This window comes from Sporolactobacillus kofuensis (assembly GCF_024125425.1).
In the GTDB taxonomy this organism is placed as follows: domain Bacteria; phylum Bacillota; class Bacilli; order Bacillales; family Sporolactobacillaceae; genus Sporolactobacillus; species Sporolactobacillus kofuensis.
Map to the genome: position 1 here is coordinate 1 of NZ_JAMXWN010000004.1, position 115,343 is coordinate 115,343.

Annotated in this window: 106 protein-coding genes, 1 pseudogene and 1 riboswitch (1 of these 108 running past the window's edge); of the genes and pseudogenes, 40 read left to right on the forward strand and 67 right to left on the reverse strand. The window is 42.0% G+C overall.

What is annotated here, in order from left to right:
* Positions 1 to 540: 540 nt before the first annotated feature.
* A complete protein-coding gene (gene perR, locus NIE32_RS04085; RefSeq protein WP_290443440.1) occupies positions 541 to 1,029 on the reverse strand; it encodes a peroxide-responsive transcriptional repressor PerR in 489 nt (162 codons plus the stop codon).
* A gap of 298 nt (positions 1,030 to 1,327) precedes the next feature.
* Entirely contained in the window at positions 1,328 to 1,795 is a 468-nt protein-coding gene (gene bcp / locus NIE32_RS04090; protein ID WP_253053304.1) for a thioredoxin-dependent thiol peroxidase, read from the reverse strand.
* A 359-nt stretch (positions 1,796 to 2,154) separates the two neighbouring features.
* On the opposite strand from bcp, the gene NIE32_RS04095 reads away from it, so the two are divergent.
* The 8 genes from NIE32_RS04095 (at position 2,155) to NIE32_RS04130 (ending at position 9,213) form a co-directional block, all read left to right on the forward strand.
* Positions 2,155 to 2,808, forward strand: a complete 654-nt coding sequence (locus NIE32_RS04095; RefSeq protein ID WP_253053306.1) for an NUDIX hydrolase — start codon at positions 2,155 to 2,157, stop codon at positions 2,806 to 2,808.
* 100 nt (positions 2,809 to 2,908) lie between these two features.
* Complete coding sequence (locus NIE32_RS04100; RefSeq protein ID WP_253053308.1) at positions 2,909 to 4,204, forward strand: glutamate-1-semialdehyde 2,1-aminomutase; 1,296 nt, start codon at positions 2,909 to 2,911, stop codon at positions 4,202 to 4,204.
* Positions 4,205 to 4,273: 69 nt separating this feature from the next.
* Positions 4,274 to 5,338: an FUSC family protein gene (locus NIE32_RS04105; RefSeq protein WP_253053310.1), complete on the forward strand. Its 1,065-nt coding sequence runs from the start codon at positions 4,274 to 4,276 to the stop codon at positions 5,336 to 5,338.
* Between the two features lie 183 nt (positions 5,339 to 5,521).
* On the forward strand, positions 5,522 to 5,860 hold the full coding sequence (locus NIE32_RS04110; RefSeq protein ID WP_253053312.1) for a lmo0954 family membrane protein: 339 nt from the start codon (positions 5,522 to 5,524) through the stop codon (positions 5,858 to 5,860).
* Positions 5,861 to 6,006: 146 nt separating this feature from the next.
* Positions 6,007 to 6,645: a PspA/IM30 family protein gene (locus tag NIE32_RS04115; protein ID WP_253053314.1), complete on the forward strand. Its 639-nt coding sequence runs from the start codon at positions 6,007 to 6,009 to the stop codon at positions 6,643 to 6,645.
* Between the two features lie 168 nt (positions 6,646 to 6,813).
* Positions 6,814 to 7,545: a cell wall-active antibiotics response protein LiaF gene (liaF, locus tag NIE32_RS04120; RefSeq protein ID WP_253053316.1), complete on the forward strand. Its 732-nt coding sequence runs from the start codon at positions 6,814 to 6,816 to the stop codon at positions 7,543 to 7,545.
* Positions 7,542 to 8,588, forward strand: coding sequence for a sensor histidine kinase (locus NIE32_RS04125; RefSeq protein WP_253053318.1), 1,047 nt, complete (start codon positions 7,542 to 7,544; stop codon positions 8,586 to 8,588). The genes liaF and NIE32_RS04125 overlap by 4 nt, the downstream gene beginning before the upstream one ends.
* Positions 8,581 to 9,213: a response regulator gene (locus NIE32_RS04130; RefSeq protein ID WP_253053320.1), complete on the forward strand. Its 633-nt coding sequence runs from the start codon at positions 8,581 to 8,583 to the stop codon at positions 9,211 to 9,213. The genes NIE32_RS04125 and NIE32_RS04130 overlap by 8 nt, the downstream gene beginning before the upstream one ends.
* A gap of 89 nt (positions 9,214 to 9,302) precedes the next feature.
* Here NIE32_RS04130 and NIE32_RS04135 read toward each other — a convergent pair whose 3' ends face one another.
* The 7 genes from NIE32_RS04135 to mutY all read right to left on the reverse strand — a co-directional run bounded on the left by NIE32_RS04135 (position 9,303) and on the right by mutY (position 16,447).
* Positions 9,303 to 10,904: an ABC transporter substrate-binding protein gene (locus NIE32_RS04135; protein ID WP_253053322.1), complete on the reverse strand. Its 1,602-nt coding sequence runs from the start codon at positions 10,902 to 10,904 to the stop codon at positions 9,303 to 9,305.
* Between the two features lie 108 nt (positions 10,905 to 11,012).
* Positions 11,013 to 11,855 (reverse strand): ABC transporter permease, encoded by an 843-nt coding sequence (locus tag NIE32_RS04140; protein ID WP_253053630.1) that lies wholly within the window; start codon positions 11,853 to 11,855, stop codon positions 11,013 to 11,015.
* Positions 11,856 to 11,939: 84 nt separating this feature from the next.
* On the reverse strand, positions 11,940 to 12,944 hold the full coding sequence (locus tag NIE32_RS04145; protein WP_253053324.1) for an ABC transporter permease: 1,005 nt from the start codon (positions 12,942 to 12,944) through the stop codon (positions 11,940 to 11,942).
* Between the two features lie 95 nt (positions 12,945 to 13,039).
* Positions 13,040 to 14,008, reverse strand: a complete 969-nt coding sequence (locus NIE32_RS04150; RefSeq protein ID WP_253053326.1) for an ABC transporter ATP-binding protein — start codon at positions 14,006 to 14,008, stop codon at positions 13,040 to 13,042.
* Positions 14,009 to 14,023: 15 nt separating this feature from the next.
* Entirely contained in the window at positions 14,024 to 14,995 is a 972-nt protein-coding gene (locus NIE32_RS04155) for an ABC transporter ATP-binding protein (protein WP_253053328.1), read from the reverse strand.
* 168 nt (positions 14,996 to 15,163) lie between these two features.
* Positions 15,164 to 15,325 (reverse strand): gamma-type small acid-soluble spore protein, encoded by a 162-nt coding sequence (locus tag NIE32_RS04160; protein WP_253053330.1) that lies wholly within the window; start codon positions 15,323 to 15,325, stop codon positions 15,164 to 15,166.
* A gap of 45 nt (positions 15,326 to 15,370) precedes the next feature.
* Positions 15,371 to 16,447, reverse strand: a complete 1,077-nt coding sequence (gene mutY, locus NIE32_RS04165; RefSeq protein WP_253053332.1) for an A/G-specific adenine glycosylase — start codon at positions 16,445 to 16,447, stop codon at positions 15,371 to 15,373.
* A 144-nt stretch (positions 16,448 to 16,591) separates the two neighbouring features.
* Between mutY and NIE32_RS04170 the strand changes: the two genes are divergently transcribed.
* On the forward strand, positions 16,592 to 17,581 hold the full coding sequence (locus tag NIE32_RS04170; RefSeq protein ID WP_253053334.1) for a metal-dependent hydrolase: 990 nt from the start codon (positions 16,592 to 16,594) through the stop codon (positions 17,579 to 17,581).
* Positions 17,582 to 17,820: 239 nt separating this feature from the next.
* Here the strand turns inward: NIE32_RS04170 and NIE32_RS04175 are convergent, their stop codons facing one another.
* The 5 genes from NIE32_RS04175 to NIE32_RS04195 all read right to left on the reverse strand — a co-directional run bounded on the left by NIE32_RS04175 (position 17,821) and on the right by NIE32_RS04195 (position 22,514).
* The gene (locus NIE32_RS04175) at positions 17,821 to 18,636 is read right to left on the reverse strand and encodes a RecX family transcriptional regulator (RefSeq protein WP_253053336.1); all 816 of its coding nucleotides are present in this window, start codon (positions 18,634 to 18,636) and stop codon (positions 17,821 to 17,823) included.
* A gap of 508 nt (positions 18,637 to 19,144) precedes the next feature.
* Complete coding sequence (gene pdaA / locus NIE32_RS04180) at positions 19,145 to 19,924, reverse strand: delta-lactam-biosynthetic de-N-acetylase (protein WP_253053338.1); 780 nt, start codon at positions 19,922 to 19,924, stop codon at positions 19,145 to 19,147.
* 50 nt (positions 19,925 to 19,974) lie between these two features.
* The gene (locus NIE32_RS04185; RefSeq protein ID WP_253053340.1) at positions 19,975 to 20,178 is read right to left on the reverse strand and encodes an SE1561 family protein; all 204 of its coding nucleotides are present in this window, start codon (positions 20,176 to 20,178) and stop codon (positions 19,975 to 19,977) included.
* A gap of 83 nt (positions 20,179 to 20,261) precedes the next feature.
* Positions 20,262 to 21,041, reverse strand: a complete 780-nt coding sequence (locus NIE32_RS04190) for a YfkD family protein (RefSeq protein WP_253053342.1) — start codon at positions 21,039 to 21,041, stop codon at positions 20,262 to 20,264.
* Between the two features lie 297 nt (positions 21,042 to 21,338).
* On the reverse strand, positions 21,339 to 22,514 hold the full coding sequence (locus NIE32_RS04195) for a pyridoxal phosphate-dependent aminotransferase (RefSeq protein WP_253053344.1): 1,176 nt from the start codon (positions 22,512 to 22,514) through the stop codon (positions 21,339 to 21,341).
* 286 nt (positions 22,515 to 22,800) lie between these two features.
* Between NIE32_RS04195 and NIE32_RS04200 the strand changes: the two genes are divergently transcribed.
* Positions 22,801 to 24,003, forward strand: a complete 1,203-nt coding sequence (locus NIE32_RS04200) for an MFS transporter (protein ID WP_253053346.1) — start codon at positions 22,801 to 22,803, stop codon at positions 24,001 to 24,003.
* Between the two features lie 126 nt (positions 24,004 to 24,129).
* Positions 24,130 to 24,567 carry a TlpA family protein disulfide reductase gene (locus NIE32_RS04205; RefSeq protein WP_253053348.1) on the forward strand — a complete coding sequence of 146 codons (438 nt, stop codon included), beginning with the start codon at positions 24,130 to 24,132 and terminating at the stop codon, positions 24,565 to 24,567.
* Here NIE32_RS04205 and NIE32_RS04210 read toward each other — a convergent pair.
* On the reverse strand, positions 24,564 to 25,004 hold the full coding sequence (locus tag NIE32_RS04210) for a VanZ family protein (RefSeq protein ID WP_253053350.1): 441 nt from the start codon (positions 25,002 to 25,004) through the stop codon (positions 24,564 to 24,566). The two genes, NIE32_RS04205 and NIE32_RS04210, sit on opposite strands and share 4 nt — an antisense overlap.
* Positions 25,005 to 25,341: 337 nt before the next feature.
* Between NIE32_RS04210 and NIE32_RS04215 the strand changes: the two genes are divergently transcribed.
* A complete protein-coding gene (locus NIE32_RS04215) occupies positions 25,342 to 27,264 on the forward strand; it encodes a heavy metal translocating P-type ATPase (RefSeq protein WP_381451916.1) in 1,923 nt (640 codons plus the stop codon).
* A gap of 96 nt (positions 27,265 to 27,360) precedes the next feature.
* Here NIE32_RS04215 and NIE32_RS04220 read toward each other — a convergent pair whose 3' ends face one another.
* The 3 genes from NIE32_RS04220 to NIE32_RS04230 form a co-directional block, all read right to left on the reverse strand.
* A complete protein-coding gene (locus tag NIE32_RS04220; protein ID WP_253053354.1) occupies positions 27,361 to 28,191 on the reverse strand; it encodes a YihY/virulence factor BrkB family protein in 831 nt (276 codons plus the stop codon).
* A 50-nt stretch (positions 28,192 to 28,241) separates the two neighbouring features.
* Positions 28,242 to 28,799 (reverse strand): hypothetical protein, encoded by a 558-nt coding sequence (locus tag NIE32_RS04225; protein WP_253053356.1) that lies wholly within the window; start codon positions 28,797 to 28,799, stop codon positions 28,242 to 28,244.
* Between the two features lie 123 nt (positions 28,800 to 28,922).
* Positions 28,923 to 29,384 carry a low molecular weight protein-tyrosine-phosphatase gene (locus NIE32_RS04230; RefSeq protein WP_253053358.1) on the reverse strand — a complete coding sequence of 154 codons (462 nt, stop codon included), beginning with the start codon at positions 29,382 to 29,384 and terminating at the stop codon, positions 28,923 to 28,925.
* 118 nt (positions 29,385 to 29,502) lie between these two features.
* Between NIE32_RS04230 and NIE32_RS04235 the strand changes: the two genes are divergently transcribed.
* The 5 genes from NIE32_RS04235 (at position 29,503) to NIE32_RS04255 (ending at position 36,312) form a co-directional block, all read left to right on the forward strand.
* Entirely contained in the window at positions 29,503 to 31,290 is a 1,788-nt protein-coding gene (locus NIE32_RS04235) for a M3 family oligoendopeptidase (protein WP_253053360.1), read from the forward strand.
* A gap of 208 nt (positions 31,291 to 31,498) precedes the next feature.
* Positions 31,499 to 32,176 carry a VIT1/CCC1 transporter family protein gene (locus tag NIE32_RS04240; RefSeq protein WP_253053362.1) on the forward strand — a complete coding sequence of 226 codons (678 nt, stop codon included), beginning with the start codon at positions 31,499 to 31,501 and terminating at the stop codon, positions 32,174 to 32,176.
* A gap of 110 nt (positions 32,177 to 32,286) precedes the next feature.
* On the forward strand, positions 32,287 to 34,023 hold the full coding sequence (gene ade, locus NIE32_RS04245) for an adenine deaminase (RefSeq protein ID WP_253053364.1): 1,737 nt from the start codon (positions 32,287 to 32,289) through the stop codon (positions 34,021 to 34,023).
* 31 nt (positions 34,024 to 34,054) lie between these two features.
* Positions 34,055 to 35,434: an RsmF rRNA methyltransferase first C-terminal domain-containing protein gene (locus tag NIE32_RS04250; RefSeq protein ID WP_253053366.1), complete on the forward strand. Its 1,380-nt coding sequence runs from the start codon at positions 34,055 to 34,057 to the stop codon at positions 35,432 to 35,434.
* Between the two features lie 23 nt (positions 35,435 to 35,457).
* Positions 35,458 to 36,312, forward strand: coding sequence for a S66 family peptidase (locus tag NIE32_RS04255; RefSeq protein WP_253053368.1), 855 nt, complete (start codon positions 35,458 to 35,460; stop codon positions 36,310 to 36,312).
* 327 nt (positions 36,313 to 36,639) lie between these two features.
* Here NIE32_RS04255 and NIE32_RS04260 read toward each other — a convergent pair whose 3' ends face one another.
* A complete protein-coding gene (locus NIE32_RS04260; RefSeq protein WP_253053370.1) occupies positions 36,640 to 37,533 on the reverse strand; it encodes an AraC family transcriptional regulator in 894 nt (297 codons plus the stop codon).
* 478 nt (positions 37,534 to 38,011) lie between these two features.
* On the opposite strand from NIE32_RS04260, the gene NIE32_RS04265 reads away from it, so the two are divergent.
* Positions 38,012 to 38,833: an arginase family protein gene (locus tag NIE32_RS04265; protein ID WP_253053372.1), complete on the forward strand. Its 822-nt coding sequence runs from the start codon at positions 38,012 to 38,014 to the stop codon at positions 38,831 to 38,833.
* Between the two features lie 80 nt (positions 38,834 to 38,913).
* Here NIE32_RS04265 and NIE32_RS04270 read toward each other — a convergent pair whose 3' ends face one another.
* The 3 genes from NIE32_RS04270 to NIE32_RS04280 form a co-directional block, all read right to left on the reverse strand.
* The gene (locus NIE32_RS04270) at positions 38,914 to 39,423 is read right to left on the reverse strand and encodes a type 1 glutamine amidotransferase domain-containing protein (protein WP_253053375.1); all 510 of its coding nucleotides are present in this window, start codon (positions 39,421 to 39,423) and stop codon (positions 38,914 to 38,916) included.
* 154 nt (positions 39,424 to 39,577) lie between these two features.
* Complete coding sequence (locus tag NIE32_RS04275) at positions 39,578 to 40,426, reverse strand: TIGR03943 family putative permease subunit (RefSeq protein WP_253053377.1); 849 nt, start codon at positions 40,424 to 40,426, stop codon at positions 39,578 to 39,580.
* 13 nt (positions 40,427 to 40,439) lie between these two features.
* The gene (locus NIE32_RS04280; protein WP_290443441.1) at positions 40,440 to 41,345 is read right to left on the reverse strand and encodes a permease; all 906 of its coding nucleotides are present in this window, start codon (positions 41,343 to 41,345) and stop codon (positions 40,440 to 40,442) included.
* A gap of 488 nt (positions 41,346 to 41,833) precedes the next feature.
* Between NIE32_RS04280 and NIE32_RS04285 the strand changes: the two genes are divergently transcribed.
* Positions 41,834 to 42,598, forward strand: coding sequence for a MerR family transcriptional regulator (locus NIE32_RS04285; protein ID WP_253053380.1), 765 nt, complete (start codon positions 41,834 to 41,836; stop codon positions 42,596 to 42,598).
* 172 nt (positions 42,599 to 42,770) lie between these two features.
* Positions 42,771 to 43,412 carry a cupin domain-containing protein gene (locus tag NIE32_RS04290; RefSeq protein ID WP_354327067.1) on the forward strand — a complete coding sequence of 214 codons (642 nt, stop codon included), beginning with the start codon at positions 42,771 to 42,773 and terminating at the stop codon, positions 43,410 to 43,412.
* 18 nt (positions 43,413 to 43,430) lie between these two features.
* Here the strand turns inward: NIE32_RS04290 and NIE32_RS04295 are convergent, their stop codons facing one another.
* The 3 genes from NIE32_RS04295 to NIE32_RS04305 all read right to left on the reverse strand — a co-directional run bounded on the left by NIE32_RS04295 (position 43,431) and on the right by NIE32_RS04305 (position 46,563).
* Positions 43,431 to 43,805 (reverse strand): DnaJ family domain-containing protein, encoded by a 375-nt coding sequence (locus NIE32_RS04295; RefSeq protein WP_253053382.1) that lies wholly within the window; start codon positions 43,803 to 43,805, stop codon positions 43,431 to 43,433.
* Positions 43,805 to 45,385 (reverse strand): FAD-dependent oxidoreductase, encoded by a 1,581-nt coding sequence (locus tag NIE32_RS04300; RefSeq protein WP_253053384.1) that lies wholly within the window; start codon positions 45,383 to 45,385, stop codon positions 43,805 to 43,807. The genes NIE32_RS04295 and NIE32_RS04300 overlap by 1 nt, the downstream gene beginning before the upstream one ends.
* A 191-nt stretch (positions 45,386 to 45,576) precedes the next feature.
* On the reverse strand, positions 45,577 to 46,563 hold the full coding sequence (locus tag NIE32_RS04305; RefSeq protein ID WP_253053386.1) for a Gfo/Idh/MocA family protein: 987 nt from the start codon (positions 46,561 to 46,563) through the stop codon (positions 45,577 to 45,579).
* Between the two features lie 184 nt (positions 46,564 to 46,747).
* On the opposite strand from NIE32_RS04305, the gene NIE32_RS04310 reads away from it, so the two are divergent.
* From NIE32_RS04310 to NIE32_RS04325, 4 genes are all read left to right on the forward strand, one after another.
* Complete coding sequence (locus NIE32_RS04310; RefSeq protein WP_253053388.1) at positions 46,748 to 48,040, forward strand: O-antigen ligase family protein; 1,293 nt, start codon at positions 46,748 to 46,750, stop codon at positions 48,038 to 48,040.
* Positions 48,041 to 48,198: 158 nt separating this feature from the next.
* Positions 48,199 to 49,023, forward strand: a complete 825-nt coding sequence (proC, locus tag NIE32_RS04315; RefSeq protein ID WP_253053389.1) for a pyrroline-5-carboxylate reductase — start codon at positions 48,199 to 48,201, stop codon at positions 49,021 to 49,023.
* Between the two features lie 394 nt (positions 49,024 to 49,417).
* Positions 49,418 to 53,074: a GH92 family glycosyl hydrolase gene (locus tag NIE32_RS04320; RefSeq protein ID WP_253053391.1), complete on the forward strand. Its 3,657-nt coding sequence runs from the start codon at positions 49,418 to 49,420 to the stop codon at positions 53,072 to 53,074.
* A gap of 39 nt (positions 53,075 to 53,113) precedes the next feature.
* Positions 53,114 to 53,623, forward strand: coding sequence for a GNAT family N-acetyltransferase (locus NIE32_RS04325; RefSeq protein ID WP_253053392.1), 510 nt, complete (start codon positions 53,114 to 53,116; stop codon positions 53,621 to 53,623).
* A gap of 160 nt (positions 53,624 to 53,783) precedes the next feature.
* Here the strand turns inward: NIE32_RS04325 and murB are convergent, their stop codons facing one another.
* The 4 genes from murB to NIE32_RS04345 all read right to left on the reverse strand — a co-directional run bounded on the left by murB (position 53,784) and on the right by NIE32_RS04345 (position 56,979).
* The gene (gene murB, locus NIE32_RS04330) at positions 53,784 to 54,710 is read right to left on the reverse strand and encodes a UDP-N-acetylmuramate dehydrogenase (RefSeq protein WP_253053394.1); all 927 of its coding nucleotides are present in this window, start codon (positions 54,708 to 54,710) and stop codon (positions 53,784 to 53,786) included.
* 342 nt (positions 54,711 to 55,052) lie between these two features.
* Positions 55,053 to 55,976, reverse strand: a complete 924-nt coding sequence (locus tag NIE32_RS04335) for a sensor domain-containing diguanylate cyclase (protein WP_253053396.1) — start codon at positions 55,974 to 55,976, stop codon at positions 55,053 to 55,055.
* A 6-nt stretch (positions 55,977 to 55,982) separates the two neighbouring features.
* Positions 55,983 to 56,612 carry a chemotaxis protein CheC gene (locus NIE32_RS04340; RefSeq protein ID WP_253053398.1) on the reverse strand — a complete coding sequence of 210 codons (630 nt, stop codon included), beginning with the start codon at positions 56,610 to 56,612 and terminating at the stop codon, positions 55,983 to 55,985.
* Positions 56,602 to 56,979, reverse strand: a complete 378-nt coding sequence (locus NIE32_RS04345) for a response regulator (RefSeq protein WP_253053400.1) — start codon at positions 56,977 to 56,979, stop codon at positions 56,602 to 56,604. Before NIE32_RS04345 ends, NIE32_RS04340 begins: the two co-directional genes overlap by 11 nt.
* A gap of 792 nt (positions 56,980 to 57,771) precedes the next feature.
* Between NIE32_RS04345 and NIE32_RS14335 the strand changes: the two genes are divergently transcribed.
* The gene (locus NIE32_RS14335; RefSeq protein WP_253053402.1) at positions 57,772 to 59,859 is read left to right on the forward strand and encodes a sensor histidine kinase; all 2,088 of its coding nucleotides are present in this window, start codon (positions 57,772 to 57,774) and stop codon (positions 59,857 to 59,859) included.
* Positions 59,849 to 60,451 (forward strand): response regulator transcription factor, encoded by a 603-nt coding sequence (locus NIE32_RS04355; protein WP_253053404.1) that lies wholly within the window; start codon positions 59,849 to 59,851, stop codon positions 60,449 to 60,451. Before NIE32_RS14335 ends, NIE32_RS04355 begins: the two co-directional genes overlap by 11 nt.
* Before the next feature lie 95 nt (positions 60,452 to 60,546).
* On the opposite strand, the gene aguB is transcribed toward NIE32_RS04355, so the two are convergent.
* From aguB to NIE32_RS04370, 3 genes are all read right to left on the reverse strand, one after another.
* Positions 60,547 to 61,422: an N-carbamoylputrescine amidase gene (aguB, locus tag NIE32_RS04360; RefSeq protein WP_253053633.1), complete on the reverse strand. Its 876-nt coding sequence runs from the start codon at positions 61,420 to 61,422 to the stop codon at positions 60,547 to 60,549.
* A complete protein-coding gene (locus NIE32_RS04365; protein ID WP_253053405.1) occupies positions 61,422 to 62,477 on the reverse strand; it encodes an agmatine deiminase family protein in 1,056 nt (351 codons plus the stop codon). Before NIE32_RS04365 ends, aguB begins: the two co-directional genes overlap by 1 nt.
* A 241-nt stretch (positions 62,478 to 62,718) precedes the next feature.
* On the reverse strand, positions 62,719 to 63,915 hold the full coding sequence (locus NIE32_RS04370) for a histidine kinase N-terminal 7TM domain-containing diguanylate cyclase (protein WP_253053407.1): 1,197 nt from the start codon (positions 63,913 to 63,915) through the stop codon (positions 62,719 to 62,721).
* A gap of 350 nt (positions 63,916 to 64,265) precedes the next feature.
* Here NIE32_RS04370 and NIE32_RS04375 point away from each other — a divergent pair, with 350 nt between their 5' ends.
* Together NIE32_RS04375 and NIE32_RS04380 are read left to right on the forward strand one after the other, a co-directional pair.
* The gene (locus NIE32_RS04375; RefSeq protein WP_253053409.1) at positions 64,266 to 65,201 is read left to right on the forward strand and encodes a VanW family protein; all 936 of its coding nucleotides are present in this window, start codon (positions 64,266 to 64,268) and stop codon (positions 65,199 to 65,201) included.
* 215 nt (positions 65,202 to 65,416) lie between these two features.
* Positions 65,417 to 65,815 carry a (deoxy)nucleoside triphosphate pyrophosphohydrolase gene (locus NIE32_RS04380; protein ID WP_253053411.1) on the forward strand — a complete coding sequence of 133 codons (399 nt, stop codon included), beginning with the start codon at positions 65,417 to 65,419 and terminating at the stop codon, positions 65,813 to 65,815.
* Between the two features lie 341 nt (positions 65,816 to 66,156).
* Here the strand turns inward: NIE32_RS04380 and NIE32_RS04385 are convergent, their stop codons facing one another.
* From NIE32_RS04385 to NIE32_RS04395, 3 genes are all read right to left on the reverse strand, one after another.
* Positions 66,157 to 69,000, reverse strand: a complete 2,844-nt coding sequence (locus tag NIE32_RS04385; RefSeq protein WP_253053413.1) for a DEAD/DEAH box helicase — start codon at positions 68,998 to 69,000, stop codon at positions 66,157 to 66,159.
* A 229-nt stretch (positions 69,001 to 69,229) separates the two neighbouring features.
* On the reverse strand, positions 69,230 to 70,666 hold the full coding sequence (locus tag NIE32_RS04390) for a purple acid phosphatase family protein (RefSeq protein ID WP_253053415.1): 1,437 nt from the start codon (positions 70,664 to 70,666) through the stop codon (positions 69,230 to 69,232).
* 579 nt (positions 70,667 to 71,245) lie between these two features.
* Complete coding sequence (locus tag NIE32_RS04395; protein ID WP_253053417.1) at positions 71,246 to 72,109, reverse strand: alpha/beta fold hydrolase; 864 nt, start codon at positions 72,107 to 72,109, stop codon at positions 71,246 to 71,248.
* Positions 72,110 to 72,389: 280 nt separating this feature from the next.
* Between NIE32_RS04395 and NIE32_RS04400 the strand changes: the two genes are divergently transcribed.
* Positions 72,390 to 73,325, forward strand: coding sequence for an aldo/keto reductase (locus NIE32_RS04400; RefSeq protein WP_253053418.1), 936 nt, complete (start codon positions 72,390 to 72,392; stop codon positions 73,323 to 73,325).
* Positions 73,326 to 73,575: 250 nt separating this feature from the next.
* Here NIE32_RS04400 and NIE32_RS04405 read toward each other — a convergent pair whose 3' ends face one another.
* From NIE32_RS04405 to NIE32_RS04415, 3 genes are all read right to left on the reverse strand, one after another.
* Positions 73,576 to 74,865 carry a VTT domain-containing protein gene (locus tag NIE32_RS04405; protein ID WP_253053420.1) on the reverse strand — a complete coding sequence of 430 codons (1,290 nt, stop codon included), beginning with the start codon at positions 74,863 to 74,865 and terminating at the stop codon, positions 73,576 to 73,578.
* A gap of 157 nt (positions 74,866 to 75,022) precedes the next feature.
* Entirely contained in the window at positions 75,023 to 75,463 is a 441-nt protein-coding gene (locus NIE32_RS04410) for an SRPBCC domain-containing protein (protein WP_253053421.1), read from the reverse strand.
* A 62-nt stretch (positions 75,464 to 75,525) separates the two neighbouring features.
* Positions 75,526 to 76,440, reverse strand: a complete 915-nt coding sequence (locus NIE32_RS04415; RefSeq protein ID WP_253053422.1) for a DMT family transporter — start codon at positions 76,438 to 76,440, stop codon at positions 75,526 to 75,528.
* Between the two features lie 318 nt (positions 76,441 to 76,758).
* Here NIE32_RS04415 and NIE32_RS04420 point away from each other — a divergent pair, with 318 nt between their 5' ends.
* Complete coding sequence (locus tag NIE32_RS04420; protein WP_253053424.1) at positions 76,759 to 77,280, forward strand: O-acetyl-ADP-ribose deacetylase; 522 nt, start codon at positions 76,759 to 76,761, stop codon at positions 77,278 to 77,280.
* A 51-nt stretch (positions 77,281 to 77,331) separates the two neighbouring features.
* On the opposite strand, the gene NIE32_RS04425 is transcribed toward NIE32_RS04420, so the two are convergent.
* The 3 genes from NIE32_RS04425 to NIE32_RS04430 form a co-directional block, all read right to left on the reverse strand.
* Positions 77,332 to 77,475: a hypothetical protein gene (locus NIE32_RS04425; protein ID WP_253053429.1), complete on the reverse strand. Its 144-nt coding sequence runs from the start codon at positions 77,473 to 77,475 to the stop codon at positions 77,332 to 77,334.
* A gap of 10 nt (positions 77,476 to 77,485) precedes the next feature.
* Complete coding sequence (locus NIE32_RS14340; protein ID WP_354327129.1) at positions 77,486 to 77,569, reverse strand: putative holin-like toxin; 84 nt, start codon at positions 77,567 to 77,569, stop codon at positions 77,486 to 77,488.
* A 168-nt stretch (positions 77,570 to 77,737) separates the two neighbouring features.
* Positions 77,738 to 78,934, reverse strand: coding sequence for an MFS transporter (locus NIE32_RS04430; protein ID WP_253053431.1), 1,197 nt, complete (start codon positions 78,932 to 78,934; stop codon positions 77,738 to 77,740).
* Between the two features lie 132 nt (positions 78,935 to 79,066).
* Between NIE32_RS04430 and NIE32_RS04435 the strand changes: the two genes are divergently transcribed.
* The gene (locus tag NIE32_RS04435; protein WP_253053433.1) at positions 79,067 to 79,942 is read left to right on the forward strand and encodes a helix-turn-helix transcriptional regulator; all 876 of its coding nucleotides are present in this window, start codon (positions 79,067 to 79,069) and stop codon (positions 79,940 to 79,942) included.
* Positions 79,943 to 80,031: 89 nt separating this feature from the next.
* On the opposite strand, the gene NIE32_RS04440 is transcribed toward NIE32_RS04435, so the two are convergent.
* The 13 genes from NIE32_RS04440 to NIE32_RS04500 all read right to left on the reverse strand — a co-directional run bounded on the left by NIE32_RS04440 (position 80,032) and on the right by NIE32_RS04500 (position 90,854).
* Positions 80,032 to 80,478 carry a GNAT family N-acetyltransferase gene (locus NIE32_RS04440; RefSeq protein ID WP_253053435.1) on the reverse strand — a complete coding sequence of 149 codons (447 nt, stop codon included), beginning with the start codon at positions 80,476 to 80,478 and terminating at the stop codon, positions 80,032 to 80,034.
* Between the two features lie 28 nt (positions 80,479 to 80,506).
* On the reverse strand, positions 80,507 to 81,415 hold the full coding sequence (locus tag NIE32_RS04445; RefSeq protein ID WP_253053439.1) for an aminoglycoside phosphotransferase family protein: 909 nt from the start codon (positions 81,413 to 81,415) through the stop codon (positions 80,507 to 80,509).
* Positions 81,416 to 81,461: 46 nt separating this feature from the next.
* A complete protein-coding gene (locus NIE32_RS04450; RefSeq protein WP_253053441.1) occupies positions 81,462 to 81,989 on the reverse strand; it encodes a GNAT family N-acetyltransferase in 528 nt (175 codons plus the stop codon).
* Positions 81,990 to 82,322: 333 nt separating this feature from the next.
* Positions 82,323 to 83,357 carry a threonine aldolase family protein gene (locus NIE32_RS04455; protein ID WP_253053443.1) on the reverse strand — a complete coding sequence of 345 codons (1,035 nt, stop codon included), beginning with the start codon at positions 83,355 to 83,357 and terminating at the stop codon, positions 82,323 to 82,325.
* Between the two features lie 86 nt (positions 83,358 to 83,443).
* On the reverse strand, positions 83,444 to 83,920 hold the full coding sequence (locus NIE32_RS04460) for a flavin reductase family protein (protein ID WP_253053445.1): 477 nt from the start codon (positions 83,918 to 83,920) through the stop codon (positions 83,444 to 83,446).
* Between the two features lie 387 nt (positions 83,921 to 84,307).
* Entirely contained in the window at positions 84,308 to 84,865 is a 558-nt protein-coding gene (locus tag NIE32_RS04465; RefSeq protein WP_253053447.1) for an aminotriazole resistance protein, read from the reverse strand.
* Positions 84,866 to 84,879: 14 nt separating this feature from the next.
* On the reverse strand, positions 84,880 to 85,659 hold the full coding sequence (locus NIE32_RS04470) for a creatininase family protein (protein ID WP_253053449.1): 780 nt from the start codon (positions 85,657 to 85,659) through the stop codon (positions 84,880 to 84,882).
* A gap of 69 nt (positions 85,660 to 85,728) precedes the next feature.
* A complete protein-coding gene (locus tag NIE32_RS04475) occupies positions 85,729 to 86,544 on the reverse strand; it encodes an energy-coupling factor transporter transmembrane component T family protein (RefSeq protein ID WP_253053450.1) in 816 nt (271 codons plus the stop codon).
* On the reverse strand, positions 86,537 to 88,240 hold the full coding sequence (locus NIE32_RS14345) for an ABC transporter ATP-binding protein (protein WP_253053452.1): 1,704 nt from the start codon (positions 88,238 to 88,240) through the stop codon (positions 86,537 to 86,539). The genes NIE32_RS04475 and NIE32_RS14345 overlap by 8 nt, the downstream gene beginning before the upstream one ends.
* A gap of 18 nt (positions 88,241 to 88,258) precedes the next feature.
* Positions 88,259 to 88,822: a phosphoribosyltransferase family protein gene (locus NIE32_RS04485; RefSeq protein ID WP_253053454.1), complete on the reverse strand. Its 564-nt coding sequence runs from the start codon at positions 88,820 to 88,822 to the stop codon at positions 88,259 to 88,261.
* Positions 88,823 to 88,968: 146 nt separating this feature from the next.
* Positions 88,969 to 89,070: riboswitch (purine riboswitch) on the reverse strand.
* A gap of 83 nt (positions 89,071 to 89,153) precedes the next feature.
* On the reverse strand, positions 89,154 to 89,561 hold the full coding sequence (locus NIE32_RS04490; protein WP_253053455.1) for a hypothetical protein: 408 nt from the start codon (positions 89,559 to 89,561) through the stop codon (positions 89,154 to 89,156).
* A 222-nt stretch (positions 89,562 to 89,783) separates the two neighbouring features.
* Positions 89,784 to 89,963, reverse strand: a complete 180-nt coding sequence (locus NIE32_RS04495) for a MarR family transcriptional regulator (RefSeq protein WP_253053457.1) — start codon at positions 89,961 to 89,963, stop codon at positions 89,784 to 89,786.
* 150 nt (positions 89,964 to 90,113) lie between these two features.
* A complete protein-coding gene (locus tag NIE32_RS04500) occupies positions 90,114 to 90,854 on the reverse strand; it encodes a replication initiation protein (RefSeq protein WP_253053459.1) in 741 nt (246 codons plus the stop codon).
* Between the two features lie 102 nt (positions 90,855 to 90,956).
* Between NIE32_RS04500 and NIE32_RS04505 the strand changes: the two genes are divergently transcribed.
* The 4 genes from NIE32_RS04505 (at position 90,957) to NIE32_RS04520 (ending at position 94,983) form a co-directional block, all read left to right on the forward strand.
* Positions 90,957 to 92,072, forward strand: a complete 1,116-nt coding sequence (locus NIE32_RS04505; protein WP_253053461.1) for an ABC transporter permease — start codon at positions 90,957 to 90,959, stop codon at positions 92,070 to 92,072.
* 7 nt (positions 92,073 to 92,079) lie between these two features.
* Positions 92,080 to 92,763: an ABC transporter ATP-binding protein gene (locus NIE32_RS04510; protein WP_253053463.1), complete on the forward strand. Its 684-nt coding sequence runs from the start codon at positions 92,080 to 92,082 to the stop codon at positions 92,761 to 92,763.
* Between the two features lie 790 nt (positions 92,764 to 93,553).
* Positions 93,554 to 94,210 carry an ABC transporter ATP-binding protein gene (locus NIE32_RS04515; RefSeq protein WP_253053464.1) on the forward strand — a complete coding sequence of 219 codons (657 nt, stop codon included), beginning with the start codon at positions 93,554 to 93,556 and terminating at the stop codon, positions 94,208 to 94,210.
* Entirely contained in the window at positions 94,207 to 94,983 is a 777-nt protein-coding gene (locus NIE32_RS04520; protein WP_253053466.1) for an ABC transporter permease, read from the forward strand. The genes NIE32_RS04515 and NIE32_RS04520 overlap by 4 nt, the downstream gene beginning before the upstream one ends.
* Positions 94,984 to 95,032: 49 nt before the next feature.
* On the opposite strand, the gene NIE32_RS04525 is transcribed toward NIE32_RS04520, so the two are convergent.
* The gene (locus NIE32_RS04525) at positions 95,033 to 95,413 is read right to left on the reverse strand and encodes an iron chaperone (RefSeq protein ID WP_253053468.1); all 381 of its coding nucleotides are present in this window, start codon (positions 95,411 to 95,413) and stop codon (positions 95,033 to 95,035) included.
* A 256-nt stretch (positions 95,414 to 95,669) separates the two neighbouring features.
* Between NIE32_RS04525 and NIE32_RS04530 the strand changes: the two genes are divergently transcribed.
* On the forward strand, positions 95,670 to 96,689 hold the full coding sequence (locus tag NIE32_RS04530; RefSeq protein ID WP_253053470.1) for an HD-GYP domain-containing protein: 1,020 nt from the start codon (positions 95,670 to 95,672) through the stop codon (positions 96,687 to 96,689).
* A 76-nt stretch (positions 96,690 to 96,765) separates the two neighbouring features.
* Here NIE32_RS04530 and NIE32_RS04535 read toward each other — a convergent pair whose 3' ends face one another.
* The 5 genes from NIE32_RS04535 to NIE32_RS04555 form a co-directional block, all read right to left on the reverse strand.
* Positions 96,766 to 97,686 carry a GGDEF domain-containing protein gene (locus NIE32_RS04535; protein WP_253053472.1) on the reverse strand — a complete coding sequence of 307 codons (921 nt, stop codon included), beginning with the start codon at positions 97,684 to 97,686 and terminating at the stop codon, positions 96,766 to 96,768.
* A gap of 298 nt (positions 97,687 to 97,984) precedes the next feature.
* The gene (locus NIE32_RS04540; protein WP_253053474.1) at positions 97,985 to 98,524 is read right to left on the reverse strand and encodes a hypothetical protein; all 540 of its coding nucleotides are present in this window, start codon (positions 98,522 to 98,524) and stop codon (positions 97,985 to 97,987) included.
* A gap of 399 nt (positions 98,525 to 98,923) precedes the next feature.
* A complete protein-coding gene (locus NIE32_RS04545) occupies positions 98,924 to 99,997 on the reverse strand; it encodes a GGDEF domain-containing protein (RefSeq protein WP_253053476.1) in 1,074 nt (357 codons plus the stop codon).
* Positions 99,998 to 100,311: 314 nt separating this feature from the next.
* Complete coding sequence (locus NIE32_RS04550; protein ID WP_253053478.1) at positions 100,312 to 100,878, reverse strand: NADPH-dependent FMN reductase; 567 nt, start codon at positions 100,876 to 100,878, stop codon at positions 100,312 to 100,314.
* The gene (locus NIE32_RS04555; protein WP_253053480.1) at positions 100,875 to 101,948 is read right to left on the reverse strand and encodes an LLM class flavin-dependent oxidoreductase; all 1,074 of its coding nucleotides are present in this window, start codon (positions 101,946 to 101,948) and stop codon (positions 100,875 to 100,877) included. Before NIE32_RS04555 ends, NIE32_RS04550 begins: the two co-directional genes overlap by 4 nt.
* Before the next feature lie 401 nt (positions 101,949 to 102,349).
* On the opposite strand from NIE32_RS04555, the gene NIE32_RS04560 reads away from it, so the two are divergent.
* Positions 102,350 to 103,855 (forward strand): AMP-binding protein, encoded by a 1,506-nt coding sequence (locus NIE32_RS04560; protein ID WP_253053634.1) that lies wholly within the window; start codon positions 102,350 to 102,352, stop codon positions 103,853 to 103,855.
* 421 nt (positions 103,856 to 104,276) lie between these two features.
* On the opposite strand, the gene NIE32_RS04565 is transcribed toward NIE32_RS04560, so the two are convergent.
* From NIE32_RS04565 to NIE32_RS04580, 4 genes are all read right to left on the reverse strand, one after another.
* Complete coding sequence (locus NIE32_RS04565) at positions 104,277 to 105,284, reverse strand: NAD(P)/FAD-dependent oxidoreductase (protein ID WP_253053482.1); 1,008 nt, start codon at positions 105,282 to 105,284, stop codon at positions 104,277 to 104,279.
* A gap of 189 nt (positions 105,285 to 105,473) precedes the next feature.
* The gene (locus tag NIE32_RS04570; protein ID WP_253053635.1) at positions 105,474 to 106,487 is read right to left on the reverse strand and encodes an ABC transporter substrate-binding protein; all 1,014 of its coding nucleotides are present in this window, start codon (positions 106,485 to 106,487) and stop codon (positions 105,474 to 105,476) included.
* Positions 106,488 to 106,498: 11 nt separating this feature from the next.
* On the reverse strand, positions 106,499 to 107,260 hold the full coding sequence (locus NIE32_RS04575; protein ID WP_253053483.1) for an ABC transporter ATP-binding protein: 762 nt from the start codon (positions 107,258 to 107,260) through the stop codon (positions 106,499 to 106,501).
* Positions 107,261 to 107,265: 5 nt separating this feature from the next.
* Positions 107,266 to 108,318, reverse strand: a complete 1,053-nt coding sequence (locus tag NIE32_RS04580) for a FecCD family ABC transporter permease (protein WP_253053636.1) — start codon at positions 108,316 to 108,318, stop codon at positions 107,266 to 107,268.
* A 333-nt stretch (positions 108,319 to 108,651) separates the two neighbouring features.
* Here NIE32_RS04580 and NIE32_RS04585 point away from each other — a divergent pair, with 333 nt between their 5' ends.
* From NIE32_RS04585 to NIE32_RS04595, 3 genes are all read left to right on the forward strand, one after another.
* Positions 108,652 to 110,082: an MFS transporter gene (locus NIE32_RS04585; RefSeq protein WP_253053484.1), complete on the forward strand. Its 1,431-nt coding sequence runs from the start codon at positions 108,652 to 108,654 to the stop codon at positions 110,080 to 110,082.
* A gap of 285 nt (positions 110,083 to 110,367) precedes the next feature.
* Complete coding sequence (locus tag NIE32_RS04590) at positions 110,368 to 112,884, forward strand: EAL domain-containing protein (protein ID WP_290443457.1); 2,517 nt, start codon at positions 110,368 to 110,370, stop codon at positions 112,882 to 112,884.
* Positions 112,885 to 113,080: 196 nt separating this feature from the next.
* On the forward strand, positions 113,081 to 114,496 hold the full coding sequence (locus NIE32_RS04595) for a PQQ-dependent sugar dehydrogenase (RefSeq protein WP_253053486.1): 1,416 nt from the start codon (positions 113,081 to 113,083) through the stop codon (positions 114,494 to 114,496).
* A 26-nt stretch (positions 114,497 to 114,522) separates the two neighbouring features.
* Here NIE32_RS04595 and NIE32_RS04600 read toward each other — a convergent pair whose 3' ends face one another.
* From NIE32_RS04600 to NIE32_RS04610, 3 genes and pseudogenes are all read right to left on the reverse strand, one after another.
* Positions 114,523 to 114,873 (reverse strand): DUF2200 domain-containing protein, encoded by a 351-nt coding sequence (locus tag NIE32_RS04600; protein ID WP_253053487.1) that lies wholly within the window; start codon positions 114,871 to 114,873, stop codon positions 114,523 to 114,525.
* A gap of 158 nt (positions 114,874 to 115,031) precedes the next feature.
* Positions 115,032 to 115,139 (reverse strand): annotated as a pseudogene (locus NIE32_RS04605) (hypothetical protein); the annotation flags it as partial.
* Positions 115,090 to 115,343, reverse strand: partial view of a tRNA dihydrouridine synthase gene (locus NIE32_RS04610; protein WP_253053488.1) — the 3' end only. It continues 745 nt past the right edge of the window; the window shows 254 of its 999 coding nt (coding positions 746-999); its start codon lies off the right edge, out of view — the gene reads right to left on this strand; the stop codon is at positions 115,090 to 115,092. The pseudogene NIE32_RS04605 and the gene NIE32_RS04610, both read right to left, overlap by 50 nt.

Sequence of the window (115,343 nt, forward strand, 5' to 3'; positions counted from 1 at the left end):
AAACAGCAACTCGATTATTATAACATCTTAACCAATCAAATGTCAACATCTTTTTTTAAAGAAGAAAGAAACAGTTTGTTAGATTAACGACGCATCAACAATCGAAGTATTAAAATGACAAGAAAGATTTTAACATGTACAGCTGAACTTTGTCAACTATAAAATAAATGAGAATCGAATCTTTCTGACACGATTCGTGCTAATCATGCAAAATCTTGTAAAAGACAACGTCAACTAATTTAACATGGATCAATGAAATCGTCAATACCTTTTTTTATACAATATAGAAGTATAACTATTCATCAGAATTTTTCTTTAGAGTAGGGAAAAAAGTAACGGATGCGCGTTGGAAATAGCATGGTTCTGCAGCTTTCCGATGAGTTTTGCGCGGGAACATGCGGTTTCGCGCGCTCTATAGGTGGTTTCGCACGTTTTATTTGTTTCACGCATAATCCACAAATCGATTATTTAATACTTTCTAGACAACAAAAAACACCGCGTTGTTCACGCGATGCCGATCTATTTACTATTTGAAATTCATCATCCAACAGATGTTTCATGCCCCAGTCCCATTGTGTCCTCTTTGCTTTCTTTTTCCTGACATTCGGGGCAGAGACCATATACTTCAAGGCGATGATGGTCGACCTTAAATCCTGTGACTTGGGCAGCTAAATCCTCTACTTCATCAAGGCCAGGATAAAAGAAATCAACAATCTTCCCACACTTACTGCAAATAATATGATAGTGACGTTTTGTAGAAAAATCGAAACGGCTGGATGCATCACCGTAGGTTAATTCTTTAACTAATCCTGTCTTTTTGAAAACACGCAAGTTATTATAAACCGTTGCAACACTCATATTTGGAAACTTGTGTTCAAGGGCTTTATAGATTTCATCTGCAGTAGGATGTGAATCGGAAATTACTAAGTATTCAAGAATCGCATGACGCTGCGGTGTAATACGTACCCCGGAGCTCTTTAACATTTCAATAGCATGATCTACTTTTAAAGTTTTTTCGCTCATCGCCATGCACCTCGCTTTCAACAATATTAATAATCAAAATCAATTATCAGATTAAAATCGTTATAATTACATTTTCAGTGTACATTGTTAAAGCTTATCCTGTCAATGCTCAGCACTTCTACTTGCCGATTCTTATAGGATGTCCTCATCATCTAGTTTGTCGCTCTTTACCAAAATAAATGCATGACGAATCATTATTGTCGGCAACAAGTATAGATGAAAAAATCGAGAGCCGCGGCTCCCGATTTTTTCATTTAACGAGCTATTGTGAGAACAACCTCTACTTGTTATTACCGCTTATGCTTTACGCTAGATGTTCTTTTACATAGGCATAGACTTCGTCAACATGGCCGGCAACCTTTACTTTTGGCCAAACTTTATCAATAACTCCTTCTTTATTGATAATAAATGTAGAACGCACAATGCCCATTGCCTTTTTCCCGAAGTTATTCTTCATCTGCCAACTCCCGTATTGCTCTGCAACCGCATGATCCGGATCGGAAAGAAGCGTAAAAGGCAATGTGTGTTTCTCAGTAAATTTCTGATGTTTCTCTACAGTATCTGGGCTAATCCCCAACACTACCGTATTCAATTGTTCAAAAAGTTGGTTCTGATCGCGAAAATCGCAAGCCTCCGTTGTGCATCCCGGTGTCATATCTCTTGGATAGAAATAGAGAACAACATTCTTGCCCCTAAAGTCTTCAAGTTTTACGGTGTTCCCCTCTGTTGCCTTCAATTCAAAATTTGGTGCTTCGTTTCCTGCTTCTAACATTTTCCTAATTCCTTTCATTTTAAAATAACATGCATTTCATCCGTTACCACTCACTGATAACTTTCCCAAAAGGTGTTCGTTCAGTGCGTTCCTTCTATAATAATATATCAATCGTTAAAAAAACGTTAAGCGGAACGCTCAGAAACACATCCAATGTGTAAACTGTTTCTTAGAGGAATAATGTGCTGAAAGATATAACGGATTGTTTATCAACAAATGTTGTATTTTCATGGAAGGTTTAGTAGGGCGTGGTACGAGACGCTGCCGCGAACCGTTCCCGGAGCCACAATCAAGCTAATATTAACACTTACACACATTAGTGCAGTGAGCGCAAGAGTGCTATTAATGATAAAATAGATATGGAAACTGTTAGCGTGGGTGATTTTATGGATATCAAGAGCATTGCAAGACGCATTGAAAATGACGAAGCGATTATTGGTGAAGAAACTGCGAAAAAGTCTGCAGTTTTTATTCCTCTGATCCTTCAAGAGGATACATGGTCAATCTTATTGGAAGTTCGTGCCGCTCAATTAAAGAGGCAACCTGGAGATATTTGTTTTCCAGGTGGACGGAGCGAAAAAAGAGATGGTTCAGTGCGCGAAACCGCGATTAGAGAAACGTGCGAAGAACTTGGCATCACAAAGGAACACATCACGATGATTGGGCAAATGGGAACATGCATTACCACCTCTGAACTTTTTATCTATCCTTTTGTGGGCGTCCTTGATCAACCGGAACTGATTCGCCCAAATCCGGATGAAGTTCAAGAGATCTTTACCATTCCGCTTCCTTGGCTGATGAAGCAAATTCCTGAAAAACATATGCTCACCTTCTCTGTGAACGAATCCGATGATTTTCCCTATGATCGAATTGTTTCCGGGAAGAACTATGCATTTCGCGACCTACAAATCACCGAACCCTTTTATGATTATGAGGGCCGAACAATTTGGGGACTCACCGCACGCGTACTCGAACACTTTGTTTTTCTCATGAATCATCGCATGTTCGATTAATTCTTCACTGAGAGTAGATTTACTTGTTATTTCTTAATCGTTAATAGATACTTATTAATGGTAATAAATGAACCCAATGGTTTAAGGAGAGGTTAGGCACATGGATATACATACTTCTGAATCACTTTACAAAGAAGCACTGGAAAATATCGTTGGCGGTGTTAACAGTCCGTCACGTTCTTTCGCTGCCGTCGGCGGTGGCGCACCAGTCTTTATGAAAAAAGGAAAAGGCGCATACTTCTGGGATGAAGATGGTAACCGATACATTGACTATCTTGCAGCTTATGGCCCAATCATTACAGGATTCGCTCATCCGCACATTACCGAAGCGATTAAGAAGCAAGCTGAACTTGGTGTGCTTTATGGAACACCGACAGCACTGGAATCAAAGCTTGCCATCATGTTGAAAAAGGCAATTCCGTCCTTAGATAAAGTTCGTTTCACAAATTCAGGAACTGAATCGGTAATGTCTACTGTTCGCGTTGCCCGCGCTTACACTGGCCGAACGAAAATCTTGAAATTTGCCGGCAGTTATCATGGCCATTTTGATCTTGTTCTAGTCGCAGCAGGTTCAGGCCCATCGACGCTTGGTTCACCGGATTCTGCAGGTGTTACCGAAAGCACAGCCAAAGAGGTCATTACTGTACCGTTTAACAATGTTGAGACATTGAAACAAGCCTTTGATAAATGGGGTCAGGATATTGCCGGCGTTCTCGTTGAACCGATTGTCGGAAACTTTGGTATGGTTATGCCGAAACCAGGTTTTCTCGAAGCAATTAATGACATTGCGCATAAAGCCGGCGCAGTTGTCATCTTTGATGAAGTCATCACGAACTTCCGTTTCATGTACGGCGGTGCACAAAACTATCTCGGTGTTACACCTGACCTTACAGCGATGGGTAAGATCATTGGTGGTGGACTACCCATCGGTGCTTACGGCGGAAGAAAAGAAATTATAGATGAAGTTGCACCTCTTGGCCCTGCCTATCAGGCAGGAACAATGGCTGGTAACCCGCTCTCTATGGCAAGTGGTATTGCTTGTCTTGAAGTACTCCAAACACCAGGCATTTACGAAGAGATGGATCGCTTAGGTAAGAAACTGGAAGAGGGGATCTATGCAGTAAATGAGCACTATCATCTTCCGATTGCTATCAATCGTATTGGTGGTTCCATGACGTTGTATTTCTCAGATCATGAAGTTACAAACTATGATGAAGCGAAAGCAACCGATAGTGAAATGTTTGGCCGCTTCTTCAAATATATGTTAGAAAAAGGCGTAAATCTTGCCCCTTCGAAGTATGAAGCGTGGTTCCTGACAACCGAGCATACGGAGAAGGATATTGACGAAACTCTTGAAGCCGTTGATTATGCATTTGCTCAGCTCGCAAAATCATGAGTGTACTTAATTAAGAGAGCGGCTTGAGCCGCTCTCTTTTTCGTTAACGATCAAAGGAGGTTGATGGTCATGCATCTTGGTGCACGCAGTCTTAAGACCGGAGTAGCCGTAACCATTGCTTTAATGACGTCAATTGCTTTGGGGATGACACCACCCATAATGGCCGGTGTTGCAGCAGCAATGACCACCCGCCCTTCGGTTCAACGCTCGCTCCGTGCCATGGTTCAGAACATCATTGGGAACTTTATTGGTGCGCTCATCGCTGTGGGCGTTGTCATCATCTTTGGCGACACGCCAATTGTTGTCGGTCTTGCGGTTGTCTTTGTCATTGCGCTTCATCTCAAATTTGGACTCCATCGGACCTTGACACTAACGATGGTAACCGTCATCTTCATCATGTCCAGCGGCATGCAGGGCAACGTGCAATTTCTCTTAGAAGGCGTTCGCAGATTTTCGATGATCTGTATTGGCGTAGTGTCTGCAACCTTAGTGAACTTGTTGATCTTCCCGCCGCATTATGAGAAAACACTCTATGAACAGATTCTAGCTCAGACTACCCAGCTGTTTAAGTGGATACGTTTGCTTAGTGGTGGCGCTTCGGATAATACCAAGATCAAGAGTGAAATGGACGCTTTTGATCGTAATAAGTTGAAAATCGAAAATTATTATCATTGGTATAAGGAAGAGCGTATTTTCAGTAGAAAGTCACGACTCGCAAAGTTGAGACGCACAGTCATTTTTCGTGAAATGATTACCGCGACTCGTCTCCTACATCAAGCACTGAACGAACTCGATCGAAATGAGAATACCTATCGACTGCTTCCCGACGCTTTCCGCGAAACACTGCGTCTCCAGCTCAGTGGATTAATGACGTTCCATGAACGAGTTTTGCTCAAATTCGATGGCAAGATAAGACGGAAACGTCATGAAGAGCAGGCGAAGAAAGACTACAAGCATCGATCGGAAATTGCGGATACGTTCTTCTCTTTCTTTGCAGAGAATAACACGGATGATTGGCTCGATGTATTACCACTTATATCGACGATTATCGATTATAGCCAGCATGTTGAACATCTTGATTTACTTGTTGAGAGTTATCAATCCTTTCATAAGAAAGTGAATCCTATTTCATAATTAAAGAACACCTGTGTCGATCTGGACACAGGTGTTCTTTTTATATCTGCACGACTTCACAGCGATGCCCAAGCAGAGTTCCCTTTCTAAGACTAAAGACGTACCCGAAGATACAGCTCTCGCTCATTATGGAGAAATCACGTCTTTTGTATGATTAAGTCACGGAAAGGGGGATGAAATCTAATGAAAAAATTTGCACTGTTTCTACTTGGAATCGTCAGTTTAATCGTCCTGCTCACTCACGTTGGCCCAATGATCGGATTGATCGTCAGCCTTGCTGTTCTCTACTTTGCTTTTAAGAAATTCAATCACGCAGATTCCACCGCAGGAAAACTGTTGTGGGCGATCATCGGAACTATTGCCTTGATCTTTTCCCTTGGTAACGTTCCTGCCATCGTCGGCATTGTCGCACTTGCCGGCCTCTCCTTTGCTTATAAAGCTTGGGATAACAAGACAGATTACGTTGAATCCAATAACCCATTCGATCATTTTGAGAAAGAATGGAAAGAATTTCGTTCATGAATGCACTAGGAAACAATGAGAATGTCCCAAAAGTGGCAGCCCACTTCTGTCTCAATATGGTTGCGCATTTACGCTTAAGCAGCTTATGAAAAGTTGTCTGACACTCAAATTTTTATAAAAAGCATTTGAAAAAGGAGATTATACAAATGAGTAATCTATTCACCCGACTAAAAGACTCAATCTCGGCAGATCTTAACGACCTGCTTGATCAAAAAGAGCAAAAGAATCCCATAGCTATGCTTAATCAACATTTGCGTCGCTGTGAGAAAGAAGTGAAACGGGTTCGCGAACTGATTGACCGTCAATATCTACTGAAAGATCAATTTATTAAGGAATACCATGAAGCATCCGACATGGCGGACAAAAGAGCGCATCAAGCGAACATCGCCGAGCGCGCATCGGAAACAGAGCTCTATGCTTTTGCTACGCGAGAACAAGCCGATTACAAACAAAAAGCCGAACGATTGAAAAGTGCCTATGATACCACCGTACAACAACTTGATCAACTGGAGCAAAAATACGCAGAAATGAAACGAAAATTAAAGGATATGTACCTCAAGCGTATGGAACTGATGAGCCGTGAAAATATCGCAAATGCTAACCATCGGATCAACACAATCATTGAGCCGGAACGCGCATTTGGCCAATCCTTTTCCAGATTCGAGGAAAGCGAACTCTACCTTGAACAACTGGAACAAAAAGTCAATACACGTCATCATCAAAATGCTATTGATGCACGAATCCGAGAGCTCGAACGTGAATTGGAAAAGAGTAACGCACAATAATGAAGTGATTCTACGCTACAGAACTCGGTAATCCGCTGTTCTTCACTCAAACATGAGGAGCAGCTAGCCTGTCCCCTGTAAGGGTGCTAAAATGAGAAAAGGCGTGTTCCACGCCTTTTCTACTCTATTTGAAGGTAAAACCACAGCGAGAAAGGCAGATGACGACCATTGTTTCAGCAACTAAAAAAAGATCAATACAGCTGGCTTATTATTGTCTGCCTTCTCCTCGTTGTGATTCAAACCACGTTTGACGGTTGGGGCTTTCTCTTCCCAGCTGTTTTATTTAGTGCCTTGCTCTATTACGGTCGAAAGAATAAACCGAAAAAAAAAGGGAAAATCCTGTTCTGGATCGGTTTGATTGGCCTTGGTTTCACCATTCTCAATCTACTTGTTTTTAAACTCATCATTATTGCCTTATTTATCTGCTTCCTCATTGATTTTATTCAGAGAAAAAAGCATCCGAGACAAATCGTTCCGGATTTTGAGCATCCTTCCGCACCTGGTGATGAGCAGATCAACATACTCCCTACTCTCTTAAAAAATAAATGGTTTGGCCACCAAGAAACGCCTCATGAAGATTATGAATGGCGCGATATTACGATTCAGACAGGTGCCGGAGATACGATTATTGATTTAAGCCACACGATTCTTCCAAAAAGGGAATCGATTATCTTCATTAGACATCTTGCCGGCAGAATCAAAATTCTCGTACCCTATGATGTCGACGTATGCTTACATTATTCAGTTGTTCTCGGACAACTGGACTTCTTTGATCATCATGAACATCAATTGGTTCATGAAGTAAGGGCACTACAGACAAGTCGTTATGCTGAGGCCGACCAGAAAGTGAAAATCATGATCTCTTCTTTAGCAGGCGGTCTGGAGGTGCGACGCATATGACCGCGATCAAGCGCTCTGTAATGATCGGCATCGGTTTCGCACTGACTTGCCTTTTACTCTTTTCAACGGTCTTCTTTTTCACATTTCCACTAAGCGACTGGAACATGCTTTGGAAACAACAGATTGGCCATCTTCCCTTTGTTTTTATCGTCCCTATTCTTGCCTTATTCATTGGTGCTCTGGCTGGATTGATCACCGGGCTACACTGGCGTCAGCAAATGATTCTTTTAGACGATGCTCTCGAAAGAGTGGAACAAGGCAAACCCATTGATGCAAATCAGTCTATGGGTCATTCAGCTGAATTAAAAACGATTTTCGAGCACACAAACAAATTAAGTACTCAAATGACGAAACTGACTCAACTCGCCCAACAAACGGCAAACACTACTTCCGCAATTGAGGAAAAAGCGATTCAGAAGATCGTATCTGAAGAAAGAAATCGGCTTGCTCGAGAACTGCATGATTCGGTCAGCCAACAACTGTTTGCCGCTTCGATGCTCATGTCGACAATCAATGAACTGCGCCACGGATCTGATGATTCAGAAAGCCGGCAACTTAAGCTCGTTGAACAAACCATTCATCAATCCCAGCTTGAAATGCGAGCTCTGTTTCTCCATCTTCGACCTGTTCAACTTCACGGCAAAGCATTAAAGCAAGGAATGGAAGAATTGCTGCTCGAATTAAAACAAAAAGTGCCCATGACTATCCATGCGACCATCGAATCTGTGAAACTTGATCGCGGGATTGAGGATCAACTCTTTCGTATTTTACAAGAATCGGTTTCGAACACTTTGCGTCATGCAAAAGCACAAAATCTGGACGTTCTCCTCGTTAAACGTGAATCCTTTGTCATTCTTCGTATCACGGATGACGGAATCGGTTTCCAAGTAAAAGCGTCGAAACCCGGTGCTTATGGGCTTCAGAATATAAAAGAACGTAGTACTCAAATTGGTGCGCAAATGAAACTAGTGAGTGTACCAAATCAAGGAACGCAGCTAGAAGTTAAAGTGCCGATAATAAAAGGAGAGGAACGCTTTGATTAATGTTGTTCTTGTTGACGATCATGAGATGGTACGCATCGGTGTTTCGGCTTACCTATCTGCCCAACCCGACATCAACGTTGTCGGTGAGGCGGATAATGGTCGTGACGCCATAGATTTGGTGCTGCACCTGCGACCAGACATTGTCCTGATGGATCTCGTGATGGAGGAAATGGACGGTATCGAAGCAACAAAGCGTATTGTTGAAAAATGGCCAGAAGTGAAAATCATTATTGTGACAAGTTTTCTTGATGATGACAAGGTGTATCCTGCAATCGAAGCCGGAGCAACCAGTTACCTTCTTAAGACATCCAAAGCAAGCGATATTGCAAAAGCGATCCGATCAACTGATCATGGACAATCTGTTCTTGAACCTGAAGTTACGGAAAAAGTGATGGCTCGTATGAAGACGAGACAGAACAGGCCACTGCATGATGAACTCACAAATCGTGAAATGGAGGTTCTCCTGCTCATGGCCCGAGGAAAAAGCAACCAAGAAATCGCTGATGACCTTTTTATTGCTTTGAAAACAGTTAAAGTGCATGTGAGCAACATCCTGAGCAAATTGGAAGTACAAGATCGCACTCAAGCGGTTATCTATGCATTTCAGCATAATCTTTGCCAATGAATTGGAGCAAAAGATATCTTGCATTGAAAAAGCAAAGCCCCCCGTCATCCTGCATAGAGGATGACGGGGGGCTTTCTTGTTTAAGGAAATTATTTAATCGTTACGTCTTCGAGAGGTTCACTACCGGTAGGGCTTGGTGCAAAACCGGAAATTGTGCTCTTGCCAACGAGTGCGGCTTTCGCATATTCGAGTGGAACCCAAGGAGCGTCTTCATGAATAATCTTCTGAGCTTTTTCATAGAGTGCAACACGTTTTGCATCATTTGTTTCCGTTTGAGCAGCGATCAGCACTTTATGAAGCGGTTCACTCTTATAGAAGGAAAGGTTGTTTGAACCGGCACTATCTTTATCAAGTAATGTGTAAAGGAAGTTGTCCGGATCTCCGTTATCGCCAATCCAACCCATGAGATACATTGGAGCGCCGCCCTTTTGCAGCTTAGTAATGTATGAAGACCATTCAACGTTTTCAATTTTTACTTTAACACCGATCTTTGCAAAGTTAGCTTGAAGTGCTTCAGCTGTCTTTGCTGGCTGTGGCATATAGTCACGTGGGTTCGACATCGTATACAGTGTCGTCGTGAATCCATGTGGATAACCTGCTTCAGCAAGCAATTTCTTCGCAGCTTTCAGATCAAATGGGTAATCTTTGATGCTCTTATCAAAGCCAAGAAGCACTGGTGGCATTGGGTTCGTTGCTGGTTGTGCCTGTCCGTTGTAGAAAGCCTTATTGATCGCTTCTTTATCAACAGCCATGTTCAATGCCTGACGAACTTTTTTATTGTCAAAAGGCTTCATTGTTACATTAAAGCCAAGGTAAGCAACGTTCATCGGTGGACGATAGTAGACATGAAGATCTTTGTCGCTCTTCAAGCCATTGATATCACTTGGGTTCAGACCATCCATAATATCAATTTCGCCGTTTTTCAGTGCATTCAGACGAGAACTGTTGTCCGGAATGACTTTAAAGACAATGGAGTCAAGTTTTGGCAATCCTTTTTTCCAGTAATGTTTGTTTTTAACCAATGTAATCGTATTGTTCTTTTTCCAGTTCTTAAATACAAATGGGCCAGTACCGACTCCGGAATTAGCACCGTATTTGTCGCCGTATTTCTTAATTGCTGTCGGACTTGAAATGGCGAAAGGTGACATTGCCAAGTTCTTCAAGAATGGTGCGGAAGATCTTTTCAGTGTGAACACTACTGTGTTAGCGTTCGGTGCGGTAACACTCTTAATTACGAGACTGGCGTCACCTTTATAACCGCCGAACATTGAAGGGAAGTATGCGAATTTTCCTGATTTCTTGCCATTCATCCAACGTTCAAAGTTGTAGACAACAGCATCTGCGTTAAATGCAGTACCATCAGAGAATTTCACGCCTTTACGAAGATTGAAGGTATATGTTTTTCCGTCGCTGCTGATTTTCCAGCTCGTTGCGAGGCTTGGTTTTACCTCCGTAGTTTGATTCTTATAGTCGTAAGCTACCAAAGTGTCAAAAATATTCTGTGTCACTCGGAATGATTCACCATCTGTAACCACAGCTGGGTCAAGAGATGTTGTATCAGCGCCACGGCCGAAAACAAGCGTCTTGCTGCTATCGTCGGATTTGCTTGACGAACTATTGCCGCAACCCGTAAGTGCCATTGCAAGTGCAATAACAAGGGCGAGCGTCAAGCTCAAATACTTCTTCTTCATAAATATCCCCCTTACATTCTTATGTCTGTCTAGTAAATCTTTACCATTGTACCTCTTATTTTCCACACAGACAACTGACTAACGAGAAAATTAAGAATACTAGATTTATTAATTTTTCATCCGTGGATCCAGTGCATCACGAAGGCCATCACCGATGAGATTAAACCCAACGACAACGAGTACAATAGCTAGTCCGGGAAACAATACAGTCCATGGGGCATTCTGAATATATTCCCTAGAGTCAGAGAGCATCTTGCCCCACTCTGGAAGCGGTGCCTGTGCACCCATACCAAGAAAACCCAGTCCTGCGGCATCAAGAATTGCTGTCGCAATATTTAGAGTCCCTTGAACAATAATCGGAGCAAAACTATTGGGTAGGACGTGATGAAAAATAATGCGCATATCCCCCATACCGATTGAACGCGCGGCCACGACATATTCCTCTTCTTTAACCGTGAGTACTCTTGATCGAACCAGACGGCCGAACACAGGCACATTAACGATGGCGATCGCAACGAGTGCATTGTTCAATGATGGTCCGAGAATCGCAACAATCGCGATCGAGAGCAAGATACTCGGGAAGGCGAGCAAGATATCAAATGCACGTGAGATCAGTACATCCAGAAATTTGCCGAAGTAACCGGCAATCACACCGAGAAAGGTGCCAACGATGATTGATCCGATTACTGCCAAAAATCCAACACGCAGTGAAAGGCGTGCGCCAAATATGATTCTGCTGAAGATATCGCGACCAAAATCGTCGGTACCAAACCAATGAGCAGCCGACGGGGGTTGGAGCCTTATTCCAATATTCTGGTCATTAATACCTTGCGGAGTTATGAAGTTCGCAAAGATTGCCAGAAGAACGAAGAAAGCCACAATAATGCTTCCCGCTATGGCAGGCTTATTTTTTCTAAATGCCTTCCAAAAATCGTTGATCGCCATGATCATCGGGCTTTTGTCTTTCACAATGTATTGCTCAGGTTTGGCCTGAGTTGCTTGTGACATCCTTCACCCCTTCTTTCCTATGTGTTTTTAACGGTACTTAATTCGAGGATCAAACAGTCCATACAGCAGATCAACAATGAAATTGACCATAACAAAAATGAAAGCAATGACGAGAATTCCTGATTGAATGACCGGATAATCACGATATTGAATCGCATTGTAAATGTATAACCCAACACCGGGCCAACCAAAGATGGTTTCAGTCAATATTGCACCGCCTAGAAGTAATCCGGTTTGAAGACCAATAACAGTCAGAATCGGTATAAAAGCATTTTTCAAGGCATACTTGTAGACAATCCATATCATGCGCTGCCCTTTCGCTTTCGCTGTTCGAATATAATCGGACTTCAGTACTTCAAGCATACTGGAACGTGTCATTCTCGCGATAATTGCTGTTGGAATCGTAGCGAGAGCGATCGCCGGGAGAATTAAATGCCGGATGACCATCCAGAATTGATCAAAACGACCTTGCAACAGGGTATCGATCAAATAAAGGTTGGTAATCGGATTAACACTATTCCTTATATCATCTCGACCAATCGAAGGTAGCCATTGCAGCTTAATTGAAAAGCCCCATTGTTCAAGAAGGCCGAGCCAGAATACAGGCATGGACACACCAATAAGTGCAAGAATCATAGCCGTATAATCCAAAAAAGAATTCTGTTTCCATGCACTAATAATACCTGCGTTAATCCCAACAAATACGGCGATGATCATCGCAACGAATGAAAGTTCGATGGTTGCCGCCAAATGTGGCCATATTTCACTGGAAATTGGAGAATTGGTTTGAATCGATGTACCTAAATTTCCACTCAATATATCCTTTAAATAGGAAAAGTATTGAACATACCAAGGATTATCTAACCCTAACGATTTGTTTAGGCTGTGTATAGCTTCAGGGGTTGCTTTTGTTCCAAGGATGGTCAAAGCAGGATTACCTGGTATCGCATGAATAATTCCAAATACGATCAACGTCATGCCAAGGAGAACAGGGATAAGCATAAGCAACCTTTTTACTGAATAATACAACATGAATACGTTCACCTCTCTTGTGACACACAGCAGTTCGTGTGATGGTAACTCAGGCATCGCCAATGCCTTTTGCATGCCAAAGGCGATAAATTATTTTAATGAAAAAGATGGCAAGAAACCATTCTGCCGTCATCCAATTTCTTTAAATGCGGTCGTTCTTTCGAGCAAATGTCCATCGCAACCGGACAACGGTCATGGAACGTGCAACCAGCCGGTGGGTGTGCAGGGCTCGGTACATCACCTTGAAGGATAATGCGTTGTGTTTTCACTTCCGGATCAGGAACGGGTACTGCGGATAGCAATGCCTTTGTATATGGATGATTCGGATGGTTATAGAGATTCTCGCTTTCGGAGAGTTCCACAATCTTTCCTAGATACATAACGCCTACACGGTCACTGATATGCCGCACAACACTTAGATCATGAGCAATGAAAATATAAGTAAGATTGAACTGTTTCTGCAAATCTTTCAAAAGGTTCAAAACTTGAGATTGGACCGAAACATCCAGAGCTGAAACTGGTTCGTCGGCGATAATCACTTTTGGGCGAACGGCTAGGGCTCTAGCGATGCCAATTCTTTGTCGCTGTCCACCACTAAATTGATGCGGATAACGTCCGGCATGATATGCGCTCAATCCGACAAGTTCCAGTAGTTCTTCTACCCGCTTCTGACGCTGCTTACGATCCCCCATCTTGTGAACAATCATCGGCTCTTCAATGATATGTCCTACTGTGTGACGAGGATTCAGAGATGCAAAAGGATCCTGAAAGATCATTTGAATGTCTTTCCTCGCTTTTCGCATCTCACCTTTGGAAAGATCCATGAGATTCTTGCCATTAAAGACAATTTTCCCTTCTGTTGGTTCAATTAAGCGCATAATCATGCGACCAGTTGTCGATTTCCCACAGCCGGATTCGCCGACAATACCGAGTGTTTCTCCTTCTTGGACGGAAAAGCTAACACCATCTACCGCCCGAACAGTCTCGGAAACTTTTCCAAAACCACCACTTTTAATAGGGTAATATTTTTTGAGATTTTCAACTTGTAATAGCGGTTCACTCATGGAAGTAACTCCTTTCTACGCCTGTTCCTGATGCAGAAAACAGCGTGATTTGTGAGAATCGCCCAATAACTCGGGCGTATTCTCTTTACATTTATCCATAACAAATTCGCATCGAGGTGCGAACAGGCAGCCTTGACGAATGGATCCCGGCTTTGGAACGCTTCCTTTGATGGTATACAGCTTGTCTTTCTTTCCGTACAAATCAGGAATTGATTGAATCAACCCTTCTGTGTAGGGATGTTTCGGATGGTTAAAAATATCCTTAACATCACCTTCCTCAACGACTTTTCCCGCATACATGACAACAACTCGGTTACACATTTGTGCAACCACACCTAAATCATGAGTAATCATAATAATAGCGGTGTTCGTCTCTTTGTTCAGTTTTACCATCAAGTCCAGAATTTGTGCCTGAATGGTTACATCTAGGGCCGTTGTCGGTTCATCCGCAATCAAGACCTTTGGATTACAGGACATTGCCATGGCAATCATCACGCGTTGCCGCATCCCTCCTGAGAGTTCATGCGGATATTCATTAAGAAGTTCTTTTGCTCGAGGCAAACCGACTAATTTTAACAGTTCAACTGCTCGATCAGTTAACGCCTGCTTTGAAAGATGATTATGTAAACGAATGGCTTCTATTAATTGATCACCAATTGTAAAAACCGGATTGAGCGAGGTCATCGGTTCCTGGAAAATCATCGCAATGTCATTTCCACGCAACTTTCTCATTCTCGACTCTTTTGCATGGCTGATGTCTTCACCTTTGTAATAAATATGCCCGCCTACGATTTTTCCAGGAGGGGAAGGCAATAGTCCCATAATCGAAAGAGAGGTCACACTTTTCCCACAGCCGGATTCACCGACAATGCCGAGAATTTCTCCTTCATTTACAGAAAAATTGATGCCATCCACTGCTGGAACCTCTCCATCATCTGTAAAAAAAGAGGTTTTCAATCCATCTACCTTTAAAATAGCTTCGCTCATTAGCTTTTTCACCTCCCTATAATTGGATATTATACCATTTTGTCAGAAAAGCGCAGATTTTTTTATTTTTTTGATGTGAGCAGTTCTAACAAACCTAGACCATTTTCACTTAAATAGAAAACGCCCTGTCCATAACCTGGACAGAGCGTTTTTTTCGTGCAAAGGTGATTACTGCTTATTTTGCTGCGACTTTTGGTTTTGCTGACGAACTTCTTGTGCGTTGGTTTCGCTAGCAAATTCATTGCTGAATTGTCCGTTTTTGGACTGGGCATTTTGTTTTTTCACGTGTTGTACATCAGTGCCCGCATTCATATTCATATTCTTAGCCATTGAGTATCACCTCCACCAACATAATCTAGCCAAAAGCAAGAAAAATTATGTATGTTCCTGTCGATTTTTTTTCACCCATTCGATTACCTTTTGATGAGAAACCGGAAATGGATAATGCTGCATATCATTTAAAGACATCCATTTCTCTCTTTCTTTCAACCGTCTATCTTCCTGAATCTGCCCTTTAAACAGTGAAAGCTGCCAGATCAAATGTGAGAATCGATGCGTATAAGTAAAGGACTGCTGGCGAAAGTCAATTTTACCAACTCGTGATTGAATGAACTGTTCTCTTTGACTCTGTTCTGCATACTCATCCAAAGCTACCATAGGAAATTGCCACATCCCGGCAAGCAACCCTTGCTCCGGTCGTTGTTCGATTAGATAGCGTCCGTGTTCATCTGTAATGAGAAGCACAGCATAATTCAGTGTGCGTAGTTTGGCTTTTCCAGTCTTAACAGGATATTCAAGCTGCACACCTTCTTTGTAGGCAAGACAGTAATTTTGAATCGGACATTCCGTACATTCTGTTGTCTTCGGCCTACAGATCATTGCACCGAGATCCATAAGCGCCTGGTTAAATGCTGAGGGAACTGTTTCAATGATCAAATTACTCGCTAGGGCTTCAAATTTTTTTCTCGTCTTTTGCTTTGAAATATCATCATCAATAAGAAAAACACGGGACAGCACGCGCATTAAGTTGCCATCGATTGCGGGCTCTGGTTCGTTAAAGGCAATACTAAGGAGTGCGGCTGCAGTGTATGGGCCGATTCCGGTAATTGACAACAAATCCTTTTTGCGCTCAGGAAGCGTGCTGTCGTATTTTTCAACGACCTCGCGGACACCCTCCTGAAGATGACGGGCGCGCGAATAATAGCCAAGACCTTCCCAGCATTTAAGCACTTCCTGCTCCGAAGCTGAAGCAAGTGCTGAGGGTGTTGGAAACTGCTTGATAAATCGTTCATAATAAGGAATAACTGTGTTCACTTGTGTTTGCTGAAGCATCACTTCAGAGATCCAAATATAATAAGGATTAGACGTCTCTCTCCATGGTAACTTCCGCCCTTCCTGGTGGAACCAATCGAGCAGATCATGATTAAACGACTGTATTGTTTGTAAATCCATAAGCTTCAACCTTTCACTCACTCATTTCTCTCTATACATTGCCAGAAATATCCCTTTCATTATCCTTGATTTTGTGTGACAATGAAAGCAGATAAACTGGTTTCGAAAAGCAGTTTAACAATCAAGGGAGGACACAGGTTTTCAATGGATACAGCGACTCATATTGTTATGGGATTTGGTTTGGCTGGTTTAGCGACACTTGATCCCGCCATCGTTCAAAATCCGCTGGCGTATCAAGCAGTAACAATCGGCGTTGTTGCAGGTTCTGTGATTCCTGATATTGACACGGTTCTTAAATTAAAAGATAACGCGACCTACATCCGCAATCACCGGGGTATGACGCACTCACTCCCGGCAACGATGCTTTGGCCGTTCTTGCTAACGGCAATTATTATGGCACTGATGCCGAGTGCTAGCTATGGTCACGAACTACTTTGGACATTCCTAGCCGTCTCTATTCATGTATTTGTGGACATTTTCAATGCTTACGGTACTCAAGCCGTTCGCCCGTTCACCGAAAAATGGGTAGCTTTGGGCACGATTAATATATTTGATCCCTTTATTTTCAGTATGCATTTAATCGGCTTTGGTATTTGGCAAACCATTGGCCATCCAGGGATCACTTTTAGTCTGATCTACTTGATCATTGCTGTTTATTATGTCCTGCGCGGCATCTATCATCGACAAACAATCAAAAGTGTGAAGCGGAGCATTCCCGGGCTTACGAAGATCTATCTCTCACCGACCATGCGCTGGTCACACTACCACGTGGCAGCAGAAAGCCATGATTATTACTACGTGGGTAAAATAAACGGATGCAAATTACACCTGATTGATCGATTTGAACGTACACCAATTGACTTTGATAATCCAAAGATTCAAGCTGCTGTTCAAGACAAGAACGTACGCGCTTTTCTTTCGTTTTCACCCATATATCATTGGGCAATTAAGGAACGTAACGGGAAATTTATTATTCAATTCACTGATTTAAGATACTATTCGAAAGGCACTTACCCATTCACCGCAACGGTCTGGCTTGATAAGAATCTTACCGTGCAAAGCTCATTTACAGGTTGGGTATTCAGTGAACAGAAGTTGCGTAAGAAATTAGTCATTGCTCGTTCCCATTCTTGATCGTGCAATGAAAATAAGGACCGGACGATTTTTGTCCGGTCCTTATTTTGCATTGATTATGCTTCGATTGCGCGCTATCCGCGGGCGCACCGTGAGCCTCCCTCGTACAGGCAAAAGTCTGCAGGGTCTCGCAAGCACTTGATTCCGGAGGCGTTGTGTGAAGGCTTCACATTTACCTCATTCTGCATGCCCGGCTAAGGTCAGACCAAACCGAGTTTGTAAATCATTTACTTCATATATTATTCCACATTGCTGGTCCGTTCACGTATAAATGCATTAATCGCATCCAGTGGAAAACCTTTTCGATAAAGATAGTTCTTTACTTTTAAAGCAAATTCTCGGCCTGAGTATTTCTTATATTTCTGCATCGCTTTTTCCGCCTGATGCACCAAAGCACTCTTTTCATTCTCTATCAGAAAATCAGTCATTTCATTAAGGACTTGTTCGCTAATTTCTCTGGAATAGCCTCTTTGCATGAGCAATCTGGAAAGAACAAGTCGTGCCTCGGTTTTTGATTTTTTATTTTTTACCGACGAGGTTTGTTTGATCAAGTATTTTCTTGCGTGTTCGACCTGCTGATCCAGAGGAAACAATTCATCTGCCTGCGCTGCGAGATCTTGAGCAACACCGGCTTGGATCAATTCTCTATAGATCAGTTGCGGTCCTTTTGTAGATGTTTGGATTCTCGTACGAACAAAAGAAACAGCGAACTCACTGTCATTCAGAAGATTTTCTTCTTCAAGCCGTTGAATCGCATAATGAACTTGTTCCGCACCAAATTGTTTCTTTTCAAGATATGCTCTCAACTCGAATACACTATGCATTCTATATGAAAGGTAACGTATGCCTGCATTGTAGGCACGAATTCCAGAGGCTTCATTCCTTAATACCTCTACTTGTTGAACGGATAATTCTAAGCCCTTTCGCAAACCTTCACGCACCAGAATGTCTTCATGGACACTCAGCGTTGTTATCTTTTCATCATCTTCAGAAATTTCGATATCGAAAAATCCCTGCTCTTTGTCATTCGTCCGTATTCTGGTGATCAGCGCCATGCATTCAGCCCCCAGCTCTTTTATCAATATCATATCATAAACTTTTATCTTCGTTTGGAAAAATGAGGGAAACTCCATTCGCTCTTTCTAACAGGCAGCGATGCATGATTTATGGAATAAAAAATCATTTATTTTTCTGAATTTATGAGGTCAACTAAACTGAAAATGTCAATAACTCTGTGGATAAGTGGATAACTCATGAAAATCCTTAAAGAATAACGATTCAAAATGTGTATCATTTTGTTTACAACTATTCTATTTTTTGTGGATAGTGTGCATAAGTCTGTTGAAAAGCTTGTATTACTTTGTCTTTTTTTGTCAAGTGTGTGGATAAACCTGTGGATTCTGTTCGTAACTTTTTTCGAGTTTTTTTTAATACCTTCATCCTGAGGGATTAAGGCGTTCACTTTTAGGGATGCAAGACTTCAAAAAAAGAAGAAAACCAAATTCTTGTGAATGAGGTTTCCAAAGATGTTGCTATTTAGTTTCGCACAGCTAAATTCTCAGATTACCATAACACTGAAGGAAGTATCCGCTCCGCCATCAAGTCATCAAGGCTTCGGAATTGATACCCCTGCTTCTTAAGATCATGGATCACACGTGGTAATGCTTGGGCATTATCCCGAGAAACCGTATGAAGCAAAAGGATAGCTCCAGGATGGATTCGGTTCATAATATGTTCGTACGCATAGTCTGCCCCATGCTGATCATCCCGGATCCAATCCCTATAGGCCGCCGACCAGAATACGCTAATATAGCCTTCATCTTTGCCCAGCTTAAGCGACCGTTCACTAAACGTTCCTCTTGGAGGCCGCAGATAAATCATTCGTTGGTCACCGGTTAGTTTTGTATAACGGGTTTTTAGCTTCTTAAGTTCTTCCTTATATCGTGCATCACTGATTTTCGATAGATCGGGATGTCCCCAAGAATGGTTACCAATAAGATGCCCTTCTTTAACCATACGTTTTACCATATTCGGTTGATCTGAAATATAATGTCCGGTGACGAAAAAAGTAGCCGGGACATGTTCTTTCTTAAGCGTATCAAGAATTCCTGCAGTGTACCCTGCTTCATAACCATTATCAAAGGTTAGAAAGAGTTCTTTTTTTGAGGAATCACCAATATAGATGCCATCATATTTTTTCAGCAATGCCTCATATTCTGGTTCTGTCGTCGCCGGTTGATTATTTTTTGCGGGTTTGAAATACCAATCTTCCGCACTACTTGAAAATGGGTGAAAGATCAGTCCGCATGTTGCGATGAGCAGTACAAGTGCAAGTTTTTTCACACGATCACCTCTCCTATATAGGTTGACCGTTTTTCTCGCATTTATGTTTATTATTTTTCAGTGCGTTTGTCCGACCAGTCATCACGAAACCTTTGAATTTTCACTTCTAAGTTCGCCATCATCGCCAAAATGTTATCTAGATCTTCACAATCGACTGTTTGGGCATCTAATGCGTTCACAACCTGAGTGAGTAGTTTGAATCGATTTTTCAAATAAACCACCTGATCAGATTTCGAATGTGTCGCTCTCCCCATGTCCAGCACCTCCGCATTTACTTCTTTCTTTACTTTAGCACAGTGGGCATGGACCGTCTGGGTTTTTGATTAAACTGCTGCCATCATCGCACCATATAGCGAAGCGAGACATGGTCCTGAATGGGCATCCAGGCCCCTATACCTTGCTGCATTATGTTCTTCGCTTCAATGTTTGCTTTTCCACCCCGAAGCACAAGGAAGACTTCGCCATAAGTTATTTTGCCACGTTCATTCACCGCAGGAACAAAACCATACAAGTGACCGATTTGTTTCGATTGCACCTGATAAGGTCGGTCAATTTTTGTACCGGCACCGATAATGGTTGAAAATGAAATTGGCAAGTGTGTTTTAACCAATGTTTTTGCCATGATTAATTGACTGGCTTCCTCCATTTTCGGAACCTCCGAAGTTAATCCTCCGTTGACTTTCGCCTGTGCTTTCTGAATATAATCAAGTTGCTGACCATTTTTGCTGCCCCGTGCATCTACCGCGTTATCATTAATCTTCTTGTACTCCCAATTCACAGACGTTTCTTTGGATACATAATTGAGCGGCCATTCGCCTAAATAAATACGTGCAGAATAGCCGATCGACCATTTGGACGGATGGATGACCGACTCATTTAATAATTTAATCAACACTGGATTTTCAATAGCAACATTTGCGGTCTTAAGCAAAGCTTTTGTCTCACGACTGGGGACGAGTTCTGAGGCATCATGTGTTGGATTCGGGTACGTATTCTCCTTCGATATATCCACAACAAATTCAGGCAGTTTATTCGGAACCGCACTCTTCGCTTCAACTCCTGATTGAAAAGCAAAAAGAAGAATGAAGCTGGAGACAAGGGCTACGATTTTCTTCATATCAGAAAACTCCTTTTTCACTTATCTTCTGCTTGCTCCCATGAATTTATCCAAGAAGTGAAGTACGGCTAAGTCACATTTTATTAAAAGGTGTCTCAAAAACCTATTGAATGTCCGCCACCCTTTTTCGCGCGGTTTCCGATCAGATTCGCGCGTATTCACGGATTTTTCGGCGCCCTTTTGAATCTGTTTCGCACGACACGCACTCACCATCCTCTATGTGCTTTACAGAACAAAAAACCGCAAGCAGCTTATTGCACGCCACTTACGGTTATATGAAGCAAATTTTTCAGTTCATCAATCAAAAAGATGCAATTGTCCGATCCGTTCAACGGCTTCGGCAAGTCTTTCTGGTTCACTAAGAAGTCCGATCCGCACATAATTTTCGCCGCTTGTTCCAAATCCTACACCTGGCGCAAGGACAACATGTGCTTTTTCAAGTACATACTCGAAAAATGACTCTGAAGTGTATCCTTCAGGAACAGGTAACCAACCAAAAAATGAGCCCTTGGACGGTACTGCATTCCAACCGATCTTGTGCGCGGCATCAAAAAAAGCATTACGACGTGATTCATAACGTTGCACAAGCTCTCGGACACAGTCTTGAGAACTAAGTAAAGCTGTGGCACTCGCTTCCTGGATTCCTCCGAACAAACTAACAAAATAATGATCCTGGAACAGCTCAATTGCTTCGATGACACTCTTATTGCCAAGTGCGAAACCGACACGCCATCCGGCCATGTTGTAGGTTTTTGACATGGTATAAGTCTCTATACCGACCTCTTTTGCTCCTGGGGTCTGCAGAAAGCTGCGCGGTTTCTGGCCATCAAAGCCCAGTGCGCCATATGCAAAATCATGCAATACGCAAATATTATGGCGCTCAGCTACGTTCACCGTCTCTTCAAAAAAGTCAGCCGGTGCTGTCGCTGCGGTTGGATTGTTCGGATAGTTAAGAAACATCAACTTTGCTTTATCTAACAGGCTTTCCGACATCGATCCATAATCAGGGAGAAATGCATTTTCTTCTCGGAGTGGCATCTTTTCCATAGTCAGGTTTGCCAGTGCAAATCCGGATAAATAGTCCGGATAACCCGGATCCGGCATCAATACCGTATCCCCACTATTTAATAAGCATTCACCAATTTCAACAAGTCCGGTTTTCGATCCGAAAAGAATCGCGACTTCTGTCTTCGGGTCAAGATCCACATCATATTCACGCTTATAAAAGGTTGCGACCGCTTCTTTAAGAAAATCATAACCTCTAAACGGTGAATACTTGTGATAGAGCGGGTTCGCCGCTGCATTCTGTAGCGATTTAACAATGTGCGGAGGTGTTGGTTGATCAGGATTTCCCTGACCCAGATTAATTACATCATAACCCTTTGCAATTTCTGCATTGGTTTTCACAACCAGGTCGGCAAAAAATTGCTTGGGCAAACGGTTTAGAGCATCAGATTTTGCAAAATCGACCATCCATTTCCACTTCCAAATCTATGAATATAATTTTCAGTGCATTAAAAATAGTTATAAAGAAACAGTACCTTTATTTTGGTAGATCAGCAACGATTTGTAAAGGATACTTGGCTCATCAAAGAAAAAAAGAATAATTCTGGTGTATGATGTCCGCTCACATTTCCAATGATCTGGAAAATTTTTATCATCAGGACGCATCACCTAAAATCAGGTATACTTGATCTTGCTGAGTTTGTTCGGACATTAATGAGCATCCATTTTCTTGTGGACAGAAGGAGCAACAGGTATGAACACCGCTTATCAACGTTTCCAATTTTCATTACTGATCAGTACTGTCTTTATTTGTGGTGCGGCTGAAGGCATGCTACTCCCAGTAATCGCGACGCTACTTGAAAAAAATGATGTACCCGCGATTCTGAACGGTGTTGGCTCAATGTCGCTTTATGTAGGCATGTTGCTCTCTGTTCCGCTCATGGAGAAACCCATGCGGCGATTGGGTTATAAGCTCTTTCTTATTTTTGGATTAGCTCTGATCACCATCCCTCTTTTCCTTTTTCCTCTATGGATAAATATCTGGTTTTGGTTTGCATTAAGAATCTGTGTTGGTTTTGGCGACAGTATGCTTCATTTTGCCGCACAAACATGGATTACGATTGACAGTCCTCCAGGAAAACGTGGCCGTACTATTTCTTTCTATGGTTTTTCTTTTGGATTAGGCATCGCAGCAGGTCCTATGCTTGTACGTCTTCTTGACTACGGTACAGCCGTTCCATTCATTATAAGTGGTTTCTTTTGTACGGTCGTGTTGTTCCTGTTGCTGCTCCTTAAAAATGAATTTCCTGAACTGGTCGATACGAACGATTCATCTGTACAGCAACTTTTCACTCGCTATAAAAAAGTCATTACTGCAGCGTGGTCAGGGCTCGTGACCACTTTTGCTTTCGGCTATCTCGAAACGTCAATGAATAACAGTTTTCCTATTTTTGCTTTGAGAAATGGGTATACGCTCGATGCGATGTCAGCCCTACTTCCGGCCTTCGTTATGGGAGGATTATTGACTCAGGTTCCATTAGGCATGATCGGCGACCGAATGGGGCGCAAACGATTACTTCCGCTCATGTGTCTGTTAGGGTCTATTTCTCTTGCACTCACTGGATTGTTGTCGGTATATTTTTACGGGATCTTCTTCACCTTACTAGCGGCCGGCATGTTGATTGGTTCCCTCTATTCGATGAGTATGAGCTATGTCAGTGACTTGCTTGAGCGTGAACAAATCCCGCTCGGCAATATTCTAATGATGATCTGCTACAGCATGGGATGCATTGTGGGACCTGTAACAGGAAACACGCTCATCAACTTTATCCATGGGAGTGGATTATTCTACGGAATTGCTCTCTTCATTTTGCTTGCTTCAGTAAGTTGTTGGATTCATCAAAAGTCCCTTGCGCGTCACAACTACTATGGTGAAAAGGCAGCCTCAGGTCAGTGATACAATTCGTGCTGCTTACGCTCTTGTAGATCCCCCATGAACCTTCCCCTTCAAGTTGCATATGCTATGAGAGCAACGGGCTTTCCTACGCGCGCAGTGAAGCCCCTCCTTTAGGAGGAATAGCTCTTGAAAAAAAATCTATTAGTACCGAACCTTAATGCAGCGACCCATTGGATGAATCAAAAAGTGACACGTGAAGGACTGATTGGCGCTCCATCACTGATTCATTTTTGGGCGATTAGTTGCTCGAAATGTAAAAATGCCCTGCCTGTCATCCAATCGATCCGTGAAAAGTATCCTCAAGAATTGAATGTTGTAGCCATTCACATGCCTTTGTCTGAGGCAGATTTGGATGTCAATGAGGTTGCACATGTTGCAGCGGACTATTCCATCACTGAACCTATTTTAATTGATAATAAGCATCATCTTGCCGATCTGTTTGGTAATCGATTTGTCCCTGCATACTATTTGTTTGACGCAGGCGGACATCTTGTCGAGTATCACTTAGGCGAACGTGGTGCACTTCGCATATACAAGGCTACCGATCGTCTGCTCCATCGTTAATGAGAATAGAAAATAATCACCTTTCGTCTAAGCGTCTGGACAATCATGAAGAATAACCAGCCAATGAGTGTACCCAGAGTATTTAACAGGATGTCGTCAATATCGAATATTCTTGCTGCAAAGAAATATTGACAGAGTTCGATCACAGCACTCACCATACATCCCAAGCTCAACTGCCACGCAAATCGTTGTTTTGAACGGATAATCATAGGCAAAAAAATACCTAATGGAAGAAAAAGTATGACATTTCCAACTATATTTTTTATAAAAAGTGCACTACTGCCACTCCTCAACATCAGGCGTACACTACTGAACGGTATCAGGTTGCTTGATTTTCCGTACGTGTAATAGTTATGCGTGAAAAGTGTGAGAAAGATGAGAGTGAACAGATAAAGGATAAAGGCGATCACTAGATACTTATTTATTCTATACAGCATGGCCACTCCCCCCATCCCTATAAGTATGATTTCGAGGAGAAATGATGCCCCTAAATAAAATCGAAGAATAAAAGTGACTCTAAGCTGGACATATAGTTCCCTATGCTCTACAATAAATGTAAATTAGTTTAAAATAATTATAATTTATTTTTCAATGCTGTCGCTAGCTCTAGCGGCAGCATTGACTGCTTTTAGGGGTTACGATGATGATTATTATTCTCAATTAAAAACATTTGATTTCAATTTCTGCTTGAAAAGTAAAAAATTCATAGTATCATATAATTAATATCATTTAATAATTATTATAATTTGAAATTTGAAGAGGGGTTGATTAATGATGATGCAAGAAGCAAACCTCGCACAAACTCCGAATAGAAATCATTCGTTTGAACCTATTCATAGACTTTGGAAAAACCATGGTGAACTCATCGCCGCACTGACCGGGGGTGCGCTGACCTTGGTCGCCTATTTGCTCAGCCTAGTGAGTGTGCCAAATATTTGGCTACTCTACCCACTGGCGTATATAATCGGTGGATTTTTCAAAGCAAGAGAAGGGATTACTGATACGGTGAAGACGCACCAGCTAAATGTTGAACTCCTAATGGTCACCGCTGCAATCGGTGCAGCCTGCATCGGCCATTGGATGGAAGGTGCAATCCTGATCTTTATCTTCGCTTTGAGTGGCGCGCTCGAAACCTACTCAACTGCAAAAAGTACGAATGCCCTTTCCTCTCTAATGGAACTTCAACCGGAAGTGGCACGACTGGTCACAAATAATCAAGAACACATAATTTCAGTCACAACGATTCAACCTGGAGATACCATCCATGTTATGCCTGGAGAACGCATTCCTGCCGATGGTGTGATTCTCAAAGGTGAAACCACTGTCAATGAAGCCACGATGACCGGTGAATCTGTTCCTGTCTACAAAAAGAAGGGAACGTCCCTTATGGCGGGCACAATGAACATTGACGGCAGTGTCTTTGTCCGTGTAACCAAAAAGAGTCATGACTCATTATTTAGTAAAATATTGGAACTTGTTCAGTCCGCACAAAAAGAGAAAGCACCGACACAGCTCTTCATTGAACGCTTTGAACGAACCTATGTAAAAATCGTGTTACTTGCTACAGCAGTGATGCTCTTTGCACCGCATTTTTTGTTTGGGTGGTCATGGAGTGACACGATTTACCGTGCCATGGTGCTTCTTGTTGTCGCATCCCCATGTGCACTCGTTGCTTCGACAACACCAGCCGTTCTTTCAGCCGTAGCCTATGGTGCACGTCGCGGCATTCTCATCAAGGGCGGTGTTCATCTGGAACAATTAGCCACAGTTAAAGCGATTGCCTTCGATAAAACCGGAACCATGACAAAAGGGTCTCCGGAAGTCGTATCCTTTATTAATTGTAGCGGACGAGACGACAAAACATTTTTAGCAGAAATCGCTGCCGTTGAGAACCAGTCGTCCCACCCACTTGGTACAGCGATTGTGACTTTTGCTGCAAAACATTCTGCAGCAGCACTCCCTTCGGCAAGTAATATTAAGGTTATTCCGGGTTTTGGTGTAAAGGGAACCGTTGGAGAAACCGACTATCAGATTGGCAAGAGACAAATGATGGATCGTGATGCTCTTGATCAATTCACAAAGGAGAATCGTTCATCTGAAATCGATGAAAGTCAAACGTTGGTGTATGTCGCCACGGCTGGGAAAGTGATCGGTCTGTTCACCTTAAAGGATCAAATCCGTGAATCAACGGTTGCTGCAATTGAGAAACTGAAGAAATTCGGGATCCATACCATCATGTTGACCGGTGATCATGAAAAAACTGCGGAGGCGATTCAAAATGAATCCGGCGTTGACAGTTATATCGCAAATTGTCTTCCGGAAAATAAAGTTATCGCGATTAAAAAGTTGAGTGAGCACTATGGAAGCGTGGCTATGGTTGGTGATGGAATCAACGATACACCTGCACTTGCCCAGGCTTCGGTCGGGCTTGCTATGGGCGCGGGTAACGATGCGGCTCTAGAAACCGCCGATATCGTATTAATGAAGAATGACCTTTCAAAGATTGCTGAAGCTGTTCGTTTGTCACGGAAAATGAGTAAAATTATCAAAATGAATAGCACGTTCGCTCTAGCCATGATTGCTTTCCTACTCGCAGTTAATTTCTTACAATTTCTTACCATGCCTTTTGGCGTCATTGGTCATGAGGGGAGCACCATTCTTGTTATTCTGAATGGACTAAGATTATTACGTGGCTAATACACATGCGCAGGATTTTACTCAACCTTGCCAACGATACAATTTTCGAAAAACGAGTCCTAGGATTTAATGGACTCGTTTTTATTTTAAAAAGAACTATTCATGACCTGATTGATTTAATTCGTGAATGATGGCGTTGATTTGTCCGCCAATAATAATCGTGAGTGCAGTCAGGTAGAACCAAAGCATGAGAATAATGATGCCTCCCAAGGTTCCGTATGTTGACGAATAGTTGCCAAAATAACGAACATAAAAGGAAAAACCATAGGAGACAATCTGCCAGCCGGCACCAGCAATAACCGCTCCAACCATCACTTCATCCATTCTCAACTTTATATTTGGTCCAAGACGATAGAGAAAAGCAAAGATAATTATAATGACGAGAAAAGTAACAAATGTACTGATGACGGACCACATATCTGCGAACGTATCCGATAGACCAATAGAAGCCAGAAAGCTTCTGGCAAGCCCGGCAGAAACGACATTCACTGCAAGGGTCATCACAATTGCGAAGACCATTGCTATTGTAAAACACATCGCCAATAAGCGGATAATCAAAAATGAGCGTGATTCCTTAACTTGATACGCATGATTCAAGGTGCGCATCAAGGCATTAATCGCGCTCGAAGCCGGCCAAAGCGTCGCAATGACCCCTACAGAAAGCAATCCACCGCGCTTGGTAAATACACCATCAAGATTCTGTTGAATGAGTGTTAAGACCTCTTTTGGAAAGAAAGCACCCGTCAAAGTAATGAGTTGTTCTTGCCGAAGTCCGAGATAAGGAATAATCGCAAATAGGAAAATGAACAGCGGAAAAAGCGACAACAGAAAATAGTACGCTAATGTTGCCGCTAAATCCGCAGTATTGTCTTCCACAAACCGTTTGCCCAGAAGTTTGGCGAAGAGTCGAATTTTACGTAATTGCATTTTCCCCACTAATCTCCATCCCCGGTCTCTCTTCATCCTCATCCAAACAATTAATGTGAATGCTTGACAGGATGCTTCTTCATTCCGCTTTTTGCTTTTGGCTGCTGGGAAGATGCCGATACGTTCTGATGTTTCGTATAATTCGGCAGTGTTCCCGGGTTAGGTACCGTTGTTTCATTTTCAAGCCGTTGCAATGCTTCTTGCTCCGTATCAATAAGTACAGGTTCTTGGTAATTGGCAATAGACTTACCTGATTGCCTAATTTTTCCTACCATGTCCGCAAACTCAGTACCGACTTCCATAACGTATTGATACGTATTACCCGTACTCGTTCTCGCCTTCTCCACACGGTCAATCATTTGCTCAAAGTCATTCGATGCCTCACGTACCAAGCCCTTAAGCCGTGTACCCGTCACTTTCATATACTTGCCAACTTGATCCGGATGTTGATAGATCGTTCGAATCAACCGGCCGCCGTTCGTTACCGCTGTCGACATATTGTGGCCCCAGACCGATCGTGTCTCGCGGCTCATCAGTGACAAACCGCAGCCAACCATGCTGCCGATCAGCATAAATTTGCCCATCTGGCTTTTGCCATAAACACTCATCAGATTCTGCCTCCTCGCAGTGCTGTAATTCCTAAAAGGATTACATGAATTAGTCTGCACACTGGAGCGAGTTAATATGAGGCAATCTTAACTCAGATCATTGTTAAATAGTGGTGTTTCATCTTAAATCTGTTTCTTAAGCTCTTCAATCAAGCAGTCTGTGCCTTGATCGATCAACTGGAACACTTCCTCAAATCGTCCGGTATAGTATGGATCCGGAACATCTGCCAAAGCATGGTTTGGCAGCAAGCTCATAAATCTGCTCACTTTATCCGCATCGACTTTCCTAGCCAAATGAAGAAGATCCTGTTCATTCTGACGATCCATGGCAATAATACGATCATATTTTTGAAAATCATCAGGCTGAACTTGACGGGCCTTTATCTGATCGAAGGAAATACCGACTTTGTTCAATTGCTTCTGTGTTCCTTGATGCGGTGGATCGCCGATATGCCAGTTGCCTGTTCCTGCCGAATCCACACTAATTCGATCCGACAGTCCTGCTTGAGAAATCTTATGTCGTAACACAGCCTCAGCCATCGGTGAGCGACAAATATTGCCGAGACAAACAAATAGCACATGCATAACACTAAGCTCCTTAATGAAATCCTATTTCTATACTATCAGTTCATTCAAGAAACAACAAAATCTAAACCTTAGGCAATGTGCTACAATTACTGAAGATGCAGAAAGAAGGGATACCATGGAAAAATTGAACCAACAGTGGGACCTCGAAACAATCTTTAACGGCGGCTCCACTTCGCCTGATTTTCAATCGTTTCTAAATACACTGAGCGATGAAATTGACGCATTTACCCAAACATTGACGTCACGACACACATCATTTACCGTTGACGACGGAGCGACATTCATTGATTTGGTACGCACCGATGAACTGTTGCGTAAGAAATTGAATGAAGCAGGCGCTTATGTGGAATGTCTGACCGCTCAGAACATTAAAGATCAGAATGCTGCGTTGGCAAACAACAGAATCCAAAGTCTTGATGCCGCGCTGAACGCAGCGGATAGTTTATTTGAAAATATACTTCGACAAATCTCAGATGCAAATTGGGCGGGCTTACTCGGTATGGATGCCCTGAAAGAAGTACAATTTGCGCTTCGTGAAAAAAGAGAACGTTCCAGGAAAAAACTTAGTGCCGAGCAGGAACAGCTCATCAGTGGGTTAGCCGTAGATGGCTATCATGGCTGGGAAGATCTCTATTATAGTCTGATCGGTAAAATGGAAATTACTCTTGAAAAAGACGGCAAAGAAGAGACGCTTTCCGTGAGTCAAGCGAATAATCTGCTCGACGATGGCGAAAGAACAATGAGAAAACGTGCGTTTGAGGCGCTTGAATCCGCTTGGAGCGATCATGCCGACCTTTTTGCAGCAGCGCTGAATCACATTGCCGGATATCGAATCACTGCGTATAAAGCACGCGGCTGGGACAACATTCTTGACGAACCCCTTGACTATAACCGCATGTCGGAACAGACCTTATCAACGATGTGGTCCGTGATTGATCACGCTAAACCAAAACTTGTTCAATTCATGAAACGTAAAGCAGAACTGCTTCACTTAAAGAAGCTCTCCTGGTTTGATGTTGATGCACCACTGAGTAACAACAGCAGCAAAGGATCCTATGAAGATGCTGCAACGTTTATCACCAAGCATTTTGGCTCATTTAATCCAAACATGGCTTCTTTCGCAAAAAATGCATTGGAGAATCGCTGGATTGAAGCTGAAAACAGAGCAAATAAGCGTCCTGGAGGTTTCTGCACCAATTTTCCAATATCCGGACAATCTCGGATCTTTATGACCTTTAGTGGCACAACGGGAAATCGATCAACACTTGCTCATGAACTGGGTCATGCCTACCATCAATCACTCATGAATGATTTGCCTTACCTCTCACAAAACTATGCAATGAACGTTGCTGAAACCGCATCTACCTTCTCTGAAATGATTGTCAGCGATGCGGCACAAGCTGCGGCGAAGACCAAAGAAGAACGGATAACATTCCTTGCAGATAAGCTCGAACGCTGCGTCGCATTGCTTATGAATATTCATGCGCGATTCCTTTTTGAAACACGCTTCTATGCAGAACGAAAAAATGGCGTGGTCAGCGTAGACCGACTCAACCAGCTCATGACCGATGCTCAGAAAGAAGCTTATCTCGATTCACTTGATGTCTATCACCCAACTTTCTGGGCATCAAAACTTCATTTCTACATTACGAACTGGCCGTTCTATAATTTTCCGTACACGTTCGGATTTTTATTTAGCACAGGGATCTACGTCCGTGCACGCCAAGAAGGTCCGGCATTTGCGGCAAATTACGATGCCCTGCTTCGCGATACCGGCCGAATGACGACCGAACAACTTGCGGAAAAACATTTGGCTGTTGACTTAACGAAACCCGCTTTTTGGCAGAGTGCACTCGATTATTTGATGCGCGATGTTGACGAGTTTTTAGCCCTTACCAAGTAAAAGCGTAGAACCAAAGTTAAATTATAGACAAATGATTGGTTTCCATATAAAATAAAGTAAAATCAGATAATAATTATTTTAATATTGATAGACATGCTGTCATCCATTTGGGGTGGCAGCATGTTCCGTTTTCAGGGTTATGAAGATGATTACCATTCTCATTTATCTATTACTATTTTCAATTTATGAGGAAGAGGAGTTACTGACTATGGACCATATAACGAACGATTTTAGCCAAAAATTAAATGTACTTCGCGCCGGTGTTCTCGGTGCCAATGACGGTATTGTCTCTACGGCAGGCATCGTCATCGGTGTCGCCGGGGCAACTACTCATACCGTAACGTTGCTCATTTCCGGACTAGCCGGTCTCGTGGCCGGTGCACTTTCAATGGGCGGCGGTGAGTATGTTTCCGTGAGTACACAAAAAGACACGGAGAAAGCGGTGGTCGAAGCAGAAAAGGTCAGACTTAGGGACGACTATGAAGGTGAAGTGAGCGAATTGGCCAATATCTATGTGAAAAATGGCCTGTCGGAGGATTTATCAAAAAAAGTTGCTGTCGAGTTAATGAATAAAGACGCACTCGGTGCCCACGCCCGTGCGGAACTCGGCGTCAAGCCTAACGATTATGTTAATCCATGGTATGCCGCTTTTTCATCGATGGGTTCGTTTTCGATTGGTGCCACTCTTCCCCTGCTGTCGATTCTCCTAACACCGTTGTCGATCCGTGTGCCCTTTACGGTAAGCACCGTCCTTATTGCACTCGGTTTGACCGGTTACATCAGTGCTCATTTAGGCGGCGCACCGAAGAAACCAGCTGTTATTCGAAATATGTTCGTCGGCGCATTGACCATGGCTGTGACGTTTACCGTCGGTCGGCTCATTTGATCTTTGTGTCCTCATGCAGTCTCCCTTTCCGCTTCATTCACGCCCTCTGCACTTTTCAGTTATAATGGTCTATATAAGTTTGGGCGTTAAAATTGAAGGGAGTCTGTGCTTTGACTATAGATAAAGAACCACTCATCAGACGGATCAACGTTGCCGCAAAAAAGGAACCTGCAGATCTCGTCATCAAGAATGGCACTGTTATCGACGTATTCAGCAGTGAATTATTAAAGACTGATGTCGCAATTTGTGACGGAATGATTGTTGGACTTGGCGACTATGAAGGCATAAAAACAATCGATGCACGCGGAAAATATATTAGTCCTGCTTTTATTGACGCGCATGTACACATTGAATCCTCACTGCTTACACCAGGAGCTTTTTCTGACGTTCTCGCTGTGCATGGGGTTACTGCAGCGATCACTGATCCACATGAAATTGCAAATGTGCTTGGTACGTCCGGAATTCAATTCATGCTTGAGCGTGCAAAGGAAAGCAGCATTGATCTCTATGTCATGCTGCCATCATCCGTACCTGCGACCTCTTTCGAACATAATGGGGCAACGCTGAATGCCGATGATCTTGAGCCGCTCTTTCAAAATGAACATGTTCTTGGTCTCGCAGAAGTCATGGATTTTCCCGCCGTACTTCATGCAGATCCTTCGATGGTTAATAAACTGGCGATGACATTAAACCATAGCTGGCGTATTGATGGGCACGCGGCAGGGCTTGATGAACAAGGCATAAATGTCTATAAAGCTGTCGGTATCCGTACCGATCATGAATGTGTGAACATCGATGAAGCAAAAGCGCGCTTGTCACGAGGGATGTATGTCATGATCCGGCAGGGAACTGTTGCCAAAGATTTACCGCAGCTCATCGATCTCGTGAATGAAGCGAACAGTCGACGCTTCCTCTTTTGTACGGATGATAAGTACCCGGATGATCTTCTGCGTGAAGGCAGCGTCGATCATAATGTACGCATGGCGATTGACCATGGATTAGATCCGATCACATGTATTAAAATGGCATCTCTGAACGCTGCCGAATGTTATGGATTCCGTGAAAAAGGTGCGATTGCTCCAGGTTACGAAGCGAATTTTCTTCTTCTCGATGATCTTGAGAAGGTCTCAATTAGCAAAGTATTTGCTCATGGAAAACTCGTAGCAGAAAATGGAATTCCTGTTCAAAACCACAACCGCTCCTTATTCATGGCAGAAAATCACCCGCTCACCTTGCCTGTGCTCACACCCGAGCAATTTGCGGTTAAATTAAGTTCCTCTCAAAAAGCGCATGTTATTGAGATTATTCCGAACAGCTTAGTGACGCGTGATGTGATTGAGCATGTCCCAGTACAAGATGGTCACTTTCATTTTTCAAAAGGGAAAGATTATCTGAAGATGGCGGTGATCGAACGGCACAAAGGACTTGGCACGATCGGATTAGCAATCGTCAAGGGCTTTGGCATGAATGCCGGTGCAATCGCAACAACCATTGCTCATGACTCCCATAACTTAGTAGTCACAGGCTGTAATGATGAAGATATGATCGCAGCTGCAGAACGGTTAAAAGTGATTGATGGCGGCATGGTTGTCGTCGAAAACGGAAAAATACTTGCGGAGCTTGCACTTCCGATCGCCGGATTGATGACTGATGCCCCTGCAGAGGATGTTGCGGAAGCACTCAAACGGCTACGAAATGCAGCGTCAATGCTTGGCGTTTCGGAATCATTCAACCCATTTTTAACGCTGTCCTTCTTAAGCCTGCCGGTCATTCCGGATCTCAAACTCACGGACACCGGCTTATTTGATGTGCGTGCTTTCAAACATATTGCAGTATCTGCAGATTAACGGATGAACTGTTATTTAAGGAGGAGCTTTCTTGTTATCGTTACCTGAAGCATTTAGAACGAAAATCACTACGATGATGGGTGCGGAAGAAGCGGCGCTGTTCTTTGAAACCTATCAACAGAATCGAGCAGTTGGACTGCGCGTAAACCCATTGAAAGTTACAGGCGAGCAACTTATGGAACGTCCGGAGTTCCATCTCCAGCCCATTCCTTTTTGCCAAACCGGTTATTATTATGAAGAACACGACCTGCCTGGGAAACATCCGTTTCACCAAGCAGGACTTTACTACATTCAAGAACCGAGTGCAATGTTTGTCGCAGAAACGCTCGGTGCCGAACCTGGCGATCATGTGCTTGATTTATGCGCAGCACCTGGTGGAAAATCGACACAAATCGCTGCCTCAATGCAAAATTCAGGCCTACTTATCTCGAATGAACCTTATCCGAAACGGGCCAAAGCGCTGTCGGAAAATATTGAACGGATGGGCATAACAAATACAGTTGTTACTAATGAAACACCAGAACGGTTAGCTCATTATTTCCCGGGCTATTTTGACAAGATTCTCGTTGACGCCCCATGTTCCGGAGAAGGAATGTTTCGGAAAGACCCCGATGCGATGCAATACTGGAGCCCGGATCATGTCGCAGATTGTGCACGACTTCAAGCCCAAATTCTTGACCAAGCCTATCTGATGCTGCGTTCCGGTGGGGTTCTTGTCTACTCAACCTGCACCTTCTCGCCGGAGGAAGACGAACAAATGATTGAGCAACTCCTTGAAAAATATCCAGATCTTGAACTGTTGCCGATTGAAAAATCATTTGGTGTTGCTGATGGTCGTCCACAATGGACAAGATCCAAGCAAGATGAACTATCGAAAACGGCACGATTATGGCCGCATCACTTACAAGGAGAAGGACATTTCGTTGCAAAACTGCTTAAGAAAAGTGAGACAGAATCTCGCAGAAATAAAACTGCGGTTTCTGCTAAACCAAGTGAGCTGAGCGATTTCCAGCAGTTTGAGAAAGCTGTATTAGCGAAGAAACTTGACGGTATTTTTCATTTTTCAGGTAACCAGCTCTTTCTGCTTCCCTTTGACTGTCCAGATTTCGGGAAATTAAAAGTGATTCGTTTCGGGCTCCATCTTGGTGAACAAAAAAAGAATCGATTCGAACCCAACCATGCGCTCGCACTTGCACTTCCTTCAAGTGCCTTCCAGCAGCAATTAGCGCTTCACTACACTGAAAATCAATGGGACAGCTATCTGCGCGGGGAAACCTTACCGCTTACCGACAATATTAAAGGCTGGACTGTTGTTACAATTGATGGATTCCCACTCGGTTGGGGAAAAGCTGCCGGTGGAATTCTGAAGAATTTCTACCCAAAAGGATTGCGACGCAGAGGGTTAAAATAATTAGGGAAAAGGAGGATGAGCCTATGCCACTCTTGCGAATGGGCGACACAGTCGGACTGATTTCCTGTTCGGATGGCCTTTATCCCGAAGAACAATCAGCAATCATAAGCATTGAGCAAACACTGAACAGTCTAGGATTAAAGGTGATGAAAGCAACCACCCTATATCGCAGTACTCGTTCTCCATTTAGTGGTACACATCAGGAACGTGCCGCAGAACTGATGTGTCTCGTTAACAATGCTGAGATCAAAGCCATTTTTGACATTTCCGGTGGGGACAGTGCCAATCAAATTCTTAATGATCTCAACTTTGAACAAATCCGTGAATCTAATAGCCCGTTTATCGGTATGAGTGATTTGTCAGTGATCAATAACGCGATCTATGCCCAAACAGGAAAATCTTCCTATCACTACAGAGTCAAAAATCTTGCTGGAAATTTCCCGCAAGCGCAGCAAGTGTTTACACATGCATTCATGGAAGATCATGACGCACCTTCATTTCAGTATCGCTGGCTACGCGGTCAGGAGATGAGTGGGACGATCATCGGCGGTAATATTCGCTGTTTTCTTAAACTCGCCGGTACACCTTATTTCCCGGATCCTACAAATAAAATACTCTTCCTCGAGGCATTAGGCGGGGGCTCAGCACGGATGGCTTCACTGCTCGCACAATTAGATCAACTGGCTGTGTTTCAGCAATGTTCCGGTGTGCTGCTCGGTACTTTTTCATCCATGCAAGCCAAACATGATCAGCCTTCCATCGAACAACTCGTACTTGAAGTCACCGACCGCTATCATTTGCCCGTAGCCAAAACAGAGCAACTCGGCCATAGAGAAGATGCTCATTGCCTACCGATCGGTGCATCAATCAGATTGTGAGGATCGCTTGAAAATTCGTAACTAACCATGTAAAAATCGTAACGAACCCTAAAAAATCGTAACGAACACCTTAAATTGCCCCCCAGCTCAAACTTTGTGTGGGGCATTCATGCTTTCTGATTGTATTTTACACACCATTTCTCTTCTTATTGAAAATTACGGTGATGCCTTTACATTCTTATAACTGAGGTGTTTTGATTGTTAATCTGATGTAGAGCTGTAATCGTTTTTCTCGATGTAATGACTTGATGAAGTGATGTACAATCACGAAAACGGACCCGGTAAACTGCGGTGTCCGTTTTTGTATGATTCATTGTTATACACCTATTAATTTTGTTTTTTAACGACCGGAATGTAGATGTCGCATATCTTTCCTTCGTCCGACATGCAACGGTCATCGTACCGTTCAAAGTCGACACAATTCGGTGCATACTCGTATCCGGATTTTGGAAACCATTCATTAAAGATGTAGTTCCATGTGCCCTGAATAGCAGATACAAAGTTCGTGGCATTACAAGGCGGTGTCGAAAAGACAGCATAAGTTGCTGGCGGCAATTCACAAACGTGATAACCATCAGGGATTGCTGCGCCAGCCTTCGGTTCAATTCCGATTACATAGTCAAATTCGCCGTTCTCCGGATCTTCAGGAAAACACGCACCATACTCATCATGGTTGTCAACAAAGCTTTCAGCGTGCAGTCTTTCCATCCTCCCGTTACTCATATAGTCGTCCCAAAAAGCCGGAATTGCCTTACTGTTTTCTCCGTCGGACGAGGTCGTCTTAAGGGCAAAGCCCACAAGCTTTTCAGCAGGGCGCGTAACAATTTTCGGTTCCAAAATAATTCCTCCAGTCAAATAATTGTTTGTGCGAGGAAGGTTTGGCGGGAAAGGGCGATCACTATGTGCATGCAAACGGTAGGTTCCCGGCGAGCAGCCGAAGTAACGGCGAAAAGCTTTACTAAATCCCGAGTGGGTTTCAAAACCATATTCCAATGAAATGTCGAGAATACGCCGGCCGGAAGTGAGTTCGTGTGCAGCATAAGAAAGACGGCGGTTCCGTACATAGACCATCACTGAATAGCCGACGCCCCACTGGAATACCCTGCAGAAATGCCAGGTTGAAAATCCGGCGCGTGCGGCTAAACGATCCGGGCTAAGATCGTCTGTGATATGTTCGTCAACATATTCCAGAATCTCCTGCAACATTGTCATCGAGTCCATTAAGCATCCCCTTCCTCCCGAACGGTAAACCCAGTATAACAAGAGTAAAGAAGAGATGCTGTTCCAAATTTGCGAAGTTCGGAGATCACGATCCGCGTTCTCTGCAGAAAAAAAAAAAACAGCCAAGCGTTTGATTCGATCACAAGAACCTAACCAACATCTTGACTGCACATAAAATAAAAGAGCCGCTTGTTCCATGTTTCAGTCACAAGCCGTTTTCTAAAACAGGCCAAAAGACCTGTACTTGTCATCATAGAGCAAATGAACGAAAAATAAAAGCTATTCGATAGATTTGTCAATATTTTGTTATTTCTGTCATTATTAGCATTTTCCATCTTCTCTTTTCTTTACTTTCCCCTTCTTTCACTTCGAGCAATCACCCGCCTCAGTTTCTTTTTTCGGTACGTTGCATTAATATAGTAATGGAAACGGTTCATTAATTGATCGTGACATGATCTCAAGAAAGAAGTGTAATCACATGACTTTGTTGCATCATGACATCACATTCTGTAATTTCGATGGTACGTATGAAATGCAAGATGAACTGCTCGCGATGGTGCCCCATCATTGGATCGATTTTCGCAATTTAAGAGGCACACATTTGTATTGTTCTGCTGAAGCTTATTCGACGATCGCTCATCAATTAAACGCGTGCGCTCACCGGGGGCTTACTTTTTTAGGAAGCGGAAACTATCATTATGTAACGCTCGCATTAATGAAGCAAATCACTGAACCGTTCACATTGATCCTCTTTGATCACCATACTGATTTGAAAGAAGGCAGAATCGGTACTTTGCTCTCTTGCGGATCATGGGTACGCCATGCCCTCTCTGAAGTGCCCAATCTCCAAAAAGTAATCATTCTAGGTCCTAATTCTGCCAACACCCAAATCTCAATACCTAAACGCAATCAGGTGACTTTGCTTCCTGAGCATAACTTTCCCTCTGAGCAACGATTATCGGCATTCATTCCTACAGATACGGTTTACGTCAGTATCGATAAAGATCTATTATCAACACAAAATGCCGAAACGAACTGGGATCAAGGGCATTTGCGATTAGCAAAACTCCTTGAATTTCTGGACATACTTTTGACCAATAAAAAAGTTGAAGGTATGGATGTATGCGGAGAATGGCCCACTCAGCCTCATCAGCACCTTGATCCCCAAACCCTTGTCCGGATAAAGAAAAATGAATGGTGTAATCGTTGTATTGCTCAAACGTTTTTGAATCACAGGAAAGATGATCAATTAAAAAACGAACATTCAACTGAATACACGCGTCACAAAATTACTACTTAATCTATGAAATTACAGGATAAACATAAAACCGCTGTCCCTCCAATAATTGGAGAAACAGCGGTTTCTTACATTTTTTCTAATTAAGCGAGCACTTTCAAGCTTTCACGGTTAAATGCCGGAATATCATCAGGTGTACGACTCGTCACAAGGTTGTGGCAAACGACAACTTCCTCGTCTTTATAGTTAGCACCGGCATTCTTTAAATCAACAGCTATTGATTTATAACCGGTAATGTTACGATCCTTAACAGATTCTGCAGTGATTAAGAGCTGCGGACCATGGCAGATCGCAAAGACAGCTTTGTCATCATCCATAAATGCTTTTGTGAAGTTGACAAAACGATCGTCATCTCTCAGATTATCTGGTGAATAACCGCCGGCGATCAACAATGCGTCAAAATCAGCTGGTTTTACATCGTCGATTGATGCATCAGCCGTAACTTTAGCACCGTGCTTTCCCGTGATGACTGCGCCTTTCTGCTTCCCGATTACGGTCACAGTATGACCGGCTTCCTTATACGCCTGTGCCGGTCCAGTAAATTCAACATCTTCGAAATCATCCGCCAGTACTGCTGCAATATTCTTTGCCATGTGTAAATCCCCCTTACATTCATTCAGGGATAACCTGTCCGAACAATGAAAATACTATTCAGATGTTTTTCGCCGAACAGGAACTCCCTGTCAACACTTTTCATTATAGAAAACAAGTAAAACTGTATCAAACAATCTGCTTGAAACGACTCAATCAGTACTTTCGATAAACGTATGGTGATTTTGGTTTTTCCATTTGATGCCACTTGGTCACCTTCAGTACCGGTATTGTCTGCTTAAAGGGTTGATAATAAGTTTCTGATAATTGTCCCTCTGCACGAATCCATGTATCGTCTTTGTACGTGACATTTTGTGGAAACTGAACCATCATACCAAATACGCCGGCATCAGCGATACAGTGAATAATACCGAAGCGGAACAAGAACAACTGATTATGTTCCAAGGAGTCGCCATGGTAGACAAAGCCCATGATGGAAAGCTTCTTATTGTCGAAGTTCCCTGGATAATTGTAGACCGCTTCAAGTGCACGGAGATAATTGTCGTCATCAAGGTACAGACGATCAGGCTTACTATATTTCTCCATGTCCGACTCCAGCATCTTTTTATACGTACTGCTCTCATAATATTGACTCGTATCCGGTTTGAGGATCTGATGATTCGCATACTGATCCTTGTCATTATCGATTTCAGCAAAATGGAAACCCTTTGCTCGAACAATATTCGAGTCCAGAGTTGCAATAGGGAGAAACAATCCGGTAATTAGCGGGAAGACCACTAGAAGATACGTCACGGTTTTCTTCCACCACGAATTATTTTCATGGCTATGGTCATGTCCGAAGATCTCTTTTTCTACAGAGGCGTGCTGCTTGCTCCCCTCCTTGTTCCACTTCACAATTTGATAGATGGCCATCGCCCCAATGACAAAAATCATTGAAAAGGAAAGATAGCCATAACGCATATTTATATACTTACTAATATCTCCGGTTAAATGTAGATGCAAGAATAGATAGGCAAACCCAAATAGAATGATAAAGCGTATCATGGCCGCACCTCCTTTAAATCAACAATGCACCGACAAACACACTGAGAAAAATGAGCGTGATGAGTCCGGCAACAAATTTCTTCTTAAAGGTTGAAAGCATCATAATCAGATTTTTAATATCAACCATCGCCCCAAATACAAGAAACGCAGTGAGCGGTCCTGGAGGAAAAGTGGCCCGAAATGATGAAGCGACAAATGCATCTGCTTCGGAACAAAGCGACATAATAAAAGCAAGGATCATCATGACAAGAATTGCTGTGACTTGTGTTCCACCGAACGAAAGCAACGTACTTTGTTTTATGAACGTCTGCATCGCCGCAGCAATAAACGCCCCAAATACAAGATACTTACAGACGGAAAAGAATTCATCGATGGCATGATCCATAGTCCCTCTAAATTTATCCATGAAGGTAATAGGATGCACATGCTCAGATTCGTGATGACCATGATGATGATCATGGTCTATTCTCTTTTCGAGATAGTCCCGCAATTGATTCTCAGGAAAGAGATAGGAAACAAGCAAGCCAACAACAATAGCCACCGCAATGGCGAGTCCGGCTCGATAGAAGACCATTTGCCAACTGCTGCCAAAGGCAATATAGGTCGCGAACAAGACAACCGGATTAATAATCGGACCTGCAAGCATGAACGCTATGGCAGCCGGAAGCGGCACCTGTTTCTTTACTAATCGTTCCGTGATTGGTACAATCCCGCATTCACAGGCAGGAAAAAGAGCGCCCATACATGTACCGAAAACGACAGATCCTACTCTATTTTTAGGGACAATGCGGGCAACCAAACGATCGGTCACAAACATTTGAATAATTGCTGAAAGAAACACACCAATGACGATAAAAGGAATAGCTTCAATCATAATACTCATAAAAATCGTATTTAATTGCAGAAATGAATGACTCAAGAACCGTCACCTCCGATCAACAACGCAGAATGCGTGAGTAGCGACTATTTCTATTTAATCATAATGATCTAAGATTCGCGAACACCATCTATTTTTGTTCGGATCAAACCTTTCCTAGTCTACCACCGCAATTCAGCAAAAACAAAAATATAGGGACTTTTGATAAGTAAAGATAGTATAAAATTTTGGCGTTAAATACTCGGATGAACGGCATCGATTTCGTCAAATTTAGGCTCATACACGAAGATGCGAGACGTCTGCGGAGCGTTCCTGCTGATCGCGAGCCAGGTGAGACCCCGCAGATTACATGCGTGTATGAGGAGGCTCACGGATCGCCCGCGGCAAGCGAGCAATCGAAGCACAATTGGTGCAAACGATGGGCTAGTTTTGTGCCCCGCTTATCTTAACAACTGCATCAGTAAATAAAAATAGGCTTGAGCTTGACGCAACGTCAAGGTATAAGATAGAAAAAGTAAGGAGGGGCGCCCATGCATTACACCATCAAACAACTGGGAAATCTAGCTGGAGTCAGTACACGAACTTTACGCTACTACGATAAGCTAAATCTATTAAAACCTGAATTTGTGAACGCGTCCGGTTATCGAATCTACGGGCCAAAACAAGTGGATCTTCTTCAACAAATTCTCTTCTTCAAAGAGCTAAAATTCAGCTTAAAAGAAATACACAACATACTTGCCTCACCCGATTTTAATCGCGTGGATGCCCTCACTGCACAGTACACTAAATTAATTGAAGAGAAAAAGCGGCTAGAGCAGCTGATTGCAAACGTTGAGAAGACATTGGACTCTGAAAAAGGAGTGATTAAGATGAGTGATCAGGAGAAATTTGAAGGATTAAAAAAAGAAATGCTGAATCAAAATGAAAAAAACTATGGCAAAGAAATCCGCGAAAAATACGGAGAGGAAACCATAAATCAATCTAATAAAAAATTCGCAAACTTGAGTAAAGGAGAGTATGACGCATCGATCGATGTCCAGCAGAAAATGTTCCAACAATTAAAAGAAGCCATGCAGCTTGGTGATCCGACAAGTACACCGGCACAAAGAGCCGCAGATCTACATCGGCAATGGCTCGGGTATTTCTGGACCTTTTACTCCAAAGAAGCTCATGCCGGATTAACGCAAATGTATGTGGACGATCCTAGATTTACAAAATACTATGATGAACGTCTTGGAACTGGTGCCGCAAAGATGCTTCGTGATGCCGTACTCGTTTACACAAAGATGGAATGAAAAGGAAGGAAGCCTAACAAGGGATTCCTTCCTTTGTTTCTTAATCTCCTCACAAATACCAAATGGATGGCCCAGCAATCAGAAATCTCATTTTAATTCGAGCATTATTATATAATCTAAATATTCAGAGTGTTATAATTAAAAAAATACGTTTATCAAGGAGGGGCCATTGGTGCGGAATATAATAAAATTTGCAGGGGTAATGCCTTTGATCGCGCTCGCAGCATGTGGTGGAGCATCCTATTCATATCAAAATGAGGCGTCCGATACAGTACGAAAAACGACTGTCAACAATGCTTCCAAAGCGACAACATCAGCGCACGAAGTCAAGGTCAAAACAGAGACATTCAAAGATAACGGCACCATACCCAATAATCCCTATTTCTCAGTGTTGATCTATCCCGGCGCGTTTAAAGGGCGAACCAATCAACTAGTGAAAACATTTGAAAAGAATAATTGGGGCAATAATTGGGTGGATGGTGTTTTTACGTACCACCATTTCCATAGCACTTCCCATGAAGTACTCGGCGTGATTTCCGGACACGCGACACTTCGGCTTGGTGGTGAGAATGGAAAAGATTTTAAGGTTTCGGCTGGTGACGTTGTTGTTCTTCCAGCGGGAACAGGACATAAACGTCTCTCATCAAGTAGCGACTTTTCGATCGCTGGGGGATACCCAAACGGTCAAGACTATGATACGCAAACTAAAGAAACACAAACGTTAAAAGCTAATATCTCCCGTGTTGGCAAACCGAAACAAGACCCCGTCTACGGAAATCAGGGGCCGTTGCTTCATATATGGAAAGACAGATAAGTGGACTTCTCTGCACCCTTACAAATGCAAGCGATGAAGAAGGCGCGATCGGTAATTTTTAAAAGTAGAAGAATGTCGTACGGATCTTTTTTCCATTAATTGATTAAATTGCAGCCGTTTAAACCGCAATTCCTTACTCAAGCGCTCGCTTTCCTGATCGTCTTCGCAACATTTGAGCAAATCGGTTAAGGTTACGATCTCTTTTCGCAGCTGCACTTCTTCAGGAAGGATTCCTGCGTTCTTTAACATCTTGTATCCGGCGCGAAGATCTGGTGGAACCGCTGAAAGATCTTCCAGAACTAAAGGTTTCCCCTTACCTGGAAGATGATCAAAAGCGCCGGCGCTCAAACCTTCTTTAATTTTTTCTTCAGCCATCATTTCAATGAGACCCATTATTCATCCTTCTGTCCGTTTGAAAATTTGCGTTCTTGATTCAAATGGTCTGATTCTGAGAAAATCACTGATAATGGATCCTTTGCCGTACCGTCAATCACTTCCCCGGTCGCCTGGAATCGTGAACCATGGCAAGGGCAATCCCATGTGTGTTCTCCTTGATTCCAGTTTACTTCACAGCCCATATGCGGGCAAGTCGCATCAACAACGGTTAGCTTTCCTTGATCATCCCGGTATGCACCGACTCTTTTTCCATGAAGAGAAGCAATCCGTCCTTGATCATTCGTCAAAGGTTCATCAAGAGGCTCCACTTTTTCGAGTTTGCCTTTAATCAGGTTTCCCGCTGTTTTCATATTTTCAACGAGGAAGCTGGCGAGCATTGGTGCAGCTTCAATACGCGAAGGACTAAATAGATCAATATAGGGATTCGTACGTTTCCTAACGAGATCGGTTAGCAATGTTGCTGCCAGAGTCCCTGTTGTCATCCCCCACTTATGAAATCCCGCTGCGATAAAGAGATTTGATGTATGTTTTGCCAGCCGTCCGATATAAGGTATTTGATCAAGCGTTGTAAAATCTTGTGCCGACCAATGAGCGACAATATTCTTTTCGCCAAAACTTTGCTCTGCAAAATCGGCGAGCCTTTGAAAATGAATGTCCATACGCTCCCCGCGACCAGTCTTATGATTTTCGCCACCGACCAAGAGATAATTCTTTTGGTTCAGCCTCAATCCACGAATCGAACGTTTCGGATCACTGGCGCTGATATACATGCCTTCAGGAGGGGGTGAATCTGTCTCGCAAGCAATGAGATAAGAACGTTCAGGAAACATTCTGGAGAAATAAAATCGATTATCGTAAAAAGGAAAGTGAGAACAAATCAGCACATTTCGGCAACGAATGGTGGATCCATTTTTTGTCGTGACGAGCGGATTTGCCCCTTCCTTTATATCTTCTGCCAACGTTTCTTCATAGATGGGTACTTTGCGCTTCACAAGATCGGAAAGCAATGCGTGCAAGTACATAAGCGGATGAAATTGCGCCTGTCCGGGCATAACCAGTCCATTCTTCACTTGAAAAGGCAGGTGAAGGTCATCTTGTAATGTTCCCGCAATCCCTAATTGATCATACGCAGCCTTTTCTTTCTCAATCGAGCGTGCCTCTTGATCTGTTGTCGCATAGATGATGGCAGGCTGAATTTCAAAATCACATTGTATGTTATAAGTTGAAATATATTTGCCAATCCAATGCAGTGCTTCTTTATTTGCATCATAGTAAAGTTTTGCTTTCTCTGGCCCAACCTCATGAATCAAACGGTCATAAATTAAACCATGCTGTGCTGTGATTTTCGCAGTTGTATACCCGCTCGTGCCACTCGCAACCGATCCGGCATCGATAAGGACCACCGACACTCCTTCACGGGCCAACTTATAGGCAGCGGTGATCCCAGTAATTCCTGCCCCGACAACCAGCGTATCTGTTTCAATATTCTCTTGCAGTGATTGAAACGTTGGCAGATGAACGGTATCCCTCCATAAAGAAGATGTTTCATTGACTAAAAAACGTGATTGTTGATCCATGTGGACCCTCCTCCACCTGAGCCGTGAGTGCTCAAGACTTAAAGTCAGTGTGCCCCGACTATGGAGAATTATCCGAGAAAATTATTGTCACATGATACGAAACAAATAGCCTGTATATGCAGGTCCTAGGAAGCTACAAGAGATTCATTCTTCAGCCCTTTTTCTTTAGCTTTCCATAGCTCAAATGGTCATTATTTCTCGTCATTTGGAAACAAGATCCCGCTTTGCACGCGTGCAGTTTCCATCGTTTTCAGTACCATTCGACTCAAATTTCGTAAGTTCAAATACTCAGCGTGATCTTCTTGATCCAAGAGATCAGCAAAATGAGCAATTTCAAAGATTTTATCATCAGCTTCAGTATGTTCGGCGATCACTATCGGTTTCTTATCATGAGCATCAATCCATTCAAGGCGTTCAATATTCGATGCGTTATTGATCCGTAAGCTGCCCTTTTCCCCATGAATTTCCGAAGGTGCATCTGAATGTGCGATCTTCGAGCAAAGTAATGTACAAATAAATGATTCATATACCAGAACCATTGTTCCGCTGCCGTCAACACCACTTGAAAGTTTAATTGGATAATAAGCGACATCTTTTGGCTCACCAAATAACGCAATCGCTACATAGAGAGGATAGACCCCTAAATCTTCAAGTGCACCTCCTGCAAATTGAGAAGAAAAAATGTTGCTCACATGCCCATCCAAGAATTGATCGTAACGAGAAGAATACTGAATCAGCTGTAAAACTGCTGAACGGAGTTGTCCGGTACGCGGCAATTCTTGCTTCAATTTTTTGAATACCGGAGTTTGAATAGTTCGTATTGCTTCAAAAAGATAAACATGATGCTCGTCCGCAATGCGAACCGCCTCATCAAATTCTTTTAGCGTTGTAAAAATCGGCTTTTCACAGATCACATGCTTTCCCGCGCGAAGCAGAACTTCGACTTGCTGAAAGTGCAAGCCATTCGGCGAAGCCACATAGACAATGTCCACTTCCGGACTCTTTGCGAGTGTTTCTAATGAGGAAAAATAAAGATTTGCACCAAATTGCTCAGCGAATTGCTTGGCATTTTGCGCAGATCTTGAATAGGCACCAACGTATTCAAAACGTCCCGTTTCTTTAACCGTTTTCACAAATTGTTGCGTTATTTTACTTGTTCCAATTGTTGCCATTCTCATTGTCATAACCCTCCAGTTTCTTCACTAATAATCCTATTATAACGGTATATCATTCATCATGATAGCCTTTTCATTTTCGTTACATAAATATAAAAATTTCCCCATAAACTTGATTTTCCTATGCATTTTAAAGTATAAGTAATGTTGCAGATAAAATGATTAATAATAGTCGGAGGACGAATTTATGATATACGGGCTTAAAAAAGTCAAACAACAGCCGCTTATCTTGGGATTAATTTTGTTATATTTGCTCCCGCCTGTTGGTATGGCTTGGTTCGTTGGTTATGCCATTATTGAGTGGCGCGCACAATTTATTGAAAAGAAGTCGATACCTACTGATTTGATCAGCATACTCCTTGCACTTATGGCTATTTCATCAATTGGCGCGGTTCTCGTAAGCTGGCAAGTTACCGACTTAGCTTCAACCTTGATCTTAGTCGGTTATCTTGGTATCTATCTATTCATGTTGCGTCATCCCGAACAGTTGCATATCCATCAATTCACTTGGATCACTGTTTTTGGTGGCGTTTATATTTTTATTTCGGATAAGCTGCTTAACTTCATCCCGAAAGATACGCTCATCGGTCAGGCTGCATCATTCCTTACCGGACATTTTTTGTTTGGCTACGTGGGAAAACCACGTCTCTATGGATCAACTTTTAACCCCAATTATGCTTGTTATTTGTTGATTCTCGCACTTGCCTTTCTGTTGGTGGAATTATTGCGTGCAGTGCATATGAAAAATACGAAACTGATTGCATTATCACTGGTCATCTTGCCTCTCCTTGATCTCGGAATATACGATACAGGATCAAGAGCTGGATTCGTTATTATGTTTCTGCTCCATCTGCTCTTCGTATACAAACTAAATTTACGGCTATTTTTTCCAATTGCAGCCCTAGTGATCGCCAGCGCACCTTTTCTCTACCGTTGGATGCCGCGTTCTGATGGCACCGAATCTTCAATGGCAAAGCGAATCGAAATTTGGGGCAACAGTTGGCACATCTTTAAAGAGAATCCGGTATTTGGTGCCACTTCGCTTGGTTTTGGTCGCGATTATGCTGAGCTAAACGGTCAAAATATCCCACATGCTCATGACCTGTTTCTGGCAATCTTCTCAACATCGGGTGTTTTTTGTGGCTTGTTCTTTCTCTTTGTCCTTTGTATCAGTGGATTCACTTTACTTCGTGCACAAAGACTAAACACAAAGACGAATGATGAAGCTTCACTCTTTTTCTTTACAATGCCGACGATTATCGCTTATGGCATTATGGATTTTGAATTATCATCTCCACAAGTCCTAATTATTGTACTGATCCTACTTTCTTATTGGACCAGATATGCAGCGGCATTGAACCAATTTATATGGTTGCGGAAGATAACGAAACTCTTTCTTCATACTAAAATTCATTTGCTGAAACGCAAGAAAAGCAATGCAGCCATGTTGCAATCCTATAAAGAGATGTCTGGAAAATGAGCTTCAGATCGTTTGAAAGTGAAGAAAAGTGATAATCAATACTAAATTTATGCTTGTGTCAAGAACTTGCCAATCGGCAAGTTTTCTACTATGATTGCGGTGTTTATAGGAGAAGTACCTATCTACTTGGTCAGAAGAAATGAGAGGATGAATAACCGTTGTTACAAAAATTAGCGTTTATTGGTTCTGGTGAACTTGCGGAATCTTTACTCAAAGGATTTCTTGATAAAAAATTTATTTCTGCCGATCGTGTCTGGATGAACAATCGATCAAATGGTGAACGGTTGAAAGATTTGGAAGAAACCTTTCACGTCCATACCACACAAGACAAGAAAATTGCTCTTGATGCGGCGGACATTGTTATTTTTGCTTTCAGACCGGCGGATACGGAATCAGCCATCAATGAAATGAAGGCATATTTACGTCCAAATCAATTAATCATCTCACTGATGGTTGGTGTACCAACCTCATTCATCCGCTCCGCTTCGGGTATCGATCTACCAGTGGTTCGTGCAATGCCCAATACCTCGGCCTCGATCGGGTTATCCGCAACCGGCATCGCAGCCGGAGAAATGGTTTCTGAGCAACAGCTGGAGCTTGCAAAGCAATTATTTGAAACCGTTGGGACAGTCACTATTGTCAAGGAAAGTGAGATCGATGTAATCGCTGGCGTAGCCGGAAGCGGTCCTGCCTACCTTTATTATCTCGCCAATGCTATGCAAGAGGCCGGTATTCAGGAAGGAATTTCTAAAGAATCCTCCGCACAACTCGTGATGCAAACTTTACTTGGCGCAACGCATCTTTTGAATCAGTCTGGAAAATCTGCTCAAGATTTATTAAAAGCTGTTGCAACGCCTGGAGGTACCACTCAAGCAGGTATTGATACGCTCGATGAAAATCATGTGAAACAATCCGTCGTTGACTGCGTGCATCAAGCAATTGTCCGTGCAAAAGAAATGAGTACACCTTTTACAAAAAATTAATACAATGTTAGATTATTGGACATATCTTTGATTTAATCTGCTTGAAAAACCGCACCTTAAAAAACCATGTCAGATAATATGACAAATTTTCTAAAACGTCAGCTAAAGGGTGCTATGATGATCTCGTAAGCTTTAACACACCTTCTGTTGCAGTTAACCTTAAGTTAAGATGTTTGATCTTGATTTAGGAAACCATCATTTACTCGTTTGCGATGAGATGCTGACCGGCATTCTTATCGCATATTTTTTTTGCTGTAATAGAGGACTAGGGATAGTTTTAAGATTGCTTTATAGACTGTGCCTGTTCCGTTATAATAGTTAGGTAGTCTTGCCTAGTGAGGATTGTTCAGCAACTCGCACGCGGCCGTCACACAAAACGAAGAGGGGCAACATCATGGATTTAAAGATTTTCACGAAAATAGTCATCAGTTGTATTTCACTATGTCTGGTCACCTCTTCTTTACCTGGTCCTATGATGCATGGTGCCGATGCGAAGAACAACAGTCCGCTTTTCTTCACCTCATTCGAAAAAGGCGATCCTGCACTTTCATGGAAAAATCAAAATGAGCAATCAGGAAAAGGCAAGTTAATGACAGAGGGGATTACGCCGTTAAACGGCAAGGGGAAAACAATGACCACTTTGGTTACTAAAGGGCCGGAGAACCTCTACAATGCCTCGAAAAAAAATGGTTGGACAGGCAGCCACGTACTTACCTACTCAGGGAAAGTTACAGGTAACGCCGACAGCTATGCATTCAACAAATTATTTAATGTGAATATTAAAGTTTCTGCAAATACGGAGCTCTCCTATTTAATTGCTCCCGAATCGACCAAAACTGATCCACAAGCAGAGGCTGCAAGCTATGTTTCAGTGGATCTTGCATTTTCCGACGGTAGTTATTTACATGACTTAAAAAAAGTAAACGATCAGGATGGCTTTGGCATAACCCCTAAGGATCAAGGGAAATCCGATACCCTTTTGATGAACCAATGGAATCAAAAAATAATTTCACTCGGTGCGGCAGCCAAAGGAAAAACGATAAAACGAATAATAATTGCCTACAAAGCACCGCGCGCTAACGTTTCGTTTAAAGGCGCTCTAGACGATATTCGAATTGATAATCATCCATCATTAACTACTGATCGTACACCGGTCGATCAGGTTAATATTTTTCGTGGTACCGCATCTGGAAAGGCCTTTGCACGCGGAAACACTTCCCCAGCTATAGGGGTACCAAATGGCTTCACTTACTGGGCACCGGCGATTAACAGTAGTGCAAAGGCACACATTTATCCTTATAACCAAAATAATGATCCGAATAATTTACCTGAAATACAATCCTTTTCACTCAGTCAATCGGCCAATGACCAAGCAGGCATTCAACAGTCATTTCAAGTCATGCCTTCAGACTTTTCGGGTACGCCAAGTGCAAACCGATTAGGACGTGGAGCAGCCTTCAAGCGTTCTGATGAATTTTCTTCCCCCTATCGTTATCAGGTGACTTTTGCCAATGGAATGAAAACAGAACTGGCAGCAACGAGCCATGCGGCAATCATGCGCTATTCATTTATTGGGACAAACGGTAACTTGATCTTTGATAACTTGAATCGCCACGGGAGCCTGACGCTTCACCCGGAAACACAATCATTGGAAGGCTATACCGATAGCAAAGACGCATCGACAGGCAATGATAACCGGTTGTTTTTCTATGCAGAAGTCGATCAACCCGTATCCGATTACGGACGTCTATCCGGGCAAGGCCGTGACCAATCGACCGCTTTCTTTAAGTTCGACACCACCGACAAAAAGAACGTTACGCTACGCATTGCCAGTTCTTTAATTAGCGTGGCTCAGGCCAAGAAAAATTTAAACCAGGAAATCGGCAAACACACGTCTTTAAAAGATGTTGAAAACAAAGCGAAGAAAGAATGGAACAAGCGGCTTGAACGTGTAACTGTTGAAGGAGGAGCTGCGCAGCAATCCACGCTTTATTCTAATCTTTACCGGCTCTATCTCTCACCAAATATTGGCTATGAGAATACAGGATCAAAGAAGAAACCAGATTATCGTTACGCTGATCTGAGTGTGCCTGCAAGCACTGCCAACACGTCTGAACACACTGGTGCACCAATTAAGAAAGGTCAAATTTATGTAAATAGCAACTTTTCTTATAGCGCACAAACAGCATGGCCGATTTATGCACTTCTGGAACCCAAACTTACCGGAAAAATGATTAATGGTTTCCTCACTGCCTATAAAAACGACGGGGTATTTGATCCAGATGCAGGTCCTGCCTTTGCAGATGCTGTAGTTAAAGGTGTGCCGGGTGTCCATTCATCTGTACTCTATCAGGCAATGCTCCAATCCAGTTCTGTACCGCAGGAACATGATGATGATACCTTTACCGGCTATCTTTCATCCAAACAAAAAGACAGCGTAAGCCGAACGTTATCTCAGAGCATAACGGATTATTCGCTCGGAAATTTCGCTAACTATTTGGCACAACGACATCCGAACAACACCCAATATGCAGATGATAGCCGCTATTATCTAAGACAATCTCAGAATTATTTATATCTGTTTAACCATAAGCGAGATTCTTTTACCGAACGAAACAAAGATGGAAAGTGGGCGGCAAGCGACGGATCAAATCCGTCACTTAAAAACAAGACCTTAGATGACTGGGCGTACGCGTTTAACGTCCCTCAGGATGGACAAGGTCTAGCTAATCTGTATGGAGGTCAAGATGCTCTAACCCGCAAGCTTGATCAGTTTTTCCGTAACCCGCCACAAGACAAAGCGTTCAGCAGCCTTCAGAAGCACGCAAGAATCGCGTACAGCGGTCATTTAGGAATGTTCACGCTCGATCAAGCAGCGTCACCATCTCAACCGTATATGTATTTATTCGCTTCTGCGCCTTGGAAAACACAGAGTACATTACGTGCCATCATGAATCGCTTCTACACGGGAGGAATGATCGGTCAGGGTTATTTAGGGTCTGATAACGGAGCAATACTCTCTGGCTTCTATCTGTTTGGCGCGTTAGGTATTTATCCGCTTCAAAAGGGTACACCTGATTACGTCATTGGTGCGCCCTATTTCAAGCGAATGGCCGTACATTTGGAGAATGGACATACCTTGATCATCAATGCACCAAATGTGAGCAATAAAAATAACTATGTTCAACAGGTCGCATTCAATGGACAAATGGTAAACGCAACAACGATTTCTGCAGCACAATTAGCGAATGGGGGAACATTGACTTTCATAATGGGTGCAGACCCATCAAGTTGGGGCACTTCATCTGATGCTTTGCCGGATTCACAAACTGCTCAGTCTACAGATGGCTCAGAATTTTATCCAGAACCCTTAGCAGATTTGACAGGGTATGCTTCACAGATTACCTCTCATGCCAGTCAATCTTTAAGACGTTTAACGGACAATAATTCAGTAACTGCGGCAAAATTCCATTCGGATCATCCCTCAGTTACGCTCCAATTTGATTCAGAGAATCGCAGGGTAGAAATGTATACCCTGACCTCCTCAAACAAAAGCAAAACCAGTGATCCAAAGGATTGGACACTTTGGGGCTCAGATGATGGAATGAACTGGGATCTAATTGATCGAAGAACGGATCAATCCTTTAAATGGAGAGCAATGACGCGCGCATTCTCTATAAAGAATCCACAAGCTTATGGTTATTACAAGCTGACCGTTACAAAGAAAAGTAATGAGGATCCATTGGCGATCAGCGAATGGCAATTGCTTGGCTACTCAGGAATTCGAAGTGGATTTGAGCACATGCAAAACGAGATCATACATCAGTTTAAACTGAAGAATTTGAGTGAATCCGAGACAACCGCTCTATCTGATAAACTCAATCAAGCACAAATCGCCTACCTAAACGGCAATCTATCTTCTTCAGTGTATTACATGCAATCCTATGTGCAGGTCATCAATTCATTTATTTATCAAGCGACGGCTTCGCAAAAAGTTAGACAAGGTCTTACAGCGGATGCACACGCAATCATTAATTTGATGACCGATTAATTATATAAATACACTCTAAAGATAGGATGGGTAGCCTCAATGCAGAATTCTGTAATGATTCGTGATGCACGTAAAGAAGATTTGGCTGATATCGTCTCAATTTATAATTCAACGATTCCAGGACGTATGGTGACTGCAGATACTGAGCCTGTGACTGTTCAGGACCGTTTGCCATGGTTCGAGGCCCATCAAGAAGATCAAAGGCGCCCTCTATGGGTTGCTGAAATTGATGGAACTCTATGTGGCTGGCTAAGCCTCAGCAACTTTTACGGTCGTCCTGCTTACCAATCAACTGTAGAAATAAGCATTTACTTAGATGAACGTTTTCGAGGTATGGGCATCGGCTCTGGATTTGTTCGTTATGCCCTAGAACATTGCAAAGCGTTAGGAATTAATACGGTCCTCGCTTTTATTTTCGGACAGAACACACCAAGTCTCCACCTCTTCGAGCGATTTGGCTTCGAACGTTGGGGCACATGTCCAAGGGTTGCCGTTCTAGATGGCATAGAGCGGGATTTGGTGATCATGGGACACCGAGTCACTGACTAGCCCGATAGGAAAGGTACAGACAGTCCTATAGGTCCTTTCTTATCCCTATGAGCTTTTTTCTTTGAAAAAACGGCAGTTGCGTAATCGCAGCTGCCGTTTTTGAACAAAGAAGCATTTCAGTATAATCTTAGTCAAACTCATGCTTTACTTTGCTCAATTATCATTTTCCATTCAATGCTTCGCCAATAATTCGTACTTCAGTTTCCAAATCAACACCAAATTTTTGTTTCACTGTGTCCTGGACATGCTTTATCAATTGAATATAATCTGAAGCGGTTCCGTGATCCACATTCACCATAAAGCCTGCATGTTTGGTTGACACCTCAACACCGCCGATCCGTGTTCCTTGTAACCCGCTATCCTGAATTAACTTTCCCGCAAAATAGCCGGTTGGTCTTTTGAACACACTGCCGCATGATGGATATTCCAGTGGTTGTTTCAGTTCACGCAGTGCTGTCAAACGATCCATCTCAGACTTTATTTGCTGAGGGTCCCCTGGCTGCAAGGCAAACGTTCCTTCTAATGCAAGATACCCTTCCTGTGATATCGCACTGTGCCGATAACCCATGGATAATGACTTTTTATCCAATTGAATAATTTTGCCTGTTCGGTCAGCGACAACTGCTCCAGTCAATACATCAGCGGTTTCTCCACCATATGCACCTGCATTCATATACAATGCACCACCGACAGATCCAGGTATACCACAGGCAAATTCAAGTCCGGTCAGATGGTTAGCCAACGCGAATCGTGAAACATCAATGATTGCCGCCCCGCTTTGTGCGATAATTGTGTCGCCTTCGCATCTGATTTTATTGAGCAATTCGCAGCTAATGACAATACCTCGTATCCCACCATCGCGCACGATAAGATTGGAGCCTTTACCTAAGATCGTTATCGGCAAAGCTTGTTCATTCGCATACGCAATGATTCGTCCTACTTCTTGATACGTTTTTGGAAGAACAAAGAGATCCGCCTGTCCCCCGGTATGCGTAAAGGTATATGTACTCAATTTCTCGTCTATTTTCACTTGCTCTTTGCTTGCAACCATTTTTACCAAATCAGTATAAATGTCATTTTTGTTCATGCTTTCTATTCATTCCCTTTAAGCCAATTTTGATAAATTCATTGGCGACTTCCTGCTTTATTATTTATGCCATTGCTTGGCGGGTATGTCAACAGTATCTTAAGGATTACTGGCAAAAACCCCTGCGCTTATCTTGTATCCATTTTGCTTTGATTGCTCGCTTGCTGTGGTCGATCCGTGAACCTCCTCGGTCTTCCCGCTCTCTGCGGGGTCTCACTTGGCTCGCACTCCCACAGGCGTCTCGCATCTCTGCTGCATTTTTAGATAAATAGATTTCCTAACTAAAAAAAGACCGTCAACAGACTCAATGAGGTCCGTACGGTCATCACAATTTTATTTATATTACATATTATCCATACGTGACTGATGTTTGTTCACGTACATAAACTCGTCCGCTTTTTCTATAAGATCTTCGATGGTTTCACCGTCATCGGGATAAAAACTAATACCGATGCTCAGCGATAGCCAAATGTTATATCCGTCTTGAATAATATGTCTTTTCCGATTTGCTTCAATCCTGTCGGCAATGATCTGATAATCCTCAAATGTATTGATATCCGGAAGGAGCACTACAAATTCATCGCCACCAAATCTGCAGACGATATCATCTTTTCTTGTTGATTCCGTCAACAGACTTGCTACTCGAGTCATCACTTTGTCGCCTGTATTATGACCATAGGTATCATTTATCATTTTAAATTCATTAACATCGACGAACATCAGGCCAAGCATGGTTCCACGTTGTTTGGCTACAGCGAGATACTTATCAGCAAATTTATCAAACAGCGCCCGATTTGCCACACCGGTTAATTTATCATAATAAGCAAGTTTCTCAATAACCTTTTCCTTTTGCTTCAGCTGGTTATTCAACTGAGACAGCTGGTTAACGTAGTCTCTCAGCTGATTGATTCTCAAGAACTGATTCGTCACATCAATAAATTCCAGCATAACCGCGACATTTCCCGACACTGAAATTCGGTTCATTTTCAGGTTTACTCGGTAATCTTGGCTAACCAGATGACGGTGCATGGCAGCAGAAAAGAAGACAGGGTTCCCGCCGGCAATAAGCCGCTTTACCGCATTATGGAAAAAAGGACGTTCAAGCATTGGCAATACTTCATCGACGCGATGCTTGAGAACATCTTCACTCTTCTTACCGGATAACTTTTCTATAAAAGGATTCCAGTAGGTAATAACGAGGTCTTCCGTAATAATGACGATACCCTCATTTATGCAGTTTAATACACCTGGTAGAATTGAATCCATATTCACTCATCTTCCGTTATACAGTCTATCAATCTTATTCAGAATGTCATCTAGAGAGTTTAAGGTCATATTAATGACAATGGCGCCTGCAATTTCCGTCCCTTCAATATCAAAAGCCAAGAACATCATGAGTACAAGGCGGTAATCTTCAGTGTCAACAAAATGATCCGCACTTGCATTATTCAAAACATCAACCTCTGGGAGCGTGTACTCCACCGGTATGTTGACCGTATTACTTAATTCGCCAATGATGGAATTAATGACGATATTTCCGATCTCTTTGATTGTGTCAAAATCAATATCGGTAAAATCCAACGAATACTCCGTTTCATCATGCGTTTCATGAAGACAAAGATCGATAAAGTGATGCATTTTATCTGCAGGAAATAGAAGACTGACTTTTCCTTCCAACTGACTATCAAAGGAAATGGATGAAACCATTACCGCGCCCTCTGCAACTTGCTTCAAGTATTTATTCAGTTCAATTTTGCCCTTCTCCGCGTTGAGTATCCTCACACTCGGGATCGTTAATCCGATTTGCTTATCAATAATGTCTGACAATGTACTTGCGGCTTGTCCGACACCAATATTAAATAATTCCGTCAAAATATCTTCTCTGCTGATTTTACCGGCCACGTGCACCATTCCCTATGATGTTCGCTATCTCTCTTGCCTTCTTTTCATCCAGAGGCTTGTTTATGAAAGAGAGCACACCCATTTTTTCAACAACTTCGCGCACACGGTTCTGTACATCGGCAGAAAGCACAATCACTTTCGCTTCTCGATCAATCTGTTTTACTTTCTCAATAAGATCCTGGCCGCGTAATTTCGGCATCAATAAATCCACAATCATATAATCTGGTTTCGCTTCGTTAAATTTATGAAGTCCTTCTTCACCGTCTCCGGCAAAAACGAACTCAATATCTTCTAAATATTGGTTTAGAAAGGAATATGTAATCTTCTGTGAAAACTTTGAGTCATCAACAATAAGTACTTTGGTCACCAAATATCACTCCTTCAATAATTTCCATCCTATTTGGTACCTCGTTAGAAATGTAAAAGTACTTTCCTTCCTCCAAATAAACAGTTACAAATGAACTAGGTATTTATACACTGGAAATTTATACAAATAGTATTAATTATACTACTTATTATTATAAATAGAAGGGCGGAAAAGACAAGAGAAAATATGTCTATTTTACTAGCGCTTTCATGGTAATTTATTACATTATTAAATTAAAAGTTTAAAAAAATTCATTCAGTCCACAGTTCTTGTTCCTATTTCCCTTGAGATCAAATAAAAACGGTGGGATCAACCCCACCGTAATCGAACAACATTATAAATTCATTTTATATTATACTTTGTGAAAACCCTGACTGTCCGTCTCTCTTCTAGAAGACAAACGCCTTGTTTCCTGATAGCTTCAGCGATCAGGTCCAATTCTTGTAACATCGCACGCGATAAGAATCCGTTTTCAATGTTTTGTTTAATCGAATGATACAATCCAGTTAAATAGTTAGCAGAATAATGGTCATACGAACACATTGAGATCCCCCCTCGCAAAAGAAATGAGCCATTCCTGTTTTTCTCTCTCATTAACTATTTGTCTATATTTATGATCGCTATTATTTTTCTATTCTATTTTCTCCCCTATATTCACTATACGCCAGACGCTAACTTTAAAAATCCGTATTTTCCGCAATTATAAGAATTTTTATTTACTAAAGGAAAATTGTCAAAGAATGTTGAATTATGATTAAGAAAAAGAGAGAAATGGACTAGGAGTTGATGACTGTGAAGCCAAGATACATCACTTCATTCTTGTTATTATTTTTTCTTATTCTTAATAGTTACTACTGCTATCAATTTCAAAATATAGTTCATACTCATGATTTTCCAGAAGCTACTCCAATCCTCTTTGAATATCTCTCGCTTTTCTTAGTTGGGCTCTTTTTTGTTTGCAATGGTATGTATTGCTACGTTATTAAACCAAACTCAATCATCACGAAACACTATTACGCCATCCTGTTCGTTACGGGTCTTGCTATCAGTTCGGTCATTCCATCGGTACTAAATAATCCGCTTGCTCGTCTGATTGAGTTGTACTCCGTTCTCCTCATTCCAACTTTCAAGTATAAATTTTTTCTTTACTTTCCAACTGCTGCACGTCCAAAGGTCTATGAATATCTTTATACTGTGATAAAAGTCGTTTCTATTGTCCTGGGAACACTGTATGCACTTTCTGTTTTCCGCTTTCACTTGATACACAATCCCTTTAATACATTATTTAATCGGATAATTATTTTGTTCATAATATTCTCTTTGACTGCCAGTATCTACATTCTGATCCGAATGCATCAACATAACTCATTAAAAGTAAAGAATCAAATCATGATTCTTATCTTAAGCTTTTTCGTTTCATATCTTCCTGTGGTCATATTCTGTGTTATTCCTTACTTTTTGGGAACATTAGATGGGGTTCTTTTTTACTACAGTTTGCTGAGCACGATCATTTCCCCGATTACAATATCGTACATCCTAACTCAGCAAGAAATAATCGACGCTAAATTAAACTTAATTCCTTTATTCATGAGACTGACTACTCTTGTACTCTCACTCGCTCTGTCAGATAGCCTCTTCTATCTTTTTTTCTCTAAAGAAATGGAACATTTTCTGGCATTTAACTTATTTATCACGTTCATTTTGCTATTCTTTTTTTCTACAAACAAATTATTTGATCGGCTCAGGCATCGCCCACTAGCAGATAAAACTAGAGAAATCAAACAGGAGAAAGAGCGCATTCTTCAGGGAGCGTTGAACGGATACCATCTGACCACATGTGCACAACTGATTGTGAACTTTGTTCATCGGACTTTAGCAATTAATGGCGTCAGTTTGATCTGGAAACAGAAACATATTCCAAAAATTATATACGAGACAGGTATTTTCGCCAATAACGAACTCTCTTACCAATTCCTTAACAATAGCGAAACGGCAAATGAAGATCTGCAAAAGAAGCTGACCGTTCTTCCATTACGTGACGGTGAGACTGACCGCGGATGGATTCTCATCGGTCAGAAGCTTAATGGAACAAAAATTAGTAAGATTGAACAATTTCTACTGGATGAAATTCGTGCAAATACTTTGGAACTGCTCAGAAGTTCGGAGAAAGTCGCAACTATGGGACAAGCATTGAAAAAGACCCGGTCCAAATCCTACACGCATGAACAAATTAATCGTATCTTAATGAATGCGCTGGATGAACAACGTCGATCATTATCTATTTTTCTTCACGATGAAGTGCTACAAAATGTTATACTGTTAGAAAATAAGATTGAAATGTTTCATCGAAACAAACAAGTAGATAGTGCCGCATACCACGTCATTAAAGAATCCCTGATGAATGAAATCTATGAAATAAGGGAGAAATCACGTGAGTTGCATCCATTTATAGTCGAAGATCTCGGATTAGAGCAAAGTGTTGAATCCGTTAAAAAAAGATTTCAGAAAAATTATAATGTGATTATCGACACGCACTATCAACTCAAGTTGACACTGATCTCCAAAACCCTTTCCATCGCAGCATTCCGCATCATTAAAGAACTCATCTACAACGCAATCAAACACTCAGGCTCACGTGTTATTTCGATTTCTCTACTCTGTGTCGACCGCTACTTGGTCATGAAAGTCACTGATAAGGGAAAAGGGTTTGAAATTACCAAAGCCATCGATCATACACGTAGTGACCACATCGGACTCATCACGATTCAAAGACGCGTTGACCAGCTTAACGGATTAGTTGAAATACAGTCCGTTGTTGGAAAAGGTACAAGCATTAAAATTACATTGCCATTAGATTGGAATGAGGAACGTGACCATTAAGATTATCTTAGTTGACGATCATCTGCTCATGTTGATGGGCCTAAAAGAATTGCTTGAGAAGGAAAAGGATTTTCACGTCATTGATGCACTACCGGATCCGAAAAATCTTGAAGAAGTGATTCGTATACATCCGCCCGAAATTCTTGTCCTTGATGTTCGTTTAAAGGATACAAATGGGATTGAACTCACGAAACAGATCAAGAAGTTAAATCCAGAGTTAAAGATCATCATATTGTCCGGTTATCATTATGATGAGTACATCGAAGCCGCAAAGCAGGCAGGTGCCGATGCCTACATCAGCAAAGAGGAATCCAATCGGAAACTTGTTTTTGTCATTAGACAAGTCTTTGCAGGTAAAAAGGTTTTCCCAAACATCCATCCCGAAGTTCAAACGGAAACATTAACGCCAAGAGAACGTGACATTCTCAATTTGATTGCTTCCGACATGACAACCAGCGAAATCAGCCAATCCTTATCAATTAGCAAACGTACGGTTGAATACCACATTTCATCCCTCATGCAAAAATTAGGAGCCGACTCTCGCGTCGGTGCTGTTGTTGCCGCAATCAAAAAAGGATTGCTTGGCATCTAATACCAGCAATCCTATTCTTTCAATGCATCGTTTCACACATGGTCAAGAGATCGATCACTTCTCATGACCATGCGCAAAGCTTTTGCTTCTCATGCTTAAAATTTACGTTCACCATCATTTGAAGTCAGGATTTGGTACAGTTCAGGGCGGCGGTCACGGAAAATGCCCCATTCAAATCGCTGCGCTTGCAACTGATCGAGATCGAACTCAGCCACCAACGCTGTTTCACTTGTACGATCCGCCTCACAGATCTTGTTTCCTTGCGGTCCGGCTATAAATGAAGAACCATAGAATGTGATCTGAGACTCATCATCGCTTTCCATTCCAATACGGTTTGAGGCGATAACAGGAACAAGATTAGATGCTGCATGGCCTAGCATACAAGCCTGCCAGTGATCCTTTGAATCGATTGACGAATCATAGGGTTCCGAACCAATCGCTGTCGGATAAAACAGCAATTCCGCACCCATTAATGTCATGCACCGAGCAGATTCAGGAAACCATTGATCCCAACAAATGCCGACACCAATCTTGCCGTAGCGGGTTTCCCATACTTTGAACCCTGTGTCTCCAGGATTAAAATAAAACTTTTCTTCATAACCGGGTCCATCCGGGATGTGGCTTTTGCGGTATGTTCCGAGCACAGTCCCGTCGGCATCAATCATCGCCATAGCATTGTAAAGGGCATTGTTCTTCCGCTCGTAAAAACTGATGGGCAGCACAACGTGGAGCTCGCGAGCAATTTTCTGAAAGTGAAGGATGGCCTTGTTTTCTTCCAGTGCTTTAGCTAAAGCATAATATTCCGTTTTTTCCTTCTGACAAAAATATGGCGTTTCAAACAATTCCTGAAGCAATATGATCTGAGCGTCTTCAGCAGCAGCCTTTCGAACAAGTGCTTCTGCTTTGCGAATATTATCATCAATGCTCCACGAACAACTCATTTGTGTTGCCGCGACCTTTACTTTTCTCATCATGCAGAGTCCTCTTTCTTTTCAATAATCGGCATTTGCTGGGTGGAGCAGTGCACATTTCCGCCCTCACGGATGATCGCCATACCATCAACGGTGCGTATCGTCCGGTTCGGAAAAAGATCCTTAAGAATGGATAGCGCCTGCTTGTCCGTTTCTTCGGCGTCACCACCAAATATCGGCAGTATGATTCCCTGATTCACAAAATAAAAGTTCAGATAACTGAGCGTAAGCCGAGTATCCCGCTCAAAGCGAATTGGCGGTTGCGGAATACGAATGATCTCCAGCTTTCTCCCCCGGGCATCAATACTGTTCTCCAAACGCCGGATATTCTCTTGAGTGATTTCGGCATTCTCATCATCCGAATCTTCACATGACTGGATCAGTACTTTTCCTGGTGCGGCGAAACATGCGATGTTATCCACATGCCCATCCGTTTCATCACCAGAAAGTCCATTCTTCAACCAGATCACTTTTTCAACATTTATATACATTTTTAAGTACTCTTCAATTTGCTCACGGTTCATAGTCGGATTGCGATTAGGATTCAACAAACATTGCTCTGTTGTCAGAAGTGTTCCCTCACCATCCACATGGAAGGAACCGCCTTCCATAACTAGAGGTGCGTCAAAGCAGGGAATCTGCATTGCGCTAAGAATCACCGGTGCCACTGCATCATCGAGATCCCATGGCTCATATTTCTCGCCCCATGCATTAAAGCGCCAGTTTACACCGGCCAATCTTCCCTGTTGATCCTTAATAAACGTTGGTCCATTGTCACGAATCCAAGAATCGTTATGCGGAACAGCTATAATTTCAATCGGATGTTTCATCGGTTTACTCAAATAGGAGCGCACAATCTTTTGATCATCCGGATTCACAAGCACGCTGACCGATTCAAATTCGGAAATTGCCTTGACAAATTCAGCATAGCCAGAGCAAACCCGTGCATACTCGTCTGGATAACACATCGATTCACGCACCGGCCACGAAAGGAACGTCCGTTCATGGCTTTCCCACTCCGCCGGCATTTTATAAGTCAGTTCTTTCGGATTCATGGCATACCTCACAATGATCATTAAAGTTGTCTTGATTAGTATGTTATCATAAATCATTCAAAACAAAAATGGACCTGGTTTGCCCAATCAGCCACGGAAAATGCCCAAACAGTTAGATGGATCAAACTGCTTGGGCTCACTCTTGATTTTGAATGAAGTTCTTCTCAAACATTGCCTCTTGATGAGAAAAACAACAGGATCATTTAATCAGATATTTTTATTAAAAATTCATTCTATACGATCACAATTCGGCTTTAAGTTCCTCTTGATAGTGTCCGCGATAGACCCCATTTTTTCCATTCCGTTTCGCTCCGTACAAGGCATTATCACAAGAGATGTAGAGTGTTTCTATATCGGTGAATTGGTCGGGCAAGATCGTCAGAAGCCCAATGCTTATCGTATATTTCAGAGGCTGATTAGGTAGGAAGATCTGTGCTTGAGCAACTTCATTTCTTATTCTCTCAGCCAATAATGCAGACGCTTCTTCATCCATTCCCGGCATTAGAATTGCAAATTCATCACCGCCGAATCGACTGAACAGGTGATCTGGTTCGATCTGATTATAGATGCGTCTGGAAAGATCCCGCAATACACGATCGCCGATATCATGACCATGTGTATCATTTATGCATTTAAAGCTGTCCACATCAAATAACAAAAAGGATAGCTTCTGCTTTTTCTTAGCATAATAATTGAGATAATACTCTGTCTGTGCAAAGAAAGCTCTACGATTCAATGTCTTCGTTAAATCATCATAATTCGCAAGGTGAACCAGTTCTTTATCGGTCATTTCTTTGAGTAGCAAGATGAAGCCCGTACCTCCCAGAATCATGGTCATATTGATCATAATAAAGCTAAATCCATAGGCAAACGAAGCAGCGTTCGAATCCAGGTCAGTGGAAGGATTGATAACCAGAGCAACAATCGTGCGCGCCACTAATCCCAGTAACAAAATAAAGTACAGATACCCCATGGAGTGCATCAGCAAAGAGTGCTGTTTTCCTCGCGTCATTCGCCATACTGGAAGAACAAGAATTACCACCAATGCTACCGAGGCGAACGCAATTCTGATATGCGCTTGATTGAAAAAGAAGAGGATAATGTGAAAGCTAAGAATATATAAGACCGAAAACCAAAGATAGAGATTTCGAGTGGATCGATGATAACTTCTCGCCAATTTAAGCAGCGCGAGCACTTCAAAAGTATAGCCAATGAACAATAAACTGTTTGCGAGTGAAACAGCTATCAGATCAAAAGCTCCTCCTCGAAAAATCGCGATGATCCAGGCAATGGTCTGGAGACACTTCCCATAGAAGAACGTATTCAATGTATCATCGTCCCTGTGCCGCCATAGGTATGCCCCAATCAGAAAAACCATGACGACATTCCCGGTCACAAGGAAAGATAAAAACATTTTCATATCCATCAGAGCGTTCATTCCCCATCATCCTCATCCATAAAAAAACGAGATTTGTCCTTTTATTGTAACAAATATTGTCGAATTAGAATATTATTCGCAAACTATTGTAAAAAAAAGAACGCATATATTTATCGGCTGTATACGGATGATTTTCGTAGAATTTACTCCATAAATTTTGCAAATGACACTTTATTCCTCGTTCACTTATACCCTTGATCGATGTGCCTAATCGCATTGCATTTGTTGTGACCATCTTCTATATAAAATAAATGGTTAATTATGAATTGCATCGACGAGATGAGAACCTTCTGAATCATTACTAATTCGAGTAGATCTGCTCATACTAACATTGGAGGTGCGTGATCCCGATGCGGCTACTGATGTTAGCAGGAATGCTGATTCTGGCGCAACAGCAACCTGTGGTTCTTTCTGATCATTTGATAATAAAACACCATGAAACAACGTTGAGTACAGTCAATCGAGATGATTTTACTACTCTGTTTTCCCCATTGATCGATCAAGAGAAAGTTAATCAATTAATGAATCGACTCAATCAGGAGGTAAGTCAGCCACCGATCAATGCCAAAATCAATGACCATGGGACCATTGATTCTGAGCAAACTGGGTTTAAACTCTACAGAAGTAAGTTCAAAGACCGCTTTTATCGTTATTATTATGGACACGGCTCTGCCCAGATTGAGGTTCCTTTACTCACGGTCTATCCGAAGGTTGATGGAGAGTTGCTTGCACACATTCGTACCGAGCAAATCGGTCACTATACCACCTTCTTTAATTCCGGCAACAAAAGTCGCGCGCATAACATCGAATTAGCTGCTCAAGCATTAGATGGTCATGTCGTTTTTCCTAATGAAACCTTTTCATTTAATCAAACTGTTGGCATGCGCACAAAGAAAAAAGGCTATCTCCCCGCCCGCGTTATTGTCCGAGGTGAATATTCTGAAGGTGTAGGAGGAGGGATTTGCCAAGTATCCTCTACATTATTCAATGCAGTCGATCGTGCCGGATTGAAAATCATTGAACGTTATGCGCATAGCCGGCGCGTCGCTTATGTACCTTTAGGTCGTGATGCTACCGTCAGCTGGTATGGCCCTGATTTCCGTTTCAGGAACAACTATAATCAACCCATTCTGATACGCGCACATAAACACGGCGGCAGCATCAGTTTTGCCATTTATTCTTCCGATGTGATTAATGTTTTGCCGCGCAAAATTCCTAATGCTTCTTCCCAATTACCGAAGGAGACGAAACATACGAGAAAAGCGCAGCATTTAGACATGCATTAAAGTATGAGGGATTGTAAGTTATTGCACAGTCTCTCTATTTTGTTGCACATATTTTAGTACCTAACTTTGTAATGTTTTTTTAGCTCTTAACAAACAAAAAAATGAGTAGATCTGAAAGAACGAATAGAGTTATGATACTATGAATGATAGGTAGTCTGACTAAATAGCTTACGACTTAATTTACTATGGCGCATAAGCGTTCATGAGGTGATTTGATGGGCAAGACTTTATCCGTTGTCGCAGCAATAATAGAAAATGAAAATGAAGAAATTCTCTGCGCATTGCGTTCGCCTAAGATGTCGATTCCAAACCAATGGGAATTCCCAGGGGGAAAAATTCAGGAAGGCGAACGTCCGGAAGAAGCGATTGAACGAGAAATCAATGAAGAATTGAAGTGCACAGTAAAAGCCAATACAATGTTTCTCAAAAGTCACCATGACTATGAAACTTTTTCAATTGATCTTACGGCAATTAAATGCACATTAACCTCTGGTCTTCCAACCGCACATGAGCATTCTAAGCTCATCTGGTTGAAACGAGAGAACTTGGATTCTTTGAGATGGGCACCAGCAGATGTTGCAACCGTCGAGCAACTTATGACAGAGTGTCTGTAAGACTTATTCTATTTTTGTTTTTCTAGAAATTGTGTAGAATAAAGATAGTAAGAGCGTAAAATAAAACCGCCCGATGTGACTGCAATCATATCGGACGGCTTGAGTCAGGCAATATCCGCATAGAGCGGAATCAGTGCTTTAACTAAATCAATCATTTAGAAGTGATCCGTCTTAGCCTGTACGAGGATATGAGACGGATCACTTTTTGTTTCTTGACAAATCATGTGTGTCAGTACTTAAAATGTTGTCATAAGGTCACCCCCAATCTTCAGGGTGTCACCGATCCGCTCATATATTTCATCTATTACCTAGTAAATTTATATCAGATTAATAGAATCACTTTATACCTTCGTAATAAATTCTTGATACAACGACATCGGCACTTCATGATGTAGCGCGATTTCAGTAGTAATTGGCTTATTGCCTCGATACTTAACTACATCCCCTGAACCAATGTAAATATAGGGTTCAGAAATATTCTTTTCAATACTTTTGAATTTCCGCACAAACAGATAAAGATGTATGCCGTACTTCTTATTATTTATAATACGATGCCCTTGGGTTGTATCCTGACTATTCGAGTTAGGCGTCTCCCATTGGAATAGCGATGGGCTAATGAAATGATCTTGGTAATTGATACTGTCTTTGATTCCGTCATCCTTATGCAAATCAATAAACAGATAATAATCATTTCCATTTTTTATCGTTCCTGATCCACGGAATGAGCTAAGGATCTTTTGATAGTTTGATAGCAATGCAGACTCAACCATCGTGTACTGTTCATAAAGTTTCAGAAATGGGACTCCATAATTCTTATGTCCGAACATTTTTCCATAACGATAGAGTCCATAATTAAGTACATCAAGAATATAGGTTCTTTGCTGTTCATCCTCACAAATTGTGCCAAAGATCTCGGATTGAGTTAAACACTTATTTTCCCGGTCATAGGTACACAACTTGATGTCACGAGATTTCTGCCCTTGATCATCATACGTTTGATTCAAATGTTCAAATGCGTGTTCCAGGGTTGCCTCTTCGATCGTCTCCATTTCTTTAAGTACTTCATTCTTAGCGTCTTCCCAGGAAACAATTTTATGGGTAATCAGATAACGTAAAGCACAGAACTCGTAGGGCCTTTTAATCGGCAACTCAGCTGATAATTGTTTTAAGATGGTGGAGAATGGCTCATCATTGGCCAATTGCTTTAAATCATCGGTTTTTTCAACGGCTGCCAAGAAAGATAGATATGTTTTTTTGTTCGCAATAAACTTGATGGGATCAGGCGCATTCTCAAATTTGGCATAATCCATCAGATAATTAGGAATCGATCGATTTCCTGCAACAGTAAATTGTTTCTTAAATTCCTGGTATTCTTCTTTAAGATATTTCATTGCTCTGAAATTTTCCTGGTTCAGTTGCTCGATAATTCTTTGTTGAGAAATTCGATCCATTTGGATATGCGTGGCACCAGGAAGATCTGGAAACCCACGGTGAACCGCTACTTTTAGGCTGTCTTTATCATAAAAACGTTTGCCGCTAAGCGCGATGGCAATGAGAAACGTCTTACTATGATTTCCAATAAAATCGAGAACAGTTAAAAAGGACTGACCCTCGTATTTTCGCAACCCACGCCCCAATTGTTGCATAAAAATAATCGGCGAATTTGTTGGCCTGAGCATCAGCACCAAATTTATTGACGGAATATCGACACCTTCATTGAAAATGTCCACTGTAAAGATCACCTGAAGTGGATCATCATCATTTTCAAGTCGGCGAATCATTTCTTGTCGCTTGGTTTGTGCATCATCACCTGTTAAATATGTGCTGACAATTCCTTGTTTATTAAATTCATCCGCCATATACTGTGCGTGGTCCTTGGTTACGCAATACCCCAAACATTTACAGCTCTCGCCATCATATCCATAGAAATTCATTTTATCGATGATAAAGTCAACGCGCTGGTTCACTTTCAGCCTTTTAGCAACTTCTGCCACATCATCAATGGAGACGTCTGACAAATCAACGCCATCCACATCTGTGATACCAAAATAGTGAAAAGGGAGAACTAAGTCCTCCTCCAACGCTTCATTCAAGCGAACTTCAATCGCAATATTATTATCGAATAAACCAAAGATATCACCACTGTCACACCGTTCTGGAGTTGCTGTCATCCCAAGTAGAAATTTCGGCTGAAAATAATCCAGTACACGCGTGTAGCTTGGACTCGTGGCGTGATGCGCTTCATCAATAATGATGTAGTCGAAGTAATCTGCAGGAAAATCGCTGCAATGATCCTTGATGGTTTGGATGGTTGTAAAAATATAAGATTTCCCTTCGTAGTCCTTACTGTTACCGGTAAACATCCCCATTTGATTGCCGCGACCGAGCAATCGCTCAAAGGTCTCTTTAGCCTTTGTTAAAATTTCTTCACGATGCACGATGAAGAGCATCGTCTTCGGTTGAAACTTCTGAACATCAAACGCTGACATATATGTTTTCCCAGTACCTGTCGCTGAAATGACAAGTGCCCGTGTTTCACCATGCGCGCGTAATCGTTCGAGATTATCGATTGCTTGCTGTTGCATCAGATTCGGTACAATTTTCTGCATTTCAGCGTTTCCATAGCTGCTAAACGAAGGTTCATGGGCAGCTGCAACTTGGGCCCTTAAACTTTCGATAAAATTCTGGTACCTCTGTAAAAATAGATCATCCGCAACCGTACATTGATCCCAAAGTTCATTATATTCCTTAATGGCTTTCTCCAAGAAAGGACTCTGTTTCGTTGAGACGGTTGCAACATTCCATTCCACATTGCTTTTCAGCGCACTCTGCGTAATATTCGACGACCCGATCATAATGGTATAGGCATCATTGCTTTTGAAAATATAAACTTTACTATGAAACCCTTTAACCTTGTCCGCCTCAAAAACTCTGAGATCGATATTATCAAAGGTTTTAATCTTCTTCAGCGCCTTAGGTTCTGTGAAATTCAAATAGGTAGACGTCATGATCTTCCCATGAACCCCACGATCACGCAGTTCCTTCAAATGATCAAGAAGCAACTGAAGCCCACTATAGTTAATAAATGCTACACTAAAATAAAATTCGTCGCAGGTTGAAAACGCCTGCTGCAGTTCGTATAAAAAGGTTTGTCCATTTGAGTTGGTGATGAGTTTGTTGTTCATTGTAATTTTTCCCTGCAATCTTGTAATAATTATTCCGTAATCAAGTATACAACTTGACACCATATTAGTTGAAATAAAAATACAAATTTATTTGAAAATTAGTTAGTCGCCTTTTGCTTTTTTAATTTCTCATGAATTCCTTAACTAAAAAAGCAGAACAGGTTTAGTCCCATTCTGCCTAAGAAATGCTTATTTTCCATTGATTATATTTATTTAAAACATTGAGCATTTATTTGATGATACCAAATTGATCGATAATATACGGATCGTCGGTGCCCTTGATCCGATCAATCTCGTAGACAACAACGGAGAGCTTATTTTTACTAATCGTGACGCTCGAAAAGTTCTGGACGGCACCGCGCACTGGACGCGTCGGATCGCTTGGATCAAGTCCGTATTTCATGGCATGATTTTCTTCGGCACGGACAAATTTGTTATAAAATGTATCACCGAGCACCGGATCTGTATTTTTCTTGTAGACTTTCGGACCAGATGTTGCCGGGATATAATAGATTGCACCATTCGGTTTTACGGTATAGTCAATTTTTTCGCCATTCATCCATTCTGTTATTGTTGTTGGCTGTGTTGCTTGATTATTCTTGTTGATTGGCAAAGTGCGTGCATAGATGTGGTCGTGCCCCTGGATTACCAAATCAACCCCAAGCTTTCCAATCAAGGGTGCAATCTGGTATCTGACACCGTTTTGGTCAATAATATCTGAATCGGTCGCATGATTGGATGTCGTATACGGTCCTTTGTGAATCAGGACGACTGTCCATTTCGCACCATTTTTCTTCGCCTTTTTAATGTCCGCCGTCACCCATTTCACTTGTTCCGGCGTGAAATCACGATATTGTTCGGAGTCTTCGTTTGTATTCAGGACAACAAAATGCGTGTTGCTATAATTGAAGGAGTAATAAGCACCTGTTTTTGTGTCTTGATTCTTTGTTGCCATTTTCAAATTAAAGTGATCAATAAACGCATAATTCTTGGCTTCATGATTTCCAGCAGCTGGAACCACCGTTGTATTGCCCCAAACGCTGCGGCTGTTGTTGATTAGCCAGTCCCATTGATCTTCCTCAACACCGTTATCGACAAAGTCCCCGGTTACAGTCATAAAATCATAATTTTTTACGGTTTCTGCTGCCTTGTTAAATGTATCCGCAGCCAGTTTGCCTTCATCCTCTGTTTTTGCTTGTGGGTCGGTCAGTTCTAGGAACGTGAATGCACCATTTTTTTTGGGTGCTGTTTTGACCGTGTCGATCTCGCTCCAAATGTTCTGCTTTGCATCGCCGACACGATAATAATAGTCTGTATCTGCTTTTAATCCTTTCGCTTCAGCCTTATGGACCCGCTCGCCACTGTCATTTCTCGACACATAGCTTATCCCTTTGAACGTCAGCGCCTTTTTGAAGTCTGGCTTTTTGACGCTCTTACCCAACTTCTTGACCAGTTGAAGATCACTTCCAGAAGATTCGAGATTCGTATACCAGGTGAAACCTTTATTTGTCCGCGAGTCACCATTAAAAGTTGGCACGACTTTCTTGACAATCGGTTCGGCAGTCTTTGCGGAAGCACGCTGTGAAAATCCGGAAGACACCGAAAACATAGTAAACAGCAGAGACATAGTGACAGCAACAGTCAGCATCTTAACTCTAAACGTCAAACATTCCAACTCCCTTTAAGATGTAATTGACTAACTCTCAAAGAAAAGTCTAATAGATGAAATTTAATTCTAAGAAAACTGACTATATTGTTTTTGTAAATGGCAGGTCTATAAGCACAGGTGGAAGGTCGACTTGATCAAAAGCCTATGTATCTAATAAAATGGGTGTGTTTCTTGATTTTTGGATTATTTTACCTAATTATGTACTACTTTAAGCCTATGAAAAAAGGTGAACTGTACACTTTTAATAAAAGGTATACAGTTTTCGAAAATTTAATTAGTCGGGTACCAATGTGCATACACTAAATAAAGCCCTCTGCTGGTAACAGTGAGGGCAAGCTTGTCAACATCCGCAATGAGCGGACAGCAGTGCATGAGCTAAAAAGTTTTACAACTGATCTGCTTCAGCCACTGCAATGGCACATGAGGCGGATCATTTTCTTTCTTTGAACAACAATTAGTGACCGTATGTTCGCAATGAATTGGTCATTTTTTACTTGCAAAAATTTTTATTTATGCACTAATGAAGTTTCCCTTCACACACAATGAGAACAAAACCTCTAATCACACATGTTTCCGCTATCTTTTCATGGTGTATTGATCAATCTCGGGTAAAAATTGTTTAATAATCCGATTAAACGCTTCATGCTGATGTGTGGGCAGTTGATGAAAGGCTTTCTCGATAAAAATAATTTTAGTATGCGTTAATGTGTCAAAATACTTTTTGTGTTTGTTGATAAATTTGTCGCGCGTCCCGTAGATGATGCGCATGGGCAGTTGATCTAATTGTGGCAGTTTCGACGAATAATCTGCACGGAAACCGGCTTTATATAAATCAGAGACGGCGTGCATGTTTGCTTTTTTTCCATACATGCGCAAGACGATTTCATCTTCTGATGTGACTTTATGCGCTTTTGCGAGAAGTCTGCTAAGCAGATTTATACCCTGTGCTTTCATTATGAGAATTCCGACCTGGAATTCCATAAATAAGATCGATGAATCAACACGTGGGAATCCGCCGGAGAGAACAACTCCGCCAAGTTCATTGGTGAATGCTAATGCATAGGCGAGCGCAATCAGGCCGCCGCTCGAATAGCCGACAAGCACCGGTCGTTTGAGGTCCAGCTCTTGTATCAGTGCTCTCAGATCGTCGACATGGTCCGGGATGACGTGTTCAAGCGAATGGGAAGGTTGATACCCGCTTCTTCCATGCCCTCTCTGGTCATAGAGAATCACTTGTACATGATCGGATAATGCCTCTTGATAACGAAAAACAACGTGGCCCATTAATGGAGGATGGATAAAGATCACCGGTCGTCCTGTTCCATAACTTTCATAATACAATTGGATCCCTTTTGGTGTATTCACATATGGCATAGCATGGTCATCCTTTGAGTAATCTTCAAGAAACAATAAGTAATTATTATTCTGTTCAAGCCGCATGTTCTTATTCCTTAAAGAGTACATCATGAGAACTGATGCTGGGTCACATACGAGAATTCGGGACGCGCTCAATAATCCGACTTTCATGTTATTTGCTACTGTATGGGCAGAGGTTACATACCTCCCGATCAAACTAACTCCCAATAAACCAAGCATTACACGTTACACTACAAGAATTTTCGCTTATTTTTCAAATTGAATCGCTTTAAAAAAAGTTCCGTTCGTTTTATGATAAATATGGAAGGGCTTACCACCCAATCTTTCTATGGAGGGGATTTATGTGAAGCAAATCGCAATTGGACCTGAGAAAAAATTAGGCTCTGCTGTTGTTCAAGGATGTATGCGTATCGCGGATATGTCCGAGGAAGCAGTGGATCATCTGATTAAGACTGATCTAGAGAACGGCGTCACGTTCTTTGACCATGCAGATGTATACACGGACGGAGCGTGCGAAGCGTTGTTCGGTAAAGTATTGGCCAAACAGCCAGGCCTGCGTGATCAGATCACCTTGCAAACTAAATGTGGTATTGTTCGCGGAAATGGTGACCATAATAAAGCTTTTGATTTTTCAAAAGAACATATTCTGGAAACAGTCAATGCCAGCTTGCAAAGACTGCAAACCGATCATCTGGATTACTTGCTGCTTCACCGACCGGATGCACTGGTCGAACCGGAGGAAGTCGCTGCAGCATTTGATGCGTTGTACGACGCCGGAAAAGTGCTTCATTTTGGTGTCAGCAATCAGAATCCGTTGCAAATTGAGCTATTGAAGAAATCGGTGCGTCAACCCCTCGAAATCAACCAGCTTCAATTCAGTATCATGGCAACCGGCATGATTGATGCAGGCATCAATGTGAATATGACCGTTGAGGGTGCAAATGTACGTGATGGTAGCATCTTGGATTATTGTCGTCTACATGACATTACCATTCAGGCATGGTCACCATTCCAATTCGGTTTCTTCGAAGGGGTCTTCCTGGACAACCCGAAATTCCCTGAATTAAACAAAAAAATTGATGAAATTGCTACCAAATATGGAGTCAGCAACAATGCAATCGCGGTTGCTTGGATTTTGCGTCACCCAGCAGAGATGCAGGTAATCCTCGGTACCACGAATTTGACACGTGTTGTGGAATCTGCCAAAGGTGCAGATGTCACACTGACTCGCCAAGAATGGTATGACATTTACCAAGCAGCGGGCAACATTCTTCCTTAATTATAGAAAATAGGCCGCCCATATCTGGAGCCTGATTGAGCCGAGCGCATCGCTCGGCTTTTCTTATTTCATTTCAAAATGATCGATATTTTTTCCAATCTGATCGATAAATTTTTTGAAGTGATCGATATTTTTTCCAAAATGATCGATAAATTTTTCGAAATGATCGATATTTTTTCCAAAATGATCGATAAATTTTTCGAAATGATCGATACCAGCTACAGGTACCGCAACTTTAATGATGATGCATCTAATTTCTGCTACCTTCTTTAATCAGAGACAGAAACCGGAATAATTCAAGAGAAAGTATTAGCCCACTGACCCAGACAGAGGCAAAGACAAACCCGGCAAATAAATCACTCGGATGAATATTCATAAACCGAATTCCACTTATGGAAAAGGCTAATAAAACAAATATCAAGAAACAGAATTCCACCAGACTAATTAAATAATTATCCTGATGGCGAATCAGCATCATCAAGAAAAATCCGTAGAAAATAAGCAGCATCATCGCCGGCTCATTAGGAAAATCAGGACTGATCGAATGCCCGCTTAGCATAAAATGAAACAGCCAGCGCACACCATTTGAAAAGATAAAGCCACCAGTCAATGTCATACCAAAAAACAGCAATTCAAGCCATTTATTCTTGTTGTTAATCAAAATCGTGACCGTTGTCAATACGAAGATCACACCTAGTGCAATCCATGAAGAAAGCTCATAGAAATGATTCATTAATGGCTGCCATCGCGAGTCAAACAAGAAGAAAACTATGTCGCTTGAAACTTTATCAAACGTTGTGAACTCATTGCTGATAAAATCCTGAATCATACCAATCATCAATGTGACTAATGAAATAAACGCAGCCAGAATGACAAAAATAAAAAATTTGATTTTCAGGAAACTTTTGTACCGATGAAATACTTCTTGAAAAAGAAGTAAAAGCGATTCTTTAATATACTGTCGATTCTTCTTTATCACAATAAAGCATAGGGCAACAAGGGCAATGAGCAGACTTGCCAGCACCAACCATTTCTTAATTTCTCCCTGATACTTATCCCATTGTGGACCCAGGACATAGCCGAGCCAGATAAAGGTGCTTGTCCAAAAGAAGACACCGATATAAGAGAAGAAACAGAACGATCGAAACCGCAGATGAATGACACCGGAAATAATGCTTGCAATATGTCGAATGCCCGGAATAAAGAAAGAAAAAACAAGCAAGACTTTTCCATATTTCCCATACCATCTAGAAATTCGCTCCATTTTCTCAGGACCCATATGAATATAGCGGCCATACTTGCGAAAAAACGGAACCCCAAGTTTATAGCCAATCCAATAAGAAATCGTCGCTCCTAAGATTCCCCCGAACCCGGCAGAAAGCATTGACAAAATGAGGTTCATCTGACCGTGAAACGATAAAATTCCCACATAGCTAAGGAGTGCTTCGTTGGGTATTGGAATACAAATCAGTTCTAACATTAATGCAAAGAAAAGTGTTATATAACCATATTCATTAAGTAATTGAATTAACCCACTCATTCCAAAATCTCCTGCATAGACTTTGTTTTGTTCAACTATTATTTCCACGCGCTAACTGAAACTGATGTATATTTCTTCGCCAAATTGTTTAAAAATATGGCGACTCATCGCATTTTTAATACAGAATCTCAGAGTTTCTTGCCTCGTCCATTGCATCTCATGTATTTAGATTGGACTCTGCTTTCTGCTTTATCACATTTAACTGCCATTCCCAGCCCTTGATATTCTCCTTAAAGGAGCGTACTTGCTGTCCTTCCGTAACATCAAGATGAGCAAAACCTTTTTCACGCACACTGAGTCTGGTTCCGTCATTTTCCGATCTGAGATGAAACGCAATCAAGGTTGAGTTGCCCTCGATCGGTTCTTCCCCCGGATGAGCACTCGCCCAACGACACACCAACGTTGTTGGAGCCTCGATGTCCTCAATGAGCACTGGAAAACGTCCGTACGTGCAGTCGGCCACTAACCGTCGGCCATCAACAGTAACATGATCCGGCCCTTGGTCACCAACCCACCATGCAGGCGTGCTAACCAACTGCCAAACCTCTTGAAGCGAAGCATTGATGAAGATCTCTTGTTCCAGTGTATTGTGATCCAAAGTGAGTCCCCCAAATTTCTTATGTATAAAATAAAGTCAGCCTAAGAAATGATTCAGCATGATTAAGAAGCATTTCTTCCTTTTTTACCTTTTAATCGTTTAAAAGAACGAAAATTAAATTTAAGTTCCGTAATCATCATTGTACTGCTCAAAATCACAACAAGTCCGGCTAAAGTTCCGAGCGACATCCTTTCGCCGAGAAATAATAGTCCCCAGATTACTCCGTAAAGCGGAACAAGGAGCGTAACACTCAAAGTCTTGGTTGGGCCGACGCTCCGAATTAAAGAGAAGTAGATCAGGTAAGCGATCGATGTTGAGAAAAGGGCAAGAGAGAGTACCGCAAGCGCGATTGGAAAAGTCATCATCTGAAATCGGTTGATGGAGGGCAGACTGAATGGAAGAAGCACCAAGCCGGCAGCCAGCTGTTGCCCAATCGCCAGCGTTAAGGACGGTTCTTTTGAAAATTTCTTTTTTGCATACACCCCGCTGATTCCATAACACAGCGAAGCTAAGAGAGAAAAGATCAGCGAAAGTAGCACCATTGGCGAGTGACCCAGATGCCCCCATCCTGCCAAAATCGCAACGCCGACAATGCCGACAACGATACTAACGAGCTTGCTTAACAGGAGCTTCTCCTTCATCCATACCGTTGCAACAATCAGAGTGAATAACGGTGTTGTCGCATTGAGAATTGAAGATACCGAAGCTGTGAGATGCAGCTCTGAAGCAGCTATCAAGGTAAATGGGATCGCAGCATTCATTGCACCGAGAAAAATATACTGCTTCCATTTTTGCTTAAAGTTCGGTATTTTCCTGATTGTCAAAGCATAGAAAAGCAGAGCCAATCCTGCAAGAATCACCCGCAAAGCAATCAGTAAGACAGGACCTAACACGGGTGATGCAACGCGCATGAAAAGAAAAGAGCCGCCCCAAAGAGCGCCCAGTAGATTCAATAACATAAAATGCTTCATACTCATAAGTACAAAACTCCCGTCCTCTTTTCCTTATCTTAAAATGCGGGTAGATGTGAGTCAAACTCTTTTTGCCCTTTATTATTTGGTTAAGAAAACCATGTTCAGTGAACAGAGCCCTCGATTTCTTAGATAGAGTCGCAATCCATTAATAATAATGTGCGCCTTCTGGATGAGCGTTCGATTCATATCAGCGCAGAAAACTTTTTCATGCAGTACAATTGAAGTATCAGATAAGCCGACACCGGGAATCATCGCTTACTACTTCCAATCTCAATGGAAGCCAAACCGAATAGTCCAATTGCCTTATATGGAGGTCTTTTCATGAAATCATTTTCGATTATGCTTGGGGATATTACAAAAGTAAAAGCAGATGCGATTGTTAATGCGGCAAATACAACATTACTTGGTGGCGGCGGTGTAGACGGAGCGATTCATCGCGCAGCCGGCCCTCAATTATTGGAGGAATGCCGCGCATTGAATGGCTGCGCGACCGGGGAGGCGAAAATCACGAAAGGCTATCGTCTGCCTGCAAGCTATGTGATTCACACACCAGGACCCATTTGGCAAGGTGGGCATCATCATGAAGCTGATTTACTTCGCAACAGTTATTTGAACAGCTTGAAATTGGCTGAAGCCAATACGTGCCACTCCATTGTCTTTCCATCGATCAGCACCGGTGTCTACCATTTTCCGCTTAATTTAGCCGCACCAATTGCGGTTCAAACGATTCGCCAATTCTTAAATCAAGCCACTGCTGTTGAGGCGGTACAAATGATCTGTTTTGATGAAGAAACAAAACGATACTATGATCAAGCGTTCAAAGAATTGTGTTCACGTTCCTAACTAGAGAGGCAACTGATTTCTCCTTTTATTTTGAAAAGGGATTTTGTATAATTAACTTATACATGATGTGTAGATGAATAAAGCCATCAGTGCTGGAACACCGATGGCAAGCATGATAAAGTTCCGCATCGAGCGGATAACAGCGCTTAGCAAATCAACCAACAAATGATCCGCTTCAGCCACCGTTAATGGCATATGGAGCGGATCATTTTCTTTCTTTGAATGACAGGATCATGATGATTAAACCCGCAAAAGAGATCGCAAGCGTTAATGCCTGATACACCGTCATCGGTACCACCCCCAATCTGAAGGTGTCACCACTATCCGCACATACGCCTCATTACCACAAATCTAGTATATTCCATACGATCATACGTTCGCAATAGTCTTTTAGTACTTTCCTAGTAAAGTTGACTCTTTGTGTCTCAATGATTGATTGAAGAAGAGCGTTTGCTACTTATTCAATCAGTTTTCGTTCACTGGGCAGGAACAGTGTTAATAGTGCGGCGAGAAAAGGAAGAAGCGCAAATAAGCCAAAAATCGTATGAATACCATACTGATCAGAAAGCCAGCCAATTAACGTAGCACCGATACCGCCTGCACCAATACCAAAGCCCACCATCAACCCCGAAACTAGACCAATGTTCTTTGGAAACATCATTTGTCCGTACACAACCGTAACCGCAAACGAAGAAAGGACAAAGAATCCAAATACAAACAGAATAATAATCGATAAAATACCATGAACATGTGGTAATAACCACGCAAAAGGTACGGTTACAGCCATGGAAATGAAAAGCAGCCATTTTCGACTGATTCGATCAGAGCAGCGTCCACCAATGAATGTACCAAGAGCGCCTGCAGCAAGAAAGAGAAATGTGAAGAGATCACCATATTTTAATGAGATCCCTTGATGTAAATAAAGAAAAGGCAAGAAACCGGCGACGCCAATTTGTGTCCATGAACGAAGGATCACAACCCCTGTGAGTAGGCTGAGTCCAACCACATGATTACGTCCCTTGATCTCTTTTTTTCGTGCTTTATTTTTCTCCAAGCTTTGCTTGTACCACGGCATAATCGATAAGACGAGGACAAGACCGGCGGCTGCTAACGGGACTAACCAGCCTAACCCATGCAAACCCGTATTGATAAGAAAAAGTGGAAGCAGTAGTGGCCCAACCGCCTGACCGAAGTTGCCGCCAACTTGCATGATTGCTTGAGCAGTCCCACGTGCAGTACCCGCTGCCATGTATGCGCCGCGCATTGCTTCCGGATGAAAAATTCCGGATCCGACTCCTGATACGCCGACTAATATTAGCAATAGCCAATAAGCAGATGCGTATCCGGAAGCAGTGAGACCAAATCCTCCAAGACAAATTCCGAGTGGCATTAACCATGTCCTCGGATGCTTATCACTGATCATTCCAAATAATGGTTGAGCAACAGATGACGTGAGCATAGACACAAATAGGACAATCCCAGATTGAAAGTAATTGAGATGAAATGCTTCCTTGTATAAAGGCAAAAGCGCAGGAACGATTCCTGTCGTCATCAGGTCGTTAATAAAATGCACACCACTGAGACTAAATAATTGCTTCTTTGCACCAAGTCTCGGTTTCTCTGATCCCAAATCTTTATTTAATGCTAAATTCATTTGGAAATCCCCCTAAAATAAATACGAGTATACACACTGTAGCAACAGTTCTATACTATCAAGAGAATAGTCATCACTCATGCACGATTTTGCTTTTATTTAGCACAATTTTGATTGAGAAGGTTTTCAGCGATGAAAAATGAAACAAAATATTCCCCGAAAAGGAATCCGGATCGACATGCGTATGTCGATATTATAAAACGTAAAACAACGAGCGGTGGGCCTATTTTCCGTGAAAATTGGCATGAAGAAATACAGTTCTATTATCTTACACAAGGAGTAGGAACGATCCGTTGTGAATCGGACATATTTGAGTTACATACCGGTGGAGTTGCTTTGATGAACAGTAATGAGCTCCATTTTATGGAAAGTAAGCGTGATGTATTGACCTGTTATATCATTCGCATTGATCTGGCGTCATTATTTAATGACCTTCCAGATCTGCGCTTGTTAAAGGATGCGGAATTACTTGCACAGCAACTTATCGTTTTTCATCACCAGCTCAGCGAGGATACTCACATCGTTCATGGTATACGCAACCTAATTCTCGAACATGAAGAACACCGGCCAGGATATGAACTGGCTATTAAATCAACGGTATTACATCTGATTGTCCTTTTGCTAAGAGCACATATTCGCAAAATCTATACCAAAGAGCATTTTGATCGGCGACTGAATAGTCTTAATCAGATGCGAACAACCATTAACTATATTCATGATCATCTCCATTCCCAGATCACGGTTCACAACTTGGCACATCGTGCGTTAATGAGTGAAGCCCATTTCTGCCGAACCTTTAAGAAACTGTATGGAAAACCCGTTGTTTCTTATATTAATGCTCTGAGAGTTGACCAAGCGGAAGACTTACTGCAAACCAGTCCATACACCATTACGGAAATTGCTCTGAAAGTCGGTTTTAACGATGCCAATTATTTTAGTCGGGTGTATAAAAAACAAAAAGGAATCACTCCGAAGCAGACCCGTCAATCTTATGTTAAGCGCTCCTGATCTTTAACCTGGAGTACTAGTATAAAGAATGGCAGCTAATTCCCATACGCTTTTTTAAAGATTGCGATTTTCCATTCCATTATCGCAGATCATAACTTATTTTTTTCCATGCGCACGTGAGGAATGTTATCGAGGAGAAAGGGTTCAGACGTTTTGATAAATCCAAATTGTGCATAGAGAGGCTGTATATATTCCTGTGCCTCAATTACTATAGGAAAATGAGGCATCTTTTGCTCGATGACTTCCATCACCTTAGTGATCAGTGCGCGGCCAAGTCCTGATCCACGATCATTTTGACGGACCAGCACTCTACCGAAGGTCACCGTCTCACTCTCTTTGAAGATCCGTGCATATGCAGTGATCCTGCCCGAGTCATCCGTTGTGTAGACATGGAGGCTCTCCAAATCATGCTCATCAATTTCGTGGTAAGGGCATTCTTGCTCCACCACAAACACAGATTCTCGTGCTTGAAAAATTTCATACACCTCGCGGCTCGTCATTTGATCCAATTTTTTGACTGTCCATTCATGATTCACAAGTTTCTCCTCCTCATCATCCGTAGATTCAGAACTCTTTTCGATACCATTTAGGAATAACTGATGTAAAATTAGCGAATGCTTCCATTGTTTTCTCAATTTCTTTGGTCATGACTTCAATTTCATGTTGTCCATAAGCTATGGACCATGGAACGGAAGAAATTAGATTCGTCGCAAGATACAAAGCCATTAATGGGAAAAATTCAGCAGGAACATTGTTTTCAAAATAGCCATTGATACGGCCGGTCGCAAATGCCTCACTAATACCCGCACACCATGTAATGCGGTTAAATTCTTCCCATGGATCTCCGATATCCAGTCGATCAAAATCAATAATTCCAATTCGTTGTTTCTCTTTGATCACCATATTGCCACAATGATAATCACCATGCTGAAAGGTCTGTGGACGATCCTTTACAAGTGATCGATTCACATTAATAAAATCAATAATCATATCCGCATCAGGCACTCTAATTCCGCAATCTTTATAGGATAACAGCTTACGATCTATTTTATCGTTGTAGAAATCGTGCCATGAAGTATGACCTTTTGATACTTGGACTAAATGAATCTGTTTCAATATTTTTCCAGCTTGATAACCGAGTTCGTATTGTTTCTCAGGTGAAAGTGACGGCAGAATGTGTGAAGCACTTTCACCGTCAACCCATGTCATAAGGGTGAACACCTTTCTATTGTTGTCACAACGCCCAAAACTTACCGGTTTAGATATATTAATATCTAGAGGCAGCAATTTTTTTACCACATCATATTCTTTCATGCGCCTTGGATACTGATCACTCGATGAAAGACGAAGTAGATATTTTCTTCGATTGTGTAATTGAACGACATATTTTTGATCATGAGACCAGCCCGCATGGATCTCTTCAATGTTCATCCATTGATCTGATCCGGGTATATCACGCAAAAATTGTTCCACTTTCCCACCTTCATTCGGTTAAGTCTCTTCTCCAATTGTCTATTGATCAATCGATCATGAGCCCCATATGTACCGAATCATAGAATGTACGATCTATCTGCAAATCTCTTGTGATCACGCCTTCATGTACAAAGCCTAACGATTTGTAGAGGTGGATCGCGCGCGCATTATCCGAACGTGCCCGCAAATTTATTTTTCTAATTATGCCGTTCTCCTTGCTCCATTTCAACATTCGTTCAATAAGTGCGCGACCAATGCCATGTCCCCAATATTCCTTGAGCACACTGATGCCAAATTCTCCTGTATGCACTGTTCTCTGTTTTGATCCACCATTGAAATTGAGACTGCCAACAATCTGACCGCTACATTCAGCGATTAAGTATTGTGCGTTGTTACGAGTCAATAGTTCTTCAAGAAGGCGTTCTTCTTTCTCCACAGTCAGATTGAGTTCATCTACAGAACCAAACGTTAAAAAGTTGGACTCTCCTGCGATCCGTTTGAGATACGCAATGATGGATCCTGCATCCGATCGTTTCGCTTCCCTAATCACAAAGTTTAATTGATCTTTGACCATTCATTTCAGACCCTTTCATTTAAAATTTCCACTACTATACCACACGCCCAATGATTCGTCCTTCGTTTTTTCAACCGATTACACGGATTACACCTTGCCAGGAGAGGAGTGATGCTTGCCAAATTCATGTGCTCGATTACTGTTTTATTAAATTGATTACTAAATTCATGATGTTCATTACTATTTATCTTTGGTTTTTTACCAATGTTGTTTGTTCGTTACGAACTGTTTCCAATCGTGGATAACTATGCAATCGGTCATGTCATTCAGAATGCAAAAAAACCGGGAGTGTTCGATCACCCCCGGCTTGCTGTCTATTCTTGGATCTAGTGCTTATTCTGTAACTTTCTTTTTCAAGCTTTCAATAAATGCGTCAACGGCTTCTTCCTTGGTTGCCCATGATGTGACAAGTCGGACAGCTGTGCGGTGTTCATCCACCTTTTCCCAATCAAAGAAGTTAAATTGCTGATGGAGTTCGCTGAGTACTGTGTTCGGTAAAATAGGAAAGATCTGATTCGATACCGGCGGAGTCAGAAAATCATAGCCCGCCGCTTGCACAGCTTCACTGATCTTTTCAGCCATCACATTCGCGTGAGAAGCAAGGTCGAAGAAGAGATTATCTCGGAACAAGACGAGAAATTGGAGACCGGTCAATCTTCCTTTGGCCAGCATCGCACCTTTTTGCTTCATTAAGAATCGGAAATCTTCCTTCAGTGCATCATTGCAGATGACCAGTGCTTCACCAAGCAATGCGCCATTCTTCGTTCCACCGATATAAAAAGCATCGACGAGATTTGGCAAATCACTCAATTCAAGATCATTCGCTGATGACGCAAGTGCTGAGCCAAGTCGAGCACCATCCAAATAAAGATAAAGATGATGGCTCTTGCAGAAAGCGCTAAGCTGTTCCAATTCACTTTTGGTATAAACAGCACCGATTTCGGTCGTATCGGATATGTATACCAGCTTCGGTTTCACCATATGTTCATCCGGATGTGCATCAAGTACAGCTTGGATTGCGGCGATGGTCAACTTACCATCCTTGCCGCAGTCTGCCGTCAATACTTTATGTCCCGTGGTCTCAATTGCACCGGTTTCATGAACATTAATATGTCCGGAGACTGCCGCAACAGCCGCTTCATGTGGCCGCAAGAATGAGGAAATCGCCGTCATATTTGTTTGCGTGCCCCCTGTGAGAAAATGAATCGCAACATGCGCATTGTTCATCTTTTTCTTGAGCAGTTCAGCTGCCTGCAGAGAATACTGGTCTTCTCCATAGCCTTCTTCCTGCACCATATTCGTCTCAATCAACGCATTAAGAATTTGCAAATGCGCGCCTTCACTGTAATCATTTTTAAAGCTGTACATGGGCTTCTCTCCTCAGCAGTCTGATTTTCTAATGAATCATTTAGGACCTTCACTACCCCACTTGAAGGGGTTGTCCTTGCCAAAACTTATCCCCCGTAATAAAAGCCAGTTTCTTTCATCGTCAGTGGATCTCCGGTACGATGAACCCCTGCATGAATAACTTCACCGACATAGATATAATGATCACCAATTTCTAGACGGTCAACAACTTTGCATTCAAAGAAACTCAATGCGTCCGTAAAAATTGGGCAGCCGGTTTCTTCAGTGGTAAATTCGTAACCTGCGAGCTTATTCCCATCAACCTCTAACGCACGGAAAAAGGCCGTCACCATATCCTTCTGTCCGCTTTCAAGAACATTAACACTGAATACCCCACTTGAGGCAATTTGTTGCTGGGACCGTGTGCCCGCCTTAACAGCCAAAGTAACCAGCGGCGGTTCGAATGAAGTCTGAGTCAAGAAATTACCGGCAAATGCGTTCACACCACTTTCATCCTTAGTCCCGACAAGATACAAACCATAAGTAATCCCACGAAGGGCCGCTTTCTTTGCTTTTGGATCCATCCTATATTCTCCCTCTCATACTCAATTTCACATAATCTCCATACTTTTATTATAGGCAAAAGATCCTGAGGTAGAAAGAGAATATTAAATCAATAAGATCCCGAATTAATTACCCTTATTATTTTCATGAATGATTTCTGCGCTCAACAAGTATCGTGTCATGAGGTCAGTCCGACACAGTCATCCTTTCAATTTGGATCATCGTTTTCTCCGCCATTCATTGATTTCCTTATCCATGCGTTTCAATAAAAAGAAGATACCTTTATTTATCCCGAAAAAACCGACTGAACTCCGATCAGCATTCTATAAAAACAAACCGCAGGCTTATTCTGCCTGCGGCTGTCCTTCTTGTTCGTCGAGCTCGTTCATGAATAAAACGTTTATGAATTAAACTCTTGGAATAATTGTCTGGATTCTTTTCAATCTCGGTGCCAACAACAACACAACAAATGGTGTGAGCGCAATTGGCACAACATCCGCGATGCCAATCCAAATGACACAGTACCAGTAACCAAGTCCTGTAAAGAAGGACAGTGAGAAACTCGTAGCAAGAATCATCAAGCATCCGAAAAGTAATGACCAGAACAGTGATTGCCAAATGAAAGCTGCTTTGTTCTTAAGCAGTTCATCAAGAGATTTTCTCCGCGTCATCACATAAGAAGGCAGCGCTGCACTAAGCGCAACGGTAAGGCCATCGGCGATAAGCGTATGGGGAGCAATAAAGTAGCCCCCCAGCAGAGACCAAACAAGCGTACCGATATACCCTGCAAAAAAGCCGGATACAGGTCCGAAAAGAAATCCAATAACAGGAATAATAAATGCGAACGTTCTGAAATGTACAGCACCAGGGATCAAAGGAATCGGACTTCCGTACGCCCAAAGAACACCTGTAAATACACCGAAAATAACAAAAAAGATAATGTTGACAAAGGTGAATTTCTTCACGGGGTAACGCCTCCTTAATAATTTGTTTTTGCAAAAGTAGAAATAATATTTTTAAGCTCTTTGACTGCATAGTCGAAGAGCCTTTTGCCCTTTTCAGCGGTTGCATAGGTTGGTGCCCCAATGACGCCGCTCTTCGTAACATCTGCCGTTTTCCAACCCGCATTATACGGACCGAACAGTGTCACAAAATCATTATCACGCAGCGCTTCAACAGGTTCCTCATCAACGGCAAGTTCCATATGTACAGTCTCCGGTGCCGCGTGCAGCATCAGGGAAGTTTCGAGTTCGCACGCATGGAAAACACCATATTTTCCAGACTGTTTTAGTCCCTCAAGTCCTTTGTCCCAGAATGAAGTGAACCACCAATCAAACACAAAGACATCCATACCAAAGTCAATTCTTAAATCACGGCTGATCATGTTCAACATATCGGTATTGCCGCCGTGGCTATTAAACAAAACAAGTTTCTTAAACCCGCTTTGAGCGATCGCTCCGGAAAGATCGTGGAGAACTGAATAATACGTTTGCGTGCCAAAAGTGATGGTCCCTGCAAAGCCCATATGCTCATTACTTTTGCCAACATTCAGCTGCGGGGCAAAAATCAGCGTACCTTCATCAAATGTTTGGGTTTCAATGAAGTGATCAATTAAAGAAGAGAGAATAATAGAATCCGTTCCTACAGGCAGATGTGGTCCATGCTGTTCCGTAGCTGCTGTTGGAAGGAAAACGATTGCCGATTCTTTATCAATTGCTGCAAGTTCATCACGCGTCAAATTTTCCCATTTTGTAATCATTGTACATATCCTCCCATTTATTAATTTGCAAATAATAGTTGAGATCAGACAAGTAAGCGGTTGTCCTACTTAAATCGGAATGTAATAGTGAACTTGTAAAACGATCGTAACCACAGTGGCAAGAACAGTCACTGCACTGAAAAACAGATCCGAAGACGTTGCCTTAATCATCTTGTAAGCCGTACGCTGTACTTTAAAATTCAACTTATAGTAATGCATCGCAAGAGAAATGGCATGTCCTTTGCTGAGTACGCGAAACAAGAGTGGTAGGGACACAATGACATAATTTTTCAACTTCGCAAATGTGCTGCATTTATCCACTTCGAGTCCTCGAGATTTCTGTGCTTCCATGATGGTCGCAAATTCTTGAACAATCATTGGAATGATCTGGAAGACAAGACCAACGCCAAAAGCAATCGCATACGGGACTTTCCAAGAACGTAAACCCAAGATGATTTGACTGAAATTCGTCGTTAAGATCACTGTGTAAAAGGCTGAGATCATTAAGAAAATCCGTAATGCATATACAGCACCTTTGTAAAAGTCGAAGGCCTCAAGACTAACTACAAAAGGATGACCAAAAATTGAAAATGCTGTTCGGAAGAGCACAGGTCCTTCATTTATTGTAAAAATGCCAAGAACCAACCAAAGCAAGAAGATAAATAGGAGCAGCACTTTGATTTTATCTAATAAGACAAGCATGTACTGACCAATTCGGCCAACCAGCCAGATTGCTAGAAACACAAGAAAAAGAAACAGTAGTGCTACGCCGCTTTTTACAAAGGAAGTGAGAATCGACATGATGATGAAAAAGAGAAATTTAGTTCTTGGATCAAGTCGATGTAAATACGTGTTTAAGTCAACATATTGCAAGAAGTCACCCAATGTCTGTGCCCCCAATAGCTTCTGATCGATTGCTTTGTGCACTGTCAACAAGCGGCAAAATCATGTCCTTTAATTCATCGACCGTGCAAGCTAAGCGATTCAATCCAAGTTTTCTTGATAGCTTAACAACTGGCGGTAGATCAATAGTGATCTTATTAAATAACGTTTCCTCACCGGCCAGTTCTTGTTTACTTCCTTCATCCAGCTTCTCTGCATGATCTAAAATCAATAATTGATCAGAAATTTTGAAAACAAGTGGTATTTCATGACTAATCACAATCACGGTCTTTCCCTTGCTCTTAAGGTCCCTGATGATTTCTTCCAAATAGTTTCTCAAATGAAGATCCATACCCAGTGTTGGTTCATCAAGTATGATCACCTCTGCACTCGAGAAAAGAACAGAAAGAATGGTAAGCAAGTGTTTCTTACCCATGGAAAGATTGACCGGGAGTTCATCTTGGTCCTTAAGCAAATCATATTTTTCAAGCACTTCTCGTGCCTCTTTTTCACTGAACGGAATACCTTGAGCTCGGGCACAGAAGGTCAACTCTTTGTAGACATTTTCTTCAAAGAGCATGTGTTCCGGATGTTGAAAGACGAGAATAATATCCCGGCTAATTTCAGCGACAGAACGATTTGTTGTTTCAGCACCTTTATAAGTAATCGTTCCTTCAGTTGGTCGATAGAGCCCATTCAGATGCTTGACAAGTGTCGTTTTTCCGGAACCATTCTGTCCCAAAATCGAGATCACTTTCCCTTTTTCAAAGCCAGTATTAATCTGTTTTAATGCTTGGAACCCATCTTGAAAACTCTTGCTGAGGTCATGCACCGACAGAATCGAATCTGAGTGCTCATTTCCACGTTCTTGAGTGGAGGTTGTCGATTGCTTATGAGTTAAATGTTCTTGTATATGCTCAACGGCACCCTCCAGAGTAGAAAAAGGCTTTAATCCAGGGATGATTTTCGAGAGTTCGCCAAAGATTTCAACTTCTTGTGGAACGATCACACCGAGTCGTTTCTGCACAGCAAATTGTGCAAAAAATTCCTCCTTGCTCCCGTCGAACACCACTTCACCATGATCCATTCCGACAACATGATCGACAATATCTGCAGACCAATCTAAATTATTGTCCACAATAACCGTTGTCTGTCCGGATCCCTTAAGATCATTCAAGACCGATTGGATCATCTGTTTGCCTCGAGGATCGAGTGAGCTCACCGGCTCGTCCATAATCACAAGATCTGGGCGCATGGCTAAAACGGAAGCAATGCAGACCGCTTGCCTTTGTCCACCTGATAATGTGCTTACTGCACGCTTCCTTAAATGCTGAATATGTAAGAGATCGAGTACTGATTCTACACGGCTGTGAATTTCTTGACTATTGAGGCCCATATTCTCAACCCCAAATGCAATCGCATCCTCAACGCCATAGCCAAACAACTGATTTTCCGGAGTTTGACTCACAACCGAGATAACAACATCCTCTCCGGCATGAAAATGGCCTGAGAGTTCTCCTTTGGTTAGCAAAGTTGGAATGACCCCGCTCAATATACTCACTAACGTCGATTTACCGCATCCGCTTGGTCCTACAATAGCAGTGACTTTCTTCTCTTGAATATCAATATTAATATTTTTTAAGACTTGGGGTGCTTCCGGGCTATATTTATAACTTACCTTTTTAAGTTGAAAACTCACGATCCTGTCTCCCCTGGTTTACTGAATAGATTCAGATGGTTCAATTGGGAATAAAGGCAATTTTTCCAGATAAATAATATCATCGCGATTGATGGCATCATCACCTTCAGCAAGGATTGCCGCCTTACCCACCAATATTCCACCAGCCATCTTAATCAATTTCTCTAAAGCACGCACTGATTCACCTGTACTAATGACATCATCAACAATCAGTATCCGTTTTCCCTTGATTAATTCACTTTCATCCTTTTCGATACAAAGCAATTGTTTTCTTTGCGTTGTAATCGAATATACCTCTGAAATAAACGGATCGCTCATATAAGGTTTAATACTCTTGCGTGCGACAAAGTACCGTTTTTTACCTTTAATTCTGGACAATTCATGAATAAGCGGTATCCCCTTAGCTTCCGCCGTAATATAGTAATCCGCCTCTGGAATAAGATCCTTAAGTTCTGCTGCAGCTGCGCTCACCAATTCGGTGTCGCCTAAGATGACAAAACTAGCAATCTTAATATTATCTGCAATACGTACAACCGGCAGTTTACGTTCAACTCCTGCCACTTTCAAAATAAATTCATCCATTTTCTATCACCTAATTCCTAGTAATAATTGTTTAGTAGAAAAGTAAAAAAAAAGACAGAGAACTGGTGTCCTCTGCCTTTTGACAGTTTCCAGAAAATCATGGTAAGTGAACTACTTTTCTCAACGATTAGAATTTCACGAATGATCATCAGGAATAAGAACACCATAGTGCAGGCAATTATGGTTGCCGCGTAGAAACATCTGCACCAAATTTGCAGACTTATATGGTTTCATGATTATATGTAATTCGACTTAATTCGATCTATTCATTAATAAAACTATATCACTGTAATAATTTTTTGGCAAATGATTATTGAGTAAACTAATTTTTCTATATGATATGATTTTTTTGCTGGTATGGTTGATCAAACGTGTACGGTCCACTTCCTCGATACGCTTCAAAGAGGATAGGAATCGCCGCTGTATGATGCAGGCCAATCTTCGCACAGTGTTTACCAAATTTTGTACTTGGTAGCTTATTTTTTAAGTAAATAATATACTGGTCCTGATTGGTATATAAGGTGAAGTACTCTTCTGATACTGAAAATGCTATGTATGTATTTTGATGATAATAGATAGGGATTTGGCAAAAAGTTGTCTCCTCCCATTCCGGAAAATGTTCACGCATAAACCTTACCATAGAGCTGAGCCAGAATCTTTGTTTTGGATTAAAACGATTGAGATACTCTAATCGTTTAATAAGTTCCTTAACCGTCAGCATCACAAATTCACCATCCATTTTATCTTCTGATAAGCATAGGATAGCGCATTGATCGGCGTCTTATACCTTTATCTGTAGAGAAAACACAACTGAATCAAGATGCTTCAATCGCTCGCCGCGGGTGATCCGTAAGTCTCCTCAAACATAGCTATCATCTGAAAGCAAAAAAATCTGAGCGAACGATTGACCCGTCACTCAGATGCATGCACTCTATGAATCATAAAAATGTTCATCTCAAATTTATTTTTTTAATTCCCAATAGCACCGTTTCGGTGACACAATCTTCTCTTCCTTCTTCAATGTCGTCATCACCTTACTGACTTCTTTCTTATCCAATCCGGTCGCCTCGGCAACTTTCCCAGCGTTCACAGGTTCCTCAGCTTGTTCAAAAAAAGCCAATACAGCATGGTAGCTTTCCATCCGTGAATCCCTCCGACCTCGTATCTTTTCACTACGTTCATCAATTGTTCAACTCTATTATAATGACTCGCACGACCTTGCGAACGTCTAGAGTTTGTCAATTGTTTTTCAATTTTGGAAGGACGGATCCATTCAGATTTTGCTCTGAATTTATTCAAGTGCTTTTATTCTAAAGCGTACTTGAGTCACTGATCGACCGGACTTTAATGGTTCATAAGTAATCCTAAAGGTACCCGTTTGATTGATTTCCTCAATGGCAGGTTCAATGACTCTTCGTTTCAAGTCCGCCCATCGCTCGAGCTTGCCTTTGCCCACATCAGCAAGATAGCGCAGTTGATCCAAAGTGAGCGTAAGTTCAGGAATCTCTTGTCCTTGATGAATACGAAACAATTCATAGAGTCGTGAGCTGTACTTACTTTTCAATTGGCTATCGAGCATAATCGTTTCATAGTTCAATGTCTGGAAGCGTTCATGTAAACAAACAATGTATGGATAGAGTGTCGGGCTCATATCTATTAAGAACTCTTCATTTTCATGATCATAGATTACTGTTTGAATCCAGTTCGTCAAGACCTCATGTTTCATGCCTTCGGTTTGTGTGACCCAAAAAGAATGATTCCTGATTTTCAGGAGAATAGCCTTCACTTGCTCCGGGTCATCCGTAAAGTCCGGTAAAATAGCGGCAACTTTTGAAACCGATAGATGACTATAAGGGTGGTTTGTTTCAACCATGCAGAATTTTATGAGGTGAAAAAGCAGCTGATTTTCAATGATCCCCATCTTTTGATGCGTTTCTTTAAATAATTTATTCGCCCGTACAAGCCAGTATACCCTGTCTTTAATTGGTTTTAGATAAATTTTGTCACCATAGTGTTCCGGATTATTTATCAATATATTTGTTCTCCTTCAGAATATATGCTACCATTCTTAAGTGACATATTAATGTTATATTTTTATTTTGTCACTTTAATTAATTTTGGAGGTGCCTCGCTTATGTATTTGTCATGGAAGGAAATTTGTCATAGTAAAGGCCGCTTTTTTTTCATGATGTTGATTATTGCGCTGTTGTCTTACCTTGTCTTCTTCATTTCCGGACTGGCAAATGGTCTTTCTTCTGATAACGCATCTGCCATTGAAAAATACAGTCATCAAACCTTTATTCTTCAAAAAGATGCAGATCAACGTATTAACCGCTCAGCATTGACTTCCGATACTGTGAACCGCTTGAGGGATAAGCTCGGCACAGATCGAACGCATCCCCTGAATCTGCTAACGACTACAGGAAACAAAGTGAATAAAGAGCAGAAAATCGATCTCACATTTTTCAATGGTCAACCGAGCCAGTCTTCGTCGGTTACTCTGATTGACGGTAAGCAGCCAAATAAGGCCTCCACGGTTGATATTATCATAGATCAATCCATTCAGAAAAGTGGCGTTCACCTCGGCGACAGGATCAAAGATCAGTTAAGTGGGCTCACATTTAGAATCGTTGGTTTAACAAAGCACACAACCTACTCACATATGCCGGTTGCCTACCTCAACCAAGCGGAGTGGCATCTGCTCAGCAAAAAAGCAGCTTTAAATTCAGCAAGGCCTTTGGAAAGTGCTGCAGTGCTCACATCACTGTCCGTGCAAGAAGCAAAGGAGCTCACGCATGGTCTTCCACTCTCCCAGGATGTTCAAGTGCTCTCTGCAGCAGATGTCATCAAATCTCTGCCCGGTTACTCGGCTGAACAAAGTTCACTGACGATGATGATTAGCTTCCTATTCTTGATTTCCGTATTCATCCTTGGTGTTTTCTTTTATATCATTACCGTCCAGAAGCGTTCGCAGTTTGGCCTATTGAAAGCAATTGGCACAGGGACAGCGTATCTTGCACGCAGCCTGTTGTTTCAGACGCTTATTGTTCTCGTCATTAGTCTAGGCATCAGTCTGCTCCTCACTTGGATCACAGCACTGGTTCTTCCATCCGGTATGCCGTTCGCACTTTCCCTTGCAACGATTGGGACACGCTTAGCAGCCTTTTTCGTCATCAGTATGATCAGCATTCTGCTCTCCATTTATCAAATTATCAAAATTGATACACTCAGCGCACTGGAAGGGAGATAAAATCACTATGGACAATGCTATTTTATCCTTTAAGGATGTTGCTAAATCCTATCCGGACGGAGAAAATACGCTCGACATCTTACAAGCTATTGACTTTCAGCTGAACAAAGGGGAATTCATCGGTTTAGTAGGACCGTCCGGTGCAGGAAAAAGCACTTTATTATCACTCGCCGGCGCGCTACTCAACCCAACTCAAGGAGAAATTTATCTTGACGGGATATCCATGGCTTCACTGAGTCCAAAAGAACAAACAGCGCTCCGATTGAGTAAAATCGGATTCATCTTTCAAAGTGCTCATTTGGTCCCCTATCTGAATGTAAAAGAACAGTTATTATTTGTTGCCAAGCTCCATGGCACAGCGAAGGGTGACGCCAATCATCATGCCGATGAACTACTCGATAAACTCGGCTTAACTCATCGTTCAAAGCACTACCCAGACAAATTATCAGGTGGAGAACAGCAGCGCATCGCGATTGCGCGCGCCATGATGAACGATCCCTCACTCATTCTTGCAGACGAACCCACCGCAAGTCTCGACTTCAGCCGTGCGACAAGCGTCGTTGAGTGGTTAAGTCATGAAGTGAACGAACAGGGCAAAGGCGCACTCATGGTCACTCATGATGAACGGATGCTTCGCTTTTGTGACCGGGTCATCCAACTGGAAGATGGCAAGATTCGTTCGATTTCGTAAAAAAATGAGAGATAAATAGATTTAAGAAGAGCCTTCTGCAACAGGAGGACTCTTCTTTTTATGTTAACTAGTTATTCGAGGATACACCATAAGTAAAATAAGTGCTGATCTGCACTATGCTATTGATGCGCGTCTTGAAAAAGTTTTATCGATCATTTCTAAAATTTTATCAGTCATTTTCAAAAATATATCGATCACTTTCGAAAATTTATCAGTCACTTTAAAAAATATATCGATCACTTTCGAAAATTTATCAGTCATTTCGCTTATTATCAGTCATTAGTAAAGAACTTGGCCTGATCATCTCACCAATTTTTCGACCAATTAATAAAATTCCTCAGCTTTTTCGATTATCCAAATGCTTTAGAGTACTGAATCATCCCAGTTACTCCATGTAAACTGTTAGCCTCATCCCTAACTCGTCTATTTCTCTAACGTTGAATTATAAAGCACTTAATGTGTTATGAATCAAATGGCACTTCGCCTCCACATTAAGATTTCCTGTTTTTCGCTTCATTGTACCAAAAAACAGATGCAGCTATTGAAAATACGAAGGTGAGCAAACCGAGAGCGATCATCAATAGTATTCCCTCCATTTTTTTACAAGCGAGAATGTAACCGTTTTATACACCTTACGAAAAAACTGTACGGAAGTTTCAGAGCAGACGCATTTTTATGCGGATTTACAGATTGAGTCTGTGAAAAATTGGTATAATTGAAAGGTACTTTGTCTTTCCATAATCAACGAAGCAATCATCCAAATTATTATTGAGAAACGGCGGTGCAGGTTGTGGCTTTACTTGAATGTTCCCATATATCCTATACTAGGGACGACAAAGCGATCATTGAGGATCTTGATTTAGGCGTAGAATCCGGAGATTTTATCTCCATTGTAGGGCCGTCGGGTAGTGGAAAAAGCACATTACTAAAGCTTTGCTGCGATCTAATCAGCCCGACCAAAGGAGACATTTTATTCCACAATCAATCCGTTGATACATACATCCCGACTGATCTTAGAAAGAAGATTTCTTATTGTCTTCAAACTCCTTATCTGTTCGGAGATAAAGTCATCGAAAACATTGAATTTCCTTTTGCGATAAGAAATGAGGCTCATGATCAGCAACGCGTCGAGGATCTTTTCTCCGCCTTCCAAATGACTACCGATTTTTTACAGAAAGATGTGAAGAATCTATCCGGAGGCGAAAAGCAGCGCATTGCCTTAATTCGCAGTTTGCTCTTTCAGCCAGAAATTCTTCTGCTCGATGAAGTGACTTCAGCACTTGATGTTGCAAATACACAAATCGTTGAAGACGTCATCGTAAAATTGAACAATGCAGGCACAACGCTATTATGGATCACCCATAATCCTGAGCAAAGCAGAAGATATGCAAATAAGCTCCTCACGATCGATTCTGGAAAAGTCAAATCCTTGGAGGTGATCCGATGAACGGTTCAGATACGATCCATACAACATCCCTGCTCATCGCTTCTTCACTCGTGTTTGTCACCCTTTTCTTCTCGTACTGGCAAAAATTGAAACTTGAGAAGGAAACCTTAATCAGCGTGATCCGAGCAGTCATCCAGCTTGTCGCCGTTGGCTATGTATTAACTTTCGTGTTCGGCATTAAACATCCTGCTTTTACCACCTTTTTACTACTCTTCATGACTTTCAATGCTGCCTATAATGCTGCGAAAAGAGGAAAAGAAATCAAGCGCGGCTTGCTGATTTCTTTTCTCTCTATTGCTATAGGAACACTTGTCACGCTGATCATACTCATCTTGTCAGGAATCATCCATTATGAACCGTACCAGATCATTCCGATCGGCGGCATGATTATCAGCAATGCCATGGTTGCGCTCGGATTGTGCTATAAACAAATGGCTGCTGAATTCAAAGCCAGACGTGATGAAATTGAGACCAAGCTTGCTTTAGGAGCAGATATTCTTCCTTCATCTAAGGACATTATCCGTGATTGTATTAAGACGGGAATGGTACCAACGATTGATTCTGCGAAGACATTAGGTATCGTCTCGCTGCCCGGCATGATGACCGGGCTCATACTTGCTGGGACGTCACCACTTGAAGCGATTAAGTATCAAATCATGGTGACTTTCATGCTGCTCTCAACCACAGCCATTTCTTCATTTATTGCCTGTTATTTAGCTTATAAGGGCTTTTTCAACAGCAGAAAACAGCTCGTTGATCGAAGTGAACGGTAAATACTTTTTCACCGATGAATTCAGAAAAAGAGGAGAAATGATCGATCAATCATTTCTCCTTTTTTGCGGCCTTCTTTTTGTTTTCGTTCACTCTATAGGAAACGATGCGGCGAATGAGCGCAAAGGGGAGCGGCTGATCAATTGGAAACTGAATCGTTCCTTTAGATGTTTTGTAGCTCGTAAGCTCTTGTTGAAAAGCTGCGACCCCACTTGCCCCTGGGTAAAAGCCGATATGTTTTTTGTACGCAGCAAAATGGACCAAATTCCCGTGCAAGGCAAAGGTTGGCATTTGGTAGCTGATCTTTTCCGTTGCATCCGGCACGTCATCATGGATCACCTGACGGAGCATCTGAAGCATCTCTTGAACAGATTCAGGAAACAGGGCAATGTAGGCATCGATGGATGGAACCGTCGTTTTTTTGATCTCCATGTCGTATCCTCTCTAATCACTTTGATTTCTGCTCTTCTCATACCCAATAAGCGACACAAGTATGCACAATAACCCTAATTAACATACGTCACTGTCATTTATTGATGACTAAAAGGTGAACCTATGAAAAATTCATGGAATTTTCCTCATTTTTTGTTCCATCTGCGAAAAATATTTGCTATATTATGACTAACATGTAAACAATGAGAGACGCCAACTTCCTGATTCTAGAGAATGAACCAAAAGAAGGGTCCCTATGGTCGAAAAGATAAAGAATGTGCAGAAAAATGATAGAATCAACGCTCTTTATGTTCTGATTAGCTCCTCTATTTGTTCTGTCCTCATTTCTTTTATTGTCTATTACACAGGTGGGACAAACAATGCCTATTCAAATATTATGTACTTACCCATTGCTGTTGTTTCGGCAACAAATGGCAAGATAAAAGGAGTCATTCACGCCCTCCTCAGTGGCCTGTTGCTCGGACCTTTTATGCCGTTGGATGTGGCTTTACATCAGAGCCAGCCGCTTGAGAATTGGCTGATCCGCTTAATCTTGTATCTCATCATTGCTTTCGTGATCGGCTTTTTCGCTGATTATCACAAGCAAGAATATGTTAAGAACCTCAGACAGGAAAAAGAACTCTATGAATCGCAGATCGCTACGATTTATTCTTTGGTGCGGCTACTAGAATCAAGAGATCCTACATCAGGGTTTCATGTTGAACGGGTTGCAGCGTTCTGTAAGCTGCTCGCCAAGAAGCTCCAAGCTATGGCGAAGTACAAAGATATACTTGATGATTCCTATATTAATAATCTCTACAAGTCAAGTCCCCTGCATGACATCGGTAAAGTCGGCATACCTGATCACATTCTTCTGAAACCCGGAAAACTGACACCTGAAGAATTTTCTGTAATGAAGTCCCATACAACAATAGGCGCGCGTACGCTCTCAGAAGTACATAAAAAATACCCGGGAAATACTTTTTTGGAACTTGGCATTAATCTTACACGTTGGCACCATGAAAAATGGGATGGGAGCGGCTACCCGGATGGTCTAGCCGGAGAAAAGATTCCCCTCTCTGCAAGGATTGTTGCTTTAGCTGATGTTTATGACGCACTACGATCGAAACGGGTTTACAAGCAGGCCTATTCCCATGATAAAGCTGTGAAAATGATTAGAGAAAGCCGCGGCACGCATTTTGATCCGGATCTTGTCGATGTTTTTCTTCAGTATGCAGATGAATTCAGAGACGCATTTGATCGGTTTGGGGATTAATCATTCCAGAAAAATTTACAGATGCGTACACGTATTTCTCACCGTGCAACCATTTCGAAACGACTTTATTTAGATTTTAGTTTAACGACACAACCCGATTTCTTCCTTCTCTTTTTGCTCGATACAGCGCTTGATCTGCACGTTTCATTAAATGAGACAGTTCATCATTTTTCGCATGGGGAATCGTGATTCCGATACTAACACTCAAATCAAACGTTGTACCACGCTCAAGCTTCATGGTATATCCTTCAATATTTTTCCGAATCCGTTCGGCAATATGGGCAGCCTCAATTTGAGTCGTATTGGCCAGAAATACAGCAAACTCTTCTCCCCCAATGCGTCCAAAGAGATCATCACCATGCAAAGACCGCCTACAGATATCCGTAACTTTTTGCAAAGCTGCATCTCCAATGGCATGTCCAAATGAATCATTGATTTTCTTAAAATGATCAACATCAAAGATAATGAAAACACAAGGCTTCATCTGTTTGAAGTGCTTTGCAAGTTGCTGTTTGACTAAGTATTCAAAGGATCTTCGATTATGAATACCTGTCAGAACGTCTGTATTCGCAAGTTTAGATAGTTTTTTCTCCATTTGTTCTGAATATTTTTTATAGAAGAAAGCAGCATAGGCAGCGCCAATAAAGGTAGCTGTAGCATTTGACACATACATAAACAGGGTCATAACATTACTTATTCTCGTGATCGGTGGATGCGTGTGTGAGTAGCCAAACAAAGATAATGTTGTTGAAAAAAGGAGTAAAGAAACAATGATGCGCAAAGAAATGTGCCATCTTGCGAAGAAAACAATAGGGACTAGCGCAAGAAGATAATAATAGTAACCTTGTTCCCAACCAAATACCCAGATACAAATAACAGAATGAACGGCAACTTCACAAACCCATGTAAAGCTGGCAACGCGCATAAATCCTTTATAAGTAAGCGTCAAACATAACAAATCAAGAAAAATAGCGATGATATTATTTGTGAATGTCAAAAAATTGCCTGATACGTAGAAGATGGGGACAAAGAGTACGTGCGCAACACATGCAAAGGTAAATACATTGTTGCAAAATATAAAATATTTCCGATCACTCTCATTATAATTTAAGCAAACGTTCTTATTATTATTGACTAATACCGCTTTCATAAAACAACTCATTCCCTATATTTTTAATCATCGGAAATTCATCTTATTCGGAAAAGAAAGACATCCTTTATTATATCTTATTACCGATTAGAAACTGAATAATTTGCTCCGTCGTAGAAAACAAATTCAGTTTCTACTTAATCGATCAATCCGTGTCCATGATTTCTCGTTCGTATTCACTAATCGCTTCATCACTGTCTTGTACATCTTCTAATCCATTTTCTTCGAGAGCAGACTCGATTTCGATATCGTCGAGATCCGTAGTCCAATAGTCATCAATCCGTTCATCAGAATAGTTATGGACCGGATTCTTTCTTACTGTATCGTAAAATTTGTTACATTCATTTTCTTTTTCATTAGATTTTTGATTCGATCTCCTACCGTTAGCGCTTCCATAATGTTCCCTGTAGTATTCTTCATCGATCTGGCTTTGGTCAACGTGACTGATCTGCTCGCAATCCCCATCCCGTTTGTGCATCATCGAATGGACGAGTTGTTTTGCAATCAATGCACGGTCTGTTCCAGCTGTACCATCCAAATTCACATTCCCTTTCCAACTTAAAAGGTTCGTCAATATATCCCTTTGTTTCTCATTGGTCACTTGTTCAGAACTGCACTGTTCCTTCAGATCACCACGCACAGGATCTGCCTGTTTATCACTTGATTCGCCAAAATCAGACAGCAATAGCCTTCTGATACAATTCTTCCAATAAAATCTGGGGTATTTGATTCACTGAAAACACATCCTTGCGTGAGCAAAGCATTTAAAAGATTATATTGAAGAAATGGAACACCTTAACTATTTGTAAGGGATAATCCTGTGATGCTGTAAAAGCATGTGAGAAATTTAACACAATTATATCAAAAGTCAATCAATAGATGACTTTTATTGAACCGATTTTTAAGTAAATTAGATGCGGAACTGGGAAAAGTAATAGGATGTGTAATTATTCTGCTATCTGAGGCTTTCATTTTTCAAAAAAAACACAAGCAAGTTGCTTGTGTTTCGTTTGGTCTTAAGATGATTGGGAGCTTTATGGAACCTTTGTGGTAGGCTTTCTGAGTAGGTTTCTTACCCTTGCCGTCAGATTACTGATGCCACACGATTTCTTCCCTCTCTCTTTGCTTGATACAGTGCTTTATCTGCGCGTATCATCAATTGGGGGAGTTCGTCATGCTTTGCCTTTGGAACCGTGAAGCCAACACTTGCGCTTAAGGCAACCTGGGTGCCACCGTCAAGCTCAATTTGGCAAGCACTAATCGTCTTCCGTAATCTTTCGGCAATGTGCGCCGCCTCATCATGACTGGTATGTGCTAGAAAAACGGCGAACTCCTCCCCTCCAATTCGGCCAAAATGGTCCTGCTCACGTAAGACCTGTTCACATACCTCAGCCATTTTCTGAAGCGCCATATCGCCAACTGCGTGCCCAAATGTATCGTTGATTTTCTTAAAATGATCAATATCGAACAGAATTAAGGCACACGGTTTATGATGGTTTAATTGACGCGCAAGCTCCTTTTGGGCTAATCGTTCAAAGGACCGACGATTGTCAACGCCTGTCAAAACATCCGTATGTGCAAGCATTGACAATTTTCGCTCCAATTTTTCCGAATTGCTGCGATAGTAGAAGGCCGCATAACCGAGTCCGATAAAATTGAGCGTCACACTCAATAAATACATCAATTCAGACATCTCTGCACTCGTTCGTGTGATCGGCGGAACGGTTTTCGTGTAAAAATAGAAGAAAAGCAACGCAGCGAACAGAATACCCGTCAACAGAAACCGCACCACGACATGCCATCTTGAGAAGAATACAATAGGAACCAACGATAGAAAATAGTAATAAAAACCTAGATTCCACCCAAAGGCAAGAATGCAAATCGATGCATGAACGACAATTTCAAAAACCCATATAAAGCCCGCCACCCGCAGATAGCCTCTGTTTTTAAGTAATAGGCAAGCCAAATCAAGACACACAGCGATGATATTCGTGATGAACACAAACCGATTACCAAGCTGATAGAATACAGGCACAAACAAAAAATGAGCAACAAGCGCAAAAAGAAACATCGTGTTGCAATAAATTGAGAACCGCCGATCACTCTCATGTACATCTGATCGATTTTGCTCGGAACTCTTTTTGAAAATCTCCTTCATGAAATTCTTCATCCTTCATCTATTAATCAGTTCATAAGTCGATTATTTCCTTAAGAAAAAAACATGTTCTATTATACGCTTTTCACAGAAGAAAGGTTGAACGAATTTCATATTCAAGTATTTTCGTTTATTGATTAATTACGTTCACGTGCATTGTTAATCTGCCAAAATTTTTTCACCCATCCGCTTAATAGTTTTGAAATAGTTCACACCCTCTCATACACCAAAAAATCATCTCCAATTTTGGAGATGATCGTTTTACTTCTTATTCATTTTTCGCTATCGTCTTTTTCACCACAATCAATAATTAGCCTTTAAAACCCATACTCCTTTTCCTTTTCTTCGCGTAATTTGGTATAGGTTTTTGTCATAAGCACTGTATCCTCAACCAGTCGGTCGATGCGGAAAAGGATATCGTCATTAACAATCTGTTTCCGGATAAAGTCTTTTTCCTCGATAAAGACATAAGTCTGCACCATTTGTGCTTTCATATAGGCAAGGATAGGCTTGAGCTGTTGCTCGGCAACGAGATAGTGTTTCGGCGAGCCGGCAGTGACCATCATGCTTACCACTTTATCGCGAAATGCGTTCACAGGAAGCAGATCAAAGATATTTTTCAATGTTGCGGGAATGGATGCCTGAAAAATCGGTGTGCCAATGATCAGAGCATCGGCTTCCATAATGGCTTTGGCGACACGTTGCGTATCGCCTTCATATTCGAGATAGTTGCGCCCGTCGCTGAACTGGACTTCATAATCCGCGAGGTCAATGAGTGAAGCATCAACATCAGGATAGTTCTCGTTTATTACCTTTAGGGCGTAGTCCATTGCCGTCCTCGTCTTGCTGCCTACTCTTGATCCGGATAATCCGACAATCTTCATTCTTGCACCTTCTTATTCGTTTGCGTGTATTTTCTAATCGCCGGCAAGATTTCCGAACCGATGATTTCAATATTCTTCATTACGTTTTCAAACGGCATGCCACCAAAGTCGATCTGCGCAATATAACGCTGATTGCCGAAGACTTCATGTTGGTAAAGAATTTTTTCGATAATCTGCTGCGGGCTACCGATGTTTATTATACTATGCGGATCGGTACCTTGTGCGAAGAGCTGTTTCGGGAACCCTTGACCGTTCGTGCGTTTCATCCCTTCGTTAATGCGTGGATACAGCTCACGAAGTGCTTCTTTGGCGGTATCAGCTGCAAAGAAAAATCCAGCTGTGGTCACCGGAAGTTCTGACGGATCAAAGCCCTGCGCTCGAGCCGCATGGCGATACGCATCAATGGTTTGTTTGAAAGCGGCAGCAGGCCCACCCAAATGAGCCATAAACATCGGAACGCCTGCGTAACCGGCTTTTATAGCACTTGCCGGTGTTCCCCCGACTGCACGCCAAATGGGTAGCGATCCATTTTTCGGACGGGGGAGCACTTCAGCATGCTTGAGTGGCGCACGGAATTTTCCCTCCCAGTCGATGACATTCTGCTTGTTAATTTGCAACAGCAAGTCAAACTTTTCTTCATAGAGTTCCTCGTAATCACGCAAATTATAGCCCAGTAAATCAAACAAGCCGACGCGTGAGGCACGACCACAAATGATTTCAGCACGACCGCCTGAAATTAGATCAATCGTCGCAAAGTTTTCGTAGACACGCACTGGATCCGATGTACTGATGATTGTCGACGTACTTCCGATTTTTATCTGCTTCGTCGCCTGTGCTATGGCTCCGAGAACAACCGCATGCGCTTGCGTTGCAAAATACTCCTGATGGCTTTCCCCGACACTGAAAAAGTCAATGCCTACCTGGTCCGCCAGTTTCGCATACTCAATAATTTCATGAATGCGCTGTTCTGCTGATATCCGTTCGCCGGTCAATGGATCCGGCAAATGGTCACCAAGTGTATAAATACCAAATTCAAGCCCTTTGTTTGGGTCTATGCGGTAGTTTTCCATTGTCATCCGGTTCTTCCCTCATTTCGTTCATTTCCCTATACAGTTATTATAACTTATTAGCTTACTTTATGTAAGTAATTAGACAGCACCTCTTGTGATCAACTAACCCCATTAACCTTGCCTTTTATCTAAAGTTAAGTGCAGAAACCGGCACCGGTTTTCAAAAAGTGCTCTGAACAAAACTTTCTCTGCACTCATTGCGTATATACAAAAGCAAGGATTCATTTATCGCTATGCTACTTTTCGGAATCGATGTGATAAATAGACAGACACTTTTTATGAACGTAGTAGATTATGGTTTATAATGTAGAGACACAAGATTAGCGAGTTACTCATATAACAAATGAGCGGATATCGCACCCAAAAATAGAATTGGTTAATTACTAGGAGTGAACGTGAGTATGTTACAAATACCTGAAGACGTGAACCTATTTGATGAAATGGTAAAGCAAGCAAAGCAGCATCCGAAAAAAGTGATTATTGAGGATCTAACTAGTTCTTTTACCTATAATAAGTTTCTCATTGCGGTAACAATCATGAGTAAAAAGATTAATGAAGTGGTGAAAAATGAGGACCGCGTCGGCATCTTCTTACCCAATGTTGTTGCACAAGTCATAGTGCTCTTTTCTCTATTTAAGAATGAACAGAAACCATGTATCTTGAATTTTACCATGGGGCCGCGAAACATTATTGACTGTATGGAGACCGCTTCCCTTAAGACGGTACTTACATCACGAGAATTTATTAAAAAAGCAGATCTCGGCTATGTGATTGAGGAAATGGAAAAAGAAGTAAAAATTGTCTATCTTGAAGATTTGAAGGACGGGATTTCTGCTTTCCATAAAATTTCCGGTTTGATCGAATCTAGAGTCTCTCGCTTTAAGAAAAGAGATTCATCGGAAGTCATCTTATTCACTTCCGGTACGGAGTCGAAACCAAAAGGCGTTATTTTAACTCATCGAAACATCTATGCGAATATCAAACAAGTACTCGCACATATAGACGTCAAAGAGAACGATCGAATCTTCAATCCGCTGCCCCTGTTTCACTCGTTTGGGATGACGGTAGGCTCGATACTTCCGTTCATTGGAAACGTTAAATCGTTCTTGTATCCCTCACCACTGAGCTATCGAGAGATTCCAAAGATGATTCAAAAAGATAAAAGTACCCTTTTTGTTGCGACCAACACATTTTTCAATAATTACGCCAAATTTGCGACAAAAGAACAATTCCAATCGTTGCGGATTGTGGTTGCTGGTGCGGAAAAGTTAAAAGACGACGTCAGGGAAACTTATAAAACTAAATTTGGAATCACGATTTTGGAAGGTTATGGGGCTACGGAAACATCGCCGATTATCTCGCTGAATACTCCAAAAGCACTGAAAGAGGGCACGGTCGGTAAACTATTGCCGCTCATGGAAGCGAAGATCGCCAAAGTAGAAGGCGTTGACGAAGGCGGAAATTTACTGCTCAAAGGTCCTAATGTCATGAAAGGTTATCTCATTCACGGCAGAGGGTTTGTCCCTTGCGGCGAATGGTACAATACCGGAGATATCGCCCAAATCGATAAAGATGGTTTTATTAAGATCATCGCCCGATTAAAGCGGTTTGCAAAAATAGCTGGAGAAATGATCTCACTGAATAAGGTTGAGGAATTAGCGCTAGAATGTTATGGGGAATCTGATTTTTACGCCGTGAGCATCCCCGATAAGCGAAAAGGTGAACAAATCATCATGTTCACGACAAAAGGTAAGGTCTCAACCCGAGAGTTCAAGAAGTTCATCAAGAGCAAGAAGATGTCCATGCTCTACATGCCGTCCGAGATCGAGTACATCGATGAAATCCCACTCCTCGGCAGCGGAAAACCGAATTATTGGAAACTGGAAAACTTGGCGAAAAATGAATAAAGCACAGCAGATACGCTTATTGATAATAAAAAGGAATCGGATAAAAATATCCGACTCCTTTTTTCATGATCAGACATCGCTCTAGGGAAAATGCGTTCCTAACCGGGAAGGGATGCTTAGCCCGGACTTAATCCGGGAAAATTGAGTTTTAATCTGGGAAAAGTTCAGTGCAATCCGGGAAAAAGGGTTCCTTATCCGGGAAAGGACTCTGAGCCCGGGCTTAATCCGGGTAAACTCTTGCTTTTTGCGCATGGGCTTTTGCTTTTCGTGCATTTGGCCGTACGTTTCGCGCATTGGTTCCTATTTTCCGTGCATTAGTTTCTATTTTTCGTGCATTAGTTTCTATTTTTCGTGCATTAATCCTCTAGATCGTAAAAGGACTGCCTCAAAGTCAAAATGACTTAGTGGGCAGTCCTTATCTTTAGTCTAATTGTTCATGCCACCGTTCATGATGTGTGCTGACCATCGCTTGGGACGGTGCCTCAGGATCCAGATCCTGTTTGATGCTGTTCACGGCAGTTGGCCCTTCAACGAAACCGGCCGCGATTAAGTAAAATTTTTGCGGATAAGAAGCAGCATTACCAATGGCAAAAATGCCTTTGATTGATGCTTCCATCCGTTGGTCAACAACTATGCCATTATTCTCGAGCGACAGTCCCCAATGTTCTAGCCCACCAAGTCCATATTGGAACCCGTGGTTAACAATGAGTGCGTCGGTCAGAATGTGTTCCTCTTTCTCTGTTACTGCATCGCGCACAGTCACGGATTCGAGCTGATCTGATCCTGACAGTGCGACAATCTCAGAATCTAGTTTCACATCAACGGCATGTTTTTTCAGGCGCTCCACCTGATGCTCCAGAGCATGTGTAAATTGCTCGCCCCTATAGACTACGGTCACTTGTCGACAAATTGGTGCAAGTTCCGCCGCCCAGTCGAGTGCACCATCTCCGCCTCCAGAGATAACCACTTCCTTACCAGCAAATTGCTGCACATGACGTACAGCATAAAATAGGCCTGAGCCTTCAAAGTGTTCAGCCCCATCAAGCTGTAGCTTATTGACTTCAAAGGTGCCACATCCGACCGCGAGAATGATTTTGCGTGTGAAGTGCACATCGCCGTTCGTGCTGGTCAATTTAAAGATGCCATCCTCTTGTCGTTCCAGGTGATCAATCACCTGATTTTTAACAATGTTCGGTTGAAACGTTTCCGCTTGCTGAACCAGTTGATCCACTAACTCTTCGCCCGTAATTTTTACGATTCCACCAACATCATATAGTGTTTTCTCAGGATAAAACTGGGTGACAACGCCACCCAAGTCATTCTTTGCTTCAATCAATTTCGTTTTTAGCGCACGCATCCCGCTGTAAAAGGCCGTGTAAAGTCCCGCCGGCCCCCCACCGATGATGGTCACATCATATACATCGATCATTGAATAAGCTCCTTTACTGAAAATCTCTTGAGTAGATCTTAGGAAAACTTAGAATGCCTATGGCGTATGCATTCGACCTTCCATAGTCACCGGGGACATGTTCGCTTACGACCCGAATCTACATCAGTAAAAATTCCCTATGCACCCTCTCATCCTTGAAAACTTGTATTCTTAAATGCCGGAACAACATTATTTATACAACTCGGGATGCATTTCTTTTGCCAGCTGTTCGAGTCCATCGAGCGTATTGTAGCTGTAACTGAACAGGTAGTTATAGTCCATGGTGTACACTTGCTTGTTCTTAATAGCTTTCATACTGGACAGTTTTGGATTCGAGTACAGTGCTTTCTTCATTTTTGCCCCATCATTCTGCCAATCCAGGACAATGAGCACATCCGGGTTTGTTTTGACCAAAGTTTCGACACTAACATTGCCTTTCTCGTTCTGGAACACGTTAGTGAGTTTGACCATTTTAAAGGCATTATTGAAAAACGTTTGATCGTAAGCAGGATAGACATAGACTTCTTTTGGATCCGACATGTGCAGGTAAGCAAAAGTCTGCGTTTTTTTGATTTTCGATAATTGCGCAGTAATCTTTTTCTGACGCGTCTTCAGTTTGTCTGCAAACGTCTTCGCCTTATCCTGAACATTGAAGATCTTCCCAAGGTGATCAATATCTTGGTAGATTGAATCGTATGTACCGCCTGGAATTGACGATTCAAGGACATAGGTACCGACACCCATAGTATTGAGTGCGTCGACTGTACCAACGCCCCAATCCGCATTGTCAAACAAATCGCCACGGCTGACAATGATATCCGGATTAGTTCCGATTGCTGCTTCTTTGCCAACATACGAATTGCTAAGCTTCTTTAACGATGCATAGCCTTTAGCAACTGATTGATCTGCGGTTCCAAAATTCCCACCAACTCCGACAATTTTATCTTTCAGTCCAAGATGAAGAAGCAGTTCGGCTACTGTTCGGGTTGTCGCCATGACCCGTTTCGGTTCTTTCTGATAGACCTCATCCTTCTTCTTCCATTTGGTTCCGCCTTCTGCCTTTGTATAATTTTGTATAGTGAGCGGGTAGTGTGATTTGCTGCTTTTTGCATTCTTGTCCGATCCGTTTGTTGCTGAGTTTCCGCAGCCGGCAAGCAGCAAGAGTGCAGTTAGGCAACCAGCGAGTAATTTTGTCTTTTTCATCATGATCCTCCTCATATTCCGTAGGCAAAGCCTAATCGATGGGTTACTGGATTTATAAAAGTCTGACATTTTATTTGATAAAGTGCCTCTATTGTTTCGGGCGTAAGTACTTCTTCCGGTTTTCCGTGCGCATATATTTCGCCGTCTTTGACTGCATAGACATAATCGCAATACATTACGGCCAGTTCCAAATCGTGAAGGGCCGCCAGCACACTGATTCCGAGTTGCTTCACGCAGGACAGGATCTCAAACTGGTAGCGGATATCCAAATGATTCGTTGGTTCATCGAGAATCATCAATTGTGGCTGCTGGGCAATGGTTCGTGCGAGAATGACCCGTTGTTTTTCTCCGCCGGAAAGCGACAGATAGCTACGCGTTCGATAATCGAGTAAACGTGTCCGCTTTAATGCCTCTTCGACGATCTGATAATCATCCGATTGATCCTGCTCTAGTAATTTCTTGTGCGGCGTCCGACCGAGAAGTACCATTTGCTCCACAGTTAAGTCAAAGCTCATTTCATTGAATTGACCGACAACCCCCAAATGCAGCGATACTTTTTTCTCTGAGCTCTTCAAGACATCAAGAGCGTCTAAAAAGACGGTTCCACTCTGTGGGATCAAGCTTTTATAGATACTTTTCAGCAGCGTCGATTTTCCGCAACCGTTCGGCCCGATCAACCCGACAAATTGTTTGTTTTTCACAAAGACAGAAGCATTTTTAATGATTTCTTTCTTGCCTCTTCGCACATACAGTGCTTTCGCTGCAAGTTCCACTTCTCTCAGCCTCCAAAATTGTAGCCTTTTTTCACAATCATATAGATAAATAGCGGCGATCCGATGACCGATGTAATGATGCCAATCGGCAGATCAACATTGGGAACCACGATTCGCGACAGAATGTCTGCCCAAATAAGAAAGAGTCCACCCAAAAGTAGCGTCGCCGGAATTAAGCGTTTATGATCCGCACCGAAGAGTCCGCGGCAAATATGTGGAATAATCAGACCGACAAAGCCGATTGTTCCCGCATACGCAACCATCGTTCCCGTGATCAGCGCTGCAAGGATCATATAGATTTTGCGAAAGGCACTCAAATTAATGCCCAGTGTGATCGCTGACTCATCGCCGAGCAGCATTGTATTGAGCACGCGATGTTGGAACAAAAAAATAATGCAGCCGATCAGAACAACGACAGTCAAAATTGGGACCTTGTCCCAGCTTGACGGTGCAAGACTTCCCATTGACCAGAATGCCACCTGTTGAACACCCGCAGCATTGTTCGCAAAGTAGATCACGAGACTGGACAATGAGCTGCAAAAAGCACCGACAACAACACCGGAAAGCACAAGTTTCACCGGCGACGCCTTGCCACCGATACTTGAAAGCAAAAGCACCGCAGCCGAAGTCACTACGGCACCGATAAAGGCACCAAATGCTATGCCAAAGTTGGCGAAAAAGGCGCTCGCCCCAAAACCGACCAGAATCGCAATCGTCGCCCCAAGAGAAGCACCAGAAGAAATCCCGATAATATATGGATCCGCAAGCGGGTTTTGCACAACAGCCTGCATCACTGCTCCGCACAGAGATAGGCCCATACCAATCAGCAAAGCGAAAATCACCCGCGGCATTCTAATTTGATAGATGATCGTGAAATAGGATTGATTCCCGACAGCATCCGAAGAACCCAACTTGCCGTTTGTTAGTACATGCAACAAGATATTCATCGATCGATTGAACGGGATATGTACTTGTCCAATTGAAACAGAATAAATCGCGGAAATGGCAATGAGAAAGAGAAGAAGCAGTATAATCGGATAATAGAAATAGCCGATCATTCCACGTCTTGCCCCTTGATTGACCAAAGAAATCACCTCTCAATCATTTAACTGATAATGATTATCATTATCTTTTATGATTCTAAACCAAAATGTGTGAAAACACAAGATGGCAAACTGACTTCCTTAGGCACCCTTAAAATGAAAAGCTTCGCTTTAAAGGATTGTTCCTACTCACAATCACGAACGCAAAATCAGGTACAATTGAGGTCACCTACTCATAAATCAGATTGTTCGCTTCTCATTTCGCATTTTGTTACTATGAACAAGAAAAGGTGTAACCGCTGTCGTTCTGAATAGACTTGTCGATTAATCAAGTGGAGGTTCCCTCTAATGACCCAGTCGAAACAAAACAAGAGTGCTCGATCCATAACTGTTGGTCTCGCCTTAGCCATCTTCATGTCATCGCTCGATACAAGTGTCGTCAACATTGTACTTCCGACGCTTGTGAAAGCCTTCAACACCTCATTTTCCGGTGTACAGTGGGTGATCATCAGTTACATGCTTGCAGTCACCTCGCTGATTGTCGGTGCCGGTAGACTCGGCGATCTTTTTAACATGAAAAAGGTCTATCAGGTTGGCTTGGCAGCCTTCACCCTGGCCTCATTCTTTTGCGGCTTAGCACCAAACATCCTCGTGCTCTCAGTGGCACGCTTTATTCAGGGAATCGGTGCAGCGATTATCATGGCGCTTAGTTTTGCGATTGCCCAAGATGCCTTTAGAGGAAAAATTGCTGCCCGGACCATGACCATTCTAACGGCTATGGTTTCACTCGGCTTTGCAATCGGTCCGACGATTGGTGGCGTTCTGATTGACATGTTCGGCTGGCGTTCCATATTCTTTATCAATGTACCACTCGGCTTACTGGCTCTTCTGCTCATGAAACCCTATTGCCCAGCACGCGCGCATAACGCATACATCCCTTTTGATTATCACGGACTACTCACGCTTGGCACTGCACTCGCTGTTTTTGTTTCCGCCATGCTTCGATCAGAAAACAGAGGATTTAGTGATCCGTTGGTTTTATTTCTGTTCGGCGTGGCACTGATCGGATTTATCATTTTCTTTCTGCTTGAAATGCGGACGACTCACCCGCTGATCCGCCCCTCAGTTTGGCGGAACCGCATGCTCTGTACAAGCTTATTTGCAAGTATTTTTATCTATAGTAATCTGAATTGTGTTCAGGTAATTGCCCCCTTTTTCCTTCATCAAATCTCGCACTTAAGTAATGCACAGATGGGTCTCGTCTTTTCTGTCGGTCCTGCTGCAACAACACTACTCGGTTTTATCGCGGGTTGGTTGATGCAGAAAATAATGCCATGGAAAGTCATGACGTTTGGCATTTTACTCATTCTTCTCGGCGACTTCGCAATGACTTTTTTATCCGCTACAAGCGGTGCAGTCGGTTATGTCTGGCGGATTATCCTGATCAATGGTGGACTCGCCTTCTTTCAGACCCCGAATAATGCAGTCGTCATGCAAAAAGCTCCTGATGCAGATAAGGGTCTGTTTTCATCAATGCTTGGTCTCGGTCGCAATCTCGGTCTTACAATTGGCACATCCGTGATGAGCTCTCTCTTCGCTATGCTGGTCTATGCCTTTTCTTCAGCGAAGGCCCCATTTTCCGATTCCGGTGCACTGATCAGTGCTTATCAGCATATCTTCCTCTTACTAATCGCGAACATGCTCCTTACATTTGTCATACTCTTGGTTGGCTTTCGGGAGAAAGGAACGGATCCCGTGCAGCATTCAATAGGACATTAAGTGGTCTTCTTATTGCAATTTCTGGTATTCTCGCTTTGATAAGAAAGTAATTAACTTTGTCACGTAAAAAGCCGCGTAATGCGGTTTTTTATTTTGCCTCAATAGAGTGCATTCATCAGAGCATTATTGTCTGATTTTCTTATAGTCATAGTAGCGACATTATACTATTATATAAAGAACGCAAAGATACAAAGCAAAATTTTACCCCATCAGTTTTGAAAAGGAGGCAAGAAAATGTTTTGGAAGGCTCGTAAACATGAAGCGGCGATCGCCCAGGACAACACAATGAAGTACTCCGATTTATTTTATCGATCACTTTTCGATCACAATCCGGATATTGTTTTTTACTTGGATATCAACGGCGTTATCACTTTACCAAACGAGCGATTTTCTGAATTTCTCGGCTATGATCCTAAAGAAATAGTATTAAGTAAAACAGAAAAATTTTTACAAAGTGATAAGGTTTCCTCATACATAAAAAGATTTAAAAAGGTACTTACCGGTGAAAAGCAGTATGTAAATACTGTTCTTTTAGACAAAAATGGTAAACCTATCGATTTTTGTTTAATCATGATTCCCGCCAAGACTGACAATCGAGTGATCGGTGTTTTCGTCATTGCAGAAGATATGACCTATAGGAAATTATTGGAGCAATCCTTAGAAGAAGCCGAGTTGAAGTTCAAAAGTCTAGCAGACGGTGCATCCTTTGGTATTTTTATTATTTCAGATGGTAAATTAACCTACGGAAATCCCAAATTATATGAGTTTCTAGATCCGTATTTCTGTGTTGACGACTGCCTGTTCGATCACATAAAGCCGAGTGATCAAACGGATCTTTCCTCTTTTATTAATGAAGCAAAACCTATGGAAAAAAACATTTCTTTTCCGTTTAAATTAGAGAAGCAAGACGGTACTCAAGCCTATTTTGAATGCCATGTTAAAAAGACTTTCTACCAGAACCAGATCACAATTGTTGGCTTGCTTCAAGATGTTACAAAACGCAAAAAAGCAGAAGATTTAACCCGACACCTTGCGGATCATGATGAATTAACCGATCTTCCCAACAGAAGGTTTTTCCGTAAAAAACTGACAGAGGAAATCATGATTAGTCAAACATTACAGCGTAAATTCGCCGTGATGTATTTGGATATGGATCAGTTTAAACACATTAACGATACGTTAGGACACCCCATTGGTGATCAATTACTGATACAATTTTCTAATCGATTAAGCGATCTACTCGATGAAGATCATTTCATTGCTCGATTGAGCGGGGATGAGTTTCTCGTTCTAGTGCCAAATATAGTAAATCTAGACCAGGTAATTCACCTATCAAACAAAATCATCAATACGTCTGAAGTTCCTTTCTTAATCGAGGATTATCGGTTGTTCGTTAACATAAGTATCGGAATCAGCATATATCCGAATGACGGAGATGATTCTGCCACTTTAGTTAGACATGCTGATTCCGCCCTTCATAAAGCCAAAGAAAAAGGACAAAACAAAGTTCAAATTCACACCTCTTCTATGGATATTGAAAGTTATAAACTTTTCAATCTGGAGTCAGATCTTCGTCAATCACTGGAATTGAATCAATTTGAATTATATTATCAACCAAAAGTTGACGGTACTACCCATCAAATTGTAGGCGCTGAGGCGCTTATTCGCTGGAATCATCCTAAATGGGGTCTTGTCTCTCCACAAGAATTCATTCCTTTGGCAGAAGAAATGGGCATGATGTATAAAATAGACAGATGGATTGAACAAACTGTCTGCGAGCAAAACAAAGCCTGGCAAAATGCAGGATTACCGGCGATACCCATCTCGATCAATCTCTCAGCAAACCGATTCTTAGAGAACAATCTGATGTCTGATATTATGGGCATCCTTTCGAAAACTGGGTTGGATTCCAACTATTTAGAAGTCGAAATCGTGGAATCTTCCCTTCTTGAGAACGAAAAGATTGTGTATTCTATTTTAGATGGTTTACAAAGTGAAGGAATCAGAATCAATCTTGATGACTTTGGTACAGGTTATTCATCCCTCTCCTATCTCAAGCGCTTTAAAGGCAAAATTAACACGTTAAAAATTGATAAATCCTTTATTGACGATTTAAGTGAAACAAATGAAGAAAGTTCAAACTTCATTACAAAGTCAATTATTGAACTCGCTCATCATTTAAAGATGGACGTTGTCGCAGAAGGTGTAGAAACTCGAGAGCAGCTGAAAATATTACAAGATTTCAAATGCAATATTATTCAAGGTTACGTCTTCTCTAAACCTGTTTCCACCGATGAATTTGCTGAACTGTTAAGGAATGAAAAGTTAAACGATCCTACCGTTGAACGTCAAGAGAACGTGACCAATCGTGAAAATCGTAGAAAGTATTTTAGAATTGATCTGGATATCCCGTTACATGGGTCAATTACCCTCGTTCAATTTCATGAAAAAAAGGTCAATCTTGGCAAAACCACTATTCTCATTGAAAATATTGGCTTAGGCGGATTACGTTTTCTTTCAGATTTGCGCTTTGGCGTTGATCCATCTTTGACATTGGAAATCGAAACAAAAATTCTCGGAAAAGTGATTAAACGTCAAGGTTCAGTGGTCTGGGTGAAGGAATTAAAATCTTCAATTTTTCAATATGGATTTAAATTTTCAATTGAAGAAAATGAACGGACCAATCTTTCGCAGTTATTAAATAAGTTTGCCATCCTTCTCAGAAACGATCATCACGTTCCAGACTGTGATTTTATTACAACTGATAAATACGACTTTTTCAAAAGAAAAAAACACATCTAACCTAACTTAGACAAAGAACATGAAAAGAGACTGATCAAAAAGCCTCTAAAACGAGTAAATGGAGAGAAAAGCGTCAACTTTTCTCTCCGTTTTTCTTTTTTCGTCGATCCGGTTAGAATTCATCCCTTTCACTACTAAGAGAACCGTTCGAATCATATGATTTGAAACAAGAACATAAAAAGGACGGTAAAGTTCGTTGAAAAAAGTTAATGTTCGTTTGCGGCCTATTGTTCGTAGGATAAATCTACCCACTGTTTTGAAAACAACGATGCTTCCGGGTGACTCAATCGAAAGTTTATTTATTGCAACCCAGATAGGAGAGATCTTTTGTGTACGAAATGGAGTTCTAGAGACTTTTTTAGATATTCGCCCGAGAATTTTAAAACTAGGTGCTTCTAGTGGTGGCTACGATGAACGGGGATTACTCGGTTTAGCCTTTCATCCCCAATTTTATGATAACGGTCTGTTTTATCTTCATTATTCAGTAGCCGGAACACAAGGGCCCGGTGCGCTCACAAAACCTTTTAAGCCTGACCCATGTGTTCCCAATACGTTGAACCTTAAGTGGGTTAATAGAGACATGCACTATGATCATATTGATACCGTTGAAGAATGGAGCTTACAAACAAATGGTCAACCTCTAAAACGGCGAACACTACTGAATGTAAGAAGACCCTTTTTAAATCATAATGGGGTCAATAGCTTAAACTTTTCACCCGAAACAGGGAAACTCGTGTTAACAACCGGAGATGGCGGATCAGGTTATGATCCATTTAATTTAAGCCAGGATGATATCGAAATCGCCGGTAAGATCATTGAAATTGATGTAGCTAAGACAACATTTATCGATCAGCCACCCGTGGTTACACGTTTTCATGAACTCCCCGTACCTATTCAAGAAACGCTTACGGTCATTGCTAAAGGGGTGCGCAATATACCAGGCATTGCATATCAGAGATTATATAAACAGTATATAAAATACGTGGGAAATGTCGGACAGGATTTGGCAGAGTCAATTTTTTCATTCGTTTACTATAAACCCATACCAGTGAATCAGCTTGTTCAAGCTTTTTTGACGCAATCTGAACTTGACCGAGAAGGATTGATTAATTTTGGTTGGCGTGGGTGGGAAGGTGCATTCCCCACTTCGCTAATAAGGGCTTGCGCTGCAAATCCGACTTCGGAAGAGCAAACAATTGCTTATTACGACGAAGCTGTGCAAACTTCAACGCTGCGTCTTCAGCCACTAACGAGTTATTTTCACGAAGAACCAAGACCTGATAAATTTGGTGGAACTGCACTGACAGGCGTACAGCCCTATATGGGAAACGAGATCCCCGATTTAACCGGAAGCCTTGTGTTTACCGATCTTGCTCGGAATGAAGAATCACAACCGCCCATTAGAGGGGTTTTAGCCTATACCCGAGTAAGCGCAGATTGTAAACTCAACGATTTTAGCGTTATTGAAGCCAATTACAATTTTGGATCTCAATCCGCTTATTACGTTAGTTTAGGAACAAATTTGGAGCAAACCAAACTCTATTTAGGAGTTTATGGATCTATGAAAGTGGCCGATTTTAACCAAGGCACTATTTTTGAGATTGTGCCGTGATCGAATCCGTTGGCATAAATTCACCGTCAGCTCCTCAAAATCTTCTCCATTTTTCTGCCTTTTGCTAACTCGTCAACCAGCTTGTCAAGCCATCGGATTTTCTGCATGAGCGGGTCTTCGATTGCCTCAACACGATACCCGCAAATCACGCCTGATATTTTTGCAGCGTTTGGGTTTAACTGCGGGGCTTCGCTAAAGAAGGTTTCGTAATCAACATTCTTCTCAATTTGCGCTTGCAAGCCAGAAGCGTCATAGCCCGTCAGCCAACAAATCACAGTATCCACCTCTAATTTGGTGCGTCCTTTGCGCTCCGCCTTTCGGACGAGTAGCGGGTAGACGCTCGAAAACGCCATCTTGTACACGCGCTCGTTTTTCATTAAGTAACACTCCTTTGCTCTATTCTTCACAAAACGATGTTGGTGATCTATATCTTACAAAACACGCGTGTGTCGCGTATTTCGCTTTTCCGAATTTAAAAATTCCATAGGACTCACGTATTCTCACAGTGATAAACGCTTAAGAAATACTCTTTTATCGGATTGACCTGGAAGAAAGAACGTGCAGAGATTGCAAAGATGATGCCGCCCATTTGATCATAGATCTGATTGCGGCTCCAGATCGTGTTTGCCTTGTTCCCGAACAAAGTGATCAAGCAATGCACGCACTTCATCTGATGACTTTGTGCTCATCAGTTGATTCCTCAATTCACTTGCCCCTCGAAAACTACGGACATAGATCTTAAAAAAGCGTTGAAGCGCTGTAAACGGACGTAGCTCTAATGCTTTCGCATATTGATCGTGGAGATCCAAATGTAGCCTTAAGAGGTCAAGCAATTCTTTACTACTAT

Coding starts and splice junctions, on each gene's coding strand:
- NIE32_RS04295 (WP_253053382.1), bottom strand. CDS start 43,805: ATGGGTCTCATTGAAATGATGGCTGAAGAAAAAATTAAAGAAGGTTTG.
- NIE32_RS04455 (WP_253053443.1), bottom strand. CDS start 83,357: ATGTACAGCTTTAAAAATGATTACAGTGAAGGCGCGCATTTGCAAATT.
- NIE32_RS04320 (WP_253053391.1), top strand. CDS start 49,418: ATGGATTTAAAGATTTTCACGAAAATAGTCATCAGTTGTATTTCACTA.
- NIE32_RS04395 (WP_253053417.1), bottom strand. CDS start 72,109: ATGCGGCTTGAACAGAATAATAATTACTTATTGTTTCTTGAAGATTAC.
- NIE32_RS04095 (WP_253053306.1), top strand. CDS start 2,155: ATGGAAACTGTTAGCGTGGGTGATTTTATGGATATCAAGAGCATTGCA.
- NIE32_RS04580 (WP_253053636.1), bottom strand. CDS start 108,318: ATGATCGGCTATTTCTATTATCCGATTATACTGCTTCTTCTCTTTCTC.
- NIE32_RS04240 (WP_253053362.1), top strand. CDS start 31,499: ATGGACCATATAACGAACGATTTTAGCCAAAAATTAAATGTACTTCGC.
- NIE32_RS04150 (WP_253053326.1), bottom strand. CDS start 14,008: ATGAGTGAACCGCTATTACAAGTTGAAAATCTCAAAAAATATTACCCT.
- NIE32_RS04415 (WP_253053422.1), bottom strand. CDS start 76,440: ATGAGTATGAAGCATTTTATGTTATTGAATCTACTGGGCGCTCTTTGG.
- NIE32_RS04450 (WP_253053441.1), bottom strand. CDS start 81,989: ATGGTCAAAGATCAATTAAACTTTGTGATTAGGGAAGCGAAACGATCG.
- NIE32_RS04170 (WP_253053334.1), top strand. CDS start 16,592: ATGGATACAGCGACTCATATTGTTATGGGATTTGGTTTGGCTGGTTTA.
- NIE32_RS04570 (WP_253053635.1), bottom strand. CDS start 106,487: ATGAAAAAGACAAAATTACTCGCTGGTTGCCTAACTGCACTCTTGCTG.
- NIE32_RS04365 (WP_253053405.1), bottom strand. CDS start 62,477: ATGAATCCGAAAGAACTGACTTATAAAATGCCGGCGGAGTGGGAAAGC.
- NIE32_RS04110 (WP_253053312.1), top strand. CDS start 5,522: ATGAAAAAATTTGCACTGTTTCTACTTGGAATCGTCAGTTTAATCGTC.
- mutY (WP_253053332.1), bottom strand. CDS start 16,447: ATGGATTTACAAACAATACAGTCGTTTAATCATGATCTGCTCGATTGG.
- NIE32_RS04370 (WP_253053407.1), bottom strand. CDS start 63,915: ATGAACGCTCTGATGGATATGAAAATGTTTTTATCTTTCCTTGTGACC.
- NIE32_RS04565 (WP_253053482.1), bottom strand. CDS start 105,284: ATGATCGATGTATATGATGTGACCATCATCGGTGGGGGGCCGGCGGGA.
- NIE32_RS04105 (WP_253053310.1), top strand. CDS start 4,274: ATGCATCTTGGTGCACGCAGTCTTAAGACCGGAGTAGCCGTAACCATT.
- NIE32_RS04285 (WP_253053380.1), top strand. CDS start 41,834: ATGCATTACACCATCAAACAACTGGGAAATCTAGCTGGAGTCAGTACA.
- NIE32_RS04275 (WP_253053377.1), bottom strand. CDS start 40,426: ATGATACGCTTTATCATTCTATTTGGGTTTGCCTATCTATTCTTGCAT.
- NIE32_RS04470 (WP_253053449.1), bottom strand. CDS start 85,659: ATGATTACAAAATGGGAAAATTTGACGCGTGATGAACTTGCAGCAATT.
- NIE32_RS04300 (WP_253053384.1), bottom strand. CDS start 45,385: ATGGATCAACAATCACGTTTTTTAGTCAATGAAACATCTTCTTTATGG.
- NIE32_RS04405 (WP_253053420.1), bottom strand. CDS start 74,865: ATGAGTGGGTTAATTCAATTACTTAATGAATATGGTTATATAACACTT.
- NIE32_RS04585 (WP_253053484.1), top strand. CDS start 108,652: ATGACCCAGTCGAAACAAAACAAGAGTGCTCGATCCATAACTGTTGGT.
- NIE32_RS14340 (WP_354327129.1), bottom strand. CDS start 77,569: ATGACGGTGTATCAGGCATTAACGCTTGCGATCTCTTTTGCGGGTTTA.
- NIE32_RS04215 (WP_381451916.1), top strand. CDS start 25,342: ATGATGCAAGAAGCAAACCTCGCACAAACTCCGAATAGAAATCATTCG.
- NIE32_RS04100 (WP_253053308.1), top strand. CDS start 2,909: ATGGATATACATACTTCTGAATCACTTTACAAAGAAGCACTGGAAAAT.
- perR (WP_290443440.1), bottom strand. CDS start 1,029: ATGGCGATGAGCGAAAAAACTTTAAAAGTAGATCATGCTATTGAAATG.
- murB (WP_253053394.1), bottom strand. CDS start 54,710: ATGAACAAAAATGACATTTATACTGATTTGGTAAAAATGGTTGCAAGC.
- NIE32_RS04435 (WP_253053433.1), top strand. CDS start 79,067: ATGAAAAATGAAACAAAATATTCCCCGAAAAGGAATCCGGATCGACAT.
- NIE32_RS04495 (WP_253053457.1), bottom strand. CDS start 89,963: ATGGAAAGCTACCATGCTGTATTGGCTTTTTTTGAACAAGCTGAGGAA.
- NIE32_RS04270 (WP_253053375.1), bottom strand. CDS start 39,423: ATGGCAAAGAATATTGCAGCAGTACTGGCGGATGATTTCGAAGATGTT.
- NIE32_RS04425 (WP_253053429.1), bottom strand. CDS start 77,475: ATGCCATTAACGGTGGCTGAAGCGGATCATTTGTTGGTTGATTTGCTA.
- NIE32_RS04185 (WP_253053340.1), bottom strand. CDS start 20,178: ATGGGGAGAGCGACACATTCGAAATCTGATCAGGTGGTTTATTTGAAA.
- NIE32_RS04530 (WP_253053470.1), top strand. CDS start 95,670: ATGGTCGAAAAGATAAAGAATGTGCAGAAAAATGATAGAATCAACGCT.
- NIE32_RS04380 (WP_253053411.1), top strand. CDS start 65,417: ATGGGCAAGACTTTATCCGTTGTCGCAGCAATAATAGAAAATGAAAAT.
- NIE32_RS04510 (WP_253053463.1), top strand. CDS start 92,080: ATGGACAATGCTATTTTATCCTTTAAGGATGTTGCTAAATCCTATCCG.
- NIE32_RS04115 (WP_253053314.1), top strand. CDS start 6,007: ATGAGTAATCTATTCACCCGACTAAAAGACTCAATCTCGGCAGATCTT.
- NIE32_RS04485 (WP_253053454.1), bottom strand. CDS start 88,822: ATGGATGAATTTATTTTGAAAGTGGCAGGAGTTGAACGTAAACTGCCG.
- NIE32_RS04225 (WP_253053356.1), bottom strand. CDS start 28,799: ATGAGTGTTTATGGCAAAAGCCAGATGGGCAAATTTATGCTGATCGGC.
- NIE32_RS04520 (WP_253053466.1), top strand. CDS start 94,207: ATGAACGGTTCAGATACGATCCATACAACATCCCTGCTCATCGCTTCT.
- NIE32_RS04430 (WP_253053431.1), bottom strand. CDS start 78,934: ATGAATTTAGCATTAAATAAAGATTTGGGATCAGAGAAACCGAGACTT.
- NIE32_RS04155 (WP_253053328.1), bottom strand. CDS start 14,995: ATGAGCGAAGCTATTTTAAAGGTAGATGGATTGAAAACCTCTTTTTTT.
- NIE32_RS04175 (WP_253053336.1), bottom strand. CDS start 18,636: ATGGCGCTGATCACCAGAATACGGACGAATGACAAAGAGCAGGGATTT.
- NIE32_RS04255 (WP_253053368.1), top strand. CDS start 35,458: ATGCCACTCTTGCGAATGGGCGACACAGTCGGACTGATTTCCTGTTCG.
- NIE32_RS04135 (WP_253053322.1), bottom strand. CDS start 10,904: ATGAAGAAGAAGTATTTGAGCTTGACGCTCGCCCTTGTTATTGCACTT.
- NIE32_RS04325 (WP_253053392.1), top strand. CDS start 53,114: ATGCAGAATTCTGTAATGATTCGTGATGCACGTAAAGAAGATTTGGCT.
- NIE32_RS04200 (WP_253053346.1), top strand. CDS start 22,801: ATGAACACCGCTTATCAACGTTTCCAATTTTCATTACTGATCAGTACT.
- NIE32_RS04560 (WP_253053634.1), top strand. CDS start 102,350: ATGTTACAAATACCTGAAGACGTGAACCTATTTGATGAAATGGTAAAG.
- NIE32_RS04600 (WP_253053487.1), bottom strand. CDS start 114,873: ATGAAAAACGAGCGCGTGTACAAGATGGCGTTTTCGAGCGTCTACCCG.
- NIE32_RS04385 (WP_253053413.1), bottom strand. CDS start 69,000: ATGAACAACAAACTCATCACCAACTCAAATGGACAAACCTTTTTATAC.
- NIE32_RS04265 (WP_253053372.1), top strand. CDS start 38,012: ATGACTTTGTTGCATCATGACATCACATTCTGTAATTTCGATGGTACG.
- NIE32_RS04220 (WP_253053354.1), bottom strand. CDS start 28,191: ATGCAATTACGTAAAATTCGACTCTTCGCCAAACTTCTGGGCAAACGG.
- NIE32_RS04195 (WP_253053344.1), bottom strand. CDS start 22,514: ATGGTCGATTTTGCAAAATCTGATGCTCTAAACCGTTTGCCCAAGCAA.
- aguB (WP_253053633.1), bottom strand. CDS start 61,422: ATGAGAAAAGTAAAGGTCGCGGCAACACAAATGAGTTGTTCGTGGAGC.
- NIE32_RS04190 (WP_253053342.1), bottom strand. CDS start 21,041: ATGAAGAAAATCGTAGCCCTTGTCTCCAGCTTCATTCTTCTTTTTGCT.
- NIE32_RS04140 (WP_253053630.1), bottom strand. CDS start 11,855: ATGATCATGGCGATCAACGATTTTTGGAAGGCATTTAGAAAAAATAAG.
- NIE32_RS04490 (WP_253053455.1), bottom strand. CDS start 89,561: ATGGATGGTGAATTTGTGATGCTGACGGTTAAGGAACTTATTAAACGA.
- NIE32_RS04420 (WP_253053424.1), top strand. CDS start 76,759: ATGAAATCATTTTCGATTATGCTTGGGGATATTACAAAAGTAAAAGCA.
- NIE32_RS04505 (WP_253053461.1), top strand. CDS start 90,957: ATGTATTTGTCATGGAAGGAAATTTGTCATAGTAAAGGCCGCTTTTTT.
- NIE32_RS04160 (WP_253053330.1), bottom strand. CDS start 15,325: ATGGCTAAGAATATGAATATGAATGCGGGCACTGATGTACAACACGTG.
- NIE32_RS04125 (WP_253053318.1), top strand. CDS start 7,542: ATGACCGCGATCAAGCGCTCTGTAATGATCGGCATCGGTTTCGCACTG.
- NIE32_RS04145 (WP_253053324.1), bottom strand. CDS start 12,944: ATGTTGTATTATTCAGTAAAAAGGTTGCTTATGCTTATCCCTGTTCTC.
- NIE32_RS04460 (WP_253053445.1), bottom strand. CDS start 83,920: ATGGATCCAAAAGCAAAGAAAGCGGCCCTTCGTGGGATTACTTATGGT.
- NIE32_RS04550 (WP_253053478.1), bottom strand. CDS start 100,878: ATGAAGATTGTCGGATTATCCGGATCAAGAGTAGGCAGCAAGACGAGG.
- NIE32_RS04375 (WP_253053409.1), top strand. CDS start 64,266: ATGCGGCTACTGATGTTAGCAGGAATGCTGATTCTGGCGCAACAGCAA.
- NIE32_RS04235 (WP_253053360.1), top strand. CDS start 29,503: ATGGAAAAATTGAACCAACAGTGGGACCTCGAAACAATCTTTAACGGC.
- NIE32_RS04335 (WP_253053396.1), bottom strand. CDS start 55,976: ATGGATTCAATTCTACCAGGTGTATTAAACTGCATAAATGAGGGTATC.
- NIE32_RS04305 (WP_253053386.1), bottom strand. CDS start 46,563: ATGAGAATGGCAACAATTGGAACAAGTAAAATAACGCAACAATTTGTG.
- NIE32_RS04545 (WP_253053476.1), bottom strand. CDS start 99,997: ATGAAGGAGATTTTCAAAAAGAGTTCCGAGCAAAATCGATCAGATGTA.
- NIE32_RS04260 (WP_253053370.1), bottom strand. CDS start 37,533: ATGGACTCGATGACAATGTTGCAGGAGATTCTGGAATATGTTGACGAA.
- NIE32_RS04310 (WP_253053388.1), top strand. CDS start 46,748: ATGATATACGGGCTTAAAAAAGTCAAACAACAGCCGCTTATCTTGGGA.
- NIE32_RS04525 (WP_253053468.1), bottom strand. CDS start 95,413: ATGGAGATCAAAAAAACGACGGTTCCATCCATCGATGCCTACATTGCC.
- NIE32_RS04590 (WP_290443457.1), top strand. CDS start 110,368: ATGAAGTACTCCGATTTATTTTATCGATCACTTTTCGATCACAATCCG.
- NIE32_RS04230 (WP_253053358.1), bottom strand. CDS start 29,384: ATGCATGTGCTATTTGTTTGTCTCGGCAATATTTGTCGCTCACCGATG.
- bcp (WP_253053304.1), bottom strand. CDS start 1,795: ATGTTAGAAGCAGGAAACGAAGCACCAAATTTTGAATTGAAGGCAACA.
- NIE32_RS04555 (WP_253053480.1), bottom strand. CDS start 101,948: ATGGAAAACTACCGCATAGACCCAAACAAAGGGCTTGAATTTGGTATT.
- NIE32_RS04210 (WP_253053350.1), bottom strand. CDS start 25,004: ATGCTGTATAGAATAAATAAGTATCTAGTGATCGCCTTTATCCTTTAT.